Source organism: Marisediminicola sp. LYQ85, assembly GCF_046600695.1.
In the GTDB taxonomy this organism is placed as follows: Bacteria; Actinomycetota; Actinomycetes; order Actinomycetales; family Microbacteriaceae; genus Marisediminicola.
In genome coordinates this window covers 112,766-225,100 of record NZ_JBKIWO010000002.1, presented here as the reverse complement: position 1 = coordinate 225,100, position 112,335 = coordinate 112,766, and the positions used below count along the sequence as shown (strand labels likewise).

At 67.9% G+C, this 112,335-nt stretch carries 109 protein-coding genes and 2 pseudogenes (2 of these 111 only partly in view); 57 read left to right on the top strand and 54 right to left on the bottom strand.

The genetic code is table 11. The features are described 5' to 3' along the window. The 5 genes from epsC to ACLHG5_RS09365 form a co-directional block, all read left to right on the top strand. Positions 1-371: the 3' portion of a serine O-acetyltransferase EpsC gene (gene epsC / locus ACLHG5_RS09385; protein WP_411318575.1), read on the top strand. 202 nt of this gene lie to the left of the window's left edge; 371 of the gene's 573 nt are visible here — the last part of the coding sequence; its start codon lies off the left edge, out of view; its stop codon occupies positions 369-371. Positions 372-478: 107 nt separating this feature from the next. Then, on the top strand, positions 479-1,540 hold the full coding sequence (locus tag ACLHG5_RS09380; protein WP_411318574.1) for a CPBP family intramembrane glutamic endopeptidase: 1,062 nt from the start codon (positions 479-481) through the stop codon (positions 1,538-1,540). Next, entirely contained in the window at positions 1,537-3,372 is a 1,836-nt protein-coding gene (recQ, locus tag ACLHG5_RS09375; RefSeq protein WP_411318573.1) for a DNA helicase RecQ, read from the top strand. The genes ACLHG5_RS09380 and recQ overlap by 4 nt, the downstream gene beginning before the upstream one ends. A gap of 96 nt (positions 3,373-3,468) precedes the next feature. Further along, a complete protein-coding gene (locus ACLHG5_RS09370) occupies positions 3,469-4,482 on the top strand; it encodes a patatin-like phospholipase family protein (protein ID WP_411318572.1) in 1,014 nt (337 codons plus the stop codon). A 174-nt stretch (positions 4,483-4,656) separates the two neighbouring features. After that, complete coding sequence (locus ACLHG5_RS09365; RefSeq protein ID WP_411318571.1) at positions 4,657-5,580, top strand: SDR family NAD(P)-dependent oxidoreductase; 924 nt, start codon at positions 4,657-4,659, stop codon at positions 5,578-5,580. A 73-nt stretch (positions 5,581-5,653) separates the two neighbouring features. Here ACLHG5_RS09365 and ACLHG5_RS09360 read toward each other — a convergent pair whose 3' ends face one another. The 3 genes from ACLHG5_RS09360 to ACLHG5_RS09350 form a co-directional block, all read right to left on the bottom strand. After that, positions 5,654-6,688 carry an alpha/beta fold hydrolase gene (locus ACLHG5_RS09360; RefSeq protein WP_411318570.1) on the bottom strand — a complete coding sequence of 345 codons (1,035 nt, stop codon included), beginning with the start codon at positions 6,686-6,688 and terminating at the stop codon, positions 5,654-5,656. A 100-nt stretch (positions 6,689-6,788) separates the two neighbouring features. Then, positions 6,789-7,328, bottom strand: a complete 540-nt coding sequence (locus ACLHG5_RS09355; protein WP_411318569.1) for a hypothetical protein — start codon at positions 7,326-7,328, stop codon at positions 6,789-6,791. A gap of 22 nt (positions 7,329-7,350) precedes the next feature. Then, positions 7,351-8,319: a sugar-binding transcriptional regulator gene (locus ACLHG5_RS09350; RefSeq protein WP_411318568.1), complete on the bottom strand. Its 969-nt coding sequence runs from the start codon at positions 8,317-8,319 to the stop codon at positions 7,351-7,353. A 171-nt stretch (positions 8,320-8,490) separates the two neighbouring features. Here ACLHG5_RS09350 and ACLHG5_RS09345 point away from each other — a divergent pair, with 171 nt between their 5' ends. Then, positions 8,491-10,251: an FAD-dependent oxidoreductase gene (locus ACLHG5_RS09345; protein ID WP_411318988.1), complete on the top strand. Its 1,761-nt coding sequence runs from the start codon at positions 8,491-8,493 to the stop codon at positions 10,249-10,251. Here ACLHG5_RS09345 and ACLHG5_RS09340 read toward each other — a convergent pair. From ACLHG5_RS09340 to ACLHG5_RS09330, 3 genes are all read right to left on the bottom strand, one after another. Beyond that, positions 10,233-10,691 (bottom strand): hypothetical protein, encoded by a 459-nt coding sequence (locus ACLHG5_RS09340; RefSeq protein WP_411318567.1) that lies wholly within the window; start codon positions 10,689-10,691, stop codon positions 10,233-10,235. The genes ACLHG5_RS09345 and ACLHG5_RS09340 overlap by 19 nt on opposite strands. A gap of 87 nt (positions 10,692-10,778) precedes the next feature. Continuing rightward, positions 10,779-12,107: a GNAT family N-acetyltransferase gene (locus ACLHG5_RS09335; protein WP_411318566.1), complete on the bottom strand. Its 1,329-nt coding sequence runs from the start codon at positions 12,105-12,107 to the stop codon at positions 10,779-10,781. A 61-nt stretch (positions 12,108-12,168) separates the two neighbouring features. After that, the gene (locus tag ACLHG5_RS09330; protein WP_411318565.1) at positions 12,169-13,011 is read right to left on the bottom strand and encodes a siderophore-interacting protein; all 843 of its coding nucleotides are present in this window, start codon (positions 13,009-13,011) and stop codon (positions 12,169-12,171) included. A 122-nt stretch (positions 13,012-13,133) separates the two neighbouring features. Between ACLHG5_RS09330 and ACLHG5_RS09325 the strand changes: the two genes are divergently transcribed. From ACLHG5_RS09325 to ACLHG5_RS09300, 6 genes are all read left to right on the top strand, one after another. Continuing rightward, entirely contained in the window at positions 13,134-14,105 is a 972-nt protein-coding gene (locus ACLHG5_RS09325) for a siderophore ABC transporter substrate-binding protein (RefSeq protein WP_411318564.1), read from the top strand. Positions 14,106-14,254: 149 nt separating this feature from the next. Continuing rightward, a complete protein-coding gene (locus ACLHG5_RS09320; protein ID WP_411318563.1) occupies positions 14,255-15,184 on the top strand; it encodes an ABC transporter permease in 930 nt (309 codons plus the stop codon). Next, complete coding sequence (locus tag ACLHG5_RS09315) at positions 15,174-16,214, top strand: iron chelate uptake ABC transporter family permease subunit (protein WP_411318562.1); 1,041 nt, start codon at positions 15,174-15,176, stop codon at positions 16,212-16,214. Before ACLHG5_RS09320 ends, ACLHG5_RS09315 begins: the two co-directional genes overlap by 11 nt. Beyond that, positions 16,211-16,969 (top strand): ABC transporter ATP-binding protein, encoded by a 759-nt coding sequence (locus ACLHG5_RS09310; RefSeq protein ID WP_411318561.1) that lies wholly within the window; start codon positions 16,211-16,213, stop codon positions 16,967-16,969. The genes ACLHG5_RS09315 and ACLHG5_RS09310 overlap by 4 nt, the downstream gene beginning before the upstream one ends. Before the next feature lie 239 nt (positions 16,970-17,208). After that, positions 17,209-18,543 (top strand): M18 family aminopeptidase, encoded by a 1,335-nt coding sequence (locus ACLHG5_RS09305; protein WP_411318560.1) that lies wholly within the window; start codon positions 17,209-17,211, stop codon positions 18,541-18,543. Next, positions 18,536-19,093 (top strand): MOSC domain-containing protein, encoded by a 558-nt coding sequence (locus tag ACLHG5_RS09300; RefSeq protein WP_411318559.1) that lies wholly within the window; start codon positions 18,536-18,538, stop codon positions 19,091-19,093. Before ACLHG5_RS09305 ends, ACLHG5_RS09300 begins: the two co-directional genes overlap by 8 nt. 67 nt (positions 19,094-19,160) lie before the next feature. Here the strand turns inward: ACLHG5_RS09300 and ACLHG5_RS09295 are convergent, their stop codons facing one another. Then, a complete protein-coding gene (locus tag ACLHG5_RS09295) occupies positions 19,161-20,618 on the bottom strand; it encodes an alpha-amylase family protein (protein ID WP_411318558.1) in 1,458 nt (485 codons plus the stop codon). 166 nt (positions 20,619-20,784) lie between these two features. Here ACLHG5_RS09295 and ACLHG5_RS09290 point away from each other — a divergent pair, with 166 nt between their 5' ends. Beyond that, entirely contained in the window at positions 20,785-21,339 is a 555-nt protein-coding gene (locus ACLHG5_RS09290) for a DUF4287 domain-containing protein (RefSeq protein ID WP_411317072.1), read from the top strand. Continuing rightward, entirely contained in the window at positions 21,336-21,701 is a 366-nt protein-coding gene (locus tag ACLHG5_RS09285; protein WP_411318557.1) for an MmcQ/YjbR family DNA-binding protein, read from the top strand. The genes ACLHG5_RS09290 and ACLHG5_RS09285 overlap by 4 nt, the downstream gene beginning before the upstream one ends. Before the next feature lie 32 nt (positions 21,702-21,733). Here ACLHG5_RS09285 and ACLHG5_RS09280 read toward each other — a convergent pair whose 3' ends face one another. Then, a complete protein-coding gene (locus ACLHG5_RS09280; RefSeq protein ID WP_411317074.1) occupies positions 21,734-22,126 on the bottom strand; it encodes a hypothetical protein in 393 nt (130 codons plus the stop codon). A 165-nt stretch (positions 22,127-22,291) separates the two neighbouring features. Between ACLHG5_RS09280 and ACLHG5_RS09275 the strand changes: the two genes are divergently transcribed. Both ACLHG5_RS09275 and ACLHG5_RS09270 read left to right on the top strand, forming a co-directional pair. Beyond that, the gene (locus tag ACLHG5_RS09275) at positions 22,292-22,645 is read left to right on the top strand and encodes a hypothetical protein (RefSeq protein ID WP_411318556.1); all 354 of its coding nucleotides are present in this window, start codon (positions 22,292-22,294) and stop codon (positions 22,643-22,645) included. After that, positions 22,645-23,451, top strand: a complete 807-nt coding sequence (locus tag ACLHG5_RS09270) for a nitroreductase family protein (RefSeq protein WP_411317076.1) — start codon at positions 22,645-22,647, stop codon at positions 23,449-23,451. The genes ACLHG5_RS09275 and ACLHG5_RS09270 overlap by 1 nt, the downstream gene beginning before the upstream one ends. Here ACLHG5_RS09270 and ACLHG5_RS09265 read toward each other — a convergent pair. Both ACLHG5_RS09265 and ACLHG5_RS09260 read right to left on the bottom strand, forming a co-directional pair. Next, positions 23,435-24,433 carry a L,D-transpeptidase gene (locus ACLHG5_RS09265; protein ID WP_411318555.1) on the bottom strand — a complete coding sequence of 333 codons (999 nt, stop codon included), beginning with the start codon at positions 24,431-24,433 and terminating at the stop codon, positions 23,435-23,437. The genes ACLHG5_RS09270 and ACLHG5_RS09265 overlap by 17 nt on opposite strands. Continuing rightward, entirely contained in the window at positions 24,430-25,944 is a 1,515-nt protein-coding gene (locus ACLHG5_RS09260) for a hypothetical protein (RefSeq protein ID WP_411318554.1), read from the bottom strand. The genes ACLHG5_RS09265 and ACLHG5_RS09260 overlap by 4 nt, the downstream gene beginning before the upstream one ends. Before the next feature lie 268 nt (positions 25,945-26,212). On the opposite strand from ACLHG5_RS09260, the gene ACLHG5_RS09255 reads away from it, so the two are divergent. Beyond that, the gene (locus ACLHG5_RS09255) at positions 26,213-26,377 is read left to right on the top strand and encodes a zinc transporter permease (protein ID WP_411317079.1); all 165 of its coding nucleotides are present in this window, start codon (positions 26,213-26,215) and stop codon (positions 26,375-26,377) included. Between the two features lie 113 nt (positions 26,378-26,490). After that, complete coding sequence (locus tag ACLHG5_RS09250; protein WP_411317080.1) at positions 26,491-26,778, top strand: ArsR/SmtB family transcription factor; 288 nt, start codon at positions 26,491-26,493, stop codon at positions 26,776-26,778. Positions 26,779-27,291: 513 nt separating this feature from the next. Here the strand turns inward: ACLHG5_RS09250 and ACLHG5_RS09245 are convergent. After that, positions 27,292-28,782 (bottom strand): amidohydrolase family protein, encoded by a 1,491-nt coding sequence (locus tag ACLHG5_RS09245; protein WP_411318553.1) that lies wholly within the window; start codon positions 28,780-28,782, stop codon positions 27,292-27,294. 69 nt (positions 28,783-28,851) lie between these two features. Beyond that, positions 28,852-30,156: a cytosine permease gene (codB, locus tag ACLHG5_RS09240; protein WP_411318552.1), complete on the bottom strand. Its 1,305-nt coding sequence runs from the start codon at positions 30,154-30,156 to the stop codon at positions 28,852-28,854. Positions 30,157-30,334: 178 nt separating this feature from the next. Here codB and ACLHG5_RS09235 point away from each other — a divergent pair, with 178 nt between their 5' ends. Beyond that, positions 30,335-31,426: a PucR family transcriptional regulator gene (locus ACLHG5_RS09235; RefSeq protein WP_411317083.1), complete on the top strand. Its 1,092-nt coding sequence runs from the start codon at positions 30,335-30,337 to the stop codon at positions 31,424-31,426. 328 nt (positions 31,427-31,754) lie between these two features. On the opposite strand, the gene ACLHG5_RS09230 is transcribed toward ACLHG5_RS09235, so the two are convergent. Further along, positions 31,755-32,585 (bottom strand): ABC transporter permease, encoded by an 831-nt coding sequence (locus ACLHG5_RS09230; RefSeq protein ID WP_411318551.1) that lies wholly within the window; start codon positions 32,583-32,585, stop codon positions 31,755-31,757. After that, positions 32,582-33,478 carry an ABC transporter ATP-binding protein gene (locus ACLHG5_RS09225; protein ID WP_411317085.1) on the bottom strand — a complete coding sequence of 299 codons (897 nt, stop codon included), beginning with the start codon at positions 33,476-33,478 and terminating at the stop codon, positions 32,582-32,584. The genes ACLHG5_RS09230 and ACLHG5_RS09225 overlap by 4 nt, the downstream gene beginning before the upstream one ends. A 130-nt stretch (positions 33,479-33,608) precedes the next feature. Between ACLHG5_RS09225 and ACLHG5_RS09220 the strand changes: the two genes are divergently transcribed. After that, positions 33,609-35,069: a sensor histidine kinase gene (locus ACLHG5_RS09220; protein WP_411318550.1), complete on the top strand. Its 1,461-nt coding sequence runs from the start codon at positions 33,609-33,611 to the stop codon at positions 35,067-35,069. Next, positions 35,060-35,758, top strand: coding sequence for a response regulator (locus ACLHG5_RS09215; protein WP_411318549.1), 699 nt, complete (start codon positions 35,060-35,062; stop codon positions 35,756-35,758). Before ACLHG5_RS09220 ends, ACLHG5_RS09215 begins: the two co-directional genes overlap by 10 nt. A 232-nt stretch (positions 35,759-35,990) precedes the next feature. On the opposite strand, the gene ACLHG5_RS09210 is transcribed toward ACLHG5_RS09215, so the two are convergent. Then, a complete protein-coding gene (locus tag ACLHG5_RS09210) occupies positions 35,991-36,758 on the bottom strand; it encodes a DUF1345 domain-containing protein (RefSeq protein ID WP_411317088.1) in 768 nt (255 codons plus the stop codon). A gap of 74 nt (positions 36,759-36,832) precedes the next feature. Next, on the bottom strand, positions 36,833-37,225 hold the full coding sequence (locus tag ACLHG5_RS09205; protein WP_411318548.1) for a RidA family protein: 393 nt from the start codon (positions 37,223-37,225) through the stop codon (positions 36,833-36,835). A 206-nt stretch (positions 37,226-37,431) separates the two neighbouring features. On the opposite strand from ACLHG5_RS09205, the gene ACLHG5_RS09200 reads away from it, so the two are divergent. Both ACLHG5_RS09200 and ACLHG5_RS09195 read left to right on the top strand, forming a co-directional pair. Continuing rightward, on the top strand, positions 37,432-38,037 hold the full coding sequence (locus tag ACLHG5_RS09200) for a hypothetical protein (protein ID WP_411318547.1): 606 nt from the start codon (positions 37,432-37,434) through the stop codon (positions 38,035-38,037). Between the two features lie 173 nt (positions 38,038-38,210). After that, the gene (locus tag ACLHG5_RS09195) at positions 38,211-38,558 is read left to right on the top strand and encodes a hypothetical protein (protein ID WP_411318546.1); all 348 of its coding nucleotides are present in this window, start codon (positions 38,211-38,213) and stop codon (positions 38,556-38,558) included. A gap of 153 nt (positions 38,559-38,711) precedes the next feature. On the opposite strand, the gene ACLHG5_RS09190 is transcribed toward ACLHG5_RS09195, so the two are convergent. The 4 genes from ACLHG5_RS09190 to ACLHG5_RS09175 form a co-directional block, all read right to left on the bottom strand. After that, positions 38,712-39,476: an SDR family oxidoreductase gene (locus tag ACLHG5_RS09190; protein ID WP_411318545.1), complete on the bottom strand. Its 765-nt coding sequence runs from the start codon at positions 39,474-39,476 to the stop codon at positions 38,712-38,714. Between the two features lie 50 nt (positions 39,477-39,526). Further along, on the bottom strand, positions 39,527-39,961 hold the full coding sequence (locus tag ACLHG5_RS09185; RefSeq protein ID WP_411318544.1) for a hypothetical protein: 435 nt from the start codon (positions 39,959-39,961) through the stop codon (positions 39,527-39,529). A gap of 253 nt (positions 39,962-40,214) precedes the next feature. After that, positions 40,215-40,934, bottom strand: coding sequence for a GOLPH3/VPS74 family protein (locus tag ACLHG5_RS09180; protein ID WP_411318543.1), 720 nt, complete (start codon positions 40,932-40,934; stop codon positions 40,215-40,217). Continuing rightward, positions 40,924-41,706, bottom strand: a complete 783-nt coding sequence (locus tag ACLHG5_RS09175) for a MerR family transcriptional regulator (protein ID WP_411318542.1) — start codon at positions 41,704-41,706, stop codon at positions 40,924-40,926. The genes ACLHG5_RS09180 and ACLHG5_RS09175 overlap by 11 nt, the downstream gene beginning before the upstream one ends. A gap of 214 nt (positions 41,707-41,920) precedes the next feature. On the opposite strand from ACLHG5_RS09175, the gene ACLHG5_RS09170 reads away from it, so the two are divergent. Then, on the top strand, positions 41,921-42,550 hold the full coding sequence (locus ACLHG5_RS09170; RefSeq protein ID WP_411318541.1) for a small multidrug efflux protein: 630 nt from the start codon (positions 41,921-41,923) through the stop codon (positions 42,548-42,550). Between the two features lie 35 nt (positions 42,551-42,585). Here ACLHG5_RS09170 and ACLHG5_RS09165 read toward each other — a convergent pair whose 3' ends face one another. Then, positions 42,586-42,852, bottom strand: a complete 267-nt coding sequence (locus ACLHG5_RS09165; RefSeq protein ID WP_411318540.1) for a hypothetical protein — start codon at positions 42,850-42,852, stop codon at positions 42,586-42,588. A gap of 81 nt (positions 42,853-42,933) precedes the next feature. After that, complete coding sequence (locus tag ACLHG5_RS09160; protein ID WP_411318539.1) at positions 42,934-43,125, bottom strand: hypothetical protein; 192 nt, start codon at positions 43,123-43,125, stop codon at positions 42,934-42,936. A gap of 128 nt (positions 43,126-43,253) precedes the next feature. Here ACLHG5_RS09160 and ACLHG5_RS09155 point away from each other — a divergent pair, with 128 nt between their 5' ends. Next, positions 43,254-43,868 (top strand): nuclease-related domain-containing protein, encoded by a 615-nt coding sequence (locus ACLHG5_RS09155; RefSeq protein WP_411318538.1) that lies wholly within the window; start codon positions 43,254-43,256, stop codon positions 43,866-43,868. A 123-nt stretch (positions 43,869-43,991) separates the two neighbouring features. Here the strand turns inward: ACLHG5_RS09155 and ACLHG5_RS09150 are convergent, their stop codons facing one another. Then, positions 43,992-44,831 carry a helix-turn-helix domain-containing protein gene (locus tag ACLHG5_RS09150; RefSeq protein ID WP_411318537.1) on the bottom strand — a complete coding sequence of 280 codons (840 nt, stop codon included), beginning with the start codon at positions 44,829-44,831 and terminating at the stop codon, positions 43,992-43,994. A gap of 38 nt (positions 44,832-44,869) precedes the next feature. On the opposite strand from ACLHG5_RS09150, the gene ACLHG5_RS09145 reads away from it, so the two are divergent. After that, positions 44,870-45,130 (top strand): hypothetical protein, encoded by a 261-nt coding sequence (locus ACLHG5_RS09145; protein WP_411318536.1) that lies wholly within the window; start codon positions 44,870-44,872, stop codon positions 45,128-45,130. A 209-nt stretch (positions 45,131-45,339) separates the two neighbouring features. Here ACLHG5_RS09145 and ACLHG5_RS09140 read toward each other — a convergent pair whose 3' ends face one another. The 7 genes from ACLHG5_RS09140 to ACLHG5_RS09110 all read right to left on the bottom strand — a co-directional run bounded on the left by ACLHG5_RS09140 (position 45,340) and on the right by ACLHG5_RS09110 (position 60,525). Further along, positions 45,340-47,091, bottom strand: a complete 1,752-nt coding sequence (locus ACLHG5_RS09140) for a hypothetical protein (protein ID WP_411318535.1) — start codon at positions 47,089-47,091, stop codon at positions 45,340-45,342. A 233-nt stretch (positions 47,092-47,324) separates the two neighbouring features. Continuing rightward, positions 47,325-47,765 carry a hypothetical protein gene (locus ACLHG5_RS09135; RefSeq protein ID WP_411318534.1) on the bottom strand — a complete coding sequence of 147 codons (441 nt, stop codon included), beginning with the start codon at positions 47,763-47,765 and terminating at the stop codon, positions 47,325-47,327. Between the two features lie 351 nt (positions 47,766-48,116). After that, positions 48,117-49,214 (bottom strand): DNA cytosine methyltransferase, encoded by a 1,098-nt coding sequence (locus ACLHG5_RS09130; RefSeq protein ID WP_411318533.1) that lies wholly within the window; start codon positions 49,212-49,214, stop codon positions 48,117-48,119. A gap of 56 nt (positions 49,215-49,270) precedes the next feature. Beyond that, complete coding sequence (gene drmB, locus ACLHG5_RS09125) at positions 49,271-51,085, bottom strand: DrmB family protein (protein WP_411318532.1); 1,815 nt, start codon at positions 51,083-51,085, stop codon at positions 49,271-49,273. Beyond that, complete coding sequence (locus ACLHG5_RS09120) at positions 51,066-54,125, bottom strand: helicase-related protein (protein WP_411318531.1); 3,060 nt, start codon at positions 54,123-54,125, stop codon at positions 51,066-51,068. Before ACLHG5_RS09120 ends, drmB begins: the two co-directional genes overlap by 20 nt. 116 nt (positions 54,126-54,241) lie before the next feature. After that, positions 54,242-55,759, bottom strand: coding sequence for an NERD domain-containing protein (locus tag ACLHG5_RS09115; RefSeq protein WP_411318530.1), 1,518 nt, complete (start codon positions 55,757-55,759; stop codon positions 54,242-54,244). Then, positions 55,756-60,525 carry a sacsin N-terminal ATP-binding-like domain-containing protein gene (locus tag ACLHG5_RS09110; RefSeq protein WP_411318529.1) on the bottom strand — a complete coding sequence of 1,590 codons (4,770 nt, stop codon included), beginning with the start codon at positions 60,523-60,525 and terminating at the stop codon, positions 55,756-55,758. The genes ACLHG5_RS09115 and ACLHG5_RS09110 overlap by 4 nt, the downstream gene beginning before the upstream one ends. Before the next feature lie 254 nt (positions 60,526-60,779). On the opposite strand from ACLHG5_RS09110, the gene ACLHG5_RS09105 reads away from it, so the two are divergent. The 5 genes from ACLHG5_RS09105 to ACLHG5_RS09085 all read left to right on the top strand — a co-directional run bounded on the left by ACLHG5_RS09105 (position 60,780) and on the right by ACLHG5_RS09085 (position 66,186). After that, the gene (locus tag ACLHG5_RS09105; protein WP_411318528.1) at positions 60,780-61,502 is read left to right on the top strand and encodes a GntR family transcriptional regulator; all 723 of its coding nucleotides are present in this window, start codon (positions 60,780-60,782) and stop codon (positions 61,500-61,502) included. Between the two features lie 59 nt (positions 61,503-61,561). After that, positions 61,562-63,265, top strand: coding sequence for an allophanate hydrolase (atzF, locus tag ACLHG5_RS09100; protein ID WP_411318527.1), 1,704 nt, complete (start codon positions 61,562-61,564; stop codon positions 63,263-63,265). An 88-nt stretch (positions 63,266-63,353) separates the two neighbouring features. After that, on the top strand, positions 63,354-64,310 hold the full coding sequence (locus tag ACLHG5_RS09095; protein WP_411318526.1) for an ABC transporter substrate-binding protein: 957 nt from the start codon (positions 63,354-63,356) through the stop codon (positions 64,308-64,310). 133 nt (positions 64,311-64,443) lie between these two features. Next, entirely contained in the window at positions 64,444-65,340 is an 897-nt protein-coding gene (locus tag ACLHG5_RS09090) for an ABC transporter permease (RefSeq protein WP_411318525.1), read from the top strand. Positions 65,341-65,388: 48 nt separating this feature from the next. Further along, positions 65,389-66,186, top strand: coding sequence for an ABC transporter ATP-binding protein (locus ACLHG5_RS09085; RefSeq protein WP_411318524.1), 798 nt, complete (start codon positions 65,389-65,391; stop codon positions 66,184-66,186). A 13-nt stretch (positions 66,187-66,199) separates the two neighbouring features. Here the strand turns inward: ACLHG5_RS09085 and ACLHG5_RS09080 are convergent, their stop codons facing one another. Further along, positions 66,200-66,679 (bottom strand): MarR family winged helix-turn-helix transcriptional regulator, encoded by a 480-nt coding sequence (locus ACLHG5_RS09080; RefSeq protein ID WP_411318523.1) that lies wholly within the window; start codon positions 66,677-66,679, stop codon positions 66,200-66,202. 40 nt (positions 66,680-66,719) lie between these two features. Here ACLHG5_RS09080 and ACLHG5_RS09075 point away from each other — a divergent pair, with 40 nt between their 5' ends. Next, complete coding sequence (locus ACLHG5_RS09075; protein ID WP_411318522.1) at positions 66,720-67,583, top strand: EamA family transporter; 864 nt, start codon at positions 66,720-66,722, stop codon at positions 67,581-67,583. A gap of 15 nt (positions 67,584-67,598) precedes the next feature. On the opposite strand, the gene ACLHG5_RS09070 is transcribed toward ACLHG5_RS09075, so the two are convergent. The 4 genes from ACLHG5_RS09070 to ACLHG5_RS09055 are packed head-to-tail and all read right to left on the bottom strand — an operon-like array spanning position 67,599 to position 70,203. Then, positions 67,599-68,357, bottom strand: a complete 759-nt coding sequence (locus ACLHG5_RS09070; protein ID WP_411318521.1) for a hypothetical protein — start codon at positions 68,355-68,357, stop codon at positions 67,599-67,601. A 49-nt stretch (positions 68,358-68,406) separates the two neighbouring features. Beyond that, on the bottom strand, positions 68,407-69,057 hold the full coding sequence (locus ACLHG5_RS09065; protein ID WP_411318520.1) for a maleylpyruvate isomerase family mycothiol-dependent enzyme: 651 nt from the start codon (positions 69,055-69,057) through the stop codon (positions 68,407-68,409). Positions 69,058-69,061: 4 nt separating this feature from the next. Beyond that, positions 69,062-69,352 (bottom strand): hypothetical protein, encoded by a 291-nt coding sequence (locus ACLHG5_RS09060; RefSeq protein WP_411318519.1) that lies wholly within the window; start codon positions 69,350-69,352, stop codon positions 69,062-69,064. A gap of 59 nt (positions 69,353-69,411) precedes the next feature. Next, positions 69,412-70,203, bottom strand: a complete 792-nt coding sequence (locus ACLHG5_RS09055; RefSeq protein ID WP_411318518.1) for an SDR family NAD(P)-dependent oxidoreductase — start codon at positions 70,201-70,203, stop codon at positions 69,412-69,414. Positions 70,204-70,306: 103 nt separating this feature from the next. On the opposite strand from ACLHG5_RS09055, the gene ACLHG5_RS09050 reads away from it, so the two are divergent. Continuing rightward, the gene (locus ACLHG5_RS09050; RefSeq protein WP_411318517.1) at positions 70,307-70,789 is read left to right on the top strand and encodes a MarR family winged helix-turn-helix transcriptional regulator; all 483 of its coding nucleotides are present in this window, start codon (positions 70,307-70,309) and stop codon (positions 70,787-70,789) included. 44 nt (positions 70,790-70,833) lie between these two features. Here ACLHG5_RS09050 and ACLHG5_RS09045 read toward each other — a convergent pair whose 3' ends face one another. From ACLHG5_RS09045 to ACLHG5_RS09035, 3 genes are all read right to left on the bottom strand, one after another. Next, entirely contained in the window at positions 70,834-71,559 is a 726-nt protein-coding gene (locus tag ACLHG5_RS09045) for a tyrosine-protein phosphatase (RefSeq protein ID WP_411318516.1), read from the bottom strand. Positions 71,560-71,638: 79 nt separating this feature from the next. Beyond that, positions 71,639-71,944, bottom strand: coding sequence for a transcriptional regulator (locus ACLHG5_RS09040; protein WP_411318515.1), 306 nt, complete (start codon positions 71,942-71,944; stop codon positions 71,639-71,641). Continuing rightward, positions 71,937-72,407: a hypothetical protein gene (locus tag ACLHG5_RS09035; RefSeq protein ID WP_411318514.1), complete on the bottom strand. Its 471-nt coding sequence runs from the start codon at positions 72,405-72,407 to the stop codon at positions 71,937-71,939. The genes ACLHG5_RS09040 and ACLHG5_RS09035 overlap by 8 nt, the downstream gene beginning before the upstream one ends. 69 nt (positions 72,408-72,476) lie before the next feature. Here ACLHG5_RS09035 and ACLHG5_RS09030 point away from each other — a divergent pair, with 69 nt between their 5' ends. The 4 genes from ACLHG5_RS09030 to ACLHG5_RS09015 all read left to right on the top strand — a co-directional run bounded on the left by ACLHG5_RS09030 (position 72,477) and on the right by ACLHG5_RS09015 (position 74,288). Beyond that, complete coding sequence (locus ACLHG5_RS09030; protein ID WP_411318513.1) at positions 72,477-72,830, top strand: hypothetical protein; 354 nt, start codon at positions 72,477-72,479, stop codon at positions 72,828-72,830. 102 nt (positions 72,831-72,932) lie between these two features. Further along, positions 72,933-73,460, top strand: a complete 528-nt coding sequence (locus ACLHG5_RS09025) for a hypothetical protein (RefSeq protein ID WP_411318512.1) — start codon at positions 72,933-72,935, stop codon at positions 73,458-73,460. A 58-nt stretch (positions 73,461-73,518) separates the two neighbouring features. Continuing rightward, a complete protein-coding gene (locus tag ACLHG5_RS09020) occupies positions 73,519-73,719 on the top strand; it encodes a hypothetical protein (protein ID WP_411318511.1) in 201 nt (66 codons plus the stop codon). A 23-nt stretch (positions 73,720-73,742) separates the two neighbouring features. After that, positions 73,743-74,288, top strand: coding sequence for a CPBP family intramembrane glutamic endopeptidase (locus tag ACLHG5_RS09015; RefSeq protein WP_411318510.1), 546 nt, complete (start codon positions 73,743-73,745; stop codon positions 74,286-74,288). 69 nt (positions 74,289-74,357) lie between these two features. Here the strand turns inward: ACLHG5_RS09015 and ACLHG5_RS09010 are convergent, their stop codons facing one another. Beyond that, positions 74,358-74,825, bottom strand: a complete 468-nt coding sequence (locus ACLHG5_RS09010) for a VOC family protein (RefSeq protein ID WP_411318509.1) — start codon at positions 74,823-74,825, stop codon at positions 74,358-74,360. A 98-nt stretch (positions 74,826-74,923) separates the two neighbouring features. Here ACLHG5_RS09010 and ACLHG5_RS09005 point away from each other — a divergent pair, with 98 nt between their 5' ends. Next, on the top strand, positions 74,924-75,910 hold the full coding sequence (locus ACLHG5_RS09005; protein ID WP_411318508.1) for a helix-turn-helix transcriptional regulator: 987 nt from the start codon (positions 74,924-74,926) through the stop codon (positions 75,908-75,910). 20 nt (positions 75,911-75,930) lie between these two features. On the opposite strand, the gene ACLHG5_RS09000 is transcribed toward ACLHG5_RS09005, so the two are convergent. Continuing rightward, positions 75,931-76,611, bottom strand: a complete 681-nt coding sequence (locus tag ACLHG5_RS09000) for an HAD family hydrolase (protein WP_411318507.1) — start codon at positions 76,609-76,611, stop codon at positions 75,931-75,933. Between the two features lie 142 nt (positions 76,612-76,753). Here ACLHG5_RS09000 and ACLHG5_RS08995 point away from each other — a divergent pair, with 142 nt between their 5' ends. From ACLHG5_RS08995 to ACLHG5_RS08985, 3 genes are all read left to right on the top strand, one after another. After that, positions 76,754-77,620, top strand: coding sequence for a GyrI-like domain-containing protein (locus ACLHG5_RS08995; RefSeq protein ID WP_411318506.1), 867 nt, complete (start codon positions 76,754-76,756; stop codon positions 77,618-77,620). A gap of 106 nt (positions 77,621-77,726) precedes the next feature. Continuing rightward, the gene (locus ACLHG5_RS08990; protein ID WP_411318505.1) at positions 77,727-81,188 is read left to right on the top strand and encodes a TM0106 family RecB-like putative nuclease; all 3,462 of its coding nucleotides are present in this window, start codon (positions 77,727-77,729) and stop codon (positions 81,186-81,188) included. Next, positions 81,083-81,829, top strand: a complete 747-nt coding sequence (locus tag ACLHG5_RS08985) for a DUF1294 domain-containing protein (protein ID WP_411318504.1) — start codon at positions 81,083-81,085, stop codon at positions 81,827-81,829. The genes ACLHG5_RS08990 and ACLHG5_RS08985 overlap by 106 nt, the downstream gene beginning before the upstream one ends. Here the strand turns inward: ACLHG5_RS08985 and ACLHG5_RS08980 are convergent. Continuing rightward, positions 81,818-82,768: a DUF429 domain-containing protein gene (locus tag ACLHG5_RS08980; RefSeq protein ID WP_411318503.1), complete on the bottom strand. Its 951-nt coding sequence runs from the start codon at positions 82,766-82,768 to the stop codon at positions 81,818-81,820. The two genes, ACLHG5_RS08985 and ACLHG5_RS08980, sit on opposite strands and share 12 nt — an antisense overlap. A 179-nt stretch (positions 82,769-82,947) precedes the next feature. On the opposite strand from ACLHG5_RS08980, the gene ACLHG5_RS08975 reads away from it, so the two are divergent. Continuing rightward, entirely contained in the window at positions 82,948-84,366 is a 1,419-nt protein-coding gene (locus ACLHG5_RS08975; RefSeq protein WP_411318502.1) for a DUF222 domain-containing protein, read from the top strand. A 75-nt stretch (positions 84,367-84,441) separates the two neighbouring features. Here ACLHG5_RS08975 and ACLHG5_RS08970 read toward each other — a convergent pair whose 3' ends face one another. After that, positions 84,442-85,530: a substrate-binding domain-containing protein gene (locus ACLHG5_RS08970; protein ID WP_411318501.1), complete on the bottom strand. Its 1,089-nt coding sequence runs from the start codon at positions 85,528-85,530 to the stop codon at positions 84,442-84,444. Further along, complete coding sequence (locus tag ACLHG5_RS08965; RefSeq protein ID WP_411318500.1) at positions 85,527-87,509, bottom strand: heparinase II/III family protein; 1,983 nt, start codon at positions 87,507-87,509, stop codon at positions 85,527-85,529. The genes ACLHG5_RS08970 and ACLHG5_RS08965 overlap by 4 nt, the downstream gene beginning before the upstream one ends. A gap of 111 nt (positions 87,510-87,620) precedes the next feature. Between ACLHG5_RS08965 and ACLHG5_RS08960 the strand changes: the two genes are divergently transcribed. From ACLHG5_RS08960 to ACLHG5_RS08915, 10 genes are all read left to right on the top strand, one after another. After that, entirely contained in the window at positions 87,621-89,648 is a 2,028-nt protein-coding gene (locus ACLHG5_RS08960; RefSeq protein WP_411318499.1) for a DUF2264 domain-containing protein, read from the top strand. A gap of 58 nt (positions 89,649-89,706) precedes the next feature. Beyond that, positions 89,707-90,984, top strand: coding sequence for an extracellular solute-binding protein (locus tag ACLHG5_RS08955; RefSeq protein WP_411318498.1), 1,278 nt, complete (start codon positions 89,707-89,709; stop codon positions 90,982-90,984). Positions 90,985-91,067: 83 nt separating this feature from the next. Further along, positions 91,068-92,006, top strand: coding sequence for a carbohydrate ABC transporter permease (locus ACLHG5_RS08950; RefSeq protein WP_411317134.1), 939 nt, complete (start codon positions 91,068-91,070; stop codon positions 92,004-92,006). Then, a complete protein-coding gene (locus tag ACLHG5_RS08945) occupies positions 92,006-92,920 on the top strand; it encodes a carbohydrate ABC transporter permease (RefSeq protein WP_411317135.1) in 915 nt (304 codons plus the stop codon). Before ACLHG5_RS08950 ends, ACLHG5_RS08945 begins: the two co-directional genes overlap by 1 nt. A gap of 4 nt (positions 92,921-92,924) precedes the next feature. After that, the gene (locus tag ACLHG5_RS08940; RefSeq protein WP_411317136.1) at positions 92,925-93,593 is read left to right on the top strand and encodes a DUF624 domain-containing protein; all 669 of its coding nucleotides are present in this window, start codon (positions 92,925-92,927) and stop codon (positions 93,591-93,593) included. A gap of 44 nt (positions 93,594-93,637) precedes the next feature. Continuing rightward, complete coding sequence (locus ACLHG5_RS08935) at positions 93,638-94,828, top strand: glycoside hydrolase family 88 protein (protein ID WP_411318497.1); 1,191 nt, start codon at positions 93,638-93,640, stop codon at positions 94,826-94,828. After that, positions 94,825-95,700, top strand: a complete 876-nt coding sequence (locus tag ACLHG5_RS08930; RefSeq protein ID WP_411317138.1) for a fumarylacetoacetate hydrolase family protein — start codon at positions 94,825-94,827, stop codon at positions 95,698-95,700. Before ACLHG5_RS08935 ends, ACLHG5_RS08930 begins: the two co-directional genes overlap by 4 nt. Next, positions 95,697-96,461: a 2-dehydro-3-deoxy-D-gluconate 5-dehydrogenase KduD gene (gene kduD, locus ACLHG5_RS08925; RefSeq protein WP_411317139.1), complete on the top strand. Its 765-nt coding sequence runs from the start codon at positions 95,697-95,699 to the stop codon at positions 96,459-96,461. Before ACLHG5_RS08930 ends, kduD begins: the two co-directional genes overlap by 4 nt. A 32-nt stretch (positions 96,462-96,493) precedes the next feature. After that, complete coding sequence (gene kduI, locus ACLHG5_RS08920; protein WP_411317140.1) at positions 96,494-97,318, top strand: 5-dehydro-4-deoxy-D-glucuronate isomerase; 825 nt, start codon at positions 96,494-96,496, stop codon at positions 97,316-97,318. Next, positions 97,315-98,895, top strand: coding sequence for a PfkB family carbohydrate kinase (locus tag ACLHG5_RS08915; RefSeq protein WP_411317141.1), 1,581 nt, complete (start codon positions 97,315-97,317; stop codon positions 98,893-98,895). Before kduI ends, ACLHG5_RS08915 begins: the two co-directional genes overlap by 4 nt. 1,178 nt (positions 98,896-100,073) lie before the next feature. Here ACLHG5_RS08915 and ACLHG5_RS08910 read toward each other — a convergent pair. Together ACLHG5_RS08910 and ACLHG5_RS08905 are read right to left on the bottom strand one after the other, a co-directional pair. Further along, positions 100,074-100,232, bottom strand: a pseudogene (locus ACLHG5_RS08910) (DapH/DapD/GlmU-related protein); the annotation flags it as partial. Positions 100,233-100,313: 81 nt separating this feature from the next. Next, positions 100,314-100,625 (bottom strand): annotated as a pseudogene (locus ACLHG5_RS08905) (DapH/DapD/GlmU-related protein); the annotation flags it as partial. A gap of 319 nt (positions 100,626-100,944) precedes the next feature. On the opposite strand from ACLHG5_RS08905, the gene ACLHG5_RS08900 reads away from it, so the two are divergent. Continuing rightward, positions 100,945-101,664 (top strand): nuclease-related domain-containing protein, encoded by a 720-nt coding sequence (locus tag ACLHG5_RS08900; RefSeq protein ID WP_411317142.1) that lies wholly within the window; start codon positions 100,945-100,947, stop codon positions 101,662-101,664. Positions 101,665-101,757: 93 nt separating this feature from the next. Beyond that, complete coding sequence (locus ACLHG5_RS08895) at positions 101,758-102,147, top strand: TIGR03618 family F420-dependent PPOX class oxidoreductase (RefSeq protein WP_411317143.1); 390 nt, start codon at positions 101,758-101,760, stop codon at positions 102,145-102,147. Between the two features lie 18 nt (positions 102,148-102,165). Here ACLHG5_RS08895 and ACLHG5_RS08890 read toward each other — a convergent pair whose 3' ends face one another. The 3 genes from ACLHG5_RS08890 to ACLHG5_RS08880 form a co-directional block, all read right to left on the bottom strand. Beyond that, positions 102,166-103,431 (bottom strand): GAF domain-containing protein, encoded by a 1,266-nt coding sequence (locus ACLHG5_RS08890; protein ID WP_411317144.1) that lies wholly within the window; start codon positions 103,429-103,431, stop codon positions 102,166-102,168. Between the two features lie 96 nt (positions 103,432-103,527). Then, entirely contained in the window at positions 103,528-104,700 is a 1,173-nt protein-coding gene (locus tag ACLHG5_RS08885; protein ID WP_411318496.1) for a GAF domain-containing protein, read from the bottom strand. Positions 104,701-104,850: 150 nt separating this feature from the next. Further along, positions 104,851-105,072: a hypothetical protein gene (locus ACLHG5_RS08880; RefSeq protein ID WP_411317146.1), complete on the bottom strand. Its 222-nt coding sequence runs from the start codon at positions 105,070-105,072 to the stop codon at positions 104,851-104,853. A 247-nt stretch (positions 105,073-105,319) separates the two neighbouring features. Between ACLHG5_RS08880 and ACLHG5_RS08875 the strand changes: the two genes are divergently transcribed. The 3 genes from ACLHG5_RS08875 to pdxA are packed head-to-tail and all read left to right on the top strand — an operon-like array spanning position 105,320 to position 109,001. Next, positions 105,320-106,474 (top strand): 2-keto-3-deoxygluconate permease, encoded by a 1,155-nt coding sequence (locus tag ACLHG5_RS08875; protein ID WP_411318495.1) that lies wholly within the window; start codon positions 105,320-105,322, stop codon positions 106,472-106,474. A 38-nt stretch (positions 106,475-106,512) separates the two neighbouring features. Continuing rightward, the gene (locus ACLHG5_RS08870) at positions 106,513-107,940 is read left to right on the top strand and encodes a four-carbon acid sugar kinase family protein (protein ID WP_411318494.1); all 1,428 of its coding nucleotides are present in this window, start codon (positions 106,513-106,515) and stop codon (positions 107,938-107,940) included. Then, positions 107,937-109,001, top strand: a complete 1,065-nt coding sequence (gene pdxA, locus ACLHG5_RS08865) for a 4-hydroxythreonine-4-phosphate dehydrogenase PdxA (protein ID WP_411318493.1) — start codon at positions 107,937-107,939, stop codon at positions 108,999-109,001. The genes ACLHG5_RS08870 and pdxA overlap by 4 nt, the downstream gene beginning before the upstream one ends. A gap of 33 nt (positions 109,002-109,034) precedes the next feature. Here pdxA and ACLHG5_RS08860 read toward each other — a convergent pair whose 3' ends face one another. The 6 genes in view from ACLHG5_RS08860 to ACLHG5_RS08835 are tightly spaced (each overlapping or abutting the next) and all read right to left on the bottom strand, a layout consistent with a single transcriptional unit that may run on beyond the window. Further along, a complete protein-coding gene (locus ACLHG5_RS08860) occupies positions 109,035-109,553 on the bottom strand; it encodes a DUF6611 family protein (RefSeq protein WP_411317150.1) in 519 nt (172 codons plus the stop codon). Continuing rightward, entirely contained in the window at positions 109,550-109,885 is a 336-nt protein-coding gene (gene mnhG, locus ACLHG5_RS08855) for a monovalent cation/H(+) antiporter subunit G (protein WP_411318492.1), read from the bottom strand. Before mnhG ends, ACLHG5_RS08860 begins: the two co-directional genes overlap by 4 nt. Continuing rightward, positions 109,882-110,142 (bottom strand): monovalent cation/H+ antiporter complex subunit F, encoded by a 261-nt coding sequence (locus tag ACLHG5_RS08850; RefSeq protein WP_411317152.1) that lies wholly within the window; start codon positions 110,140-110,142, stop codon positions 109,882-109,884. The genes mnhG and ACLHG5_RS08850 overlap by 4 nt, the downstream gene beginning before the upstream one ends. After that, positions 110,139-110,498 carry a Na+/H+ antiporter subunit E gene (locus ACLHG5_RS08845; protein WP_411317153.1) on the bottom strand — a complete coding sequence of 120 codons (360 nt, stop codon included), beginning with the start codon at positions 110,496-110,498 and terminating at the stop codon, positions 110,139-110,141. The genes ACLHG5_RS08850 and ACLHG5_RS08845 overlap by 4 nt, the downstream gene beginning before the upstream one ends. Beyond that, positions 110,495-112,009 (bottom strand): monovalent cation/H+ antiporter subunit D family protein, encoded by a 1,515-nt coding sequence (locus ACLHG5_RS08840; protein ID WP_411317154.1) that lies wholly within the window; start codon positions 112,007-112,009, stop codon positions 110,495-110,497. Before ACLHG5_RS08840 ends, ACLHG5_RS08845 begins: the two co-directional genes overlap by 4 nt. Next, positions 112,006-112,335 carry the 3' portion of a sodium:proton antiporter gene (locus ACLHG5_RS08835; protein ID WP_411317155.1) on the bottom strand. It continues 96 nt past the right edge of the window, so 330 of the gene's 426 nt are visible here — the last part of the coding sequence; its start codon lies off the right edge, out of view — the gene reads right to left on this strand; its stop codon occupies positions 112,006-112,008. Before ACLHG5_RS08835 ends, ACLHG5_RS08840 begins: the two co-directional genes overlap by 4 nt.

Genomic DNA, 112,335 nt, shown 5'->3' with positions numbered 1-112,335 from the left:
TCGAGATCCACCCGGGTGCCGTCATCGGCCGGAGGTTCTTCATCGACCACGGCATGGGTGTGGTCGTCGGCGCGACCGCGGAGATCGGCGACGACGTGATGTTCTACCACGGGGTCACCCTCGGCGGCCGGAGCATGCGCGACGTCAAACGCCACCCGACCCTCGGCGACGGCGTGGTCGTGGGGGCGGGCGCGACCATCCTCGGTCCGATCACGGTCGGTTCGCGATCGGTCGTCGGCGCCGGCGCCGTCGTCGTGCGGGACGCCCCCGCCGACTCGACGCTCACCGGGGTTCCCGCCCGCGCGGTGCCGCGAGCGGGAGCGGATGCCGCGCCCGACGGTTTCTTCGTCGACCCCGCGATCTACATCTGAGGTTCGGTCGCGAGCCTGACTCGAGCGCGCACCCTGTGCCTCCCCACCACAGCCGCCGCACACATCCGCACCATCACCCGCTCAGCCCGCACCCGTAGGCTCGACGCGTGGATTACGCCTATCACCGTCTCGCTCGCTCCTGGCCGAAGTACCGCTGGTGGAAGTCGCTCGTCACCGGTGTGATCGGGGTCACGTTCTACGTGATCATGACGTTCGCCATCGTCATCGGTTTCGCTGTCGTCGCGTTCGTCAACCCGAGGGCCTTCGACGGGTTCACCTCGTCGATGACGACCCTCGACCTCGACCTGAGCGACCCCGTCACGTTCACGTTCGCGATCGGGTCGATCGCCGTGATGCTCCCGGCCCTCGTCTTCGCGCTGCTCATCATGGGGCCGCGACCGATCGGGCTCGTGTCGTCGGTGGCCGGACGGCTGCGCTGGGGCTGGCTCGCGCGCTGCATCCTCCCCGCGCTCGCGGTCTACGGCGTCGTCTTCGGTGCCTCGTTCGCGATCGACCCGCTGCTCGGGGGTGCTCCCGTCTCGGCGAGCGTCACGTCTGCCGGGCTGCTGCTTCTCGTGCTCGCCCTCGTGCTCGTGCCCCTGCAGGCGACGGCGGAGGAGTACGTGTTTCGCGGATACCTCATGCAGACGATCGGCGGGTGGCTCAAGCATCCGGCCTGGGCCATTCTGCTGCCCGTGCCGCTCTTCGCGATCGGCCACGACTACGACATCTGGGGCCTTCTGGATGTCTCGATCTTCGCCGTCTTCGCCGGCTGGCTCACGTGGCGCACCGGCGGGCTCGAGGCCGCGATCGTGGCGCACGTGGTCAATAACACGGCGCTCTTCGCGCTCGGATCGTTCGACCTCATCGACATCAACGCCGCCGACGGGTCGCCGATCGGGCTCGGGATGACGCTCGTGACGATGGTCGGATACTCCGCGCTCGTGCTGTGGCAGGCCAAGAAGACGGGGCTGCAGACCGTGCGGACTGTCGAGGCGGCGCCGGAGCCCGAGCAGTTCGCGTATGCGGGCGGACCGGGGACGGGCGTCGGTGCCGCGCAGCCCGCCTACGGCCCCACCCCTCCCCAGTCGACGCCCGAGCGAGCGGATGACGCACCCGACGCCTCGCGCCCGCCGACGTCACCGGCCCCACCTACACTCGGCACATGACCGTTCTGCACGACACTCGTCCGGCGCGCCCCGACGCCGCCGAGGTGCTGCATCGGGTCTTCGGTTACGACGAGTTCCGCGGCAACCAGGCCGAGATAATCAGTCACGTGTCATCCGGTGGCGACGCCCTCGTGCTCATGCCCACGGGCGGCGGCAAGTCGCTGTGCTACCAGATTCCCGCGCTCGTGCGGCCGGGCACCGGCGTCGTCATCTCGCCGCTCATCGCGCTCATGCAAGACCAGGTCGACGCGCTCTCGGCCGTGGGGGTGCGCGCCGCGTTTCTCAACTCGACGCAATCGCCCGAGTCGCGCGCGGCCGTGGAGCAGGCGTATGTCGCGGGCGAACTCGACATGCTCTACCTCGCGCCCGAGCGACTTCGAGTGCAGTCGACGGCCGCCCTGCTCGACCGCGGCACCATCGCTCTCTTCGCGATCGACGAAGCGCACTGCGTGTCGCAGTGGGGCCACGACTTCCGCCCCGACTACCTGCAACTGTCGATGCTGCACGAGCGCTGGCCCGAGGTGCCGCGCATCGCGCTCACCGCGACGGCCACCGAGCAGACCCACAAAGAGATCGCGTCGCGACTGCAGCTCGGCGACGCGCAGCACTTCGTGGCGAGCTTCGATCGCCCCAACATCCAGTACCGCATCGCCCCCAAGAACTCGCCCCAGCAGCAGTTGCTGCAGCTCATCCGCAGCGAGCACGACGGCGACGCGGGCATCGTCTACTGCTTGTCGCGCGCCTCCGTCGAGAAGACCGCCGAGTTTCTCGTGGCCAACGGGGTGCCGGCGCTGCCGTACCACGCGGGGTTGCCGGCGCCCGTGCGCGCGATGAACCAGTCGCGCTTCCTGCGCGAAGACGGCGTCGTGATGGTCGCGACGATCGCGTTCGGCATGGGCATCGACAAGCCCGACGTGAGGTTCGTCGCCCACCTCGACCTGCCGAAGAGCGTCGAGGGCTACTACCAGGAGACCGGGCGTGCCGGCCGCGACGGCCTGCCCTCCACAGCGTGGCTCGCCTACGGACTCCAAGATGTCATGCAGCAGCGCCGCATGATCAACGAGTCGGAGGGCGACGACGCCCACCGCCGCAAACTGTCCGCCCACCTCGACGCCATGCTCGCCCTGTGCGAAACCGTCGAGTGCCGACGGATGCAGCTGCTCGCCTACTTCGGCGAGAAGTCGACCCCGTGCGGCAACTGCGACACGTGCCTCTCGCCGCCCGAATCGGTCGACGGCACGGTGCCCGCGCAGAAACTCCTGTCGACGATCGTGCGACTGCAGCGCGAACGCAACCAGAAGTTCGGGGCGGGCCAGCTCATCGACATCCTCCTCGGCAACAGCACCCCCCGCGTCGTGCAGAACAAGCACGACGAACTCAGCACGTTCGGCATCGGCACCGAGCTGAGCGAGCAGGAGTGGCGCGGCGTCGTGCGGCAGTTGCTCGCGCAAGGCTTGCTCGCCGTCAACAGCGACGGCTACGGAACCCTCGTCATCACCGACGACAGCGCCGCCGTGCTCGCCGGCCAGCGCCCGGTGAAGCTGCGGCGCGAGCCCGAGCGGCAGGCGCGGAGGTCGTCGCGAGCGGTCAAAGCGGGGGCCGACCTCGCACCGGCGGCGCTGCCCGTGTTCGACAAGCTGCGCGCGTGGCGGGCGGCGGAAGCCAAAGAGCAGGGCGTTCCGGCCTACGTCATCTTCCACGACGCGACCCTGCGCGAGATCGCGACGGGCCTGCCGACCACGCTCGCGCAACTCGGAACGATGTCGGGAGTCGGAGAGTCCAAGCTCGAGAAGTACGGCGAGGGCATCCTCGAGGTGCTCGCGGCGGACTGAGCCGCCGGTCGGTTGCGCGCCCTGCTCGACGACGAGGCATCGGGTTCAGGCATCGGGTTCAGCAACCGGTTACGGCGCACCTGCGAGACTCGAGCGGTGACCACGAACGACAGCGACCTCGCCGCCACCCTCCTCCGTGCCGACCCCACTGCGGGTCGCCGCGGCATCGTTCTCGGCGGGGGAGGAGTGGCCGGAATCGCGTGGGAGGCCTCGCTCCTCACGACCATGATGGGCAGCGGAGTCGACCTCTCCTCCGCGGATGTCGTGGTCGGCACCTCGGCAGGCTCCGTCGTCGGCGCCGCACTCCGGTCGGGTGACCTCGAGGGGTGGTTGCGTTCGCGCCTCACGCCCGCGCGCGCCGGTTCGCCTGCCGCCGCCGCTGCGCCAGCACCGTCCGCTGCACCGTTTGCTGCGCCGGCGCCCGCTGCCTCCGATTCGCCCGAGTCATCCGCCCCGCGGGCGGCCGCGACCGAACCCACGGTGCCCGACATCGCCCCGTTCGTCGAGGCGATGGCTGCCGCATCCGCGAACCGGGTCGGGGAGCAGGAGTCGCGCGCTCGCCTCGGTGAGCTCGCGCGCACCGTTCCGTCGCGCACGGGCGACGGTGCCAAAGACGCGGCCCTCGAGAGGTTCGCCGCCCTCCTCTCGTCGCCGGACTGGCCCGCGACCGAGCTGAGGATCACGGCCGTCGACGCTCTCGACGGCGCGTTCCGGGTGTTCAACCGTTCGAGCCATGCCGAGCTCGTGCGCGCGGTCGCCGCGAGTTGTGCGGTGCCGGGGGTGTTCCCGACGGTCGATGTGCACGGCAGGCCGCACATGGACGGCGGAGTCCGCTCGTCGACGAACGCCGACGTCGCCTCCGATTGCGAGCGCATCCTCGTGATCTCGTGCGGGCCGGAGTGGGCAGACAGCCCGCTCGGCCCGTCCCTGCCGGTCGTCGCCGAGGCGCTCGGCGCGAGTCGCAACGTGCTCGTGATCGAAGCGGATGCCGACAGCCTGCGCGCCTTCGGACCCAACTCGCTCCTCGCGAGCTCCACCGCACCCTCCGTCGAGGCGGGGATGCGGCAGGGCGCGACGGTCGCGCGGCGCGTGCGGGACTTCTGGGGCTGAGCGCGGGGTTGGCGCGCCGGTTCGCTCGGTTCTGCAGCAGCCGAGCTCGCCGCGGTCACTGAATCGCACGGCCTCGCAGCACCCGCCTACCCACGCGTCGCCCGGAACACAACCCGTCGCCCTCCGTCGCCGCGCGACCTACCGTGGGGGAACATCGACGTCAGGAGCGCGGGCATGAGCACATGGACGATCAAGGGCGCGACCGTCGTCATCACCGGGGCGTCGAGCGGCATCGGCCGCGGCACGGCCCTCGCGCTCGCCGATCGCGGCGCGAACCTCGTGCTCGCCGCGCGCAGCGACGACGTGCTCGCCGAACTCGCGCGGAGCATCCCGAACGCCATCGCGGTGCCGACCGACGTGACCGACCCCGAGGCGGTCGGTCGTCTCGCCGCGGCGGCGCTCAACAGGTTCGGGTCGCTCGACGTGTGGATCAACTGCGCGAGCGTGGGCGCGGCGGGCATCTTCACCGACGTGCCGCTCGACGTCCATCGTCGAGTGATCGAGACGGGGGCGATCGGGGTGCTCAACGGGAGTCACGTCGCCCTGCGCCACTTCGAGAAGGTGGGCGGCGGACGACTGCTCAACGTCGGGTCGGCGGGCGGCAAACTGCCGTTCCCGTTCTTCTCCTCCTACGCCGCATCCAAGTTCGCGGTCGTGGGCCTCGGCCAGGCACTTCTTCAGGAGCTCGAGCAGCGCGGGGTCACGGGCATCGCCGTGTCGACCGTCAACCCGTGGGTCACCGACACCCCGTTCTTCGAGAACGCCGCCAACTACACCGGCAAGACGCTGCGGATGCCGCGACCCGACGACACCGGGCGCGTCGTCGACGCGATCGTGCGCACCCTCCGCAAGCCTGTCCCGTCGGTCGACGTCGGGCCAGCTCGGGGCGCCGCCGTGCTCATGAGGCTGCTGCCCGGAACGGCGAGGCGCTCGACGGCGCTCGTGTCGAAGAGCTACCTCGACTCGTCGCCGGTGCGCGTGCGCCAGACATCCGGCAACGTGCACGAACCGGTCGCGGGGCCGCACGGTGTCGACGGGGTCATGCGTGACCGCGTGAAGAAGGAGAACAGAAACCGCCGCAGGCTGTCGAAGGGGTAGCGGGTCGGGGCGCTCAGAGTTCGTCGCGTCGAATCTGTCGGCGTCTGTCGGCGTCAGTCGGGGTCGGTCGGCGTCAGTCGCCGTCGCTCTTCTGCGCGGCGGCCTCGGCGTCGGCGGCGCTCGCGGCGTCCGCCCGTTTCGCCGCGGCGTCCATCGCGCGGGCGTGACGGGTTTTGCCTTCGGCGATCATCTCGTCGTCGCCTCGGATGGTGCCGATCGTGTCGGTCACCCGGCCCTTGATGCTCTCGACGATGTCGCCGGCGGTCGGCTCGAGATCGTTGTCGAGGAGTTCGTGTTCCGGATACACGTTCACGCCCGGCCGGTCGTGGTTTTTGAGGGTGTCGCGGGCGTGTTCGACGCACAGCACGGCCACCTCTTCGGCGTGGGCATGCATGACGGAGTGGGCGGCATCCGGTATCTCCCACAGGTGCGAGTCGGGCAGCAGGTCGCCGATGCGTTCGACCCAGTCGCGCGGGGAGACGTAGTCGTGTTCGCCGCGGATCACGAGGGTGCGGGCGCGGATGTCGGCGAACCGGTCTTCGATCGGGTAGCGCATCATGCGCGGCAGGATGCGCGAAAACCACTTGAACCCGCACAGCAGGTAGGCGCTCACGGCGAGGAATTTGACCGCGAACGGCTCTTTGAGGGCGCACCGGAGAAAGCGGACGGCCATGCTCGGGATGTGCCGGTGGCCGGGGTCGACGACGGGGCCGATGAGCACGAGCGTGGTGATGTCGTCGCGTCGCGCCACGAGGTCGCTCACCACCTGGGTGCCCATCGAGTGACCGACGATCACGGGGTCGACGAGGCCCAGTTCGTCGATGACCCTGCCGAGGAGGTCGGCGTACTGCCGGATCGACATGGCCTTGCCGGGGTGCGGCACCCCGCCGAAGCCGGGGAGATCGAGGGCGTGCACGGGGCCGAACTCGTTGAGGTTGGGCGCGAGGCGCTCGAAGTAGGTCGACGAGACCCCGATGCCGGGGACGAGCACGAAGGCGCGGTCACCCATGTGACCGACGGTGTTGACCCGGGCGTAGACGTCGCCGGTCTCGCTGTAGACGCGGCGCACCTCGACGGTCGTCGACGAACTCGATTTGCGGGGGCGCACGGGAGTCCTTTCGTCGATGGTGTTCGACCGATTCTGTCGCACCGCGAGCGGCGGGCGGTTTTCGCCGCCCCCGCTTCGTCGCTCATCGTCTGTCGGAAGGCTAGGCGGTCGGCTGTACGGGCGACGGTGCGGTCGGCGGTTCGGCCGCGTCGTCGAGGAACACGCGTTTGTAGCTGCGGCCGTCGTCGAGGGTGATGGTTTCGGCGCGGAGGGTGCCGCGGGTGATGCGCAGGTAGACCGCTTGTGCGGTGACGCCGAGGAGGCGCGCCGCGTCGGCGACCGAGTGGCCGGGCAGGTCGGATGGCTTGCTGCTCGGCCGTGCCGCTCGCTTGCGTCCCGCCGCGTGACGCTCGGCGATGTCGGCGTCGGTGCCCTGCCAGCGCCACTTGGCGGCGGCGACTCGGAGGGTCGCGGCAGCCGCGACGTCGTCCCACGTTGCGCCCTGCTCGAGGGCGTCACGCACGCTCGCGATCACCGCGGGCTCGCTCTCGAGCGCGGCGGCGAGGGTGCGGATGTCGCGGACGCGGGCGAGGGCGGCGTGCGCGCTGGGCGGCTCGGCGGCGTCCGCGGGCGGGGCGTTCTCCGATTCGGCGAGTCGCTGCAGTGCGTCGCGGGTGGCGGGGTCGAGGTACGGCGGCATCGTGAGAAGGCTATCGGGGGCTCTAGTCGAGGAGCGCCCGCGCGGTGCTCTCGTCGATGATGATGTCGGTCATGAGTCCGGCGGCGAGGGCGCCTTTGAGGGCGAGGAGTTTCGACGTGCCGGAGCTCACGCACACGCGGCGCGCGACCTGCCGGAGGGTGTCGAGGTCGGGGCCGGTGGCGCGGGCGTTGAGGGAGATGTCTCGCCACGAGCCGTCTTCGCGCAGAAAGATCGTCGCGACATCCCCGACGACGTTCTCTTCTCGCAGCAGTCGCACGTCGTCGTCGTCGAGGTAGCCGCTCGTGTAGACGTGGCTCGGCACGTCGGCGTCGGGGCTCCCGATTCCGAAGAGCGCGATGTCCATCGTCGCTTGCACGCCGAGCACGTAGCGCGTGCTGCGCTCCTGCCAGAGCGCCCTCTTGGTGGCCGGGTCGTCGAAGAAGGCGGGCACCGGAAAGTATTGGACGTACGCGCTGTAGGCGTCACCGAATCGGCGGAGGATCTCGCTCGCGTACACGATGCCCGTCGTGCGCGTGTTGGCGGCGCCGTTGAGCTGCACGATCTGAGCGTTGTGGATGGGTTTGCTCACGAGGTGGCGGCTCATCGCGGTCATCGTCGACCCCCAGGCGATGCCCATCGTCATGTTCGAGTCGATGAACGACCCGAGAATCCGTGCAGCGGAGAGCGCGACCCGCTCGAGCCTGTCGACTTCGCTCGCGTGGTCGGGCACGGGCACGATGTGCGCGGTCACGGTGTATCGGTTCTGGATCTCGTTCTGCAGGTGGGTTATCCCACTCAGCGGCGACTTGATCTGGATGTCTACGAGCCCCGTGGATCGAGCGAAACTGAGCAGGCGCGATACCGACGACCGCGAGGTGTTCAGTTCGCTCGCGATGGCGTCCATCGTGAGGTCTTGCAGGTAGTAGAGGTGTGCGGCGGCGAGAGCGTCGCGGGTCTTGTCGGCGTGGGGGTCGCGGATCGTGTCGGTCATAGCGGCTTTCCTGCACGTATGTGCAGTGCTGTTGAACATTCGTGTACGGGGGTCGAGACTTATTGAGTCACAGCATTCGTGCCAGCGCAACCCGCGCGCTGGTTCGCACCGAACTACTCGGGGTCGACAGCCCCTCGCATCACGAAGAAGGCACCCATGACCACTCCTCCGATGTCGACGCCGTCCGCGTCGACCGCCCCCGACGGCACCCCGGCCACGCGCACGGATGTCGCCCGCATCGCGTCCAACCCGCGTGCATCCGTCGTCATCATCGGTGGCGGCATCAACGGTCTCGCGACCTTCCGCGACCTCGCGCTGCAGGGGGTCGACGTGGTCCTCGTCGAGCGCGGCGACTACGTCTCCGGCGCGTCGTCGGCGTCGTCGCACATGATCCACGGCGGGGTGCGCTACCTCGAGAACGGCGAGTTCCGTCTCGTGCGCGAGTCGGTGCAAGAACGCAACGGTCTGCTGAAGACCGCCCCCCACTACGTAAAGCCTCTCCGGACCACGATCCCGATCTTCTCTACCGTGTCTGGCGTCGTCGCTGCCCCGCTGCGATTCCTCACGCACAAGGGCGGTTCGACGAAGGAGCGCGGTGCGCTGCTCATCAAGGTCGGCCTCTCGCTCTACGACTCCTTCAGTCGCGACGGCGGCTCGGTTCCCCGCCACCAGTTCCGCGGTCGCAAAGCCTCGCTCGCCGACCTCCCGGCCCTCAACCCGGATGTGAAGTACACGGCCACCTACTTCGACGCGTCGATGCACGACCCCGAGCGCCTCGCGCTCGACGTGCTCCACGACGCTCTCGCCGCGGGCGAGCACGCCCGGAGCGCCAACTACGTCGAGGCTGTCGGTTTCACCCCCGAGGGCGTCGTCGTGCGCGACCGGGTGTCGGGCGCGGAGTTCGCGATCGCCGCCGACGTCGTCGTCAACACGTCCGGGCCGTGGACCGACCTCACCAACGAGGCCCTCGGCATGTCGACGGAGTACATGGGCGGCACCAAGGGGTCGCACATCGTGCTCGACCACCCCGAACTCCTCGCCGAGCTCGACGGGCGCGAACTGTTCTTCGAGAACAACGACGGGCGCATCGTGCTCATCTACCCGCTCAAGGGGCGCGTCATGGTCGGCACGACCGACATCGACGCGGATGTTCGCGAACCGAGCGTGTGCACCGAGGAGGAGGTCGACTACTTCTTCGACCTCGTGAAGCACGTCTTCCCGACCTTCACCCTCGACCGCTCGCAGATCGTCTACCGGTTCGCCGGCATCCGTCCGCTGCCCAAGCACGACGACACCCAGCCGGGCTTCGTCTCGCGGGACTACCGCATCGTGAAGACCCCCATCGAGGAGCGCGCGGGCAGCACCCTCGTGAGTCTCGTCGGCGGCAAGTGGACGACGTTCCGCGCCCTCGCCGAGCACATGACGAACGACGTCCTCGAGCTTCTCGGGCGGTCGCGCACCGTGAGCACCGTCGGTCTCGCGATCGGTGGTGGCAAGGCCTACCCGACGACGGATGCGGCCCGCCGCGTGTGGCTCGCCGACCCGACCGATCGCGTGGGGCGGCTCCGCGCCGAGCAACTGCTCGAGCGCTACGGCACCCGCGCGACCGAGGTCATCGACTACCTCGAGGAGCACGGGGACGTCGCGCTCGCTGCGACGGCGGAGTACTCGCGCACCGAGATCGAGTACCTCGCGACGGCGGAGTCGGTCGTGCACCTCATCGACGTGCTGCTGCGCCGCACGAGCCTCGCGTTCACCGGGAGCGTCACGGCGGAGCTGCTCGACGAGCTCGGCGACGTCGTCGGGTCTGCCCTCGGCTGGGATGCTCAGGCGCGCTCGCGCGAGGTCGCCGACGCGCGCGCCGAACTCGAGGTCGCGCACGGTGTCGTCTTCGGCGCGCAGTCCGCGCAGCATCACACCGCCTCGGCCTGATCGGCTGACGCGCCGTCGCCCTCGAAGAGATAGTCGTCGGGGGCGACCCAGCGCACCCCGCGCGAATGGCTCACGAGGATGCCGCACAGTCCGAACGATGCGAGCCCCGTGGCCGTGTGCAGAGTCTTTGCCCACGCGACATCCGATGCCGTGAGGGTGGCGTCGGCGTAGCGCTCGATCACGATGATCGTGCCGACCGCGTCGGTCGTCTCGCCCATCTCTCGCAAAAGGGCGGCGAACCGTGCAGCGTCGTCGGGGTCGGGTCGTGCGGGGTGGTCGTCGATGGGGAGCAGGATCGGCAGTTGTCGGGCGGCCTCATCGACGAAGAGGAACCACACCTGCCGGCGCGAGGCACGCCCGATGAGAGCGGCGATGCGCGACTCGATGAGGGAGCCCGACGTGAGGGGAGCGAGTTCGTCGTCGTAGCGGGGAGGTTTCATGCCGCCATCGTCGACGCGGTGCGCCGCCCCTTGCCCGCCGCGTGCTGGATCTGCGCACGGAGCGGAAGCGGAGCTGCGTGGGGAGGGTTAGAACCAGACGCTCAAGCGGGGGGCGTCCGACCAGCGGAACATCGCGTCGAGTCGGTCGACCGACCCGGGCCGCAGCTCCTCGATGCGACCGGCGCGCGCGAGCGAGCGAGCGGTGACCCCGCCGAGGTAGATCGAGCCGAGCTCGCCGACGGTGAGCGAGACGGCGGCCGCGTCATCCGGAGCCTCACCGTCGAGCGGGGTGACCGTGGCGGTGCCGTCAGCCGCGACCTCGAGGAGAACGAGGGCGTCGGCGAACCCGAGGGGGTCGGCGATGTCGAGAACGAGTCGACCGGGTGCGCTGTAGCGGCGCGCTTCGAGCGTCGCGACGACATCGAGGATGCGCAGCCACAGAAAGTCGCGCTGATCGGCGAGGCGGGTGGCGCGGAAGTCGGAGAGCAGCCACGCGAGTGGCTCGTCGACGGCGCGGAGATCCGCGGTCACCTCCTGCACAAGGTCCATCTCGAGCAGAAAACGCCACAGACCCGCGTAGGCGTCGTCGGTGACCGTGACGAGGTCGTGCACAGTGACGGTGTGCAAGAAGTTGTTCTCATCGGTCTCGGCGAGACTGAACACCGCGAAGCCCTGGGCGGTGCCCTCGGCGTCGTCGTAGCGCACGATGCGCGCCTTCTTCGCGCGGTCGCCCGAGGGCTCGTCGAAGCCGAGCGTGCGCGTCGTCAGGTACTCCCACCGCTCGATGTCCCCCGGCACGGGGTTCTCCTCGCGCGCTCGCGCGATGATCTCGCCGAGCTGATCGCGTGCCGCCTCGCGCGAGAGGAAGTGGACGCGACCGGTCGGTTCGGGCCCCGTCCACGATCCCCGGCGAGGGTCGACCGACCACTTCGCGCTCATCGCCGCGGGGGCGAAACCGTAGCGACCGTAGATCGTCGCCTCCGAGACGGTGAGCATCGCGAGCGGAATGCCGGCGGCGGAGGCGGTGCGCAGCTCCGACTCGAGCATCGCCCGCGCGATTCCCTTGCGACGGTGGGTGGGTGCGACGGTCACGGCGCTGATGGCCCAGCCGTCCACCGACCCGCCCGGAACCGTGAGGTCGCTCACCCACGAGCTCACGGTCGACACGGGTGCGTGCGATTCGGCTGCGGTCTCGTCCCACACCCCCGTCGTGCGGCGGTAGGCGAGACCGGCGCGCTGGGCGGCAAGGCTCTCCGGCGACGGCACACCACCGTGGAAGCCGCGCGAGTCGCTTTCGAGCCAGGTGTCGAACGCCGAGGCATCCGAAGTGTCGACGAGTCCGAGTCGCAATCCGCGCTCGGCGAGGGTCTCGGCCGAGCGGGTGTCGAGGGGTGCGGATGGCGCGTCGAAAGTCATTGCTCCAGGCTAGCCCGGCGGCTCGGGTGGGTTGAGTGGGGTGCGGGGTGGCTGCCGGTCGTCAGTGCGGCGCGTGGAAGGCGTCGTCGCCGCGCTTCCAGTACCCCTTGATGATGGTGTGGTCAGCCTCGAGACCCCAACGCTCGAGCAACAGAGCGCGCCCGGCACGCACGATCGACTGCTCCGCCGCGACGAAACCGAACACGTCGCCCTCGGGTCGTTCGTGGGCCGCGATTCCGTCGAGCGCGGCAGCCAACGCGGCGGATTCCCGCCCGTGGTTTCCGCGGTGCACCCACCTCACGTCGACGCCCTCCGGTGCGTCGAGGTCGTGCTCGTGGTCGGAGTCGACGACTTCGACGATGACCTGCCCCACAGCATCGGCGGGCATGAGCCCGATGAAGCGACGGATGGCGGGAATCGCCGTCTCGTCGCCGGCGAGCAACCACGCGTCGGGGCGGCCGTCGACCACGAGGCTGCCGCGGGGGCCGCCGACGACCACCGACGCGCCGAGCGGAGCGGTCGAAGCCCAGGTGCTTCCGACGCCGGTGAGCGAGGCCGGGTCGCACTCGGCCGACGGCGCTGAGTGGCTGTGCACGACGAACTCGAGGTCGAGGGCTCCCGGGGTGTCTGTGGTTTCCGGGGTGTCCGTAGCCGTGCCCAGTTCGCGCGATCCGGTTGGCACGGGTATCGGGGTGTACTCCCTGCTCGGCCAACTCGCCGAGTCCGTCGATTCGGTGGGGAAGAACACGCGAACGTGGTCATCCGAGCCGAGTGTCGTTAACTCGCGGAGGTCCTCACCGACGAGCCGAACACGCACGTAATTCGGTGTGACCCAGACCCGTTCCGTGAGCGTCGCCGCGCGTCGGAGGAGATCGAGAGGCGTGCGAACGAGCTCAAAGGGCATGCGATTCCTTGGATTAGACGGAGACGAAACGCTCGCGGCGAGGGCGCAAAGTTAGGCTAGCCTATCCTCAGTAAAACGACCGTGTTCAGCGATCCCGCTGCACCGCCGACAACAGGAGTCCCATGAAAACCCTTACCTCCGCGACCGGCCACCCCCGTGCGGCAGCAGCTCTCATCGCCGTCGCCGCCCTCAGCCTCGCCGGGTGCGCGTCGCCATCCGCTGTCGAATCGTCGACCGACGGCGACTCGAACCCCGCCACCGAGATCGAGGTGACCCACGCTCAGGGCACCACGACCGTGCCGGTCAACCCCGAGACGGTCATCACCTTCGACATGGCGTCCCTCGACACTCTCGATGCGCTCGGAGTCGAGGTCGCCGGGTTCCCCCAGGCCAACGTTCCGTCGTACCTCGAGTCGTACGCGGGCGACGAATACCTCGACGCCGGCACGCTCTTCGAGCCCGACTACGAAGCGGTCAACGCAGCGGAACCCGATCTCATCGTCGTCGCCAACAGGTCGGCTGAAGCGCTCGCCGAACTCAACGAGATCGCACCGACCATCGACCTCACCCTCGACTGGGCGGACTACCGCGGCAGCTTCGAGAACAACGTCACGACCCTCGGCGAGATCTTCGAGAAGCAGACCGAAGCGGAGTCCGCCCTCGCGGAGATCGACGACAAGATCGTCGAGGCGCAAGAGATCACGGCAGACGCAGGCACCGGGCTCGTCGTCATGACGAGCGCGGGGGAGGTGACCGCCTACGGTGACGATTCGCGGTTCGGTTGGCTCTACACCGAGCTCGGGGTCGAGACCGCCGTCGACAACGTCGAAGAGGCCACCCACGGTGACCCTGTGTCCTTCGAATTCCTTCTCGAAAGCGACCCCGACTGGCTCTTCGTAATCGATCGCGACGCCGCAATCGGGGAGTCGGGGTCGTCGGCCGAGCAGGTTCTCGACAACGAGGTCGTCGCGGGCATGACCGCGAGGAGCGAGGATCAGATCGTCTACCTCGACTCCGAGCCGTGGTACATCGTGATGAGCGGCCTCACCGCCGTCAACGACATGGTCGACCAGATCACCGAGAGCCTCGGCTGATCGACGTCCATCCTGCGCGCCGCGCGAGCGGAACGGATGCCGCGGCCACGTCGACACGTGCGCCGCGACATCCGCGACCCCGCCCTCTCACTGGCGAGCGACGTACCCTCACCGGCGGCGCGGGCCTCGCTGCCGTGGTGGGTGTGGTCGTGCTGCTCGGCGTCGTCAGCACCTTCATCGGGGTGAGCGACGTGACGCCCGCGAGTCTCCTCGCCCAGGGAGACGACGGCGTCGCCGCGCGGCTCCTCGCCGTCAGTCGGGTGCCGCGCACCGTCGCGCTCATCCTCACCGGGGTGGCGATGGCGATCGTCGGTCTCATCATGCAGATGCTCGTGCGCAACAAATTCGTCGAACCGAGCACAACCGGAACCGCGGAGTCGGCAGCGCTCGGCCTGCTCGTCGTCACCGTCTTCGCCCCCACCTGGAGTCTGTTCGGCAAGATGGCGGTCGCCGCCGTGTTCTCGCTCGCCGGAACAGCGCTCTTCCTCCTCATCCTGCGGCGCATCCCGGTTCGTTCCATCGTGCTCGTGCCCCTCGTCGGCATCATGCTCGGTGGGGTCATCGGTGCCGTCACGACTTTCTTCGCCTATCGGCTCGACCTGCTGCAGACCCTCGGCACCTGGATGACCGGCGACTTCTCCGGAATCCTCCGAGGCCGATACGAGATGCTCTGGCTCGCCTTCGCGATGACGGTCCTCGCGTGGATCGCCGCCGACCGGTTCAGTGTCGCCGGCCTCGGCCAGGAGTTCTCCACCGGCCTCGGGCTCCGATACGGGCGAGTGCTCGCCCTCGGGCTCCTCATCATCGCGACCGTCACAGCCATCGTCGTCGTGACCGCGGGGGTCATCCCGTTTCTCGGGCTCATCGTGCCCAACGTCGTGAGCATGATGATGGGCGACAACGTGCGGCGCTCCATCCCCTGGGTCGCCGCGCTCGGGGCCGCGTTCCTCCTGGCGTGCGACATCATCGGTCGCGTCATCCGTTTTCCCTACGAGATTCCGCTGGGAGTCGTCGTCGGGGTCGTCGGGGCCGCCCTCTTCCTCTACCTCTTGCTGAGGAGGCCCGCACGTGCGCACTGACGTCCCCGCGAACAGCCGCGCCCAGACGGAGGTCGTCGACTCGCGGATGCCCTCGCCTGTCGCTCGGGCGATGGTGTTCGTCCAGCGCCCGATCGTGCTCCTCACCGTGCTCGCGATCGTCGCGGCCGCCACGATCGTGCTCTTCCTCACCGTCGGCATCGTCGGGAGTCCCTCGTTCGCGATCCCGTTCCGCGCGCGCAAAGTGGTCGCGATGGTCATCGTCGCCTTCGCGATCGGGATCTCCACCGTGCTCTTCCAGACCATCACCGACAATCGCATCCTGACGCCGTCGATCATGGGTTTTGACTCGCTCTACGTGCTCATTCAAACGGTGGTCGTGTTCTTCTTCGGGTCGACCGCGCTCGCCGTTGCCGACCCGCGGGTGTCGTGGGTCGTCGAGGTCGCGCTCATGGTCGCGTTCTCGACGCTGCTGTTCCAGTGGCTGTTCGCGGGCGCTCGCCGCAGCATCCATCTGCTCGTGCTCGTGGGGATCGTGTTCGGGATGCTGTTCCGCAGCGTCTCGAGCCTGTTTCAGCGCATGCTCGACCCCGCCTCGTTCGCCGTGCTCCAAGACTCGTTCTTCGCGAGCTTCAACGCGGTCGACGAAGACCTCGTGCTCATCTCCGGGATCGTGGTGGTCATCGTCTCGACGATCGCGCTGCGGCTCGTGCGCGTGTTCGACGTGATCGGGCTCGGCGAAAGCCACGCGACGGGGCTCGGGGTCGACCACCGACGCGTCGTCACCCTCATGCTCGTTCTCATCGCGGTTCTCGTCGCGGTGTCGACCGCTCTCGTCGGTCCCGTCACGTTCTTCGGGCTCATCGTGTCCAACCTCGCCTACGCGCTCGTGCGCACGCACCGGCACGCGAGCATCCTGCCGGCGACAGTGTTGTTGGGGGTCATCTGCCTCGTCGGTGGGCAACTCGTGCTCGAGCGCGCGTTCGGTCTCGACACCGCGCTGAGCGTGATCGTCGAATTCGTCGGGGGCATCCTGTTCATCGTTCTGCTCGTGAGAAGGGGAGTGCGATGATCACCGTCGCGTCTGTCAGCAAGTCCTACGGCCGGGAGCGCGTCGTCGACGACGTGTCGATCGAGTTCGGAGCGGTTGGAGTCACGTCGATCATCGGGCCCAACGGCGCCGGCAAATCCACCCTGCTGGGCATGATCGCTCGACTGATCCCGACGGATGTCGGAGCCATCACCATCGACGGCCACGACGTGCACACGACCCCGACCGCGACCCTCGCCACGCGGGTCGCGGTGCTCCGACAGGACAACCACCTCACGGCGAGACTGACCGTGCGTGACCTCGTCGGTTTCGGGCGCTACCCCTATTCGAAGGGGCGCCTGACGGTCGAGGATCAGAACATCATCGAACGCTCCCTCGCCTACCTCGACCTCGCGGCACTCGAATCGCGTTTTCTCGACGAGCTGTCGGGTGGCCAACGACAGCGCGCGTTCATCGCGATGGTTCTCGCGCAAGACACCGACTACGTGCTGCTCGACGAGCCCCTCAACAGCCTCGATGTGAAGCACGCCGTCGACATCATGCGGTTGCTGCGCCGCACGGCGATCGAGACCGGCAAGCGTATCGTCATCGTCGTGCACGACATCAACTTCGCGTCGGTTCACTCCGACGAGATCATCGCGATGAAAGACGGTCGAGTCGTCGCACACGGCACACCGCTCGAGGTGATGCAGTCCGACGTGCTCGGGTCGTTGTACGAGGTCGACGTGGATGTTCGCGACATCGACGGTCAGCGCATCGCGCTGTATTACGGGTGACGGGTGCGGTTGCGGGATACCGGTGACGGAGCGGGTGCGGAGGTGGGCGTAAGTGCGGGTGCGGACGTGCGGGGGCGGGCGTGCGGGGCGGCGGATGTGTGCGGCCCGGGGGTGTGCGGATTGCAGGAGTCCGCGGCATCCGAGGGGCAGGTTCTCCTGCGAGGGGTGCGGGTTCGACAGAAACTCCTGCGATTCCGGTGTCGACGGCCCGCCCTCACCCGCGGTGCTTGAATGGCACGATGACCATCACGCCGGCCCGCGCCCACCTCGACGACTTCGCTCGATACATCCAGGCGTCGCCGTCATCGTTCCACGCGGTCGACGAGGCCGCGCGCCGCCTCGTCGAGGCCGGGTTCACGCAGCTCGCCGAGGCCGACGCGTGGCCGGGCGAGGAGGACGAGACATCCGCGCACGGAGCAGCCACGCGGTTCGTGGTGCGCGACGGCGCGATCATCGCGTGGGTCGTGCCGGCCGGGGCGACCGCGACGACGCCGTTCCGCATCGTGGGGGCCCACACCGATTCGCCCGGCTTCAAGCTCAAGCCGAAACCGTCGACGACCGCCCACGGGTGGGTGCAGGCGGGGGTCGAGGTCTACGGCGGCCCGCTCTACAACTCGTGGCTCGATCGCGAGCTCGAGTTCGCCGGGCGACTCGCGTTCACCGACGGAACGACGGCGCTCGTGCGCACGGGGCCCTACCTGCGGTTTCCGCAGCTCGCCGTGCACCTCGACCGCGGTGTCAACAGTGACGGACTGCGGCTCGACCCGCAGAAGCACCTCAACCCGATCATCGGGGTTGCGGGCGCCGACGACGCTCACGGCGGATCCGACATCGTCGGGCACCTCGCCTCGCTCGCGGGCAAAACGGGAGCGGATGTCGCCGGTTACGACATCTCCGTCGCCGACACCGCCGCGCCCGCGGTGTTCGGCGCCGACGAGCGTCTCTTCGCCGCAGGCCGCATGGACAACCTGTCGTCGGTGCACGCCGGACTCGCCGCCATCCTCGACGTCGCGAGCGCCGCATCCGACGCTCCCGTCATCAGTGTCTTCGCCGCCTTCGACCACGAGGAAGTCGGCTCGGCGACGACCTCCGGTGCCGCGGGGCCGTTCCTCGCCGACGTGCTCGCGCGCGTCTCGACAGGCGCCACCGAATCGCAGCGGGCGCGCGCATTCGCGAGCTCGATGCACCTCTCGGCCGATGCCGGCCACGCCGTGCACCCCAACTACCCCGAGCGGCACGACCCGGCCAACCGCCCCATCGTCAACGGCGGGCCGCTCCTCAAGATCAACGCCAACCAGCGCTACGCGACGGATGCCGTCGGCGCCGCCGAGTGGGTGCGCGCGTGTTCCGCGGCGGGGGTGCCGTTTCAGGAGTTCGTGTCGAACAACGCCCTCCCGTGCGGGTCGACGATCGGCCCGATCACGGCGACGCGGCTCGGCATCCGCACCGTCGACGTCGGCATCCCGCTGCTCTCGATGCACTCCGCGCGCGAACTGTGCGGGGCGGATGACCCGGCCGCACTCTCCGCGGCGATGCGCGAGTTCCTCGCCCCGACCGGCGGCCGCGGTGACTGACGCGACCCGTGGCCCGCGGGTGGTGTCGGTGAGCCGCGCCCCCGAACACTATTTCAGCAAAGCCGTGGTGCCGAACATCCGCCTCATCGAGGGCATCGGTGTCGAGGGTGACGCCCACGCGGGCGGGACCACCCAGCACCGCTACCTCCTGCGCAAAGACCCCGGGCGCCCCAACCTCACGCAAGTGCACCTGCTGCACTCCGAACTCTTCGGCGAGCTCGTCGACCGCGGCTTCGACGTCTCGGCAGGGGAGCTCGGAGAGAACGTGACCACGGCGGGCCTCGACATTCTGACGCTCCCGCTCGGCACACGATTGCACCTCGGAGCGGACGCCGTGGTCGAGGTGACCGGGCTGCGCAGCCCGTGCAAACTCATCAACGGTCTGCGGGCCGGGCTCATGAAAGCGCTCGTGTCGAAAGGACCCGACGGCGAGGTGCTGCGCGAGTCGGGCATCATGAGCGTCGTCGTCGCGGGAGGCGAGGTGCGCGCGGGCGACCACATCCGCGTCGAGCTGCCCGCCGAACCGCACGTCGCGCTCGGGGTCGTGTAGCGCAGCATCGCGTCGCGTCGCGTCGCGTCGCATCCCGCCACCCCGCCGAACGACGACTGCCGATCGACTACTGCCCGAGCACCGCCCAGCCGTGCGCGGGGATCGTGAGAATGACGCCGCGCCCGCCCGGGTCGGAGGCGTCGAGGTGGGCGGTCCCCGCGAGGAGCGTCGGGGTTGCGCGCAGAGCCGAGGCCGCGGCATCCGCGTCTGCGGTCACCGTCACCTCGTCGTCGCCGATGTTGAGCGCGACGACGATCGAACGCCCCGCGGCGCCGACGGCTGACGCGGCGCCCGCGCTGCCCGCGTCGTCACCCCGACCCGGGTCGGATGCCGCCGCCCGCGCCTCGTAGACGAACACCGTGTTCGCGGTGTGCAGCGCGGTCGCGCGGGCCGAGTGCAGCCACGGCGCACGTCGCCGCAGCCCGATGAGCTCCTGGTGCACGCGGTAGAGCGGCCATCCCTCATCGGCGAGCTCGGCCGGGCTGTCGGGAAAGGCGGGGCGCACGGCGTCGTCACCGCCTGCGCGATCCTCTTTCTCGCCGACGAACCCCTGCTCGTCGCCGTAGTAGATCGCCGGCGTGCCGCCGATCGTGAAGAGCACGACGAGAGCGTGCGGCAGGTTCGGCTCCTCGGCGACCGCGCTCCCGAGGCGCGTGACGTCGTGATTTCCGACGAAGGTGAACGGCACGAAAGTGTCGAGAAACTCGTTGTGGCGCTCGAGGGTCCAGGCGAGCTCGAAGAAGTTGCGCTCCGCGATCGAGTTGCGCGTGGCCTTCCATGCCTCATACTGCGTCACCGCGTCGAGCGTTCCCTCGACCACGAGCTGCGCGTAGTCGCCGTGGATCACCTCGCCCGCGACGAACACGTCGGGGTGCGCGGCGCGCACGCGCGGCAGCACCTCGGCCCAGAAGTCGCTCGGCACAGCGTAGGCCGCGTCGAGTCTCCAAGCGTCGGCGCCCGCGTCGAGCCAGTGGTTCATCACGTCGACGACGAGATCCCGCACGGCGGGAGCGTTGTGATTGAGGGCGACGAGGGCGTCGTGGCCCTCGAAGTTCTCGAACCGGGGGCTTGCGTCGTCGCCGCCCTCGATCGGACGGAACCACGACAGCTCCTCCCCACCCGCTTGCGCGCGCTCGAACGGGGGAAAACTCCGACCGACGTGATTGAAGACCCCGTCGAGCATGATCCGGATGCCGCGGCCGCGGGCGTCGGCGCAGAACGCGCGGAAGTCGTCCATCGAGCCCAATCGCGGGTCGATCTCGAAGTAGTCGGTCGTGTCGTACCCGTGCGTCTCCGATGTGAAGACGGGACCGAGCAGGATGCCCGAGACACCGAGCTCGAGCGCGTAGTCGAGCCACGCAGACATCCGCTCGAAGGCGTTCGCACGGGCGGCGTCGGCGGGCGGGGTGCGGTCGACACCGGTTGTGTCGGCGCCGGCGAAACCGAGCGGGTAGATGTGCCACCAGATCGAGTGCGCGACCCAGTCGGGGGTGCGGTGGGCGGTGGGTGGGGCGAGGTCGGGCATCCGACCAATCTACGGCGCGCGTCGGGGGCTCAGATGGGTCTGGACGATGTCGTCGGCCCGCACGATACTGGTGCGACGAACCCGCGTGCGACGAACACCGGCGCGACGAACACCGGCGCGACCGGCGTGCCCCGGGCGCACACCGCCGAGAGCGAAGGAGCTGCCGATGACATTCCAGGCCTACCTCGACACCATCAAGTCCAAGACGGGCAAGACTCCCGCCGACTTCCGCGTGCTCGCCGAGAAGCAGGGCCTGCTCGAGCCGGGGGTGAAACCCGCGCAGATCGTCGAGTGGCTCGCGCGCGATTTCGGGCTCGGCAAAGGGCACGCGATGGCGATCGTCGCGACCCTCGGCAAGACCGCGAAGGCCGGGCTGTCGAAAGATGAGAAACTCGAGTCGCTCTTCGCGGGGTCGAAGGCGCAGTGGCGTCCGCTGTTCGACTCTCTCGTCGACACGGCGCGCGGCTTCGGTGAGGTGTCGCTTGCCGCGACGAACACCTACGTGAGTCTCCTCAAGGGCACCGCGAAGTTCGCCATCGTGCAGCCGAGTGCGTCCCGGCTCGACCTCGGAATCAAGCTCCCGGATGCCGCGACCACCGAGAGGTTCGCCGCCGCGGGCTCGTGGAACAGCATGGTCACCCACAGGGTGGGGTTGCGCGCATCCGACGACCTCGACGCCGACGTCGTCGACTGGCTGCGCCGCGCCTACGAGCGCGCATGATCCCCGACGAGTTGCGCGAGTTCTGTCTCGCGCTGCCGCAAGCGACCGAGACCTTTCCGTTCGACGAGTCCACGTCGGTGTTCAAGACGAGCGGCAACGGCAAGATCTTCGCGCTCAGCGACCTCGGAGCGAGCGCTTTCTCGGTGTCGCTCAAGTGCGACCCCGACGAGAGCGTCGCCCTGCGGTCGGCCTACCCGCAGATCACCCCCGGCTACCACCTCAACAAGAAGCACTGGATCACGATCGACCTCGGTGGTGCGGGTGCGGGTGCGGTGCCCGACGATCTCGTGGAGCAGCTGATCACCGACAGCCACCGGCTCGTGCGCCCGAAGGTGCGGAGGCCTGCGCAGTCGTCCGGTTGAGCTGCTGGGCTGCTGGGCACACTCGGCGTTCGCTAGCGGCGCGGCGCGTATTCCTCTTCGAACCGCTCGAGGGATCGCTGGCGCCGCCGGCGCGCACCGAGCACGAGCAGTCGGATGCCGAAGATCACGAGCGCGAGGGGCACCGTGTAGTTGAGGATCGTGCGCACGAGGTCGCGGATGGACTGGATGTAGGCGTCGTCGTCGGCCTCGCCCGCGAGCTCGCCGACGCCGAACGTCCAGAGGAAGTAGCTCGCCGCCGCGACCCCGGCGGTGACGAACACGCCGATGATGAGGGTGCGGATGCCGGCGCGGCGGATCACCGACACGATTCCTTCGAGGATGACGACGGCGACGAGTGGCAGGGCGACAGCCGCGAGGAAGGCGCCGAGAAGCATGGCCAGCACGGCGGTGGTTTGTGTGAGCACTCGTCCCCCAGGATTCGTTTCTCCGACGGTATCCGGTGTGCGGGGCCGTTTGGGTCGGCGCGCGGCAATTGGGGGCCCGGTCGTTATCGGATCGGTGTGCTTGTCAGGTCGCGCCCCCGGCCGCAACCACTTGTCTGGCAGGTGGGGGAGGGGGAGACTCGGGTCATGTCGTCGGCGCCTCTTTTCGTGGCCGCCCTCACCAGTTATGCGGCGAACTGCGCTCTCGGGTCGAGTGTCGCGCTGAAGCTCGTCGACTCGAGCGGGTTCCGCTGGGTGCATCACGCTCTGTATGTGTCGACGTTCGCGCTCGCCGGTGCGGCGATCGTCTCGGGTGCCGTCCGGGGTGGACGCGCGCGCGGGGGTGCGCGCGGGCCTGCTGCCGCTGTCGCCCTCGCGCCCGCTGTCGTTCCCCTCGCGCTCATCCCGTTTCTGGGGTCGCGGTCGCGCAAGCATGTCGCGGTGTCGCTGTCGGCGGCGCCGTTTTTCGTCGCCGGTGTCGTCCGGTCTAGGAGGGTCTGATGGATCTGCTCGACGCGATTCGTCGCCGCAAGACGACGAACGGCGCTTTTCTGCCCGACCCGGTGTCGCTCGAGCATCAGAGGGTGCTCATGGAGGTGGCCGGGCGCGCGCCGTCTCAACTGAATTCGCAACCGTGGCGTTTCGTGATCGTGGAGGAGCGCGACACGATCGAGCGCATCGCGTCGATCAGCGGCGAGAGCATGACGTCGGCGATGTCGAACGGCACATTCTTCGAGCGGTACAAGCCCTATTTTCGTTTCAGTGCCGAGGAGATGGAGCGCCGCCGCGACGGGATGCTCTTCGACAAGCTGCCCGCGCCGCTGCGCCCGTTCACGAGCCAGGTGTTCACGAAGCGCGGCCAGCGGATGCTCAACACCCTCCGGGTTCCGCAGACTCTCGGCGAGGAGAACCGCAAGCTCGTGGCCGGGTCGCCGCTGCTCCTCGGGGTCATGCTCGATCGTTCGGAGTACCGCCCGGGCCAGTTGTCGTCGTTCTATTCGCTCTTCAGCATGGGGGCGGCGATGGAGAACGTGTGGCTCACGACGACCGAGCTCGGCATGGGCATCCAGTTCGTGTCGTTTCCGATGGAGGTCGAGGGCAAGTGGGAGCAGATCGTCGACCTGCTGAGGGTGCCGGACGAGCTCGAACTCATGGCCGTCTACCGCCTCGGCTACCTGCCGCCCGAGCAGCGGCGTCCGGCGATCGACTGGTCGAGCCATCAGCGCAAGCTCCCATCGCAGTACGTCTTCCGGGGAACGTGTGAGACCCCGCAGTCCGGATGGGATGACGTCACTCCTCCATCGTGATGGGGGTGCCGAGGGGGAGAGCCGTGAGAGCGGCGATCGCCTCGGCGCTGAGCCGGATGCATCCGTGGGACACCGCACCCGACGCACTCTCGGCGTAGTGGAGTCCGATGAGGCCGCCGTCGCTGCCGCCGAACGGTTCGTCGTCGTCGGCCGCGTGCAGTGACGTGAGTTGCACGGGGTGCACGCTCTGATTCTGGGCGGGGTCGAGGTAGCGGGCCTGCAGGTAGCCCGTGACGCCGGTGGGTGTCGGTGTCTCGGGTGTTCCGACGCCGACGGTGAAGCTCTCGGTGACGCGGCCCGCGGTGGTGATGGTGAGGGTCTGTTCCGACACCGACACGGTGATGGCGTGCTCGAGGGACTGCGAGGCTGACCCGGTCGCCGGGTCGAGCGTGCTGGAGTCGATCCACGCCGACGTCTGCGCCGGCGCGGTGCCGCCGTTCTCCGAGGGGAGGGCCTGCCGCGCGGGGGTGAGGATGCGGGCCCAGCCGCCCTCGGTCTCGAGTGGCACGACCACCGTCGGTTCGCCGAGGAAGTTCAGCGCGGGGAGGGTCGCGACGGGGGTCGCCCGATCGGTGCCGTAGAGCGCGATCGTGCCGTCGATCGTGTGGCGGCGATCGGGGAGAGGCTCGGCGCCGCTCGTCGCCATGAGCCCCGCGATCACGGCGTCGTAGCGAGCCTCGGGAAGGGCGGCGAGCTCGTGGTCGTCGAGCGGGCCGGGCACCGGGGGCACGTCTCCGGATGCGGTCGGAGTGTCTGTCGCACCCTCCGAGCCCGAGTCGCCGACCTCGCGGATGTCTACGGTGTCGGCGCCCGGGTGGCCGGGTGCGCGGTCGCTGCCCGACCCATTGCCCGACCCGCCCCACCCGCCGGCGCCGAACGCGGCACCGAGGGTGAGTGCGGCCGCGGTTGCGATCGCCGCGAGGGCGAGGGTGACGCTCGCACCCACGACGAGTCGGGGGCGGATGCCGGCGCGCGCGGTCATCCGCTCACCACGGGCAGGCGAGGCGGCGTCGACGGGGTCGGCGGAGTTGCGGTCGGCGGTGTCGGTGTCGGCGGTGTCTGGGTGGGCGGAGTCGGTGGGGTCTCGACCGGGGGTGCGGGTGGGGTCGGTGGCGCGGCGATCGTCGTGATCTCCGCCGGATCGCCACACGCGCCCACCGCGAGGGGGACACCGTCGGCTGTCGACGCGGTGGCGATCCAGAAGATCGTGCCGACGTGGTCGGCAGTCGTCGCGAAGTCCTCGGAGGGGAACTCTCCGTCGCTGTCGACGATCGCCGGTTCCGTCGATCGGTAGACGACGGTCTCGTCGGTGCACACGGGCTCTGTCGCATCGGCGGGCTGCAGGTATCCGGCGAACGTCAGCCGGAGCCCCGCGACGGGCACGCCCGCGAGGGTCGCGACGTCGCGAACAGTGCTGCCCGCGACGGCCGTCGGTTGCGCGAGGGTCGACAGGAGAGGAACGCGGCGGTCGCGCGCATCCGCCGCTGTGGCCGATGCGACGGCTGTGGTCGGCGGCGCTGCCGCCACGAGGGTCTGGGCGCGGGGAGTCGCGAAGACCCGGACAGACGAACTCGGAATCCCGGTAACCGTGATGTCGTCGCTCGAAGCCGAGACGGACCACGACTCGGCGTCGTCTGGCGCGATCGCGGTGATCGGCAGACGGTCGCCGTCGGACACTCGGGCTCGGGGAGACGTGGTCGTGGACGTCGTTGCGGGGTCGGTGCTCGCGGGGTCGGAGGTGTGGTCATCGGCGTTGTCTGCGGTGGCCGACGGGCCCTCGAGGTCGTTTCCGCTCTCTGCCTCGCTCTCGATGTCCATCTCGCCGAACACAGCCCCCTCGAGTTCGACGGTCGCGCTCGCCGAAGCGGGGTCGAGCTCGACCTCGAGAAAGCCGCGGCGCTCGTCGTGCTCGTCGATCGTGAGGCGCAGCTCTGCTCGTGGGGTCACGGGCGTGTAGGCGGCTGCCTCGGCGCGGAACTTCTTCGCGAGCGCCGCGATTCGCGCCCTCTGCGACTCGGGCGCGCGGCGCAGCGCTCGCGAGTCGCCGCCTGCCGCGGCATACCGCTTCGCGTCGGCGATGCTCCAGACCGTCATCGCGACGGCGGCGGCGGTGCGGTTATCCGTTGTGGCCCCGTGGCGCGCGAGCACGACGCCGAGGCGCTGCATCTTGACGGGGCCGAGCCCGTTGATGCGGTCGCGCACCCCGCGGTCGGTCGTCGCTCCGCCGACGGGGCTCGGGAGGCCGGCCTCGATGCAATAGGCGATCGTGCCGTTCGGCGTGCGATAGCCCCCGAGATGGTTGAGCGGTTTTCCCGCTTGCTGGTAGCCGGGCCCGATCTCGGCGGCTGCAGCCGCGTGCGGCACGGCGAGGGCTCCTCCGAGGGCGCACGCGAGCACGACGACGGTCGCGAGGAGGGTGCGGATGGTGCGTCGAGCGCGTGCGGGTGGTTGCGGGTCGGGGCGGGGAGCGATGGGGTCGGGCTGGCGCGGCATGCGAGTCCTCTCGGCGCGGGGGGTGTCGCCGATCGGCGACGTGTCGTCGACGGTACGGAGGCGTGAGGCGGGCCCAGCGGGGTCGAGTGGGATTGGTGCTGCGGCGGCGGTGACTCGCCCTGGGGAGGACGAGTCAGCCGCTCGCTATCGAGCACCGGAGTGATCACCGTTATCAATTAGATAAACACATTGCAAAGTGTTTATGTATTGTGCTCTACTGGAGTCAGCCCGCACCGGGCACCCAGACCACACGAAACAAGGAGCACCCATGGCTGAGACAGAAACCCTCGCGGAGCACACCGTCACCGACCACGCGCACGGCGCCGATTGCGGCCACGAGACCGTGACACACGGCGACCACGTCGACTACGTGCACGACGGACACCGCCACGCGGCACACGACGACCACTACGACGAGCACGGCGAGGCGTAAGCCAGCACCTCGATAGCAATGAAGGGCCCGACCGGATGGTCGGGCCCTTCGTCGTGTGATGCCTCGTGTTCTCACCCTGGGGCACCACGCGACCCATAAAAGTGCGCTTATATATGAGGGTGACCGCCGACCTCGAACCCGCCGCCGAACTCTTCAAGGCGCTGTCGTCGGCATCCCGACTCACCCTCCTCGAGGCGCTCAAGAGCGGGGAGGCCACCGTCGGCGATCTCGCCGACCGCAGCGGGATGTCGCAACCCCTCGTCTCCCAGCACCTCCGCATTCTGCGCACCGCCGGGCTCGTGAGCGTGCAACGGTCGGGCCGCGAAGCCCACTACGCCATCGCCGACGCGCACGTCGTGCACATCGTCGAGGACGCGGTCAAGCACGCGCTCGAGGGCTGAGTCGGTCTGCTGCCGCCGAATTGCGGGAGTTCGCGGGTTCGCGAGCTCGAAACCTCCTGCAAGGGGCGTGAGGTCGACAGAAACTCCTGCAGCGGGGACGGACCCGGGGGCGAGGCCGGTTGGTGCGATGGGGATGGACCCGGGTTCGGAGTGCCGGTGGGCATGGTTGCCGCGCCGAATCACGGGAGTTCGCGGGTTCGCGAGCTCAAAACCTCCTGCAGGGGGCGTGAGGTCAACAGAACCTCCTGCAGCGGGGATGGACCCGGGACGGACCCGGGGGTGAGAACCGGTGCGGGAGGCGACCGGCCGGGCGCGAACATCCGCCCCCGCCGTGCGCGGAGTAGGAGAGCGGATGCGACGCGCCGAGGTCAGCGCCCGCCACGCCGTGTGCCGTGCCCCACGTCCTACTCCGCCCACGTTCGAGGGGTCCGGCGCGACTCGGCGAGCTCAAAGCTGCCCCGCGCCTGCGCTCAGCACCCGCACCCGCACCCGCACCCGCACCCGCACCCGCACTCACACCCCCGCGAGCGACGCCGCCCCCGTGCACCGGTGGTACATCTCGGTGAAGCCGGGCACGAACACGCGGTTGAGTTTCTCGAGGTCGTCCTGCCACGACTGCAGTTCGGTGCGGCGGGACGCGAACTCGGCGATGATCGCGCGCTCGTCGATCGTCGTGAGCTCGCCGTGGTCCACCACGATCTTTCCGTCGACCATGACGTAGTCGATGCTGCTGCCGTTCTCCGAATAGACGAGCTGCAGGTCGAGCTTGTTGCGCGGCGTGAAGGCGAGGGTGTCGAGGTTGTAGACGACGAGGTCGGCGCGTTTGCCCACCTCGAGCGAGCCCGTGGTCTCGTGCAGCACGCCGCTGCGCGCGCCACCGATCGTGCCGGCGCGCAGCACCTCGTCGACGGTCGGCCACAGCTCGAAGTCGCTGTCGCCGACCTTGTGGAGGAGGGCCGCGGCTTTGAGCACCTCGAGCATGCGGGGGGTGTCGCTGCTCGAGGCGCCGTCGCTTCCGAGACCGAGGTTGACCCCGGCATCCTGATATTTGCGCCAGGGTGCGAGCCCCGAGCCGAGCTTCATGTTCGAGATCGGGTTGTGCGACACCGACACTTGCGCGTCGGCCATGAGGGCGATGTCGTCGTCGCTCACCCAGATTCCGTGCGCGAACGTCGTGTTCGGTGAGAGCGCGCCGATCTCGGCGAGGTGCGCGGGGAGGGTCTTGCCGTAGAACTCCTGCCCGGTCACGCGCTGCACCTGGGTTTCGAGCACGTGGATGTGGCATTCCGCGTCGTTTTCGAGGGCGAGCTGCGTGGCGCCGACGAGCAGGTCGTCGGTGCACCGCTGCGGACCCGACGGCGCCACCATGTAGCGCAGCCGCCCGCCGTGGGCCCCGTGGTAGCGCGTGAACGCCTCGCGACTGAACGCGAGGTAGTCGTCGGTGGTCGGGATGTCGGCGCCGCGCACCTCGGCGAGCACCGACTCGTCGAGAAGGTCGGCGACGAACGGCAGGGTGTCGACGAACGGCTTGTTGATGATGTGCCCGGAGATGTTGGCGCGGATGCCGACCTCGCCGTAGACCTCGAACACGGCGTCGAGCTGGTCGAAGTCCTGCGTCGGATTCTCGAGCACATCGTCGATGACCGTCGTCACCCCCGCCTTCAGACTCTCCGCCGCGAAGAGCTGCGTGCGGAGACGAACGAGATCGGGGGAGACGTGGCTGTTGCCGAGGATCGGGTAGGAGAAGAGCATCCACAGTTCGAGCGGCAGGTTGTCGTAGCGGCCCTTGAAGAGGGTCTCCCACGAGTGCGTGTGCGCGTTGACGAGGCCCGGGGCCACGAGCCGGTCGGTGCCGTCGATGACGGTGTCACCCGCGCCGGGCACGAGGTCGGTGCCGATCGCGACGATCACGCCGTCATCGATGCGGATGCTCGCGGTGATCGGTGTGCTGCCGGTGACCGGGTCCATCGTGATGACGGTGGCCGAGGAGATGAACGTGCTCATAGGTGTGCTCGATTCGTGATGGTGCGGGGGTGTGCGGGCGAGACGGAACTCGGGGATGAGGAGGAGGGGTCAGGCGGTGACGCGAGCCCCCGACATCCGCTTCTCGACCATGGCCGCGAGAGGCGCAACGATGATCGCGACGATGATGCCCTGCACCGCGGGGATGCCGAAGTCGAAGGTCGACCCGAGGGCGGCGGCCGCGACGCCGGCGAGGTAGGCGGCGAGTCCGCTCCAGCGCACGAGGGGCTCGGAACCGTAGGCGATGCCGGGGTCTGTGCCCTTCCACACGAGGTAGAAGTAGCCGATGAGCGCGCCCCCGAGCGGCGGGATGAGCACCCCGAGGAGGGAGAGGAACGGGATGAGCACGCTGCCGGCGTTGATGATCGCGATGATGATTCCGAGGATGACGCCCGCGATGATGAACGGTCGCTTGTCGCTCTTGTTGAAGAGTTCTGCGCCGGCGAGACCGAAGGCGTATGCGGTGTTGTCGTTGGTCGTCCACAGGTTGGCGACGAGGAGGAAGAGGCCGGCCACGAGGAGTCCGAGCTGCACGAGCAGTTCGGCGAAGTCGCTCTGGCCGAACGCCGTCGCGCCGACGCCACCGAAGAACAGCATCGCGAACTGCACCACGATCACGGCGACGAAGGTTCCGGCGATCGCGACGCTGCCGTTGCGGGCGAAGCGCGTCCAGTTGCCCATCTGGGTTCCCCCGCTGATGAACGTGCCGATCATGATCGTGAGCGCCGCGCCGACACTCAGGCCGCCGTTGCCCTCGAGGGCGAGCATGCCCGCGGGGCCGCCGACCTCGTCGAGCGAGAGCACGAGCACCCAGACGCACAGCGCGAGCATGAGCGGAACCGACACCCAGCTCAGCACCTCGATGCCCTTGAAGCCCCAGTAGGCCGTCGTCGCCATGGCGATTCCGCCGATGACGGCGAGCGGCCAGGTGTAGTCGAGGCCGAACGCGCGGCCCACGAAGTCGGTGAGGGTGCTGAGCGTGATGCCGTACCACCCGATCTGCGTGCCGCCGAGGAGGATCGACGACCACTTGCCGCCGATCTTGCCGAACACCGCCCGAGCGAGCAGCACCGCGGTGAGACCGGTGCGCGCGCTGATGCCGCCGATGAGCGCGATGTAGGTCGCGAGCACGAGGGTCGCGACCGCCGCGAGGCCGAGGAACTCGCCGAACGCGAACTCCACCGCCACTTGCCCGCCCGCGAACATCGTCGGGGTGAAGAAGAGGAAGCCCGCGATCACGATCACAACCGAGGCGTTGGTCTTGCGGTGCTCTTTCGGAACCCTGGCCAGCGGGTAGTCGGGGTCGATGGGGGCGGATGTCTCGGCTGAGCCGGGCGCGGAGGTCGTCGCGGTCATGGTCGTGGGGTTCCTTCGGCTGGGGCGGGGCTGGGGAGGAGGGTGCGCCCAGAGTAGGAGCGCCGCGGCATCCGCTGATCGAGGTGTGGGGGAGGTCATAGCGCGACCCGGTGCCGCAGTGTGCTCGCGCACAAGGCGGTGACACACGGCTGACACATTGCCGCCCTAGTGTTTCGCCATGGTTTCGCCCGAAACTCCCCCGACCGAGGCGTTCGACGCGGCCATCACCGTCGCCGACGTGCTCGAGTGGCCGGGATTCGACGTGACGCTCGTGGCCGGCGCGACAGGCGTCGACCACCGGGTGCGCTGGGCGCAAGCGACCGAACTCGTCGACCCGTCGCCCTATCTGCGGGGCGACGAGATCATCCTCACCGTGGGGTCGGACCTCGACACGGCCGCGAAGTGCGCCGCGTTCGTCGACGCGCTCATCGCGAGCGACGCCGCCGCCATCGGACTCGCGGTGGACGTCGTCGACCACACCCCTCCCGCGGGGCTCGCCGCGCTCGCCGACGCCCGCGGCCTCGCGCTCTTCACCGTGCCCAACACTCTGCCGTTCGTCGCGTTCACCGAGAAACTCGCGGCGCTGCACGGGGCGGCACGGGAGCGCGTGCAACGGCGACGCGACAACGGTCTCCTGCTCGACTACATCCGCCGCGGTCTCGCGAGCCCGTGGGTGCTGCGCGACCAGCTCGGCGGGGAGTTCGCGGCGGCCTCGACCTTCGGCACCGTGTGTCTCGCGGCGGGAACCGATGTGGCGATCGGTGGGCTCACGGTCGTCGGCGACCTCGACAGCCACACCGTCGTCGTGGCCGAGCACGACTACCTGCAGGCGTTTCTCGATTCGGATGCCGCGGGCGTGGTCGGTGTCGGACGCATGGCGCCGCTCGACCAACTGCACCACTCACTCAAAGAGAGCGTTGCGGCGTTCGCGATCGCGACGTCGCGGCGTCGCTCGGCCGGTCCGCGCGACCTCGCCTCACTCTCGGGCCTGCTCGGGCGCATGTCGTCAGACCAGTTCGCGCCCTTCCGCGACCACGTGCTCGCCCCGCTCGAACAGCACGACGCCCGGCACGGAACCCAGCTCGTGCAGACCCTCGACGCCTTCTTCGCGAGCGGCGGATCCGTCTCGGCGACCGCCACCGAGCTGTTTCTGCACGTCAACTCGGTGCGCAACCGGCTCGCGCGGGTCGAAACCATCACGGGGCTCGACCCGACGGTTTTCGGGGACCGCGTCACGCTGACCCTCGCGCTCGAGAGCCGCGGGCGGTAGGTGGGGTGGGGCGGGGTGGTGCTGGTGCTGCTGTTGGAATTGCAGGAGTTCGCGTCATTCGCGGAGCAAAATCTCCTGCAGAACGCGTGGTATCAACAGAAACTCCTGCACGGGGGATGAACCCGGGGATGAACCCGAGGGCGAGAACCGGTGGCGTGAGCGAACGACCGGCACCCGAACTTCCGGCCCGGGTGAGCGGAGCACGTCGTCGCGTGCGCGGAGTAGGACGGCGGATGCGACGCGCCGGGCTGTGTGCCCGCCGCGCCGCATCGGGTGCCGCAACTCCTACTCCGCGCACGCGCGCGCCCGCGAGCGAGGGCTCCTCCGCCTATGGCTCGCGTCGAGCGGTCCTCCACAGTCCGATGCCGAGGGGGATGCCAACCCACACGAGCAGCGACACGAGCAGCTTCGGCCAGTCTTCAGCGGTCATCTCGCCGCCCATGAGGGTCGCGAGGGTGAGGCTCATGTCGAGCCACTCCGCGGGCTCCGCGAGCGCTTCGATCGTGAAGGTGAGAATCGACCACACCGTCGGCAGCGCGAGGTAGGCGACGATCGCGATGGGGGTGCTCAAGAACGCGAGCCCGAACGCGACGCCCTGCCACACGAGCAGGATGAGTGCGAGCGCGGTTCCGGCCACGATTCCCCAGTCGAGCGCCCACGAGCCGTCGCCGTCGAGCCACACGAGGCCGATGACGTTGGCGATCGCGCTCGCGGCGAGCGTGACGAACATGACAGCGACCCCGAGCGAGCTCGCCGACGCGAGCTTCGCGAGGTTCACGCGCGTGCGCCGCGGTTCGAGGGTGAAGGTCGACAGTGCCGTGCGGGCCGACCACTCGCTCGTCGCCGCCATCACCCCGATGAGCGGCAGCAGCAGCAGTTGCCCGGTCGACGCGGAGGCCGTGAGGTTCGTCCAGGTGTTGAACTCGGCGTCCGCGGTGAACAGGTTGAGGGCGATGAAGCCCGCGCTGATGATCGCGATGGCGACGAGCAGCCACAGCCCGGCGCGGGTGTCGAGCTGTTTGCGCAGCTCCACCGCGCACAGTCTCAGAAACGGGATACCCCCGGTCGGGCGGATGCTCGTGCCCGACGTGCGGGCGGCGAACAGGTCGTCGGGCGGGGCCGACAGGGACGTCGAGGTCGAGGTGCTGGGGGTGGTCATGCGGGCACATCCTCTCGCCCGTGCTGGGCGGTCATAGAGAAAAAGAGGTCTTCGAGCCCGGCGTTCGCTGCCGGGCGCAGGTCGGTAACGACGACGCCCGCGGCGAGCGCGAGGCGCCCCACGTCGTCGACGGTCGCCGAGGTCGAGATGCCGTCGCCGGCGGGGGTGACGTCGAACCCGGCGGCGGTGAGCTCGCGCGTGAGGGCGGCGTCGTCGAGGCTGCGCACCTGGGTGCCTTTCGACGCGAGCAGTTCGTCAGCGCTGCCCTGGGCGAGAATCCGGCCCTGCCCGATGATCACGAGGTCGTCGGCGACGGCCTCGACCTCGAGCAGCAGGTGGGAGGACAGCAGCACCGTGCCACCCGACGCGGCGAACGACGTGAGCACACCGCGCATCCATCGGATTCCTGCCGGGTCGAGCCCGTTGCTGGGTTCGTCGAGGATCAGCACGGCGGGATCGCCGAGCAGCGCGCTCGCGAGACCGAGGCGCTGGCGCATGCCGAGGGAGTAGCCGCGGATGCGCGCGCTCCCCTCCTTGGCGGTGAGGCCGACGACGTCGAGTACCTCGTCGGCACGCCCCGGGGCGAGGCCCATGAGCTGGGCGGAGATCGCGAGCGACTCGCGCCCGGTGCGACCGGGGTGCTGGGCTGCGGCGTCGAGCAGCACGCCGACGTGGCGTCCGGGGTTGTCGAGTTGGCGGAAGGGCACGCCGAGCACCGTGCTCGACCCCGACGTGGGGGAGGAGAGGCCGACGAGCATGCGCATGGTCGTGGACTTTCCGGCACCGTTGGGGCCGAGGAATCCGGTGATCCGCCCGGGCTGGGCGGTGAACGACACGTCGTCGACGGCCGCCCGGGAGCGATAGTGCTTCGTGAGATTGGTTGCGGTGATCATGGTGTTCAGCCTCTCGGCGCCGCGGCCGCCGCGGATCGGAGCCCGGTCTCGACCGTCTCCGACTTTGGGGGGAGCAGGTCGAGCCCCAGAGGGGAGAGGATGCCTGCGGCTGCACCCTAGGCTCGAGATCGTGACCGACAGGCGAAGTTCCGTGCCGCCGCAGCGGTCGACGCGAGCACGGCCAGTCGCGGCATCCGGGGCCGAGGCATTCCGCACCCCGGCGTCCCGAGCCCCGGCATCCCGCGCCCCGCTCCCGGCCGCGCTGCCCGCCCCGCCGCTGCAGGCGTGGTCGCGCATCTGGCGTTACCTGCTCGTGCTCGCCACCGGCGCACTGTTCTGGATCTTCACCCTCGCCGAGTTCGTCGGTTTCGGGCCCGACGAACTGTCGGAGCGCGACAACGCGGTGATCACCGGTTTCATGCTGCTCGACCTCGTGCTCGGCGGCGTCGCTGTGGCGCTGCTCCCGCTTCGCCGCCGCCACCCTGTGACGATCGCCGTGATCACCGCGGGGCTCTCCTCCGTCTCCGTGTTCTCCATCGGCGCGGCGATGCTCGCCATCGTCTCGATGAGCACGCGGCGTCGCTGGAGGCCCGTGGTCGCCGTCGGTGTCGTGTGGATCGCGTGCACCGTGGTCTACGAGTTCGTGGTGCGCCCGAGCGTGGCCGGCGAGCAAACCGAGATGTATTCGAGCTGGGCGTCGGGCGGCATCGCGATCGCCGTCTACGGCATCCTCGTGGCGACGGGGTTCTACGTCGGCGCTCGCCGCGACCTCCTCGCGTCTCTGCGGGAGCGCGCGCTCAACGCCGAACGCGAGCAGGCCCTGCGCGAGGAGTCGGCCCGGGAGGCCGAGCGCACCCGCATCGCCCGCGAGATGCACGACGTGCTCGCCCACCACATCTCACTCGTCTCCCTGCACGCGGGAGCCCTGACCTACCGCACCGACCTCACGCGCGACGAGACCGCGCAGGCGGCGACGGTGATCCAGAACAACGCGCAGCTCGCGCTCACCGAGCTGCGGCAGATTCTCGGGGTGCTGCGGTCGAGCGAGGGGGGTTCGGGAGGAGCGGACCGGGCGGGCGCCGCCGACGGCGCGGATGCTGCGGACGGCGGCCGCGCCGATGCCGCTCGCCTCGACGCCCGAGTCGAACCGCCGCAGCCGACCCTCGCCGACCTGCCCGCGCTGCTCGACGACTCCCGCGAGGCCGGAACGGACGTGACCCTGGATGCTGGCGTGACTCCGGGTGCGGGCGACCTCGACCTCGACCTCGCCGTCGACCTCGAGGGCCTGGGCGAGTCGGTCTCCCGCACCGCATACCGGATCATCCAGGAGGCACTCACGAATGCGCGCAAGCACGCGCCCGGCGCACCCGTGACGGTCGAGCTGGAACGCCGGGACGCCGAACTGCGTGTCACCGTGCGCAACCCGGTGCGGCAGGCATCCGTTGCTGGCGCCAGGGAATCAGGCGGCAGCGGTAGCGGCGTCGGCCTCACCGGGCTGCAAGAGCGCGCGGAGCTCGCGGGCGGGTCGCTCGCGCACGGCGTCGACCGCGGCGACCGCTTCGTGGTGACGGCGAGGTTGCCATGGGAGTGACGGCGGGTGGCGAGGGCGAGCGAGCGACCGCACCCCGCACGCGCCTCGCGATCGTCGACGACGACGCCCTCGTGCGGGCGGGGCTGCGGATGATCCTCGGCGGGGACGCGTCGATCGACATCGTCGGCGAGGCGTCCGACGGTCGCGACGCCCTCGAGGTCATCGCCGCGACGTCACCGCACGTCGTGCTCATGGACATCCGCATGCCCCGCCTCGACGGACTCGAGACCACCAAGGCCCTCACCGCTCGCGGCGACCGCGCGCGGGTGATCGTGCTCACGACGTTCGACACCGACGAGCTCGTGCTCACGGCCCTGCGGCACGGGGCGGTCGGGTTTCTGCTCAAAGACACCCCGCCCGCCGAACTCGTCGACGCCGTGCGCAGGGTCGCGGCGGGCGAGTCGATCCTGTCGCCGAGCGTCACGGCGCAACTCATCGCCGCCGTGACCGGGGGGTCGGATGCGCGGCGCACCCACGCCGTCGCCCTGCTCGAGCGGCTCACCGACCGCGAACGCGACGTCGCGATCGCCGTCGGCCGCGGGCTCTCCAACGCCGAGATCGCCGCCGAGCTCTACATGGGAGTCGCGACCGTCAAAACACATATCGGGCACCTGTTCACCAAGCTCGAGGCAAGCAATCGCGTGCAGATCGCCCGCACCGTGCACGACGCGGGGCTGACGGGGGAGTAGGGCGCGGGCGCGGGTGCGCGCCGCGCGCCGCGCGGCCCCGGTCGCCGACCGAATAGCAGGAGTTGCCCGCGTTCGGGAGGTCAGAACCTCCTGCGACACGTGTGCGGTCAGCAGAAACTCCTGCAGCGCGGTCGATCGGGGGAGCCGCACACGGTGTTCGCCGCGCATCGCCCGCCACGCCGCATCCGCTGCCGCAACTCCTGCCCCCGCGCGCGAACTCTGCGGCGACACCTCAGTTCAGCAGCCCCCCGAAGAGCAGCGACACCATCATGGCGATGACGACCGAGTTGAACACGAAGGCGATGATCACGTTTCCGCGCACGACACCCCACGCTTTGCGCGAGCTGATCTGTGCGGGGGTGGTTGCGGCCATGGCGGACACAAGCGCCGCGAGGGTGAGGTAGTCGCTGAAGCGGGGGCGTTCCGGGAAGTGGAATCGGAGGTGCTCGCCGTCGTCGGCCGCTCCGAGGCGAAGGTAGTTCTGTGCGAACGAGAAGACCATGAGAATCCACGACGTGGCCACGGTGACGAGCGCGGCGATGACGTAGATCGGTTCCCCGCGAAACTCGGGTCGCTGCGCGATCACGATCGTGATGACCACCGCGAGCACTGCGGCGGAGAGGGTCGTGTTGGTCGCCCCGCTCATTCCGAGAACGCGGGCGGGCAGTTTTCGTTCGCCCTCGTCGTCTGCGGCGGTCTGCAACGCGAGCGTGGTCTGGTCGAGTCGCGAGTAGACCCAGGTTCCCCACCCCACGTAGATGCTCGTCTGAACAACCCACAGAATCACGAAGCCTGTGACCTGCACCCGCAATTCGTTGCTGCCGTCGAAGCTCGTGAAGTTAATGAGGCACAGGAGCACGACGACCATGACGAGCACAGCGATGACGCTGCTCACGAACACGCGAACGAGGTCGCTGTTCCAGCGGGAGACTCTCGGCCGGGGGTCGCGGCGCGGTTCGGGCCGCGGGTCGGGTCTTGAGCTCGGTGTGTTCGCGTCCATAGGGCTATCTTTCTGATGCTCGGGGCAGATGGCGGCCCCACTCGGGGGTGTGTTCGGGGGCGGACGGGCAGTCCCTACTCCGGGATGGCGGCGACCGCCTCGATCTCCACGAGCGCACCCGGGAGGGCGAGCGCGTGCACGCTCAGCGCCGTGATCGCGGTGCGGTTGTCGCCCCACACGTCTCGCGACGCGGCGAATCCGGCGCTCGGGTCGACGCCGGGGGCGAGGTAGATCGTCAGTTTGGCGACATGCTCGGGGCCTGTTCCGGCGGCGGCGAGCACGCTCAGCACATTGCGGAGTGCTTGCGCGGTCTGCGCGGCGATGCCATCGACGAGATCGCCCGCGCTGTCGATGCCGTTCTGTCCGCCGACGTAAAGCGTTGCGCCGGCGCGCGTGATCGCCCCCGAACTGAACGCCGGGTTGTGGGGAAGCTCGGGCGGGTCGATGAGGGTGATGAGGTCTGACACGGGGGTCCTCTCGGTTCTGCGGTGCGGGATGCACCCCATAGTCGCGTCAACCGGTGACGTGCACCAGTGACGCCCGTCGAAGGGGTGTCGGAATTGCAGGAGTTGCGCGCTCGAAGACCCCGAAACCTCCTGCAACGAGCGCCTGCTCAGCAGTTCCTCCTGCGCTACCGCGCCGCCCCCGCCCCACCCTGCGCAAGACTGGACCCATGCCCCCCGTCGTCGCGCCAGCCTCACTCGCGCGCCTCCCGCAGCTGGCGTGGCTGATGGCGCACACGTTCAGTCGCAACCGGGCGCTCGCGGTGGCGTCCTGGCCGATGTCGGTCGCGACCCTGCTGCCGTATGCGCTCCGCAGGGTGCTGTTCCTCTCGCCCGACCGCAACGGAATGGTCATCTTCGGCCGCTACCGCCCGGTGTTCGACTTCGTTCTGGCCATCGCGCTCGCGCTGCTCATCTTCGCCGGGATGGTGGCCACCGCAGTCGCGCTGTGGGTGACCGTCGGTCCACTCGGTGTGCTGGCTGCCGCGCTGCTTTTCGTGGTCATCGGAATCGCCCCCCTCGCCATGATGTCGACCGCGGGCTTCACCATGGCGGTGGGCTCCGAGACGCCGCCCGGGCAGCGATGGACCGTCATGGCGTTGACCCAGCGCCGCGGCACGCGGATGTCGGCACTGCTGTTGGCCCGCCGCCTGCTCGAAGCGGTGCCGCCGGGCGCGATCGTCGTCGCGGTCGCCGACTCCCCCGCGCTCGCCGACGGATATGTGCGCCTCGGGTTCGAGCGCGGTGCCGGGCCCCGGGTGTTCCGTCGGTGCTGATGCACCCCTGATCCCGCCGGCGAAAAGACCCGATTACCGCACGCCCGGCCCCACCTGTCAAGCATCCGCCCGCATCTCGTCGACCGGTTGACGGGCCGGATGCCACCGACTTACGTTCTTCTCACTTGCCCCGGTCTTCGGCAAAACTCGTTCATTCGACAGGAGGACCGGAAATGTCCATCAAAGACGTTGCAGTCGACACGCTCGCCCGCACCGATCGGCCCGCCGAGGTCGACCTCACCGAGGCCATCGTGCGGCAGGTGGCTCTCGGAGGCTGGCGGGTCTGTGACTCCCTCCTCCGCGACGACGACCCGCGCCACCTGCTCGGGTACATCGAGATCCGTGACGACCAGTTCGAGGTCATGGTGGTCGGGGCCGACTTCACCTGGGCCCTCTTCCCCACGATGCCGGGCGCGATCGAGCACCTGCTCACGGTCGGTCGGCGGGAGGCGGTCACGCGTGCGGCGAGCGGACTGTCGTCGAACGCGATGCTCCCGCGCACCTCACTCGACGACCTGTAGGCGCGCGCCGCTCGCCTGACACGAGTGGCGTGGGCGCAGGAGTTCTGTGCGTGCGGCGTCCCATTTCTCCTGCGAGAGGTGCGGGTTCAACAGAAACTCCTGCAAGCCCGCGCCGCCGCGCCGCGCCGCGCCGCGCCTCGCCGCGCCACACCCTCAGTACCGCGCCGCGAACCCGCCGTCGGCGTGCAGCAGCTGCCCGGTCACCCACGCGCCGCGAGGGGAGACGAGAAACGACACGAGTTCGGCGACATCCGCCGGTGTTCCGAGGCGCCCGGTCGGTTGCGCGGCGAGAGCAGCAGCCCGCACCTCGTCGGTCATCCACCCGGTGTCGACGGGGCCGGGGTTGAGCGCGTTGGAGCGGATGCCGAGGTGCCCGAGTTCGCGCGCGGCCGCGATCACGATGCGGTCGAGGGCCCCTTTGCTCGCGCCGTATGGCAGGTTGTGCGTCGTGTGGTCGCTCGTGAGGGCGACGATCGCGCCGCCATCCGCCGACTCGTCCGCACCGCGAGCGGCCTCGATTCGCCGAGCGAATTCGGCGATGAGCAGCCAGCTCGCGCGGGTGTTGACCGCGAAGTGGCGGTCGAAGCTCTCGACGGTGGTGTCGAGAATGCTCGAGTCGACGCTCTCCGCATGGCTCAGCACTAGGGCGGAGGCGGTGCCGAGTCGCGCGCTGACTTCGCCGAAGAGAACGGATGCGGCATCCGCTCGTTCAAGGTCCACGGGAACGGCGATGGCGTGGTCGCCGAACTCCGCGAGCAGACCCTCGAGGCCGGTGGCTCCGCCGTTGACGCGGTCGTCGTAGGGGGTGAAGTAGCTGACGGCGACGGACCACCCGTCGGCGATGAGGGTGCGCGCGATGCCCGCGCCGATGCCTTCGGGGCGGCCGACCCCGGTGATCACTGCGACAGGGCGAGACATGTGCGGGAGTCTACGGCGGGGTCGGGGCGGCGTGGGCGGGATGAGCGGGGCTAGTCGCCTCCGCCACCGCCTCCGCCGTCTCCACCGCCGCCATCGTTGCCGTCGCCCGCGTGCCCGGTCGAGTCTTTGGCGTGTGTGCCGCCGTCGATCGCCGGTGCGCCACCCTCGCCCCCGGCCTTGTCGGGGCGTTTCGCCCGTGTGGCCGCGGAGCCCGGGCGTGTGGCCGCGCCACCGGCGGGCGGGCCGTCGGCGTCGGGGTCTGTGCCGAGCGGTCCTTCCGGCGCCTTCGGCTTCTTCATCCTCGCAACTCCCATCGAGAAGAACGCGAGCCCGAGGGCGACGAACGGCAGCCCGATGGCCCAGTTGTCCATGGTGAGGAAGAACACGAAGCCCACCGCGAAGAACACCACCCCGAGTGCCGGATAGGTGCTGTTCGCGTCGGCCTTCTTCTTGGCGACGCTGTCGTCGTTCTGCGATTCGCTCATACCTCCACGGTAGCGAGCGGATGTTCGCGGCGACTCCGTCGCGCGGGGGAAAGCGCGCTCGCGCGCTCGGGTGAGCGTCGCTCGCTCGCGCGCACGAACAGGTGCGCGGAGTAGGACTCCGGATGCGGCGCGCCGCCCCGTGCGCGCGAAGCACGGCGTGTCCGGCCCCGACTCCTACTCCGCGCCCGCCCCGCCGCGCTCGCCAGCCACCTGCGCTCGCCCCGCCGCGCTCACCAGACCCCGCGCCCGCGGCCTACGTGCGCGGCAGAACCGTCGCCGCGACGACCGCGTTGGTGATGACCGCCGCGAGGGTGCGCGTCACGGCGTCGGATGCCGCGGCCGCGCCCCAGTCGCCGCGCTCGAGCTCTTTGCCCCGGGTGTACACGTCGCGGCTCCACGGAATCTCGCTGTGGAACTGCGGCAGGGTGCCGCTCGCCGAGAGCAGCGCGATGCTCGCGCCGGTGCGCGGGCTCGGCGTCTCGCCGTCGACGAGTGCCGCCCGCACGTCGGCCATCAGCTCGGCGCGCCGGTCGCTGCCGAGGGTGAGCTTCGTCGACGGGAAGATGCCGAGCGTCTTGCCCTTCGTGCGGGTGAGGTCGCCCCGATCGACGAGCCGGTCGAGAACGGGCTCGCGCAGCTGAGGGCCGATCGCGGCGAGCACGGTCTGCACGCCGCGGGGCTTCTCGGTGATGTACGACCACGCGGGCGCGAGGAGCTCGTCGCCGGGCGACGCATCGCCGATCGGATGCACCCGCGTGCTCAGTGCGCCGTGCTTGTGCAGCTCGACCCGCTCGGCGAGCGCGAGGTCGCCGAGAACAGCCCCGCCGAGCACGTAGAACAGGATGTTCTCGCCCGCGATGGAGCCCGAGTCGGGCTGGAAGAGCAGCAGGAGAACGTCTTCGACGAGGAGGGGCGCGTCGGCCGGGGGCCGAGACCCGCTGTCTGCTGAGCGTGTGGTGAGGTCATCCGGCATCGTGGTCGTCTCCTTCGGTCGGGGGTGTCGGGTCTGCAGTTGCCGCACCCGCGTCACTCTCGGCCCGCGCGAGGATGCTCGAGCGCGCGAGAACGTCGAGCTGGGCTTCGTTGAAGAGCTCGACCATGGTTTCGGCGAACGTCTCCTGGGTGACGCGGGGGCCGCGCGGGAGGTGTTCGGCCGGGTCGGTCAGCCACGGGTAGTCCCTCAGGTGTTGCGCGATCTGCGGGGCGAAGATCTCGGCGATCCGCTGTCGGGTGGCGTCGTCGGCGTCGGGGGTCAGCGCGGCGAATTCGGCGTCGGTGTCTTCGGGCTCCGACTCGACCATCTTCTTGAGGTCGGTCATCGCCGACTCGTCGTAGAGCTGGGAGTAGACGAGCATGAGGGAGCGCTCCGATGTCGACAGCCGGCCGGCGATGTCTTCGAAACCGGGTGGCACATCCGTGGCGGTCGACCCGGCGAGGATGGCTCGGATCTCGCCGCGGGCGCGCTGCAGTCGCTCGATGGTCGCGGCGAGGTCGGCGTCGATCGACATGAGCGCCGCCGTCGGGGTCTCGCCGCCACCGGCCACCGACTCGATCTGCGCGAGCGGCACACCGAGGTCGCGCAAGCGGCGGATCTGCAGCAACCGCACGAGGTGGCGGGCACCGTATTGCTTGTAGCCGTTGCTCATGCGGTCTGGCTGCTCGAGCAGACCCTCGCGGTGGTAGTGGCGCACCGTGTTCACGGTCGTGCCCGCGAGCTCGGCGATCTCGCTCGTACTCCACGGCATGACGCCTCCTTCTCTCTACTGCACGCGGATGTCTGCGCCGCAGTCGTGAGCCCATTCAAGACCCTGTTCCGACAACCGGGTCAAGAGGTGTCGTCGTTCTCTCATGGAGAACGACGCAGCGCTTGACCCTGTGCCGAGAACACGGTCTTCACTGCAGTCATACCCGCGGATGGCCGCCCGGCCGCCGCGAACCGACTCCGCAGAAAGAATCGACATGGACAATCCCTACGAGTGGCTTCAGAACTTCATCGACCAGGTTCCCGGCATCCTCCAACCCGTGATCGTGGCGCTCGCCGCCGCGATCCCCTACATCGAGGGCGAGGGTGCCGCGGCGTTCGGAATCATCGCTGGCATCAACCCGATCGTCGCCGCGCTCGCCGCCATGGCGGGCAACATCCTGTGCGTCATCGGCGTGGTGCTGCTCGGCTCGCGCATTCGCGAGCGGGTCGTGGCGAAGCGTGCGGCCGCGCAGCGTGCTGAGGCGAAGCGCGCGGCCACAACCTCGGCGACGAGCCTGGTCGGCACCGACGGCAGCGTGATCACGCTCGAGAACCCGAACGACGCGTCGACCGAATCCGACACCGGGCCCGCCGACCCGAACGCGAAGCCGACCCGGCGCGCGAAGGGACGCGCGCGCCTCACGCGCTGGATGGTGCGCTTCGGCGTTCCGGGCGCGAGCATCCTCGCCCCTCTCGCGCTTCCGACCATGCTGACCGCCGCGTTCTTCGTCGGCTCGGGGGTGTCGAAGCAGTGGGTGATCCTGTGGCAGGTCATCGCCATCGTGCTGTGGACGGGCGCGATCTCCCTCGCCGCCACCGGCGTGCTCGCTCTCGTCGGGTGGTGACGGTGAGGTTGGGCATCGTTACCAGCGCCGCGTGACTACCGGCCCGACTTCGCTTTCTCCCTCGCGCTCTGGGCCGTCCACACGAACGAAAGCCCGAGGATCACGAACGGCATGCCGATGACCCAGTTCTCGACCGTCAGAACGACGGCGATCCCGGCAGCCACGAACACGACCCCGACCCACAGGTTGACGGTGACCGCCTTTCGGGCCTGCTCCGCCGCTATCGCGCTCGACTCTGCCCTCGATGTCACCCGCGGGTCGGGTCGCGGCTCTGCGTTCTCGTGGTTCGGCGTCTCGCTCATGCCTCCACGGTAACGAGCGGATGTTCGCGGCGACTCCGTCGCGCGGGGGACTCCCTGGTGCGAACGCACCGCAGCCTGACGCTAAAGGATGAAGGCGTTCGCGAGCGCAATCGTCGTGAGGGAGCCGCCCGCGGCGAACAGAACGATGGTTATCGTCGCCTCGCGATTCGTCAGGGGAGGGCCGACGCGTCGTCGTTGGCGCGCGATCAGAACAGACCCGGCGACCAGAAGCGCGACCCCGATAAGCACGGTGACAATCTCGAACGCGTTCATGCCTCCAGGCTAGAACAGCCCCACCCCACCCCCGCTCGGAGGATCGCGACATCCGAGCCCCGCTCGTATTCTCGAACAGCCGGGGGCGGCGCGAACCAGGGGTGGTCATGTCGGATCTTCGTGCACGGATGCCTGCGCAGGGCCTCATGGCCAAGGCGACCGGGTCGGGCGTGGCCGGCGGCACCTCCGAGGCTCGCTCGTCGTGGTACACCGGCGCGCTCGGGGAGTTCACGGTCGCCGGCGTGCTTGCCGGTCTCGGTGAGGGCTGGACGGTGCTGCACTCCGTGCCCGTCGGTAACGCCGACTGCGACATCGATCACGTGGTGATCGGGCCGCCCGGGGTGTTCGCCATCAACTCGAAGCACCACGCATCCGCCTCGATCTGGACCGGCGGCTGGGGCCTCTTCGTCAACGGCTCGAAGACGGGCTACATCCCGAAGGCGGTGGCCGAGGCCCAGCGCGCCGAGAAGCTGCTGTCTGAGGCGACGGGTCTCACCGTTCCGGTTGTCGCGATCATCGCGGTGGTCGGAGCCGACAAGTTCAGCGGCGAGGCCCCGCCCGCCGAGGGTGTGCTGGTCATGCCGCACACCGACCTGCTCAAGCTGCGCGACCGCCGCCGCGAGTTCAGCGACGAGCAGGTGCAGTGCATCGCCGCGGCCGCGTCGCGCTCGTCGACCTGGCGCGCCACACCTCTCGCCCCCGACGGTGATCGCGACCGCCTCGCCGCTTTCTCGCGAAGCTAACGGCGGACACTTCCGTGCAGCGTTGCCAGATCGAAGTCGCCAGACTGGGGTATCGCAGCTCATTTTCGGCATGGCTAAACGGTCTGTCTCACCCGAGTCATCATGAAGGATGAGCGCGAGTTGCTAGTAGGAAGGCTCCGAGAAGAGGCTTGCGCCCTCTTGCAGCCCACGTATGAATCCAGCGACGGCCGCGCGCTCGCGCGCTGGCATGGCCTCGACAGCCGACAGGATCCAAGCGACATCTGCCGGAACAGTCTCCGATTTGCTCCGTGCGGCTGCGTCAAGCAAAACGGGTCGAGCAACAGGCTCTGGGCAAACTAATTTGACCGTCAGCTCTGAGACTCCGCTCCAGGCGCCCTCCGCTGGTTCTCCGGTACTCAGTTCGATCATGACAACGGCGAGGCGTCCGCCGATTGGGTCGAGTAGGCCCAACTCCGGGTACTGGCGAACGTTCCATGACCCACCAAGTAGTCGTCGGAGGATCACGCAAATGGCATCGGAGAGAGCGAACAAATGCAGCGGAGGTGCATAGACCTCATCGTTGGGAGTCCACGCAACCTTGGCGTTGCCGTCGGCCTGCATATGGTCAAGTTCCACCTGAGGGCTTGCCCACAGCTGCCGCCACCATCGTCTGACCGTCCGCTCGCCATCCAGATCCTCTACTTCAACCATTCCTTGCATTGCCCACCAGAGCTCAACTAAATCGTCCTCGTCAAGATCAAGAGCCCGCGCATAGCCGCGGACTATTACGTCGGTCTTCGGTGGACGATCGCCTTTCTCTGCCATTGAGACCGCGGCCACAGACAGTTTTGGGTCGAAAGATGCGGCGACGTCGGCTTGATTCTCAATTGCGCGCTTTCGGGCTGCATACAAGACGCGGCCAAAGGCGATCGCTGAGCTAGATCCTGATTTCACTTCACTGCTCCCGTGGGCCTTAGGAAAAAACTTCACAACACCAGACATGTGTGAAAGTGTAATTCACCGAGCGTAGATCAGCCGCCATGGCATCTCGCAATCTCACCCCGAATTGGAGCGCAAACGAAATGAACAACGATCAGCCCAGCAGTTCCATCGGGGCTAATCGAGGCGTCGCAGACAACGTAGAACACGTCGCGCACGATGTGAGTCGAGTGGTCGCATCGGCGGTATCAATCGCCGAAGAACTCAAGACGGTGTATGTGATTCTCGTCCGTCCGCTGCTCGCTTGGGCCAAGTCAGGGCTGGCCGAGAACCGCCAGAATGTCACCGAAACGCTGGAATAAGGTAGGGCAGAACGCACAGGAACCGATCCGATCGATGGCGCGAGCGAGAGCGAAGGGCGTTCCTCGAAGCCTTACGGCGCGAGCAAGCCGCCGAACCTATTGCTGCCCCCCAGATGTGCGGAATGCCATTCAATTTGATGCCAAGTTGAACGAAGCGCATCGCTTTCAGCAGTCGCGCGCGCAGAACGCTGGAGCGGTTTCGGCGCCTACTAGATGGTTCGATAGTGCGATTTCATGGGCGCGGTACGGAGTCGAGGTTGGCTCGGGGGGTGAAGCGGTGTGGACGACCTCGGGACCAACGGGTGCCGAGTCACTGGCCCCCATAGATTCCACTGAGAGCGCAGCCTCACGATTGCGGGGTGCGCTTCGGCCGCCGAGGGGTCAGCCGGCCGCTCGCGAATGACCCAGCCGCGGAGAGCCGCTGCCGATTCGTGCACATCATCGAGTCGCGGGTGACGCGAGCTCAGTTCTCCTGTGTGAGCTACGGCTGATTCGACGATCCGCATACGAATCTCAAGGAGGCGCAGATAGTCGTCATCCCACCGCTCGGGGCCCCCATCGAACGCATCGAGGAGATCATCGATGGCGATCCAGGCAGAGGATCGTAACGCCAGCGTCTCTGACTCAAAGCGACGACGTGCATCGAAGTTCGCGGGCAGAAAAGTTGATAAGGGCATCTGATCTAGGTTCGCGACCGCCAGCTCCCACACCGGCATCGTTTCGTCAAGAGCGCGCGAATCGACCACAATCAACGCCCCATCCGAATCGACGGCGCTCACTTCGAAGCTAGTCGCAAGCGGAAGGAGACGCCGTGCCAGCACGAGCGCCTGGAAACATGGGTTGATCGCCGAGTATTCGATCTTCTGCACCCGAAAGTGCGCCCGAGGGGAGTTCAGTCTCGCCTCTAAAAGGATCAGCTGGTTGGTGCCGAAGAAGGCTCGAACTCGATCCCAAGTCGGCATCCTTCCGTCCTCATTGGGGCGTGGCAGTAGGTCAAGCCCGGGCGAGACGTGCGTCGACCGGATGGCGGCGAGCCCCGCTTCCGACCCCTGGACGAAGTCGATTGCTCGCGACAACGATCGCACGACGCGGTTTGCATCGACACGACCGATCTCCGTGACAAACTGCGCCGTGTATCCGTCCCAGGCGAGGGTCTCGTGGGTCTCGCTGTTACGAAGGTCTGGAATGACAACGTCTCGCACGAGGATTGCGCATACGCCTCCGCCGCTGATCAGCCGCTCACGCAGGCTTGTGAGCATCGGCGGTTCGCTCCAGCTGCCCCCTTGTAGGCAGTGCAGCCCCCATATGAATTGACGGAACGGCCCCTCGACGACCCGCTTGTACGCATCAGCCAACGCATGCGCGCTCGCTTCGCCATCATCGACGTTCCCCTGAGCCGCGGCAAGCGCCCGGCGAACGGCCTGTTGCGTCCGTTGAAGCGCGGGTTCGATCTGCCTTAGGTGGTCACGTACGCCCTTGGCCACCGCAGGGTCAGCTGCAATGTAGCGACTCGTCATCTCGCTGAACGCGATGTACGCCCCGACAGGATCGTCACAGTCGAGAACTTGTCCGACGATGTAGACCCCTGCGAGCACATCCGTCACGTAGGGAACGCCGAGGGACACGAGGTGCGGAATCAGCTCGTTCAGCAGCTCACCGCCCCGATAGGCGTACCGCTCCAGAACCAGCTCGGGCCGGAAATGGCCGTCGGGGCCGTAGGGCATCACGGAGAGAGCAAATGCCACTTGCAACGCCCGCCCCTCGCGTTGCTGCGATTCGCGAGTGGCCCACCACGACGAGGCCGCGCCGAGCGCCAAAATCGCTGCGCCATCGACTTCCGAACCCCCTTCGATAGCCTCGCACAGCAACCCGGGGAGTCGATCCAGAAGGTCGAGCAGACCGTCCGCCGCAGACGCGTCGTACGGTGCGAACGGCTCGAGCGCGAAGAGTAAACGGACCACGCGATCTCGCTGCTCGATTACTCCGTCAATCCCTGACCTCAACGGTCCAAAATGATCCCGGGGTAGATGGAGTTGATCCCGAATGGATGCAATCGCAATAGACAACTCGTCCGCGTATCGCCGCCAGGGTTCCCGCTCTATGGGCAATGTATGGCGATCACGCGCCGAACGGTGCACCGGCGCGAGTGTCCGCAATGGTTGAAGGATTCGCTCTATCGCGTCGGCTGGAATGCTCAATCTTCTAGACCTCGTCCACTGACTCTCTCGGCTGACATCGGCATTGCCCGAAAAGTTGCGTCGGCGATCGGGCACCCAATCAGGATGGATTCGGCCGTCACCGAGACACCCACGAAGGGCGGTCGCGGCGCACTGTCATCGAGGCGCCGCGGCAGATGCGCGGGGATCCGTAGAGCATCCAAGCAATCCTGGTGGGCGAAAACACCCTTAGCCTTCAGGGCGGCCAATTCCTTGTGAGCCATCGGGATCCTGAACCCCGCCAGAACTCCCATCGAGAGGTGCTTCCGCCCAGCGCGAAGTTTCCTTCGCGTGGTGTCGGTGAACACTGACGACTGCTTAGGTCGATCCAAAGCCTTCAGTGCGCCAGCGTCCCCGTAGGCGACGGCGACCACCTTCAGCGCTTCATCTGCAGGCGCGCCCGATTTGACGGTAATCATCAACGCAGCGCTCGATCGCCTCCTGCACCGCAGTCCAGCTATCGCCCGCGCCATAGTAAGCGCGCGTCGACTCCTGGACCGCCGAATTGATGTGGTGCCACGCGTAGTCTGCGTCCTCAGCGGCAAAATGACGCACATCTTCCAGAAGCGGAGCCTGTTGCCCTGTGTCGACGTGTGAATCGTCCGAAACGATTGACTCAACCGATGTTCGCAATTGCGCTTGCTCCGGACATTTTATTTACGCAACCCGCGCTGCGGTCGTTGTCCCCAAATCCGTCGCGTCGAGATGTTCGAGGGTCTGCGGGTCAAACTTCAAGACCACTGGAGCTCCGCCGCTTCCCGCGACATCGCTCACAGTGACCCGGCGAGTAACCGACCAATGGCGGCACCCAAGGGGATCGGAACTGCGTTCCCAATCTGGCGTGCGATATCAGTGCGGGAACCAACGAAACGGTGGTTCTTACCGAATCCCTGCAGCAGCGCTGCCTCGTAGTGAGTAATCGCGCGATCCTCCTCCGGGTGGAGATACCTGCCCTTCTCGGGCTTGAAGAACTCAGTCCGGATCGTCACGGACGGACGATCCCAATGGAGTCGACCCATCACATCACCCGAACCAGTCTTGTGCTTTGTCCAGCAGGGCGCCATCAGATCTGGGTATGGCTCGAGGTGTCGGCGATTCCCTCCCGGGGGGATGACGGCGAACCTATCGCTCGAAAGGCGGGTGTAGTTGCGGCTCCAATGGAGATCGCGAACGTGGAAAGCGCCAGCGTATTGTCTGCCCATGAATGGCGTACGCCGTTCGGCGAAGACATGATCACGATCTGGAGTGCGAGGCACTTGACCAAGCACATCCTGCACAGTTGCATGTCTGAGCTGCCCCGTCCCCGACGGTTCAGCCGCATGAGTCGCAACAGGGAGCCCAGGAGATCCGAGGTCACGGCGGAAGCCAATGACAACTGTCCGGCGGCGCGCCTGCGCTGCCCCAAAGTCGGCCGAGTTCAGCACTGCAGACTCGAAGTCGTAGTCCGACAGCGTCCCGCCTCGTGCGGTCTCCGCCTTGAACTGACGATACTGCGGCGACTTTGCGAACTCGCCTACGTTCTCGACGACGAAGTACTTGGGCTGCGCTCGTCGGATGGTGCGCGCGTATTCCTTCCACAGGGAGTTGCGCTCGTCCTCGACGTCCTGCTTTCCCAGGCTGGAGAATCCCTGACAAGGTGGACCCCCAATGATCACGTCTACCGAGGGAACGTCTTCCTCATCGAGCCAGGTCTTGATGTCGCCTGCGTAGACGAGGCCTTTTCCATAAGTCGCCTCGTACGAAGCCGCTGCACTCCGATCCCACTCGACAGCGCCAACAGTCCGGAAGCGCTCGGAACTGGCGTGGAGGCCAGCCGTGAGACCTCCTGCGCCCGCGAAGAGATCGAGGACGGTGATCTCTTGGGACATTTTCCTATCGTACGGAGCTGAATCGTTCGGCTGCCGCTGGCGCGCCGGCTGGTCGATCATTGAACACCGGCCAATTCGCGAACCGCTTTCAAAACGCCTTCTAATAGGCCCGGCACTTCACTGCCTCCGAGCACGAGTTGCCTGTCCAGGAGGCGATTGCCCGTCTCGCAGGAAGTCTCGCTGATCAGCGCGCAGCCGTGGCATGCGGACAAGTTCAGTTGCGAGGATCCTTGCCTGTCGCTCTCTATACACACGGGATCGTTCGAGCAAACATCCGCGTCATCTAGGGCTGCCACAAGAAGCGGCAGCAAGTGCCTCGGATCGCCGAGGCGAACGAGGCCGCCAAGTGTCCCTTGCGCATCACCAGCTGCGGTGTAGATGAGCACGCCCGCCGTCTTGTCCTCTCGATCAGAGTTCGCATAGATCCGTTCCTGCAGCGAGGCAGACGAATATCCACTGGCGAAGGCAAGGCGCCTCACCAGCAGGTGCGCGAGTGTGTGAAGGGCCACGAATCGCGGCTCCGGTACGTCCAAGCGATGAGCCCAATCCGACTGAGCTCGCCGCTCAGTGAGAATGCTTGCTCGGGCACGCACGGCGGGGTGCGACTCCCAGTCAGAGAGTGCTTGCTCGTCGAACTGGAGGAAGATTCCCTCTCCGAAAAGCTCGAGCGACGGGTAAACCGGAGGGTGTTTTGGATCGCGGTCGAGGTCGGCGCGGACAAAGTCCGCCTGCGCGCTGTGGCGTCGAAAACCCTTGAGCGCGCGCACCTCTCGCACGCGTCTTACCTGACCAACCCCAGACAACACCGCACGAAGCTCCTCAGGTCCGAAAGTAAGGTCGCCCCGGGCCCAGCCGTCCACGACGAAGTTGCTCACTGTGCGGTCTCTACGGTTTGCGAGCTTCTTGACGAATGCTGCCCATTCCCCATCTTTGAGGTCGAGCATCGGCAATTGGGAGTCGCCACCTGACGCGAACGCGATCTCGAGAACTGCCTCCGTTCTCGCGTCTAGTTCCTCCGCGATCCATCCCGCGATCTGATCAGATTTCGGCCCGCCGTTGTCATCGACAAGGCGTCTAAAGAGGTCATGGGCACGAACTTTCTCGACGATCTCCTGCGACCGGGACTGCGCCTCGGGAATGTCGAGGGCGGATACTCGCTCGGCAATGTAGTTGCCGGTCGCACCACGCTGGACACCGACGAGATGCGACTCGCATGGCTGAGCCAAGGAGTCCTCAGGCTCCCATGGCTGCCGACCGCTGCAGCGCACCCCGTCCCGAAGAAGTGCATCCCTCGAAACAAGCTCAGAGAGCGGACGAGCCCGCTTGCACTTAGTGCATACGACACGGAGGGACGCGAGCCCCTCGCCAAGTTTGCTGGATCGCTCGAATCGAAGCTCCTTGTACGCGCGGCAGAAGCGAACCTCATCGGTAACTCCCGCGTCGTTGCCGCGGTGCGCCCACATGAACCACGGAATGTCTTGTACGTGGCTCCCTGTCTCGCAAACCGCGACGTACCGCATGGGAACGAGAGCGCCACCGCAGGCACACGCATTCCGGAACTTGCCCTTATCGGTGCCCGTCAGTTGCGAGAGGCTTCCGCACCGCTCGCAAAACCGCCAAGCAGGAAATCGCCAATACAGGAGAGCTGCCGTGTCTTTACCGGCACGCCCCGCGTGAGTGGGTGCCTGCCGGAGGACACCGCCACCAAGCTGAGCCAGAAGCCGATCGCAGATAATCTCCGGCGCCGACTGACGGTCCCACCAGGAGGTGTCCGGCGCAATCAGCGACTCGCCCCGCACATCGATAATGGCTCCCACACCGAACGGCGAGATCGTTTCGGAAAGCCGTAGATCATGCCGGATCCGCTGCACGTCGCGCCTCCCTCAAGGGCTCTTGAACATCGACGGCGACGTTCGGCTCGACCGAACGCATCGAGTCTCCGACTAGCCAGCCTGGTCCCGGTTGCCCGAAACGCTTCAACAGAGCACGTTCATCGCCAGGCCGTCGCTCGTAGCGAAGCGGCGATCCGTCGTCACGCGCTTTCCTCGCTTCATGATCCCACTCTCTGAGCAGTTCCCAGACCTGAACAGTCACATCCGTGTGTTCGGCTCCGTCGGCGCGTGCCACGAGGTCGAGGAATCTCTCAACCAGGACGTTGAGTCCGGGGCGCAGGCTGGCGTCGTCGAGATCAAAGTTCACAGCCGACGAATCTGCCGCGAGAAGTGGGAAGGTCTGTCTAAGGAGCGTGACCAGGGCACCAGCGAGCGAGCGCGCCCTCGATGACAGCGACCAGGGCGTGACGCTCGTCGGTTCGACACCGCGGTACAGTGCGTCGTGATAGCTCCTGAACGTTTCGAAGTGAGAGCGGTCTCGTGCTCGGTTCGACCTAAACAACGTGACTACGATGCCGTTGACCCGACCTCGGCCGACGCGGCTCGTGGCTTGAATGTACTCCGCCGTCGTTTTTGGCTGCCCAACCATGAGCATCAAGGCAAGCCGTTGAACGTCGATACCAACCGACAACATGTTTGACGACAGGACCACGTCGGTTGCCTCCGAAGAGTTGTCGGCGCTCACCCCAAGCTGTCGGAGATCATTCGGCAACTCTTCTGGCCCCCGCCTGCTCGTGAGTTCGAGCACGGACGCCGCGCGCACCTTTCGTAGCTCCTTGCCGAGGCGCTCCGAGCGAGTTTCAAGGCGGCCGTTGATGTCGTCGAGCAGCAGGGCGCCGGTTCGTCCTAGCTCGCGGAGCGAGTTGTGGTACATCACCAACGTCCAATAAGGATCCAGTCGCTCATCGACATCCGCGAGACCGATCAGGTGTCGGGGGATCTCCAAGAGCGGGGCTGACGCTGCGATGAGCGCGGTGGCTTGGGAGACGCTCTGCGGCATGAGACCGATGTAAAGCCTCCCTTCACCACTCCGAACTGGGCGAGCAAAGAAGGTGGTGTCCCCGTCGAGGCCCGCAGGCGGGTAAAGGGCCACTTCTCGCCCGTAGAGACCACGGACCTGATCCGTCGAGGCTCGGATGGTCGCGGTCGAGGCAACAATCTTCGGCGGCGGTCCCGATCGGCTCAAAAGAAGTTGAATCACTGCGTCGAATACAGCGACCGTCGTACCGAGTGGACCTGACAGTAGATGGAGCTCATCCTGGATGACTAGCGAGGGTTGCTTGAACGGCGTGTTGAGTCCGAGGAGCCTGCCCGCGCGTTCGTTGAACTGAAGTCGAGCGAACTTGTCGACGGTGGCAAGGAGGAAGGTAGGCGGTTCGTCGTAGAGCACCTCATCCACCACGGCCATCGGCAGCTCCCGTCGCGAGAACTCGCACTCGGGATTGACACATTGGAAAACGACGTCGTTGCCTACTAGACGCGCGCCATACGCCCGTCTGGTGTCGTCCTTGTCCTCTGGCACGAGATCAGTCGCGCACCAGGGGCACTCCATGATTTGAAACTCGTTGGCTTCGCGTGGATGGCGGGCCTTGTACAAGCGCTCGAGCGAATGCTTTGCGCCCGCGCGATCCCTGGGTGTGGCCTCGTTCCCGACCCACAAACCGATCGAGAATCGCACCATTCCGCGGGCGCGATCGTCAGAGCCGCGGAGAAGTTCCATCGCGCAGATGAGTGAAGCCGCTCGCTGAAATTGTTGCGAAGTCAACAGTCGCAGCGTGTAACGCGTAATGACCGCGGTACCTGCTCCGTGCTGACCGTGGAGCAGACGACGCAGGAAGATGACGATCGCCGCCAGCGCGAGATACGCCTCCGTCTTTCCGCCTCCAGTGGGAAACCAAATGAGGTCGACTATTTCTCTGTCGGGGTGTGCGTCATCAGTAGAGGATGCGAGTCCAACAAGCAGGAAGCCAAGCTGGAACGGCCGCCATGACGGGATCGGATCCACCTCTCCACGCGCGAGCGCTGCTTGACGCATTTGCAGGCGCATCGCGGCCATAGCCAGCGCGAATGCCACTCGGAGCTCCGTGCGCGCAGGATGGCCAAGCAGCTCGACGCCAGCTCGCATCCGGACCGCAGCCGTCTGAGACCGAGCAGCTATTTCGCGTGCTCCGTCCCCGAGCGCCAGCGCTACCTTGCTTTGCTCGTCGGCCCATGTGGCGAATGATTGAACGAACTCGCCTAGTGCGGTGGTCACCGCTAGTGGGTCTCGGTCGATCGATTCGAGGAATGCCAGATCCAGCGACTTCATCGCCGTTCCGGAAAGCTCGAAGTCTTCTTCAAGCGTTTGCTCGACCGCCGGGACCACGAAGTGGGGCACGGCGTCGAGGAACACTCGTGTGCACTCGCCTGACTCGTCCAAGTCCCATCCCGCAGCCATTCCGTGTCCGACGGCATAGACCTTCTGGTTCCGGTACCTAATCCTCAGTTCCCGCGCCTCTGCGTCGACGTCGACCGTTCGACTTACGTCGTACTCAAAGACCCGTCCTCCCCCGGCAGCACGTGCGTCGAGATCCACCTGAAAGAGCATCCGCGAAATGTCTTCTCGATCATCGCCTGTCGACTTCGCCAATAAACGCACATGCACGGTGACAAGCCAGCCACTTCGGTGCCGTCGCCACCGGGAACCGATTTCCACCGGAACACCGTCAGCATCGACCTGGCGATGCGGAGAGCTGCCGCGGACGAGCTCGATTCCGGCGAACCTGTGTCCTTTCCTCTGCCAGCGCAATGGGCCGTCATCAACGATGGGTGAGTAGGTGGCCGCCGCAAAGTCACACATCAAGGATTCACTGTTGGTGACGAGTGACAGGGCTGCTGAAGATGGTCGCCAGTCTTCAGCAAGTGGCGGCGCAGCTCCATTTTCTTCAACGTCCCCTTCCTCGACGTCGGCAAGGATGAACTGCTGAGCGTCTAGCAAACTCGCATTCAGTGAGCCGGAGTCCTCGGCAGGAAACAGCATCCCGACCGTGTACTGCAGAGACGGCCGATTGACGAGGATCTCCGAGTCTCCCTGCTCAGGCCCCAGGTAGGCCCGCCGGAGATGAGAAAGCGCTTCGGCTTGCGGTGAAGTTAGTGTCATGATTCGCGTCCGACGATCCGCTCAAGCGCCTTGAGTCGCTTCTTATCGGCTTCGCTGGCTACGAGATGCAATGTCACGCGAGCCCTGGTCACTGCAACATACAGGGCAGCGAGCGTAGCGTCGTCGTACACAGCAGGAAGGTCGCAAACGACGACGTGTTCAGCCTCGAGGCCTTTTCCCACGCGGGGACTCAAGACACGGAATCCATCCCGAGACTCGTCGCAGTCGCTATCTGCCGAGACAGGGATAATCCAAACGTCGGCTGGGCGTACCCCATCTCGCTTCAACTCTCTCGCAACTTCGAGCGCAGCGCCGAGGGTTGGGCTTTCGGCGGTCCACTCCCAGTGAATACGCTCGCCATTCACGATTCCGGGATCGCCCACGTCGGCTCCCAGATACTCCTGGACCATGTGAACGATCGCTCTCGTATTTCTTACGTTCTTGCTGAGGTCGTACTCCATTGCGTCTGAAGCGACGAGCTCCAAAACGTCAGCATCAAAGCGGCCATGGACTTGAGCCTGATTATTCGGGTCCAGAAACATTCGCCATCGACCGCGCGAGCGGCCACCGACCAACACCCGATCAAGCACATCCATGGCTTCTGCGGACATGAGATCCTGCGCCTCGTCGACAAGAACAACGTCAAATCGTCTGGAAGTTGAAAGCGCGTCAAACTCAACGATCTGGATCTCACGACCGAGCAGTAGTGGTTCGAAGAAGCGCCGAAGCCCCGGTGATCGAAACGTCACGAGAACAGAACGGCCAGCTTCAGCTTCTTGTTTCGCTGCCTCGGCCAGAACAACGGATTTTCCCGTTCCTGCTCCCCCTAGCACGATGATCCGTTGATTTTTAGCTAGCCCAGCGAGCACGCGCGCCTGCTCTTTGGTCGCTGTATTCTGTTCGTCGATTACGGCGCCGCGCTGGGCGTCGATCACCGGCAAGCGTGAGAACTCCCCGAAGAGTCTCGCTCGGAGCTCTTCGGTCCGCGCAAGGCGGACGTTGCGGGGAGACGCCGGAGCAGATTTCGCAATTATGTCGAGCGCGCTGGCAAGCGCAGCTCCTGTCATAGAGTCCTTCGCGAGCCAGTGGGTCGAATTCCACTCGGGAGACGAAGGCGGCGCGTCGATATCCGGCGTAATCACCGCCGCCGCCGCGGGAAACCATCCGAGCCCGTCCTCGCCGAGGATTTTCTTTAGAGCAAACATTGCTGATCGCGCTTGTTCCATCGGCGAGGTCCCTAAGCGATGCGGGTCCCCGTTGCGGTCGACCGAGTACCAGGCTCCATCAAACTTCTTGACACCACCTCCTTTCACTTCGATCACGATCGCGGCGCCCTTCCATAGCACTACGAAGTCTGCCTCCGCCATCTGCTTGTACTCGTGCGAGCGAAGCTTTACCGAATGAAATGCCACAGCCTCAGCACTGGGAATAGCGTGAAGAAGCCGAGCTATGCGTCGCTCGGCTCCGCTCTGAGCGCTGGTCTCTACGTCGTGTAAGTCAGGGCTGAGAATCATGACTTCTGCTCCTGCCAGAGTTCCTCGTACTCGCGGTACCCGAGGAGATTGTTGATGTCCGCACTGCCGAAGTTGTCAGCCATATCGACGATCAAACATTCGTCCTTGCCGCCGTTTTTCGGCCCACGTAGTCCTCGTCCAGCCATCTGGATGTATGCGTTTGGACTGAAGGTCGGTCGCGCGATGTAGAGCGCGGTTACACCCGGCGCGTCGAAGCCCTGGGTGAGCAAATCGCAGTTGGTCAAGACCTGGATGGCCCCGTCCTTGAAGCTCCTGACAACGTCTCGGCGCTCTTGGCGTCCGGTTTGACCGCTCACTGAAGCAGCATCGACGCCCCGGAAGCGGAGCGTTGCGGCGAGCACCTGAGCTGAGAGAACGTTTGGCGTAAAGACGAGTACTGATCGTCCAGCGTCCGGTTCCAGATCGAGGATGTTGTTCACGAGAAGGCCCATTCGGGCGTGGTCGGCAGCAACTCGATCGAGCACCGTGCCGCTAATGCGGTTCGTACGCATGGCTTCTGTCTGCTCTGCGTCGGAGAGGTCGATCTTCGCCCCTTCCAGGACTCGGTGTCTAACCCGCGCCAGGACACCCCGAGAGACGAGCTCCTGATAAGGGTTGGCTTCGAAAGCAACAAGCTTCCGGCGACCGAATCGGGCGGCAAGCTGATCGGTCGCTTGCGCGGACGTTCCCTTGAACGGTGTTGCCGAGAGGCCGACGAGTGGCCGATCCCACCTTCGTCCATCGACACCCAACCAATTGAAGATCCTTGTGTAGCGAGTCGAGGTTCCCGCCACGTGACCCTCGTCGACAACGACCGCACTTGCCTGACTCAACCACTCGTACTCAGCGCCGTCGAGGACGACTTCGAGCTTGGCATCAGTTGCGACCACAATGCTGAGGTCGGTGTCCGGCCGGTGAACGTTGTTGTGCTCCCAAAGTCGACCGATCGTGAGTGGCAAGTCAACTCGTTGCTCGGTGCACAGCCCTCGCCACACCTCGCTGAAAGTCTGAACAGCTTGTTCGCAAAGCTCCTGCGACTGCGCAACCCAAAGTACGGGGCCCTTGAGTTCGCCGTCGATGAATAGCTGGAGAAGGGTCTGAGTAGCGACGCGAGTCTTACCAGCTCCTGTAGGGAGCTCGACCATTGCTTTCGCCCGTCGCCCCGCATCGCCCACCTCGCGCAGCACATCGCGAAGATCGTCGCTGATTTGCCGCTGATAGTCATGAAGCCCCGGGAGTATCGTCGCACCGGGAACCACAAACTCAGCCTCCTGGCGTTGGGTGCGCTGGCCAGCGAACTCCGAGCCAAACCCCATCTTGCGCAGCCAAGAGACTGTCGCGCCGCCGCCCGCCCACTGCGTGGGGACGTCGGGAAATCCCGCGCGTCGGAACAGGTCTGCAAGCTCACTGATCGTGTCTTTCCCGTAGACGGAGAGGCAGAGTCCCGCAACCGACGTGTCCCTCGCGATGAGGCCCTGGGCCTGGAGGCCATTCCATAGACCTTTTGGTAATTTATCCCGCAGATCATCGTCTCCGAAGTAGACCTCGAGCTTGTCAATGTTCGTCGATGCAGACACTGCCGCTTCACGCAGCAGTTCAAGTTGGTGGCTGAGTCCTACCTGGAGGATTTGCTCGATGTCCGCGTTATTGAGGCCGAGGTTGAACGTTTCGCCGACCAGACGCAGGGTGGCGCGCTCGTCTAGAACGGCTTGAATGACGAGAGTCACGCCGTCGCGATAATGATCCATCGATTGAGTTTCGACGCCATCCTCGGTTGTGACCCACTTCGCGATCGTGTGAGCTCGCGCAACGCTGACGCTATTCAGATCCTCACGGAATTGCCAACCGCGTAACCCTGTAAATAGGTCAAGCAAGCGTTCCGAATCTTGCTGCCCCTCGATCCGCGTGGAGAAGGTGAAACTGTCTTCGAATCGGAGACAGCCAACCCGGTCGACGAGGTCATCAGCCTGCGACTCAGTGCTCAGCAGGAACGGGCGCTGGTGCTGCGCAAGATAGTCCCGCTGCTCCTCGTTGACGGCCACGAACACGGAACTGGTTGCGCAGGACTCGATAATCCGCCCAACCCGGGCAGGAATGCGCGCTGGGTGCGTGCCGCGATACGCACGAGCGGTTGCTTGCAGAATGAACTCGGTGAGCAACAGGTCAGGGAACTGGGGCGGAAGAATCTCGACATCGAGCGCAGCCCGCAGCACTAAATCCGGAACCTCAGCAAGCTCGGTAGGAAGTCGAAGCGTGTCGATGACGCCCCGAGGCCCCTCGTAGAGTGGAAGTAGGTCCCTGAACTGAACGAGGGAGGGTGCCACGAGGTCGGCGGGCTCGCGATACCCAAGTGAGCTACTAAGGAGTCCGGCTTGGTCAATTGCCCAGCGAACCGGCGAGGGCACTCGGTACGAGACGCCGCTAGCAGTGTCTTCACAATCCCAGGGCGCATCCCCGAACTCGAGCAACTTCCTCGTCCATGCCTCCCGCAGTTGATCGCTGGCTCCCGATTCCTTCATGAGTGGCAACGCCGAGAATGGACCGGGTGAATGCTCGCGCGTTGGGTAGAGGGCGATTCGGTCTATTGGACGGTCCCCGGGACTCAGCTTGCGGTTCAAGTCGGCCAGCACCCAGTCCTGATACTCAATCGCAGCGAACTCGTCCTCGAAAGAGAAGTTCATCCGAGGGGAATCTGAGACACCGAGGTGATGCGCCAAAGCGGGAAGGCAGCGTGCCCGATCCAGAAGCAGTCCCCCGTCGGCGTCGGGCAGCTCGCCGTCCAGATCGAGTACCTGTTGAGGCAGCCGCCACCCGCCGTCGCGCGTCGGAACGAGCACCTGCGCATTCGGGTTGGCCCGGATAGCATCGAGCGCCTCTCGCAAGTTGACCCCCAGGGCCGCATCCCAGAACCTCATCTGGAGTTCCGTGTCGTTTGAGGAGGTCAGCCGGCTCAGACGAGCGGTGAAGATCGCCAACGGATCGAGGTCGCGAAACCCAGCTCGACGCAAGGTCTTGTCGACTTCCGGGTACTCGAGAAACTCAGGCGACACGAACACGGCACCATCGATCTCGAGATCGTCGGCCTGCGCCAGGAACACGACGCTCCGGTCTCGGAGCGCGCGGAGACCATCATTAGTCGGAACGACGCGGGCGTCCTCCGCACCATCCATGCCTCGATTGGCGATGACCACTTTGAGCGCGTTGGCCGCGGATTCAGGGTCTGCGCCTTCAGCCCATTCACGTAGCCAACTCTGGACACCCCGCTTCGGCGCCAGCTCCAGCGCACGCTTCATGTCCCGCCCATCGTCGTCAAACCGATCGGGATGAACGCTGACCGCGAACAGCTGACGAAGTCTCGCAGCGCGCTGAGTCGAGCTGTAGCACCTCCAATGCGGAACGTCTTTGTCAGTGTTGGGCGATGCGACCCACGCCTCATGAGCGATCTCGGGAATCTTCCAATCGCACGTCAGGTCGAGCGGGCGCAAGCTGGCGGGGTCGCGAAGGACTCCGGTGCCGTCTGGGATGAGTTCCGCGGCTACCGCCAGCGGAGGAACAAGCGCGCACAACACCTCGTCTCCAAAGTAGATCGCTTCGCGTCCACGGGCAGGCAGATAGTCGAGTTGAAGTGCGGGGTCGTCTTCAGTACTAATGCGCGGCAGGAGTTCAACAAACATCGCGGCCAGTGTCGCCAGAATTTCTCGGTTGTAGCCGTTGCGGAGAAGGGTGGTCCGGTCGTCGTTCACACTCCACGGAGCGTTGAAGAAACCCGTCGCTGAAGTCCTGTCTTGAAGCGGAAAGTAGCTCCAAAACTGTCCGGTCTGCGTGCCAAGATCGCCGATCTCGGGGTTCGCCCTCCGTGGTTTGAGCGGCACCGCGACGCTGACCTTAATTTGGTCCCGGGATACGGCCTCTCCAACTTCCCGACGAGCAGCGGAACTCGGCGCGTGCATACGCTCTGCGACCAGCCACTCATCGCCGCCTCCATCTGGCCGCTCAATCTTGAAGCGGCCCGCGCCAAGATCACGGGACGTGTGACTTGTCTCGAAGCCATCTTCACCGAGCACGCTGAGTCGGACTTCACGAACCGCGCCGACAAACAAGAGGAACTCCGATGAAAAGGTCTCCATCTCTCGGCGGAGGCGAACTCCGCCAGCCACATCAGGAAGACGCACGATCGTCGTCGCCCAGGTCGCAAGCTCCCTAACAATTGGGTCCGAGTTGATCACCTCCGCGGCGTCGAGCGGGGTTGCCGTGCGAAGGACTGGCAAGCGACGGCTGGAGGAACCGATCCCGCCGATCGCGGCTTGCGCCGCGGCAGAATTAAACTCGAACGAGACGGACCGGCTGATCACTTGCGGGGAATCGGTCACTGCAAGAACTGACTTGAAGCCAAGTCCGAAACGGCCGATCTCGTCACCGCGCTTTCCGCTCAGGTGCGCATGAGTGATAGCGATGAGGCCGGTCTTTGAAAACGGTCTGCCTGAGTTTGCGCAGTAAAGCGTCTTCGTCGCGGGGTCGAGAACAATCTCCACCCGTCCGATGTCTGCGTCGTCGGGATTCCCTGCCATGGCGTCGGCGGCATTCTGTACAAGCTCAAGCAACGTCCGATTCGCATAGCCACCTGTACGAATTGACTCTTCGTGATTCGCGTGTTCGGTCACCAAGGTCGGTTTGGCCTCATACGCCAAGATGGCACTGGAGAACTGCTCCTCGATCTCGCGCACCAGTGCATGGTCCGGCGCCCACAACTCCGTCGTCTTCGACATCCCTTTTCCCCCGGCTCGTCGTTCTCGACACCACAGTATCCGTGGCGGGCGACAACCGCGTTCTAGGGCGACTACGGCAATCGCATCTGTTAGTCGAGCATCGCGAGACCCAGAGGTTGGTAGCGGCCGCTCCGCTTTTCCCGCCAGGGGCGCCGCAGATTCGCCTCTTCGCGCGACCGGTATGCCGAATACGTAACACAAGCGTCATGCGCTCAAACGATGGCTGAAACATCCGCCGAGCACTGTATACAACTATGGATACAGCGACGGATACCGAGAAGCTGAGCAAGCGCGTTCCGCACAGCGAGCGTGTTTACCTGGCTATGCGCGACGAGCTCATGTCGGGCCGCATCTCTCCGTGGAGCCGCCTCGCCGAAGAGCGACTCTCGGAGAAGTTCTCCGTCTCGCGCACCCCGGTTCGCGAAGCCCTCGCCCGACTCACCGCCGACGGACTCATCGAGAAACGCGACGGCGGCTTCTTCATGTACATGCCGAGCTTCGACGAGATGGTCGACTACTACGAGCTGCGCATCCTCCTCGAACTGCGCGGCTTCGACCGCCTCATCGACAACCCGACCCTCAAACGCGACCACACCGCGCTCGAGATTGAGGTCGACTGGTGGCGTTCGCTGCGATCCAACGTTCCCGCCCCCGAGGCCGGCTTCGTCGCCAACGACGAGCGCTTTCACACCGCCCTCCTCGGATCGGCCGGCAACGCCGCCCTCACCCGCTTTCTGCGCCAGGTCAACCAGCGCATTCGCCCCGTGCGCATGTATGACTACGTCACCGAAGACCGGATGCTCGCCACCATCACCGAACACATCGCCATCGGCGAGTTGGCGCTCAGCGACGACATGCCCGGCGCGAAGGCGGCGCTGCGCGAGCACATCGGCGAGTCGAGAGACGTCGTCATGTCGAGGGTGTCGGCGTCCATGCTCTCGGCCGGCAACGCCGCCCAAGCCTTCCTCGCCCGATGACGCCGCAGCCAATGACAGCGCAGCTCCACACCACCAGCCCCACGAAAGAAGCCGCGCCGATGACCACCGCCGTCACCACATCCGTCGCCCACGACCGGGTGCTCGCCGCGTTCGAGCGACTCGAGGCTGCGGCACAGCCGGAGGTGTGGATCACCGTGCGGTCGCGCGAAGAGGTGCTCGCCGCGGCATCCGACATCGACGCCCGCTTCGCTGCGGGCGAGGCGCTCCCTCTCTATGGGACGGTCTTCGCGGTCAAAGACAACATCGACGTCGCAGGCCTGCCGACGACGGCCGCCCACCCCGACTTCTCGTACGAGCCCGTCGCTGACTCGACCGTCGTCTCCCGTCTCGTCGCAGCCGGCGCGATCGTCATCGGCAAGACCAACATGGACCAGTTCGCCACCGGACTCGTCGGCACCCGCAGCCCCTTCGGCGTCGTGCACAGCGCGATCAAGCCCGAGCGCGTGTCGGGAGGCTCGAGCTCCGGCTCGGCCGTGGCCGTCGCGAGCGGCATCGTCGACTTCTCGCTCGGCACCGACACCGCAGGGTCGGGCCGCGTGCCCGCCGCCTACAACGGGCTCGTCGGGCTCAAGCCGACCCGCGGGGTCATCCCCGTCACCGGAGTCGTGCCGGCCTCGATCAGCTACGACTGCGTGAGCATCTTCGCCCCCACCATGAGCCTCGCCGCCGACGTTCTGCGGGTGGCTGCGGGGGCGGATGCGAGCGACCCCTACTCCCGCGCCTGGCCCGCGTTCACCCCGCTCGCCGCACCGGCGCGGCCTCGCGTCGCGGTGCCCGACGACGCCGAGCTCGCGCGGCTCTCGCCCGAAACGCGTGCCGCATTCGAGGCGGCCGTGCGCGACCTGAACGCGCGGGGCGTTGAGACGGCGCCGATCGACATCACGCCGTTCATGGATGCATCCGGCCTTCTCTACAGCGGAGCCCTCGTCGCCGAACGACACGACGCCTTCGGCGACTTCGTCACCAGCAACACTGAGCACGCCGACCCGTCGGTGCTCACTATCGCGACCAACGCGTGGACGCTCAGGGCAACCGACCTCGCGCGCGACCAGCGTCTCGTGCAGGAGCAACGGCTGCGCGGCATCCAGGCCCTCGACGGGTTCGACGCGCTGTTGCTCCCGACCGCGCCCGAGCACCCGACCATCGCCGACGTGCAGTCCGACCCTCTCGTCGTCAACTCGCGACTCGGCAGGTATACGAACTTCGTCAACCTCTTCGACCTCGCCGCCGTCGCGATCCCGGCGGGCGAAGCCGACGGCGGCATGTTTGGCGTCACCTTCGTCACCCGCGGATTCGCCGACCAGGTCGGCATCGACCTCGCCGCGCTCATGCTCGACGAAGACCCGCCGCTCGTCGTCGACGGCGCCACGTCGCTCGTCGTGTTCGGCGCCCACCTGTCGGGACAACCGCTCAACGCGCAGCTCGAAGCCGCGGGCGGCAGGCTCGTCGGCCTCGTGCAGACGAGCGCCGATTACCGGCTCTACGACGTGCCAGGACCCATCAAACGGCCGGGCCTCGTCTACGAACCGGGCAACGGCGAGTCGATCGTCGGTGAGGAGTGGATGTTCTCACCCGCGGGCCTCGGCGAGGTCGTCGCCCAACTGACGGCCCCGATGTCCATCGGGCCGATCTTTCTCGACGACGGGCGCACCGTGAGCGGCTTCCAAGCCGCCCAGGTCGGCGGACCCGACATCACAGCTTTCGGAGGCTGGCTCGCCTACCTGCAGGAGCAGGCCGTGTAGCCGACCGAAGAGAGTTGCGGCTGAAGTTCAGACCTTCAGCCGCAACGGCAATGAACCACTAGGGAACATCACACACGAGGGAATTTTAGTGAAGCGACAGAGCGTACTCAAGGGAATCGGATTAACCGCCGCCGCCGCCATGGTGGGCATCGGCCTCGCCGGATGTGCCATCGACAGCCAAGGTGGCTCGACCGAAGAGGGAACCGTGACCATCGGCACCCTCCGCGGCCAGCCGCACCTCTACCAGCCCTACTTCTACGACCAGTTCGCCCCCGACGGCACCGAGATCGACATCGTGCTGTTCGACTCGTCGCCCGACATCAAGAACGCGATCGTGAGCGGGTCGATCGACTTCGGCATCGCTGGCATCCCGTCGGCGGTCTCGGGCATCAGCCAGGGCGAAGAGATCAAAGTCGTCGCGAGCGCCGCCGACGGCGGGTCGAACCTCGTCGGAGGCGAAGAGATCGAAACCCTCGACGACCTCGTCGGGGCGAACGTCGGCTACCCGCAGGGTTCGTCGCAAGAAATCCTCCTGCGCCTCACCCTCGCGGAGGCGGGCGTCGACATCGACGAGGTGAACCTCATCAACCTGCCGTTCAGCGACATGGCGACCGCATTCGAGGGCGGATCGATCGACGCGTTCCTGAGTGCCGAGCTCGGCCCCTCGACGGCGCTGCAGAACGGCGCCCACATCATCGCGTCGCCCTACGAAACCGAGGTCGGGCGCGTGAACCTCGGCCTCATCACGACCACCGAGCTCATCGAATCCGACCCCGAACTCGTGCAGAGCGTCGTCGACATGCACACCGAGTCGATCGACTACATGCTCGAGAACACCGAGGAATGGTCTGACGGACTCGTCGAGACCTTCGGCCTCGAGAAAGACATCGTCGACACCGCGATCGAGAACATCTGGCTGCGCTACGACATCAGCGACGAATACCTCACCCAGGTCGACGCCCTCACCGCGCAGATGGAACTGCTCACCACGATCGAAGAAGCGCCGTCAACCGACGACATCTTCGACACCCAGTTTCTTGAGTAGACGGCTCGAATAACAGCTCGCCACGGCGGCCGGGGCTTCACCGCTCCGGCCGCCCGCCACGGTTCTGAACATGGCGCCCCGATCTGCGACCCCCGAACTGCGACCCCCGATTTGTGACCCCGGAGGAACGACCATGACTCAGACCACACTCGACCCGCCCGTGACACCTGCCGCCGTTCCGACCGCCGGCACCGGCGAACTGAAACCTCAGGGCATGGCCGGCCGCACGATGTCGAAAGCGCGCATCGCCGCGATAGGCATCCCGCTGCCCATCGTGCTCGGCTTCCTGTGGCATTTCGGGGTGACGATGCAGTGGGAGCTGCCGTTCGGCATCCGCATGTCCTACCTGCCGACGCCGTTCGAGACCGCGGAACGCCTGTGGGATCTCGCGTTCGGCGGCATCTTCAACGACACCTTCAGTGGCGCGCTTTGGATCCACCTGTGGGCGAGCACGCAGCGGGTGCTCTACGGCTTCTTGCTCGCCGCCGCGTTCGCCATTCCGCTCGGGGTGCTCATGGGGCGCTTCAAACTGATCAACCGCATCGCCGACCCCACGGTCAACCTCATCCGCCCGATTCCGGTCACCGCGTGGGCGCCGCTCAGCCTGCTCATCATCGGGTTCGGCGACCAGGCCACCATCTTCCTGATCTTCTTGGCCGCGTTCTTTCCGATCCTCCTCAACACCATCACGGCCGTGATGCACGTGTCGCCCCGCCTGCTCGAGGCCGCGGCGATGCTCGGCATCAGCCGACTCGGCACGCTGCTCAAGGTTGTGGTGCCGGCATCCGCTCCCGGCATTCTCGGCGGGCTCCGCATCGGACTCGGCCTCTCGTGGGTGATTCTCGTGGTCGGCGAGACCGTGGGCATCAACATCGGGCTCGGGTCGGTCATCTCGCAAGCGCGGGACACGAGCCGCACTGACCTCATCGTCAGCGGAATGATCATCATCGGCCTCGCAGGCTTTCTCAGCGACCGCATCATGGTCGGCCTCATCAAGCTCGGCCTGCGTGGCCGGCCCCTCATCCGCTAAGCGCGTGACCGCCTACTCGACTGATTGCTCGACCAGAAGGAGCACGACATGACAACGACACTTACCCCTCCTGTCGCCACGAAGGCCGGCGGCATCTCTATCAGCAAGCTCAGCAAGCGTTACGGCACCGGCATGACCGCGATGGCCGACGTCGAGCTCGAGGTCGAGAGCGGCGAGTTCATCGCCGTCGTCGGAGCGAGCGGATGCGGCAAAAGCACGCTTCTGCGCATCATCGCGGGTTTCGAAACACCTACCGAGGGTTCGGTCGCGGTCGACGGTGGCGCCGTGACGAAACCCGGTCCGTCGCGGGGCGTCGTGTTTCAGGACTACGGGCTGTTTCCGTGGCTGAGCGTGCGCGAGAACGTGATGTGCGGGCCGAAGCAGCGCAAGTCTGCTCGAGCCAACGCGGGAACGATCGCCGACCGGTTCATCGACGTCGTCGGGCTCGGTCGTGTGGCCGGCAAATACCCGCACGAGCTTTCGGGCGGAATGCAGCAGCGCGTGGCGATCGCCCGCGTTCTCGCGAACGAGCCGTCGGTGCTGCTCATGGACGAACCGTTCGGGGCGCTCGACGCCCTCACCCGGTCGAGCCTCCAGGTGGAGCTGTCACGCATCCACAAGACGACGGGCACCACCGTCATCTTTGTGACCCACAGCATCGAAGAGGCCGTGTTTCTCGCCGACCGTGTGGTCGTCATGACGGGTGGCGCCTCACGCGGCATCCCCGGTCACGTGAAAGAGATCGTGTCGGTGCCTCGGGAGCTCGAGCGCGACGTGAACTCGCCCGCGTTCAACGAGATCAAGAAGCAGATCTCCGACCTCGTGCACGGGGATGACGCGAGCTGAGGGCTGTGGTCATTCAGCTATTCGCTGCGAGGCGCGATAGCAACTGAGCGAGCGTGTTCCGCTCGTCGGGCGAGAGCGCCGAGAGCAGTTCTTCCTCGGTCGCGAGATGGTCGGGCAGTACGGCGTCGACGAGTGTGCGGCCGGCGGCGGTGAGCTGCACGAACTTGCCTCGCCCGTCGTCGGGGTTGGGCTCTCGGGTCACGAGTCCGAGGCCGTCGAGGCGGTTCAGCCGTTGAGCCACGGCGCTCGTGGTGATCATGCTGTTCGCGGCGAGCTCGGCGGGGGTGATCCGGTAGGGCGCGCCCTGGCGCGCCAGGGTCGCCAGCACGTCGAACGTCGCCGCGTCGATGCCGTGGGTCGCGAAGGTGGCGGCCAGTCGCGCATCCACGATCGCGGACGCTCGACTCAGGCGTCCGATCACCACCATGGGGGAGGGGTCCAGGTCGGGTCGCTCTACCCGCCACTGCTCGACTATTCGATCGACTGCATCCATCCCACCATCATATCGCTAAGTACTTAGGTAGTATTGCTAAGTGCTTAGCAAATACTGGTCGGTTCTCATGGTGACGGCGGTCGCGCCCCTGCTGTGGGGAACGACGTACTTCACCTCCACCACTTTTCTCATCAGCGACCACCCGCTCCTCACGGCGACCCTGCGGGCTGTACCCGCGGGGTTGCTGCTGCTGTGCATCGCGCGACGGATGCCGCAGGGTGCCTGGTGGTGGAAGTCGGCGGTGCTCGGGGCGCTCAACATCGGTGCCTTCTTCGCGTTCCTCTTCGTGGCGGCCGACCGTCTGCCCGGCGGTGTGGCCGCAGTGGTGGGTGGCATCCAACCGCTGCTCGTCGCGATTCTCGCGTCGCGAGTGCTCTCCGAGCGCATGAGCGGCACGGTGATCGCGGCGGGAGCCGGGGGATTCGTCGGTGTCGCGCTCATCGTGCTGCGCTCGCAAGCCGGTCTCGATCTCATCGGTGTCGCAGCGGCAGTAGCTGGAGCGATCTCGATGGCGGTTGGAGTGGTGCTCGCGAAGAAGTGGTCAGACAGGCACCCGCCGATCGCCACCACGGCGTGGCAGCTCATCGCCGGTGGAGTCTTGCTCGCCGCGCTCACGGCCGTCTTCGAGCCTCTGCCTACGAGCGCGCCGTCGCCCACGAACATCGCCGGGTACCTCTATCTCACCCTGGTCGGCACCGCCCTCGCCTACCTCCTATGGTTCCGGGGCATCGCAATGCTGCCGACCCGGATGCCCGCATTCCTCGGCCTGCTCAGCCCGATCGTCGCGCTGCTCATCGGCGGGCTCGCCGCAAGGGAGACCCTCACGTGGGTTCAGGGGGTGGGTGTCGCGCTGGTGTTCGCGTCGGTCCTGACGGTCGTCTCGGGTTCCCGAAGAGCGACCTGAATCGATTCTGCCGCGCTACCCCTCGAAGACGACGATCTCGTTGTTGCCCCTGTCGTAGACGAACTGCAGCGGGGTGCCCTCGGGGTAGACCTCGCGCAACTCTTCGGGGAAGTCGCTTGGCACGGGGAGAGCGATAGCGGCGGGAAAGACCCCTGCGGCACATGCGCGGAGCAACACCTGACCCGAGTAGGAGTAACCCGAGTCCGAGACCTCCAGTAGCTCGGGTTGGTAGATGATCATGCACTCGTCATCCGGGCTGGTTCTGCTGCGTTCTTGCACCACGGCGCGGAGCCCATAGAAGTCGTCGTAGGCGACCAAGCCCCTGGCTCGAGCCCCGCTCAGGATGGCGGGTGCGTCGTAGTCGGGATCGACCGACAATCGCGCCACCTGGGTGGCGCCGACCTGGAGTGGGTCGGTCTGCACCCGTTGCACGAGCGTGAGCGACACGATCGCCGCGACCGCTACGAGGGCCACGGCGAGCGCAACCAGAACCGTCGAACGGCGAGGCGCGAAGCGGATTGTGCGCCGCTCCGAGGCTGCTGATTCTGACTGGTGCTCCGCGGGAGGGGCGTGTGCCGTGTCGTCAGGCGACGGCGACTCGATCCGACTCGCCACAGTGTCGGGGGCGACGGCATCCGCAGACTCCGACGTTGCCCCACCGCTTTCGAGTTCACGGAGGCGTCGCGCAGCCGTCGGATCCAGGTGGATGTCTGCGGCTGGCCCATAGGCTCTGCGGCGCAGTGCCCGCAGCTCGTCACCCGCGGGGTCGGTCATGGTCTGATTCAACCACTCGCCGCTCGGATCGGGCTCCTCTGCTACCCCGTCACGACGGCTTCGTGATCGTTGTGGCGAATGCAGGTGCTCCAGGCCCGCCGAGCTCGGCTGCAGACACGGGGCGCCCGGAGATCGCGAGCAACAGCGCAATTGCGGGTGCGCGCACTTCCGGTCCGTCGCCGTGCACCAATTCCGTGTCTGTTGCAACCAGGCGCCAGCCGTGGGCGAGCTCTTTTCCTCCGCCGATCTTCACGCTCGTTGTGACTTGGTACGCCAGCGCGGTCGCGACGTGCTCGGGCGGATAGTCGCTGTCGATGCCGAGCGGGCGACGGATGTCTTCACCGTGAACGTAGGCCTCCACCAGGCGTGTGGCCAGAGCCACCGGTGGGGTGGATGTGCTCGAACTCACCGACCGAAATCTGTCGAGGGTGCGGCCCGGATCCCGCGTCCTCTCGCGGGCGACTCCCGCCGCGTTGTCGCGGTCGAAGTCGAAACGGGCAGCCAGCATCCGCCTGACGAAGCCCAGCCGGGTCGTCTTGGCGGAGTCGACGAGATGGGCGAGAACGTCGTGCACATCCCACCCGGGGCACAGCGACGCGGTGGTCCACCGGCCCGGCTCGAGCGACTCCAGGTCGCGGATCAACGCGCGCCGTTCGGTGTGGACTGCGTTCCAGGTGGCGGAGTCGGATGCCTTCGTCATGCCGCTAGTCAATCGGTGGCCGGGGCCTGGTGGCTACCCGACGGTGACTCCCGACGCGGAACCCCGCCCAGAATGTCAGCACTAGCAGACCGACGATCAGCACGCCCGCACTCATAACCTGCGGGGTGGAATAGACGTTGAGGCCGGGCGCGAACACATTGGGCGAGAGTGGCGCGGAGCCGAACCATCCGAAGATCACTGGCTGCGACAGCGTCACGACGAGGAGCGCGAGGCCAGCCACCGTGAGAATGACTCCGAAGATAAGGATGAGGCGCATCTGCAATCGAGAGGTCATGGCGACACAGTAGACAGTGCAGACGGTCGGCGTGAGAACTGTGGGGCCCGCCCCTGCGTCTAGAGCATCCCGGTGAGTACGCCGCCGTCGGCCCGGACTGCCGCCCCGTTCGTCGCGGACGAGAGGGGACTCGCGAGGTAGACCGCGAGGTTCGCGATCTCGTCGGGCTCGAGAAAGCGCTCGACCAGCGTGGTGCGGTTTTGTCCAATGATGGCCGCTTTGAGTGCATCCGCTGGCATCCCCTGGGTCTCGGCGATGGACTCGACCGTGGCGGCGACCCCGTCGGAGAAGGTGGGTCCGCCGAGGATCGTGTTGACCGTGACGCCGGTGCCGCGGGTGAGCTTGGCGAAGCCGTTGCTCACCGCGAGCGACGCCGCCTTTGTCGCGCCGTAGTGCAGCATGTCGGCGGGGACGTTGACGCCCGACTCGCTTCCGATGAACACGATGCGGCCCCAGCCGGACTCGAGCATCGCGGGCAGCAACTCGCGCGACAGTCGCACGCCGCTCATCACGTTGACCTCGAAGTAGCGCGCCCAATCGTCGTCGGGGATGTCGGCGAAGGGGGTGACGTCGAAGAGTCCGACATTGTTGACGAGGATGTCGACGCTGCCGAGCTCGTCGAGCAGACGGCGCACGTCGCCTGCGTTCGCGAAATCGGCGGCGATGCCCGTCACGGTGCTGCCGGTCACCTCGGCCTGAAGCGTCGCGACCGACTCCTGCACCCGCGTCTCGTCGCGGCCGTTGATGACCACAGCGGCGCCCTCGCGCAGGAGGGCATGGGCGATCGCGTATCCGATGCCCTGGGTCGACCCGCTGATGAAGGCGCGCTTGTCGGTGAGTTGCATGTCCATGGTCGTATCGACCTTTCGTCTTAGCGCCCGAGTTAGTTGCTTGGGCAAGCAACAACGTACGGATGTTTGCTTGCTCAGTCAACTAAGGCCGTAGGCTGGGGGCATGAGCGATCCCGACGGCCTGCAGCGTCTCTCCGGCGATGATCTCGACGCGTGGGCGTCGCTCGCGACCCTGCTCGAGTGGTTGCCGCCCGCACTCGACGCCCCACTGGTTCGCGGCTTCGACCTGACCCACTTCGAGTACGGCATCCTCTTCGCGCTCGCCGATGCGCCCGACCATGCGCTGCGCATGAGCGTCCTCGCGGGCTTCGCCAACAGCTCGCTCTCGCGGCTCTCGCGAGCGGTGTCCCGGCTCGAAGGTCGCGGGTGGGCCGAGCGGAGTCGCGACCCCGCGGACGGGCGGTCCACTCTGGCGACGATCACCGCGGCCGGGCTCGGGGTGCTCGAGGCGGCGACCCCCGCGCACGTTCGGTCAGTTCGGCAGCTTGTGCTCGACCCACTGACGAAGGCGCAGCGCGGGCAGTTGCGCGAGATCAGCGTGCGGATTCAGAAGGCCATTCGCGAGCAGGAGGGGTGGCGGCCGTAAAGCGATCGACCCAGCCGAGCGCTCAGCGTCACGGAATCATGTGGTCATGGTTGCGTGAGGGCGTTCCGAAGTCGGTCGCGGTCATCCTGCGTCAGACCGAGGCTGTCGAAGATGCGGTCCGTGTCTGCGGCAAGATCTTCAACGATCGGCGCTGTCTGGTCGATCCACTCGCTGACTTGCGCAGCATCCCACGACGCCTGGCGATCATGTGTCGGGGTGTTCGAAAGTGCTCCCGCCATAACTTTCACGGACTCTGCGTAATCCTCGGCGACCCGGTCGGGGGCGACTCCCGCGTTTCCCAAGAGCAGAGCCGAGATCATCCCGGTGCGGTCTCGTCCGGCGCTGCAATGCACGAGCACGCCGGCGGGCGCTGACGCAATAGACCGCAACGTGCGTCGGACGAGGTCGGGCAGGATGCGCCAGTTGTGCTGCCAGTATTCGGGTGAGTCGAGAATCGGAAAGCACACCTCGCGAAACTCGGCGTTGTCCTGATCTTCTGTCGGGGTGTTGAGGAGCGTCAGGCCGTCGGCGCCGTCCGCCGCCACGCTCGGGTCTTCTTCGCGACGCCCGATCTCGTGCTCGCATCGGAGGTCAACGACAGTGGTGAGCCCCCATGCTCGCGCGTCGGCCCATCCCATGTCAGTGAGGAGTTCTCGTCGTGGCCCGCGTGCTATCCGCCCGCGAATCGTCGAGCCGGTGGGAGAGAGGGATGTCGGCAGACCGCCCAGATCCCGCACGTTGACGTAGCCATCCCGCTCAAGCTCGCGCATTCGGAAACCCTAATCGAGGGGCGTCGCGGGTTGCCGTTCGTCGCCCAGTCCCGTGCACGTTCCAGTCTCGGGAGCTGCGTCAGTCCGCCGAGCCTGCGATCTCCCGCAGAGCCCGGATGTGCGCATCGAACACGGTGCGCCCGTCACCCGTCAGGCTGACCCACGTCATGCGCCGGGCATCCGTTCTCGCTGTCGACGCGCTCTTCTTCAGAGTGACGTAGCCGGCCTCGGTCAGCGTCTTGAGATGCTTCGAGAGTGTCGCGTCGGAGACCTCGAGGGTGTCGCGCAGCACGGCGAAGTCCATGCCGTCGACGCGGCGGAGGAGTCCGCACACGCGGAGCCGCATGGGTGCGTGGATGACCTCGTCGAAGTGCGCCTCAGCCACGGCGGAGGTTGTCGAGGGCCGACCGGTAGGCGACGCCGGAGAGCCAGGTGACGAGCGCGAACGCCGCGAGGCTCGTGAGGGCGACCGCCCACGTGAGCCCGAACGAGACGAAACCGAGCGACACCGAGTAGAGCGCCAGGCACAGCACGAGGATGGCGACGAGGGCGCCGACCGCTTTCGCGCCGATCGCGCGGAACTTCACGCCGAGCTCGCGACGGATCAGATAGCCGATCACCAGAACGGCGGCCACGGCCAGCCACGCGGTGTTCGGAGGTTCGTAGTCGGCGCCGGGAGTGGTGGATGCCGCCATGCCGACCCACCAGGCGGCGACACCGCCGAGCGCTGCCGTGAGCACTCGCGGCACCCGTGCGCCTTCGGCGAGAGTGTGGCGGTCGAGTTCGAGGTCGTCGAGACTCGCGGCGGCCTCGGCGGCTGACGGTCGGTTCGAGAAGTCGTTTTCCATAGCGGCAAGTCTAAACGGAGAGTTTCCGATATGGCAAGTGTTTTGTGTCGACATCCGTACACTGGCGGCATGAAGACCGACTGGATCGAGCACCGACGCGGCGTCGACGGCGAACTGCTCGGGTGGATGCAGCCGATCGATGACGGATTCGTCGCGATCGACCTTCTCGGGTGGCCGCGCACCGAGGTCGTCGACTGGTTGGTCGGCGAAGAGACTCTCGACGCGCTCGGCATCGGCTACCTCGCCGACGCCTACGAGCTGCGACTGGAGAACGGCGACTGGTTGCGGGTGCGGGTGGCCGAGGTCACGCCCGAGCGCATCCGGGTGAAGAAAGACGACTGGGGTGCGATCGATGCTCCACAGATCTACTACACCGTTCCGTTTCCGGTGCCCGCGGATGCTCTGCGTCCTCTGCCTCAGTGAGGCGGCCGCGCGTCAGAGTCGAATGTGAGTGCTCCTGAGAAGCTGCGTCGAAGCCGCCGACCTCGCTAGGGGGATGACGCGCGAGCGCGGCACAATCAGGGGGTGACCGATGACGCACCTCAGGCGACGCCCACCCGCAGCGGGCGGTCGTTACTGCGGGTGCTCGCCCTGTTCAGCCTCGGCATCGTCGGCGGAGCTGTGCTTGGGATGCTCGCCGGGGTCGCGCTCGCGGTCGTCGCCGGGTCATGGCAAGACGCGCCTCTCTACATCGTCTTCTCCGGGGCCGCAGGTGCTTTTGTCGCCACACTCGCGGCCGTCGGGTCGCTCGCGGCGTTGCTGATTACCGACCGGTGGGATGAGAGGTCTCCGCAGTATCGGATGGTGTCCGCGGGCATCGGGGCTGCGGGGGTGGTTGCCACAGGGTGCCGGATCTTCATCGGGGCCGAAACCTGGTCGGCCGGGCTGTCGACACCGTTGCTCGTCATTTTCGCGTCGCTTGTCGTCGGTCTCATCGCCGGGCTCGGCCTCGGACTGTTCGAGCGGCAGATGCGCCACCGAGACTTCGTGCGTCAGCTGCGAGCGCTGCAGTCCGGCCTTCCCGAGACGCCCGCCCCGCCGACATCCGTGTGACGGCTACCTCAGCAGAGTCGACGTGGTCGAGTTCGTTCTGCTGGGAGAGACTGAGCGGGTGAGCGAACACACGATCGAGGCCGACCCCGGGTGGTCTTTGCTCGTTCTCTCGAGCGACTGGGCCGCGAGCCCCGAATCGCTTCTGCTGATCCCCCTCGTCGCCCTCGTCGGCGGGTTCGCGGCCGCGTTCGGAATCGGGCTGTTCGAGCAGCGCATGCGCGTGCGTGACTCGACACGTCTGCGCCAGCAACCGCGTTAGTGCCCAACCCCTAGGGTGGGCGGGTGCCCGAGCTCATCCTCTATTCGATCCCCGCCGTCATCTACTTTCTCGTTCAGGGCAGCCGCAAGCGCCTCGGGCGGAGGCAAGCCGCAGAGCGACTCGGTGCGACGTGGGGTGGCGGGCGCGACTACCTGTGGGCTGCGGTGCTGCTCATTCCGCTGGGCGTGCTCGGCTACCTCGCGATCATCCTCATCCCCGACTCGGCGCTCGACGCACCCGGCGTGACCATCACCGCCGTGACGTCGGTGGGGGCGGCAGTCGCCGTCATCGCGCGAGCGCTCGGCGAAGAGATACTGTTCCGCGGTCTGATCGGCGGTGTGCTCTTCCGGCGGCTCGGATTCATCCGTGGCAACATCCTGCAGGCCATCATCTTCATGGTTCCGCACCTCCTGCTTCTCGCCGTCGACCCGGCGATGTGGCCGATTCTGCCGGTGCAGTTCGTTGCGGCGCTGCTGCTCGGATGGCTTCGACACCGGTCGGGGAGTGTGCTGCCCGGTGCCCTCGCCCACGCTGTTGCCAACATCGGGGCGGGATTGCTCGCGGGCTGAGCCGCTCGCGCTCGCGGTGTTGGGCCCGAACCGCAGTTGCCAATTCGGGCCCGATCGAGTGCGGGTGGTTCAGTTGGCGTAGGGCGCCTGCACGTCGACGACCCATGTCACGCCGAACCGGTCGGTGAGCATGCCGAAACCGGGGCTCCACGCCGACGCGGCGAGCGGCTCGATGATCTGCGCGCCGGCCGATAGACCGTGCCAGTACGTGGTCACCTCGTCGAGGGTCTGACCCTGGAGGGACTGGAAGAACGTGCGATCGGTGATGGTCGCCCCGTTTTCGCGACGGGTCGTGCCCGCGGTCGCGGCCATGTCTGCGGTGTCGGGACCCGGGATGTCGTAGGCCATCACGCGAAAACCGGTGTCGCTCACGACGCGGCCGAAGACGATCTTGTCGGCGCCCGGGGCCTCCTTCGGCATGCCGAAGTCGCCGTAGGTCGCGGATGTCAGCTGCCCGCCGAACACGGACTGGTAGAACTCGAGCGCCTGGCGTGCCGTGCCGCGAAAGTTGAGGTGGGTGGTGGTCGTGATGGTCATGGGGTGCCCTTCGATTGGTGGGAACGGCGGATGCCGCGAAGAAACCCTCTCGCCTGAAGAGGACAGTTTCGGTCCGCTACATCGGTCACACTGAACTCATGGCCGAAAAGTCGTCGCGGATGCTTTCGCTGCTTTCCCTCCTGCAGACGCAACGGGACTGGCCCGGACCGGTGCTCGCCGAGCGGCTGAAAGTGACGCCGCGCACGGTGCGGCGTGACGTCGAGAGGCTTCGAGAGCTCGGGTATTCGATCGCCGCGATCAAGGGGCCGGACGGCGGATATCGGCTCGCCGCCGGCTCCGAGCTGCCGCCGTTGCTGTTCGACGACGAGCAGGCTGTGGCGATCGCCGTGGCGCTGCAGAGTGTGCGATCGAGCGGCGTCGATATCGACGAGGCGGCGGCGCGGGCACTGTCCACAGTGCGCCAAGTGATGCCGTCGCGATTGCGGCACCGGATCGACGGCATCCGTTTCACAGACTCTGCGGCGACAGCGCGCGTCGACCCGGCGGTGCTCGAAGCGGTGAGCGGGGCGGTGCGGGACCAGCGCACGCTGCGGTTCGACTACCGGGGTGCCGTCGACGACGACGGTGCGGCCCTTGCTGACCTCCCGCCCCGCCGCGTCGAGCCGCACGCTGTCGTCGCTCGGCGAGAGCACTGGTACCTCGTCGCGTGGGATCTCGAACGGGACGATTGGCGCACGTTCCGCCTCGACAGGATGACGCCGCGCATGCCCGGCGGGGCGCCGTTCGCACGTCGCCCGCTGCCGACGGGCGATGTCGCAACGCTTCTGGCCGCCCGGTCGAAGGGGTCCGAGACCGAGGACCGCTGGCCGTGCCGCGGCGAGTTCCGCATCGCGTTGCCCGCGCGGCAGATCGTGCCGTACCTCGACGACGGAGAGCTCGAGGAGTTGCCCGACGGCACGTGCCGTGTGGTCGCCGGCTCATGGTCGTGGACGGGCTTAGTCGCCTGGGTGCTGCGGTTTGATGCGCACTTCGAGATCGTCGGGCCCGCGTCGATAGAAGAGGCAGCGGCGACCTTGTCGAGCCGATTGCTCCGGGCCCGCACGCCTGATGCGGCGCAGCTGTAGAACTTTCTCCGGGGGCCCGCTCACGTCCGAGCGAGCCCGGTGTACACGTCCTTCGTGATGCTGGTTGCGTCACGGGCGTAGCGGTTGACCAGCAGAGCTCCCATGCCTGCGGCGCGGGCACCCTCTACATCGTGTGCGACGCTATCGCCGACGAATAGGCACTCCGGTGGGGTTAGTCCTAGCCCGTCGGCCAGTGCTCGAAACGCCCTCGGATCGGGCTTCTGTGCCCCGATATTCTCCGACACGCAGACGACGTCGAATGCGTCGGCAAGACCGGTGTGACGCAACTTGTCGAGTTGTTGCTCCTCGATCCCATTCGTCAGAAGTCCGACTCGGTAACCTGACGCGTGCAGATCGTTCAGAAGGTCCAGGCTGCCTGGAAAGGCTCGCCATTCGACCCGGTAGGCATCGAGGAATACCTCGAACAGCTCGTCGAGTTGCGACGGGTCATTCGGCGGAGTCAGCCCGAGAAACGCCAACACCGTGCGAAGTCGCTCGCGACGCTGTTCCGCGAAGCTGATCTGCCCGGAGCGCCAGCGCTCAAACTGTTCATCTTCGGCCGCGAACCACGCTCGGTGAGCGGCGGGGGTTGGCTCAACGTTCAGAACTCGAAGAAACGCGCTCAGTCCGGCGGCAGCTGAACCGCGGTGATCGAACAAGGTGCCATCGAGGTCGAAGCCGACTCCCCGAAATGCGCCCACACGTCAGCTTACAAGTCCAGCTGTTGAGTTCCCGCTGGCCCGTGACCGAGTGATCGGATGACGGCGACCGCGATCCGATCGGACCGCGATAGTAGGGTGCCGAGCGACGCCACCCGGCAGTGTGGACGACGAAGGGGGAACCGTGATCGCTGCACTGAACCAGCTCATCGACCAGATCGAGAATCGTCTCGCCGACGACGTCGATGTGGCCGAACTTGTGGCCGGGCTCGGCACGACCGAGTACCACGTGCGCCGGATGTTCTCGTCGCTCGCGGGGATGCCGCTGTCGGAATACATCCGTCGTCGCAGGATGACCGTCGCGTCAGCAGACGTGGTCGCCGGCGACACCCTGCTGAGCGTCGCCGCCCGGTACGGCTACGGCTCGGCCGAAGCGTTCGGTCGGGCCTTCCGCTCGGTGCACGGCGTTGGCCCCGCCGAGGTTCGCAGAGATGGCGGCCCCCTTCACCCGCAATCGCAGCTCAGGTTTCGCCTGACGGTAGAAGGGAACACCAGCATGGACACTCGAATCACCGAACGCCCGGCATTCCGGCTGATCGGACACGCGGCCCGGGTTCCGCTCATCCACGAGGGCATCAACCCGCATATCCAGGCGCACATCACGTCGCTGCCCGCGACGGAGCACGCCAGGCTCAAAGACCTCGGCACCACCGAACCGCCTGGTCTGCTCCAAGTGACAGCCGACGTCGACCCCGACTACACGGAGGGCAGTGAGCTGACCTACCTCCATGGGGTCGCCGTCGACGAGACGACTCCGGTTGCCGACGACCTCGACGCGCTCGAGGTGCCGGCCGGCACGTGGGCGGTGTTCCGCACCGAGGGTGAGCACCCGGGCGCCCTGCAGTCGGCGTGGGCGGCCACGGCGACAGAATGGTTCCCCTCCAACCGCTGGCAGCTCCGCCCGGGCCCGTCGATCGTCGCCGTGCTCGACCGCTCCGACGACTTCAGCACGGCCACGTGCGAACTGTGGTTGCCCGTGCAACGCGCCTGATCGCCCGCGCACGCCGCTGTCGCCCGCACGGGATACGGTGCAGACAACCGGCCCGGCGCTTCAAATGGGCCGACCTCGCCCGAGCCGACCTCACCCGAAAGGCGCCATGTACTTTCTCGACGGCAGCGTGATCACGAGCGCGAGCGACCTCAGCGCCGCCTCGGCGTGCGAATTCGCGTTCGCGCGCGGCATCGACGTGAAACTCGGGCGCATCGACGCCGTCGACACGGCGCCCGACGAAATGCTCGCCCGCACCGGCGCCCTCGGCGACGTGCACGAACAGCGCGTGCTCAATGCGCTTCGGGAGCAATTCGGCGCGGGAGTCGTCGAGATCGAGAGGCCGGATGTGCGCGACCGCGCATCACTCGCCGAGGCGGTGGCCCAGACCACGGCGGCCTTCGCGGGCGGGGCGGACGTCGTGTTCCAGGCCACCTTCTTCGACGGCGGTTTCGTCGGGTTCGCCGACTTCATCGTGCGCACCGCCGACGACAGCTACGAAGTGCAAGACACCAAGCTCGCCCGCTCGGCGAAAGTGACCGCGCTGCTGCAACTCGCCGCCTACTGGGAGCAGCTCGGAGCACTCGGCATCCGACGGTCTGACACGGTGTCGGTGCTGCTCGGAGACGGCTCGACGAGCGCGCACCAGATTCGCGACATCCTTCCCGTGTATCGCCATCGGCGGGAGCGACTGGGGGAGCTCATCGCGTCGCGGATCGGTTCTGGTGCGGATGCCGGTGCGAATGCGGGTGCTGGTGCTGGTGCTGGTGCGGCGGACCTCGAGCCGGTGCAGTGGGGCGACCCGCGCTACACCGCGTGCGGGCACTGCGACACGTGCTCCGCCGAGATCGCCGCCCACCGCGACGTGCTGCTCGTCGCCGGACTCCGCCTGACCCAGCGCGCACGGCTCAACGCTGCGGGGGTGCTCACGATCGAGCAACTCGCGGAACGCACGCATCCGGTCGCCGACATGTCGGCCTCGACCCTCGCCGCGTTGCGCGACCAGGCTGCGGTGCAGCTCGAGTCGACCCCCGACCGCCCCGCCTGGCGCGTGCTCGACCGCAGCAGGCTCGACGGGCTGCCCGAACCCGATGCCGGCGACATCTTCTTCGACTTCGAAGGTGATCCGCTGCACCAGGAGGGCGACAGTGCGCGGCCGGTGTGGGGCCTCGACTACCTGTTCGGCCTCGTCGAATCGGATGAGACGTTCCGCGCGTTCTGGGCCCACGACCTCGCTCAAGAGCGCCGGGCGCTCATCGAGTTTCTCGACTACGTCACCGCCCGCCGCGCCGCCCACCCGGGCATGCACATCTACCACTACGCCGCCTACGAACGCTCGCACCTGTTGAGCCTCGCCGCCCGCCACGGCGTGGGGGAGGAGACGGTCGACGACCTCCTGCGCAACAACGTGCTCATCGACCTCTATCCCGTCGTGCGGCAGGGTCTGCGCATCGGAAGCCCCAGCTACTCGCTCAAGAAACTCGAGCCCCTCTACATGGGGTCGCTCGAGCGCCAGGGCGTCGCGAACGCCGCCGACTCCATCAGTGAATACGTGCGGTATCGCGACCTGCTCGACGCGGGGGAGGCGGATGATGCGGCGACTGTCTTGGCAGACATCGAGCGCTACAACACCTACGACTGCATCTCCACACTGCGGTTGCGCGACTGGCTGCGGGCGGTCGCGCGCGGTCTCGGCTCCGACGCCGCCATCGCCACCACCGCCGCGGCCGAGCTGCCCCTCGAGGTGCCGGTGCGGGAGCCCGACCCCGTCTACCTCGCGCTCGAAGCCCTTCTCGCCGACATCCCCCTCGCCGACCGCACCGCCGACGACACGGCTCTCGCGCTCGCCGCGGCCGCGATCGACTACCACCGCCGCGAGGCGAAGAGTTTCTGGTGGGAGCACTTCACGCGTCTGAGCAGCCCGGTGGACGAGTGGTCGGACACCCGCGGTGTGGTTGTGATCGACCGTATCGACGTCGAGCGCGACTGGTTTCGCGAGGGCAGACAGCGACAGGATCGACGCCACCTGCGGGTGACCGGAACCATCGCGCCCGGCAGCGCACTCCGCGCCGGCGACAGCCAGTTCTTCGTGCTCTACGACGCGCCGCTGCCGCCCATCCGACCCAGCACGACGCCGGGAGCGCGCACCGCACACAACCGCACGGCGATCGTCGAGGTGCTGAGTGCGACGAGCTTCATTCTCGAGGAGAAGCTCGAGCAGGGCGCCCCGCCCTACGCCGAGCTGCCGATGGCGATCACCCCCGCGCCGAGCCCCAACCCCGGAACGCAGGCGTCAGCTATCGCCGAGTGGGGCCACCGCGTGCTGGATGCCGCTCCGGTCATATTGCCCGACCCCGCGATGGACATCCTTCGGCGCACGGCTGGAGCAGCGGATGCGATCATCCGCCGGCCCTCCACCGTCGACGCCATTCGCGACACCCTGCTCGGTCTCGACCGCTCCTACCTCGCGGTGCAGGGCCCGCCCGGAACGGGCAAGACCTACACCGGCTCGCGCGTGATCGCCGACCTCGTCGCGAACCACGGCTGGCGCGTCGGCGTGGTCGCGCAGTCGCACGCGGCCGTCGAGAACATGCTGCGCGGCGTCGTGAAGGCCGGACTCGATCCCGCGCGCGTCGCCAAGAAGCCGAAGAAGGGCGACGAGTCGGTCGAGGTCGAGTGGAGCGGTTCGCCCACCGCGCTGCCCGACGGCGGGTTCGTGCTCGGCGGCACCGCGTGGACCTTCAGCAACGAGAACACGGTGCCTCGGGCATCCCTCGACCTGCTCGTCGTCGACGAGGCCGGGCAGTTCTCGCTCGCGAGCACCATCGCCGCATCGGTCGCGGCGTCGCGGTTGCTGCTCTTGGGCGACCCGCAGCAGTTGCCCCAGGTGAGCCAGGGCACGCACCCCGAGCCTGTGGACGAGTCCGCCCTCGGGTGGCTGTCGGCAGGAGAAGACGTCCTGCCCGCCGAATACGGCTTCTTTCTCGACACGAGCTGGCGGATGCATCCGGCCCTCTGTTCGCGCGTCTCCGACCTGTCGTACCTCGGCCGGCTCACATCACACGCCTCCGATCGGCGCCTGGCCGGCGTCGAACCGGGGCTGCACGCGGTGCCGCTCGAGCACGGCGGCAACTCGACATCCTCACCTGAAGAGGCCGACGCGGTGGTCGCGCGCGTGCAGTCGGTGCTCGGGCTGTCGTGGGAGGGGGGCGGGATGTCGCGCCCGCTCGTCGAGACCGACGTGATCGTCGTGGCGCCGTACAACGCCCACGTCGAACTGGTGAGCGCTCGGCTCGCGGCGGCGGGGCTCGGGGCGGTTCCCGTGGGAACGGTCGACAAGTTCCAGGGTCGGGAGGCGGCGGTCGCGATCGTGTCGCTCGCGGCGTCGTCGGCGCACGACGTGCCGCGCGGGCTCGAGTTTCTGCTGCTCGCCAACCGGCTCAACGTCGCCATCTCGCGGGCGCAGTGGGCGGCCTACCTCATCTACTCGCCCGGGCTGACGGACCATCTGCCGACGAACGTCGCGGGGCTCGCGCAGCTGAGCGCGTTCATCCGGCTGGTGGAGGGGTAGTGGCTGTGGGGGCGACCCGAGTCGAAGGGTCGGTCGTCACGTGGAATGCGCAACGCGGCTTCGGGTTCATCAGCCCGACGGGTGGTGGGCGCGACGTGTTCGTGCACATCACCTCGTTCGCGGCCAGAACGCCCACCCCGCGGGTCGGCGAGGTGGTGAGCTACGAGACGGTGCTGACATCCGACGGAAAGCAGCAGGCCAGGGCGGTTGAGCGGTCGGGGCGGTCAGTCGGGTCGGGGCGTGCGCCCGCTCGCTCGCCGGCGAAGAAGCTCAGCGGCAAACGAAGCGCGCTGCCCTTCGTCGTGGTCGCGGCATTCGGGGTGTTGCTCGGCTTCCTCGCGCTCGAGCGGGCAGCGCCAGTCGGTGTCGCACTCGGCTACCTGGCGCTCAGCCTGCTCGCCGTCATCACCTACGCGGTCGACAAGTCGGCGGCGCAGAATGGCCGGTGGCGCACGCCTGAGACGACCCTGATCGTCATCGGACTGCTGGGCGGGTGGCCCGGCGCGGTGCTGGCGCAGCAGATCCTGCGTCACAAGACGCGCAAAGCCAGCTTTCAGTGGGCCTTCTGGGTGTCGGTCGTCGTGAATGTCGGCGTGCTGCTCGCTGTGTCGGCGGGGTGGTTCGGCGCGTCAGTCCGGTGACGGAGGAGCAGCGGGCGAGCCGGTTGCCGTGGGCGAGCCGGTTGTCGCGGGTCGGGCGGGCCGCGCGGAAACAGGGTGGCGAACGGTCGGGCCGCGGCGGGCCGCCGGTGCCCGCATCGGGCGGCCCGCGACCCTCTGCTCCGGGCGGGCGGGGGCGACGATCGTGGCGCGGCGGCCGCGGGCATCCGGAGTGTCGTCGGCCCCGAGAATCTGCGTGCGCTCGTCGCCGAAGCGGTGCCAGATGGCGGCCGTCCAGGCGCACAGCACCGCGTCGAGAAGGTCTTCGCGGTGTTTGTACGGCACGTCATCGATCGGTGACGGCGTCACGGCCAGCTCGCGAGTGAGCGGGTGCGACGCCAACCGCAGCGGCGGGCGAGCATCGTCGAGCGTCAGCATCCGCCTGATGAGTTCGTCGCACTCCCGCGCTCGACGCTCCCTGCCGAGAGGGGCCGTGAGGGTCTTGTCGAGTCGCTTGTAGCGGGGGCGCTCGACGTCGTAGCCGAGCTCCGCCATCCCGACGAGCGTCGTGTAGGGGTAGCACTCGAAGAACACCGGGGTCTCGTCGGTCGGAGGACGGATGCCGTCGGTGTACGCGAATCCCGCCACCTCGAGTCTCTGCAGCAGCGCGACACCGCCCTGCCAGCCCATCGCCGTGTTGCTCGCATTCGCAGCGACCTTCCTGTTGCCGTAGGCCATGCCCACCTGGCGCTCGGCGAGCCGCATGCCGGACTCGTTGGGGATGACGAGGGGAGCGTCGATGGCGATGACCGTGCCGGGGCCCGCGCGGTCGACGACCCACTCGGTGACGGCGTCGATGCCGCGCGCCCAGCCGGCATCGAGGATGACACCCGACTCGTCGAGGAGGGCGAGGCCGGTCTCGTTCGCGCGCTTGGCCGCGGTGCCCTCACCCCACGCGAGGTCGACGCCGATGTAGGTCATGAGGGGAGGGTAGCGGGTGGGGGTGGGGGCGCGGTTGACGGCGATCGGGGGTCGCGGGCCCGTGCTCGGGTGGCCTCGCTCTTCTCCTCCACAGGTTCGTATTTCTCGTATTGTCCACAGCAAAACAGGCTTCTGACCTGGGATATTCGAATGTCGGTGGCCACTGTCACAGTATGACCATGAACGAAGCGATCGCCCTCCTCGAGCAGGCCGAAGAGCTGCTCGCGCGCGTCGCGCGGGTGAGCTCGGGCGCAGCTCTGCGCGAGCTCAGCGATGAGGATGCGTGCGCCCTCATGACGCGCTCCGAAGCGGTCGGCCGCCTCGTCGACGGTGTCCGCGCGGTCGCGGCGGCGGAGGTCGACGATCGATCGCGATACGGCCTCGGCCAGGACGGCCTCGCGCAGCGCCTCGGGCATGCCAAGGGAGTGCACCTCGTCGAGGCATACACGCGGGTGTCGCAAGCCGAGGCGGCCAGGCGCATCCGGCTTGGTTCCGCCGTATCGCCGAGGTCGACGCTGCAGGGCGAGCAACTGCCGCGCGAATATCCGGCGGTGGCGCACGCGCTGCGGTCGGGGTCGATCGGCGTGGAGGCGGCATCCGTCATCATCCGCAGCCTCACGCAGGCCTCCCGCACGGCCGGCCCCGAGAGCGTCGCCGCAGCCGAGCGCGCCCTCGTGACGAGTGCCCGCACCGAGTCGGCCGATCTCGTCGCGGTGCAGGCGCGAGCCTGGCGCGAGACCCTCGACCCCGACGGCCCCGAGCCCCGCGACGCCGAGATTCGCGAGCGCCGCAGCTTTCACCTCGGGCGCGAGATCAACGGACTTACTCGCTTCAGCGGCACCTGCGACTCGGTCGGCGGCGCGCTCTTGCGCGCCGTCTTCGCCGACGGCTCGGCGCCGGGCGTCACCCCGCGGTTTCTGAGCTCAGAGGACGGGGGCGAAGCGGACGGGGGCACCGGGGCTGACGCCGACGGCGATGGCGATGCCGACGCCGCTATCGTCGAGCGCGTGCGAGACCCTCGGACTCGCGAGCAGCGGCAGTACGACATCGTGATGGGCACACTCACCGCCGGGCTTCGGGCCGCGGAGACCACTCGAGGAGGTCTGCGGCCGACGGTCACGGTCATGGCGGTCACGACCCTCGACGCGCTGCAGACCGGGCGCGGAGTGGGGTGGCTCGACGACGTCGCCGAACCCGTCTCCGCCGTCACGATGCAACAGCTCGCGTGCGACGCCGGGTATCAGCCGATCCTGCTCGGGGAGGCCGGCGAAGTGCTTCATTTAGGCCACAAGCGGGAGTTTTTCAGCACCGCCCAACGTAAAGCGCTCGCGGTTCGCGACGGTGGGTGCGTGTGGCCGCAGTGCCAGGCGCCCCCGTCATGGTGCGAAGCCCACCACGTGATCGAACGGGCCAACGGAGGGCCGACCGACATCGACAACGGTGCGCTGCTGTGTTCGGCGCATCACCACATGCTGCACGCGTCCGAGTTCACCATGGCGATGATCCGGGGCAGACCCCGACTCTTGGCGCCACCCTGGCTCGACCCGGATCAGATCTGGCGGCCACTCGGGCGACAACGGACGAAGCTCGTGGCGTGACGGCGTGACGGCGTGACGGCGTGACGGCGTGACGGCGTGACGGCGTGACGGCGTGACGGCGTGAGGTCAGCCCCGTCAGTCGGCAGGTGGGGGCGCCGTCGAACCGCGCACGTTGAGGCTCGGGTTGAGCACGACGCGGTGCGCCGGCCGGTTCGGGTCGTCGAGACGCTGCGCGAGCAGTTCGACCGCGGCGGCACCGACATCCGACCTCGGCGGGCTCACCGCCGTGAGCGCCGGGGTGAACAGTTCGGCCACCTCGTCGTCGTACGCGATCACCGACAGGTCATCGGGCACACGGATGCCGCGGTCGAGTGCGAGGTCGACGAACGCCATCGCCTCCGGGTCGGAGTGCACGACGAGAGCGCTCACCCGCGCGCCGAGCGCGGTGTCGAGGGTCTGCTCGATGACGGTGGAGAAGTCCTGGCTCGATCGGGGCGGCAGAACCGTCTCGAAGTGATCCGACGGGGTGAGTCCGAGTTCGGCACACGCCGCCTCCCAGCCGGCCCGGATCTTGCGCGAGGTGGGCGAGTCGCGCGAACTGATGAGCCCCACCCGCCGATGCCCGAGGTTCGCCAGGTGCCGAGCCGCGAGCACCGCCCCGAGTGCGTGGTCGGTCGTGACCGACTCGACGGGGGTGCCCTCCGGCAGCAGCACGGCATCCCGCTCCACGAGCACGCTGGGCACGGCGGCGTCGGCGAGCCACCGCACGACGTCGTGAGCGTGAGGGGTGTCGGTGTTCGGCGCCACAATGAGGCCGCGCACCCGCTCGTCGCGCACGAGCCTCTCGAGCACGGGGCGCTCGTCTTGCAAGTCGTATGATGCCCCGCGCAGAACCACATCGAGACCGTGCCGCTTCGCCGCGCGCTCCGCCCCCCGCAGAACGCCCGGCCAGTAATAGTTGAGCGACGGCACGAGCACCGCGATCGCTCCGCCCTGAGCTCGCGCAGCGCGCACACTACCGGCCGTCGCCTCGGTCGCCACGGCGCCCCCGTGCACGCGCTGCAGCAGCCCCTCGCGCTCGAGCTGAGCCAGATCGCGGCGCAGCGTCACCGGCGAACCACCGAGATCGTCGATCAGCTGGGAGAGACGCACGGCACCGTCGCGAGCGAGAGTCGCGAGCACGTGCGACCGGCGTTCGGAGGCGAGCGGAGGCTGATCGGTCATCGAACGACCCCTCTCACGGTGGGGTCCTGCTCGATGACGACCGTGAGCCCGTTCAGGCCGACCACATCCAGATCGAGGCGCCGGAGACGAGAGCCCCAGACATCCGTGAGCAGCGGGTCGTCGAGATCGCGAACCACAACGGTCGCCGGAGCCGCGGGGGCCCAGGTCACCCGGAGCGGGGAGGCGCCGTCGAGGGGGGTGACGAGTGCGGTGCCCTCGCCGAGCTCGACCTCGCCGGCGATCAGCATCCGCACGCTCGTGCCATCTGGAGCACCCGCGTCGTCCCCTGTCGTCCAGTGGTCCTCCACGACAATCGTCGCCGTGGATCGGTCGAGCCCCGCCGTGCGGTGCCACGATGTAAATTCGGTGTCAGGATACGCGGCGAGAACGTCCAGGCTCAACCGGCTTGCGTCAGGCGACGACGTGCGGTCAACATCGCTCGCGGCCGCATCGGAGCCCGCGCGCTGCTCCGACCCGGCGAGCACGGGCGTGTTGTGCCATCCGCTCTGCATCGTCCAGATCGAATACCGCTCCGGCCCGAACGTCTGCAGCGTGTAGGTCGGACGGCCCGCATCGACGATCACCGGAACGCCGTCGGACGCGACGACGAAAGAGCCGACATCGTTGTGGTTGTGGTGTTCGCCGTTGTGCCCGCCCTTCACCGCGAGACACACGCCGCGGGAGTCGCCCGCGGTCTCGCGAGCGACGAGCACCTCGGTCGACGGCAACCACACCTCGGCGGGCAGCGGTGATGCCTGCGGGAGTGCCTCGACCCACGCGCGGTCGGTCATCCCGCGCAGCAATCGCGGCAGACCCTCGTGCTCGGATGCCACCGGACTGTCCGGTGTGCGGTGGGCCGCGGCGTGCGCGAGCGCGTCGGAGTCGCCGACCGCTCGCGCGGCTCGATGGAGGGCGTGCCAGGGCTGGTCGGCCGAGGGGCGGGCTTGGCCGTCGGCGAGGTTGAGATACCACTCGGCACCGAGGTGCATGCGGTGAGGGAACGCCACGGTCTCGCGTAGCGCGGAGATCTGCGCGATGCGGAGGCGACGACCGAGCGCGTGATCGAGGGCGTCGACCGCCTCGATCGCGCGGCACGCGCCGTTCCACCAGTAGGCGTAGCCCTCGTCGATGGCGCCGTCGTCGGGCAGGGAGGCGAGGTAGCGGTCGAGCCCCTCGATCACGAGGTCGACGACGTGCACGCGCAGGGCGGCATCCCGGGGATCATCGAGGAGCCGCAGCGCCGCGAGAAGCACGTTGCCGTGAATCCACGGGTTCCAGTTGTGCACGTCGCCGTTGAGGCCGATCCAGTGCCAATCCCGACGCGAGACGAAGGGGTCGATGATCTTCCGCTTCGCCTCGAGCCGGATCCGCGCCCGCGTGCCGGGATATCGCCTCTCGAGGCGCTGCCCGAGCACGTGATCGAGTGCGGCGAGTTGACCGACCACCTCTCCTGCCCCGAGGTCGAGAAAGGGGCGCTCGATGTCGGCGAGCACGTGACCGGTCTGATCTCGCACGTCGTCGTGGGCCGGCCAGCACCACGAGCTCTGCTCGCACAGCAGCATGACCCCGTCGAGCACGGCCTCGAGGGGGTGGTCGTCGTCTGTGGCGAGAGCCGCGACGACGGCTCGACTCAGCCGTCGCTGCCTTTCGAACGCGCGCTGCTCCCAGCGATCGCGGTCGCCGTCGTCGTGCACGCGCGCGGCGAGAGATGCGAGCGGTTGCGGCCACGGTGTCGCGGCTTCGGCGTTCGCGAGGTCGAGCAGGTGGAGGAGCGTCGCCCTGTCGGCGACCCCGCCCTCACTCCACGCCTCGGCATCGTGCGGGATGTCGAGCGACTCGGCGGGGTCGACGAGATGCACACGCAGGGCATCTGCAAGAGTGTCGGCGTCGGCGAACATCCCGATCTGCGCCGAGAGCGGGCCCGCGAAGCGACCGTCGGCGGATGTCGGCGTCACGGCTTCGTCGCTCGGGATAACCATAAAGCGATCATAAACGATCATAACCAATCGATAAAAGTCTTGAACATGACGAAAGTGATTGTTATCGTCCTTTCTAGTTCCGGTTGACCGGAGCTCGATCAAAGGAGATTCGTGGACGACGTCGTGCACGCAGCAGCCGGACCAGCGACAAGCTGGGCCCGAGCGGACTGGGCTGCGGCAGCCGATCGCCTCCTCGATGCGGCACGGGCGTGGGCGTCGCCGAGTGGCTCACAGATCATCCCTCCCGGCGAGGTCGGCGGCTACGGACGAGACGTCGACGGGCTCGAAGGCTTCGCCCGCACCCTGCTCCTCGCCGGCTTCCGTCTCTCCGCGGAATCGATCGACACCCCCCACGACTCGCGACTCGACGAACTCGCCGACTTCTATCGACGCGGCATCACCGCGGGGGTCGACCCCGAGGCCCCCGACCGCTGGGTGCGCCTCGACGAGCACGCTCAAGCCAAGGTCGAAGCCGCGTCCATCGCCCTCGTGCTCGACATGACCCGGGAGTGGATTTGGGACCGCCTCGACGCCCTCACGCAGCAGCGGGTCATCGACTATCTCGCCCCCGTGGTCGGCGACGACACCTACCCGCGAACGAACTGGCTCTGGTTCCGGATCGTCGTTCAGACCTTCCTGCGCTCGGTCGGCGGCCCGTGGTCGGAAGCGGATGTCGCGGCAGACCTCGCGCTGCACGAGGAGCTCGCGCGAGAAGACGGCTGGATCTCCGACGGCGTCGAGCGCTCCTACGACCACTACGTCGGTTGGGCTCTGCACACGTATCCCGTGCTCTGGTCGCGGATGCGCGGGGCCGCCGACCTCGCCGGCGGGCGGACCGCGAGCGATGTCGCCGCCCTCGACAGGTACCTGCAGGATGCGATCCACCTCGTGGGTGCCGACGGGTCGCCTCTCATTCAGGGGCGGAGCCTCATCTACCGCTTCGCCGCCGCGGCGCCGTTCTGGATCGGCGCCATCGCCGACGTCCCGTCGGTGTCTCCCGGGCGCCTCCGCACGATCGCCGAACGCATCGTCGGGCACTTCGCCGAGCACGGGGCGCCGACCGACGAGGGGCAGCTCACCCTCGGGTGGCACCACGCGTGGCCCGCACTCGCGCAGTCCTACTCGGGCCCGGGCTCGCCCTACTGGGCCGTCAAGGGCTTTCTCGGGCTCATTCTGCCCGCCGAGCATCCGGTCTGGACGGCCGCAGCCGAGCCGCTTCCGGTGAGCGAAGCGGATGCGCTGCGGGCCGTGCGTTCCGCGGGGTGGATCATCGCGACGACCGCCGACGACGGAATCGCGCGCGTCGTCAACCACGGCACCGACCACGCGCTCAAGGGAGCGGTGACGGGCGACTCCCCGCTCTATGCGCGCATCGGCTACGCGACCGCGGCGGCTCCTCTCGCCGATGCTGCGGCCTGGGAGCACCCTCTCGAACAGTCCGTCGCACTCGTCGACGATGCGGGCAGGGCCACCCATCGCGCGGCGATGACGCTCCTCGACGTGCGCATCGAGGGTGAGGATGACGAGCCCGTGGGTGTCGCCGCCTCGACGTGGCCGGCCCACTGGATGTCTGCACGCGTCGCCGCGCACCGCCACGGGTCGGGCATCGAGGGTGACATCGAGATCGCCGGAGACATCACCGTGGTCTCGTTCGTGCGTCGAGCGTGGGAGGTGCGACTCGCTCGCGTCGATGGGCTCCACGGGTTCGACGGGTTCGCCGTCGCACCCGCGGGGGTGCGCCTCCGCATCGGCGGGTGGGCCGTGTCGGGCGACACCGTGGAGGCTTCGGCTGAAAATGCGAGTGCCGAGGCTCGCTGCGGCGCGGTGCGGAGCCGCATCCGCTCGCTGCCCGTCGGCTCGCTGCCCGTCGGCGCGACCGACGATGCCCGTGGAGCGATCATCCGTCGGGCGGATGCGAGCCCGCTCGGGCCCGACTCCGCCGTGCCCGTGCTCGAGCTGCCGGTGACCGTCGGCGCGTGGACCGCGAGCCTCATCGAACTGAGCGGAATCGATCGAGTCGAGGTCACCGACACCGGTGTCGACCTCGTCGACGGCGTCGCCACCATCACCTGGCCGGACGGTGCAGTGACCACCGGCCGCATACCGACCCCCGGACCCGCCGAGGCGGCGGACCGGTAGCACCGAACGTCCGCGCCGCGGGCGATCACATCCATCCATTACGAAGGAGTAATCAACTATGAAGCGTTCATTCGCAGCAGTCGCCGGCGTCGTCGCCACCGCGGCGATCGTTCTCACCGGGTGCAGTTCCGGCTCCGAGGCCAGCGACCCCGACGGTCCCGTCACGCTCACCCTGTCGGGGTGGAGCCTCGACACGACCCCCGAGTTCCAGGCCATCACCGACGCGTTCACCGAGCAGAACCCCGACATCACCTTCGACCTCGTCGGATACGACCCGGTCGAATACAACACCCTGCTCACAGCGGACCTCGCGGCCCGCTCCGGCCCCGACATCATCACCCAGAAGGAGGTCAAGTTCGTCTCGACCTTCCAGGAGGGTGGCCAGCTGCTCGACGTCTCCGACGTCGAACTGCCCGAGGAGGTCGGCGGCACGTCGTCGTACGAGATCGACGGGGCGTCGTACGCCGTGCCGTATCGCCAGGACTCCTGGGTTCTCTTCTACAACAAAGACCTCTTCGACGCCGCGGGCGTGGACCAGCCGGACGGTTCGTGGACGTGGGACGACTACGAGGCTGCAGCAGCCGAGCTGACCACCGCCGACGTCAAGGGTGCCTACCTGCACACGTGGCAGTCGACGGTGCAGGGGTTCGCGAGCGCGCAGAGCGGCGCCGACATCCTCGAGGGTGACTTCGGACACTTCGCGCCGTACTACGAGCGCGTGCAGGCCATGGAGGAGGAGGGCTCCGAGGTCGCCTTCAACACCGCGACCGCGAACCAGCTCACCTACCAGGGCGAGTTCGGCACCCAGAAGGCAGCCATGCTCCCCATGGGCACGTGGTACGTCGCGACTCTCATCGCCCAGCAGGAATCGGGGGAGGCGAACGACTTCGAGTGGGGTATCGCCCCGATTCCTCAGGACGACGCATCGACGACCGGACTCGATGCCGAGCCCGTGACCTTCGGTGACCCGACCGGCTTCGGAATCAACGCGGGCATCGACGAGAACAAGATCGACGCCGCCAAGGCGTTCCTCGAGTTCGCTGCGAGTGAGGATGCCGCTCAGGTGCTCGCGGGCATCGGAATCACCCCGGCGCTTCTCAACGACTCGGTGGTCGAGACCTACTTCTCGATCGACGGCGCCCCGACAGACGAGCTCTCGACGTTCGCCTTCGCCGAGCACGAGACCCTTCCGGAGAACCCGACGTCGAGCCAGACGGCGGCCATCCAGGGAATCCTCGCCGACATGCACAGCGCGATCCTCTCGGGCTCGACCCCGATCGACGCCGCCATCGAGGAGGCGGAGGCGCGAGTCGCAAGCGAGGTCGGAACCGAATAACCCACCCCGCCGGCCCGGGTGATCGCCCGGGCCGGCACCGACCACCGTTTGCACCGACCATCGTCAGATAACCGGAGGACCCCATGGCGACCAGCGCCACAACCGCCGCAGCGCCGGCGTCGCGGAAGGTTCCGCAGCATCGACCGGGCTCGAAGCTCCGCCGACACAACACTATCGTCGGCTGGAGCTTCATCCTGCCCAACTTCATCGGGTTCGGGTTGCTCACGCTCATCCCGATCGTCGTGCTCTTCTACATGTCGTTCACGAACTGGAACGCTTTCGGCACCGCCGACTGGGTCGGGTTCGCCAACTACGAGCGCCTGATGAGCGACGGCAGTTTTCGCATCTCGTTCATCAACACGCTCTACTACACGGTTCTCCACATCCCGCTGACGATCGTCGCGTCGCTCGGGCTCGCGCTGCTGCTCAACAACAAGCTGCGCGGCATCTCGTTCTTCCGCACCGCCGCGTTCTTCCCCTACATCACCTCGATCGTCGCGATCGCCGTGGTCTGGAACCTGCTCTTCAGCCCCGACTCCGGGCCCATCAACGAGGCGCTGCGGTTCATCGGCATCACCGAACCTCCCGGGTGGCTCACATCGCCCGAGTGGGCGATGCCCGCCGTCGTCATCGTCGGCACCTGGCGCGACATGGGCTACTACATGGTGCTGTTCCTCGCCGGGTTGCAGACCGTGCCCCGCGAACTGCACGAGGCCGCTCGCATGGACGGCGCGGGCGTATGGCAGCGCTTCGTCAACGTGACGCTCCCGTGCCTGCGACCGACGATGTTCTTCGTCATGGTGATGCTCACCATCAACTCGCTCAAGATCTTCGACCTCATCCTCGTGATGACCGGTGGCGGCCCCGGGCAGTCCACCCTCGTGATCTCCCAGTTCATCTACCGTCGCGGTTTCGAAGAGAACCAGTTCGGCTTCGCCTCGTCGGCTGCCGTCGCTCTCTTCTTCCTCTGCATCGCCGTCACGGTCGTCCAGTTCCTCTGGAACAAGAAACGGAGCGTCTGATGTCTGAACTCCTCGATCGGAACATCACGCAGCAGACCCTGCGCAAGCTCGACGATCCGCGCCCGATGCGCACCCCGCGGGAGCAGACCGCGCGCTATCGGGTCGGCCGGGCCATCGGCTACATCGCGATGATCATCTTCGCGGCGGCCCTGCTCACCCCGTTCTTCTGGATGCTCATGAGCTCGCTGAAGTCGGCGAACGAGGTCTTCTCGGTGCCCGTGCAGTGGTTTCCGGAGACGTTCATCTGGAGCAACTACATCGAGATCTGGTCGCGCTCCGACATTGTGACGTGGACCCGGAACACTCTCGTGGTATCGACCGTCGTGACGCTGCTGCAAGTGCTGACGGGGTCGTTCGCCGCCTACGGTTTCGCCAAGATGCGCTTTCGCGGTCGCGACGTGCTGTTCCTGCTCTACATCGGAACCATCGCGGTTCCGTGGCAGTCCTACATGATCCCGCAGTTCATCCTGCTCACCGAGGCCGGTCTCACCAACAGCCTCATCTCGATCATGCTGCTGCAGGCCTTCGGTGCCTTCGGGGTGTTCCTGATGAAGCAGTACTACGAGACGATCCCCGAGGAGCTGAGCGAGGCCGCGCGCATCGACGGCATGACCGAGTACGCCATCTGGCGCAAGATCATGCTCCCGCTGTCGGTGCCCGCGCTCGCGAGTCTCGCGCTGCTCACGTTCGTGAACACCTGGAACGACTACCTCGGCCCGCTCATCTACCTGCGCGACCCGGAACTGTGGACGATGCAGCTCGGTCTGCGCAGCTTCGTCAGCAACCTCTACGACACCAACTACGCCCTCCTGTTCGCGGGACTCACGATCTCGATCGTGCCCATCGCGATCATCTTCATGCTGGGCCAGCGGTACTTCGTCGAGGGCATCGCCACCAGCGGATTGAAGGGCTGAGCGCATGCGACGCATCTCGTTCGAGGCTGTCTCCGGCACCATCGGCGTGGTCGCGCTCGGTCTCCTCGTCAACGCGCTCATGCTCGTGACGGCGTTGCCCCTCGTCGTGTTGCTCATCACGACCGACCCGACGCGGTCGTGGCCGGTGCTGGCCGTGGCGGCCGTCTTCGCGGCGCCGGCCGTGACCGCGGCGTTCCGCGCCTTCCGCGAGCACGCTGCCGGAGGGCTCGGACCCGTGCGCGGTTACCTCGCGGGGCTTCGCGACGGCTGGCGTCGATCGCTCGCCATCGGCGCGATGGTCGTCGCGGTCGTCGTCGTGCTCCTGGTCGACCTGAGTCTGCTCGCGGGAACGGATGTCGCGGTCATGACGGTGCCGCTGCTCGGCGTCCTGGCCGTGCTCGCCGTCTCCGTCGGTCTGCTCGCTCTCGTCGCGATCTCGGAGGTGCCCGGCGCCCGACTCGGGGCGGTTCTCGCGGCGAGCGCGGTTCTCGCCCTGCGCCGGTGGTATCTCACCGTCGTCTCCCTGCTCATCATCGCCACGCAAGCCGCTCTCTTCGTCAACCTGCCGGCGATCGGGATCGGCATCACCGCGTCTGCGGCCCTCTATCTCGCATGGGCCAACTCCCGCTTCGCCCTGCAGCCCGTGCTGCACGTGGAGCCGGCGACCGCGTGAGCGGTGCTCGCGCAATCAACGCTCTCGACCAAGGACTGGAAACCATGACATACCTCACGCCTGCAACGGGCACCGCCCTCGATCCGGCGACGCTCGACAGGGCGATCACCGACGCTCTCAGCACGGTGCGCCGCAACATCGCCACCTTCGGAACGCAGTTTCCTGACGACACGACGACGGACGACCGGTATCTCCTCCGGCCGGCGGGCCAGGGGTTCGCGCTCGGAGCCAACCGCGGGTGGACCACGACCTTCTGGACGGGACTGCGGTGGCTCGCGTGGGAGCTCTCCGGCGACGACCGCTTCCGCGAGGCGGCGCGGGTCGACACGGCGGACTTCTCGCGGCGCGTGCGGGCGGGAGAAGACCTCGACACCCACGACCTCGGTTTTCTCTACAGCCTCACCACTGTTGCGGCGTGGCGCCTCGACGGCGACAGCGACGCGCGCGATGCCGGCGTGCTCGCCGCCGACCACCTCATGCGGCGCTTCTTGGAACCGGCCGGCATCATCCAGGCGTGGGGCGACCTGCAGGATCCGAAGCAGCGCGGCCGCACCATCATCGACAGCCTCATGAACATGCCGCTGCTCACGTGGGCGACCGAGCAGACCGGTGACGGCAGGTACGCCGACGCGGTGAGGCGACACACCGTGCAGTTGCACGACCACATCCTCCGCGACGACGACTCGACGTTCCACACGTTCTACTGGAATGCGGAGACGGGGGAGGCGCTCCGGGGAGGCACGGAGCAGGGTGCCGGCGACGAATCGTGCTGGGCCCGCGGACAGGCCTGGGGGTTGTACGGCTTCGCCATGAACTTTCGGGCCACAGGCGACCCGCGGCTGCTCGACGCGGCTCGTCGGTGCGCCGACTATTTCGTCTCCCGCCTGCCCGCCGACCGCGTTCCGTTCTGGGACCTCGTCTTCACGGACGGCGCCGATGCGCCTCGAGACAGCTCGTCGGGCGCGATCGCCGTGTGCGGACTGTTCACCCTCGCGGAGGTGGAGACCGACCCCGAGCGGGCCGCGTGGGCGGTCGACACCGCGCGAGCGATCCTCGGGTCGCTCATCGCCAACTACACCCCCGAGCACCCCGAGGATTCCGACGCGCTGCTGCTCCACGGTGTCTACGACCTGCCCAAGAGCGTCGGTGTCGACGAGGGCAGCCTGTGGGGCGACTACTTCTACCTCGAGGCGCTCACTCGGGCATCCCGACCGAACTGGCGGGGCTACTGGTGAGGCTCGTCACGTATCGCTCCGACGACGGCCCTCGGCCCGGGGCGGTCGTCGACGGCGAGCGGGTCGTCGACCTCAGCGGCATCGCCGAGAGTCTCGAGGCGTTGCTCGCCGACACCGCCGCGCTCGCCGAAGCCCGCGAGCTCGCAACCGCGGGGCAGCAGACGCGATCGCTCGCCGAGGTCGGACTGCTCGCCCCCGTGCAACCGGGCCGCATCCTGTGCCTCGGCTACAACTACCGCGGCCACGTTCGCGCCGGGGCCTCCGAGCGCGACCCCGACCCCGAGTACCCCGACGTCTTCGTCAAGACTCCGAACGTGCTTCGTGGGCCCGCGGATGTCGTCACGCTGCCCCGCGTGAGCGACGATGTCGACTACGAGGGGGAGATCGCCCTCGTCATCGGTCGACGGGCAGACGCGGTGAGCCTCGACGACGCCGCATCGCACATCGCCGGCTACACGCTCTTCAACGACGTGTCGGCGCGAGACTGGCAGGGGCGCTCGAGCCAGTGGGAGCTCGGCAAGTGCTTCGACGGGTTCGGCCCGCTCGGCCCGTGGATCACGACATCCGACGCCGTGGCAGACCCGCACGATCTCACGGTCGAAGTCGTGCGCGACGGGCTCGTCACCGTGTCGCAGAGCACCGCCGACCTCGTGTTCCCAATGGCGTTCATCGTGCATTACCTGAGCCAGGTCATGGTGCTCGAACCGGGCGACGTGATCGCCACGGGCAGCCCGCAGAAACTACCCGACGCCCTCGCGGCCCATCGCCCCCTCGCCGACGGCGACTCGGTCACCATCCGTGTGGCCGGTCTCGGCGAACTCACCACCCGATTCGCGGCCGCTGCGCCCCGCACCGAAGGAGTCCGATCATGATCCTCGACCGCTTTCGACTCGACGGGCGCGTCGCCCTCGTCACAGGATCGACGAAGGGGCTCGGCCAGGCCGCGGCAGTCGGTCTCGCCGAGGCGGGTGCCGACGTCGTGCTCCTCGACCGGGGGGACGCCTCCGAGACGGCGGAGCGCATCCGCTCGCTCGGGCGCCGCGTCCACCTCATCCGCCGCGACTTCGCGTCGGCCGGCGCAACCGAACTCGCGGCCGCCGTCGACGAAGCGATCGCCGAACTCGGGGCCGTCGACATCCTCGTCAACAATGCGGGCACGATCCGCCGGGCGCCGGCCGCCGAGCATCCCGCCGACGCGTGGAGCGAGGTGCTCGCGGTCAACCTCGACGCCGTCTTCCACCTCTCGCAGGCGGCCGGGCGACACATGCTCGCCCGCGGTTCGGGTCGCATCATCAACGTCGCGTCGATGCTGAGCTTTCAGGGCGGAATCCTCGTGCCCGGATACGCGGCATCCAAGCACGCCGTCGCCGGCCTCACCAAGGCGCTCGCCAACGAGTGGGCCGCCTCGGGCGTGACCGTCAACGCGATCGCGCCCGGCTACATGGCGACCGACAACACCGCGGCCATCCGCGCAGATGTCGAACGGGAGCGCACCATCATCGGTCGGATCCCCGCGGGGCGCTGGGGAGAGGCGGAAGACCTGCAGGGCGCTTTCGTCTACCTCGCCTCCGACGCCGCCTCCTATGTGACGGGCGCCATCGTTCCCGTCGACGGCGGTTGGCTCGTCCGGTGACCTCGAACCACAACGCAAGGAGAACCACAGACATGGAACAGCGCTACGCGACCAACCCCGAGCAGATCCCCGGCTGGACCACCGCGCAATTGCGCCAGCAGTACCTGCTGCCCGAGCTCTTCGTCGCGGGGGAGATCCGACTCGCCTACACCCACCACGATCGCATCGTGCTCGGGGGCGCCGTGCCCGCCGGCGGGACTCTCGAGCTCACCGGCTACCCCGAGATCCGCAGCGAGACCTTTCTCGAGCACCGTGAACTCGGCGTCATCAACGTGGGCGGAACCGGCACGGTCACCGCCGACGGCGAGACCCACACGCTCGTGAAGGGCGCGTGCCTCTACCTCGGTCGAGGTGTGCGCGACATCTCGTTCGCCGACGGCGACGGCGAGGCCCAGTTCTACCTCTTCTCTGCGCCCGCGCACACGAGCTACCCGACCACTCTCGTCTCGCCCGGCGAAGGAACGGTGCGCGAGCTCGGCGACCAGAGCACGTCGAACCGGCGCACCCTCAACCAGTACATCCACGAGAACGGCATCCGCTCGTGCCAGATCGTCATGGGCGTCACCCAGTTGCACGACGGGTCGATGTGGAACACCATGCCCGCGCACACCCATGATCGCCGCACCGAGTGCTACCTCTACTTCGACCTGCCGGAGGAGGCGCGCGTCATCCACCTGCTCGGCGAACGACAGGAGACCCGACACCTCGTCGTCGCCGACCGGCAGGCGGTGATCTCGCCGAGCTGGTCGCTGCACTCCGGCGTCGGCACGGCGGCCTACTCGTTCGTGTGGGCGATGGCGGGAGAGAACCAGGCCTTCGACGACATGGATGCCGCGCCCGTCACCGAGCTGAGATGACGGTGGCGCTCACGGGCGCACTGCTCGCCATCGGCGAGACGATGGCGGTCGTCACGCCCGCGGTCGACGGCGGAGTGCGCACGGCCGAGACGTTCCTCGTCGATGCCGGGGGTGCCGAATCGAACGTCGCCGCCCACGTCGCGGCAGCGGGAGGGGAGGCTCGCTGGTTCAGTCGCCTCGGTGACGATGCGCTCGGCGCGCGCATCCTCGACCAGCTGACCCGCCGCGGAGTCGACACGCGCGGCGTCATCATCGATCGCGAGCATCCGACGGGGCTCTACGTCAAAGACCCCGGTGCGCCCGTGCGCTACTACCGCGCGGGGTCGGCGGCGTCGACCCTGTCGGCGGCGGATGCGCGCGGCCTCGACTTCGAGGGGGTCGCGGTGATGCACATCTCCGGCATCACTCTCGCCCTCTCCGCCTCAGCTGCGGAGTTCCTCGACGAGGTCATCGTGCGCGCGCGTGACGCCGGCGTGTTCGTGAGCGTGGACGTCAACCATCGACCGGCGCTGTGGGGTGCACGTGATGCCGCGGGCGCTCTCGAGGCGCTCGCGCGTCGCGCCGACGCTCTGCTCGTGGGGCGCGATGAAGCGGAGTCGCTGTGGGGCGACTCCACGGCATCGGAGATCCGGGCGCGGTTCGCCGAGGTGCCGCAGGTCATCGTCAAAGACGCCCACGTCGGAGCATCCGCGCACATCGGAGACGACGTCTTCTTCGTGCCGAGCGAGCGGGTCGACGTCGTCGACGCCGTCGGCGCGGGCGACGCCTTCGCGGGCGGATACCTCGCCGCGCTCCTCGCCGGCGCACCACCGAGCGACCGGCTGCGAGCCGGTCACGCCCGTGCCGCGACGACCCTGAGAACGCGGGGCGACTCGATCGACGAGCCCCGCACCGACCGAGACAGCACCGACCGAGACAGCAGAGACCGAGACAGCCCGACGAAAGGCACCACGATGAGCACCGAGTTCTTCGACGAGGCGTTCGCCGGCGCCCCGATCATGGCGATCCTCCGGGGGATGGGGCTCGAGCGATCCGTGCGGCTCGCGACCACCGCGTGGGATCTCGGCATCGATGCCGTCGAGGTGCCGCTGCAGACCGACGAAGACGAGCGGGCCCTCCGGGAGGTCGTGCGTCTCGGCGCTTTGCGGGGCAAGCTCGTCGGTGCGGGCACGATTCTGACAACGGATCAGGTCGATCGTGCGGCCGAGTGCGGTGCGGCCTACCTCGTCTCGCCCGGCACCGATCCCGAGATCGTGCGCGCGGCCCAGAAGCGAGGCATCCCGATTCTGCCCGGCGTCGCGACACCGAGCGAAGTGCAGGCCGCGGTCGCGCTCGGCCTCACCTGGATGAAGGCGTTCCCCGCCGAGTGGCTCGGTGCCGGGTGGTTCCGCCACATGCGCGGCCCCTTTCCGCACGTGCGCTTCGTCGCTACGGGCGGTCTCGACGCGCGAAACGTCACCACGTTTCTCGAGGCCGGCGTGCGCGTGGCGGCCGTCGGCTCGGCGCTCGAAGACGCCTCACAACTCGACGCTCTCGCCGCCGTGATCACCGAGAGCCGCGGGATGGCGCAGCGGTAGCCACCCGCTCCTGCCGGGATGCCCGGCAGCGCTCACCCGGTGCGCCGCGCGGGCTCCGGCCGGTGCACCCCGCGCGGGCGGTATCCGAGCGAGCCGGCGAGCCCGAGCAGGTCGGCGAGATACCAGACGATCGCGAGATGCATCTCGGTGCCCTGCAGCCCCGGCTGCGCCTCGGGCAGGCTCGCGGTCTGCGGTGTTCGCGCGCGGAACGACACCCCCGCCCCCTCCACCCAGCCGTCGAGCTCGCGCTCGAGCAGCGCGGTCGCGACGGCGAGCACCTCGGCGCGACGGTGCCCGCTCGCGCGGGTCGACCACAGCGGGTGGGCCACGTCGAGCACGTTGCACGCGTCGAGGCGGTCGGGAGCGAACCAGTGCGGGTCACGAGCGTGCTCGAGCACGGTGTCGACGACCCGCTCGGGATGCGGCACGGCCACGCCCCACTGCGCGAAAGTCCCCCGGGTCGCGCGGTAGTAGCCGTTGACGAGCTGGCGTAGCCCGCCGGGAGCATCCGGTGATCCCCACATGCCCGTGCGCGGGTCGGCGTTGAGCACGAGCCACCCGAGGAGGGCCGACAGTCGCGGGTCGGCCGCATCCGCCCGGCGGAGCGCCGCGGTCCCGTGGGCGTCGACCCAGTGGCCCGCGTTCCACGGGTCGTCGTGCCAAGGCAACGCGGCGATCGACCGCAGCAACACCTCAGCGCTCGGTGCGTCGAGCAGCTCGGGTCGGGGGGCGTCAGCGCCGAGGTCGACGCCGAGGAGGTCGAGCGCGTAGCCCACGCACAGCACGTGGTAGGCCGTGTCGCCGTCGGTCGGGTCGGGAGGCAGCGTCGTGGCGGACTGCTGAACCGTGGCGGACCCCCGCGTCGTGTCGAGCCGCCCGACGAGGCCGCTCGCCGGATCGTGCCAGCCGAGCAGACGGTCGATCTGTTCGGCTCTCGGCAACTGCGGCGGTGCGCTGCCGAGGAGCAGGTCGGCGAGCTCGACCGCGTCGCACTGCGCTCGCACCGTCGGGGCGTCGCCCGGGCGGTCGACGAAGAGGCGCAGGGTCGAGTCCCAACTTCGCTCGAGAACCGATGTCGCCTCGTCGCGAGCGCGCCTGCCGAACCGCGCGAGCCGCTCGGCGAGATCGGCGGGCGCGTGCGACACCCGCTCGCCACCTTCGGGTGTCGCGGGGGCCACGCGCCATCGGATCAGTTTCGCGGGGTTGCCGCCCACGATCGCGCCCGCGGGAACGTCTTTGGTCACGACCGCTCCGGCCGCGAGCACGGCCTTGTCTCCGACGGTCACGCCGTCGAGCACGACCACGTGCGACCCCACCCACACGTCCCTGCCGATCACGATGCCCTTCGACACGAGAGGCTGACGGAAGATCTCGAGGTCGGGGTCGTCCATCCGATGGTTGAAACCGAGGATCGAGGTGTGCGCACCGATGCGCGTGGCGTCACCGATGGTCACTCGGCCGCGCACGACCGTGTAGGGGTTGACGCTCACATCGTCGCCGACGGTCAGGTCGCCGGTCAGGTAGGCGCCGGCCGCGACGTAGGACCGGTCACCCAGCCGCAGCCCGTCGACGTCGACCGCCGCCCCGCGCGCGACGAAGCACCGCTCACCGAGGGAAATCGGTGACGGACCGGAGGTGAGTTCACCCTGTCGCGTCAGCTGTGCGTCGCGAGCGGAGGCGTCGGCACCGCGCCAGAAATCCCACGGCGAGAACTCGAACCGGTCGGTCATGCGGCCTCCACGTCGTCGGGCAGGATGAGCGCAACGGTGCCCCTCTCCATCCTTCCGCACCCGACGCAGTTGTGCTCGCGTCATGTCGCCCGCCCCACCGAGCGTCGACTGTCTACTCGTCACCTGGAACGGCGCGCGGGAGCGTGTGACGCTCCATCACCGACCGCGTCGCTGACCCCCTCACGTGGGTCTATCCGCGCACGCACAGCGTGTGGTGAGCTGACGCACAGCAGGGATCGCCGCGCGTGGGGTGCGGTCACGAAGTCGTTCACCCACAGACGACGGGCGCTGCTCGACATCCGACGAACGGCGGACCCACATGAGACGGCTGCTCGCACGCATCCCCGGCATGCCGCCCCTGAGCGACGAGATGCACCCCTGGTATCAGGGCGCGCTCGGCGAACTCGAGGTCGGACGGATGCTCGCGGCCCTGCCCGACGACTACACCGTGTTCCACTCCGTGCCCGTCGGCACCGGACGCGCCGACATCGACCACCTCGTGGTCGGCCCGGGAGGCGTGTTCACCATCAACACCAAACACCACCGCGGCAGAAACGTGTGGGTCGCCGGAACAACCTTCATGGTGTCGGGTCAGCGGCAGCCGCACATCCGGAGATCCTCGAGAGAAGCCGCGGGCGTGACCGCGACACTGCGCCGGAGACTCCCCGCAGCGCCCGCCGCGCGCGGCGTGATCGCCGTCGTCGGGGCGAAACAACTGCGCATCACAGCCGCTCCCGCCGACGTGACGGTGCTCGACGCGGCACGGTTGCGGCGCTGGATCATGAAACAGAAGCGGATGCTCGCACCCGACGCCCTCGCCGCCACCGTCGCGGCACTCGACAGCCCGGGCAACTGGCGCGACGACGCCCCGGCCGCACCGCACGCCGTCGCGGAGTTCGCCCGACTGCACCGCTCCGTGCGGGCAGCACGCCGGGTGCGCGTGATGTGGGGGCTCGGGGTCGTGGCGGCGTCGCTCATCGCCGTGCCTGCCGTGGGTCCGATGCTGTGGTCGATGGTGGCGGGAGCGCTGCTGCCGTAGCGGGCCGATCGCGAGCGCCCAGGCGCGCACCGCGAGAATGGAACCCCGAGCCGGGGAACCCCGACCCGAGGAACCCCCGACCCCAGGAGCACCGTGACTCTCGAGCTCACCCCCGACGCCGTCGCATTCACGACCGACCGCCACCTCGCGATCCTGTCGACGCACAGCACCGACGGGAGCATCCACTCGGTGCCCGTGGGGTTCACCGTGGAGAACGGTGTCGTGCGCATCATCACGTCTGACGGCACCCAGAAAGTGCTCAACGTCGAACGCGGCGGCCACGCGACCGTCGGCCAGGTCGACGGGGGGCGCTGGATCTCGTTCATCGGAACCGCGACCATCAACCGCGACCCGGATGCCGTCGCCCACGCCGTGGAGCTCTACGCCGGCCGCTACCGGCAACCCCGCATCAACCCTCAGCGCGTCGTCATCGAGATCGCCGTGACGAGCGTGCTCGGATCGTCGGGCATGGTCGAACGCTAGCCGGCGCTCGGTCGCGCGCTAGTCGGCGCTGGGGCGGCGTGACAGCTCCCACAGTCGCCGCTGCGCTTCGAGCGCGAGCGACCGGAGGAGTATCGCGTCGTCGTCGGAGAAGGTGCGCGGTTGCGAGTCGAGCACGCAGAACGCGCCCACGCGATGGCCGTCGGGAGACTCGATGGGGTAGCCGGCATAGAACCTCACCCCGTGCCTGGCCGACTCGGCCCGCAAGTGGGCGGCGCGCTCATCCGACTCGAGGTCTTCGAGCACGAGCAGCTTGGCCTCGCGGATGGTGAGGTCGCAGTAGGTCTCTTCGCGCGGTTCGTCGAGGGCGGGATAGCCGCTCGTCGAGGCGGAGGTGAGTCGGCGCTCACCCACGAGGTTGACGATCGCGATCGACGTGCCGAACAGCTCGCGCGCCCGACGGGTCAGACCGTTGAGCACGGGGTCGTCGATCGACGCCGTCATTCCGAGAGCGCCGAGCGCGATGAGGCGCTGCGACTCGTAGGCGTCGTCAGCGGCGGCCGCGGTGGCGGCATCCACCGGGGCGGCGCCGTCGGCAGCGAGCGTGCGCGCGGCGATCGCCTCCCTCACCTCGTGGGGTGGCAGCGCGGGCACGATGTGCTCGGCGACGATGGTCGCGGGGTCGATGTAGCGCGCCGAATCCGCGGCTTCGAGAGACGCCGTGCGTTCGATCGGCACGAAGACGGTCGAGCGACGCCGGGCGATGATGGCGCGCGCGGCCCGGTTGAGTCTCTCGACACGACGGTCGGCGGCACGCGCGAGCGCTGTCGGAAAGTGGCGGTGCGAGTCGAAGAACGGAACCCCCATGAAGAACGTGATGGCGTTGGGGGCCGCGCGGTCGAGCCTGTCGAGCAGTGCCGTGAGGTCACGCACCCATCGGCCCATGCTCGTGAACCGCAGCGCCTCGACGGGGCCGACCGAGACGACGGTCGCGTCGAACCGCGAGAGGTCGACCCCGTCGAGCGCCGCGAGGCTAGCGGCGGCGGTCATCCGCGCGTCGACCAAAATCTCGATGTCGACACCGCGCCCCGTGAGTGCCGACAGTCGGCGCGCGAGCGCCCCCGGGAGTGCGAGGTCGTAGGTGATGACCCCGCGCCCGGTCGCCGGACCGTCGCCGAGGATCAGGATGCGGTCGGGGTCGCGCCCCGGGGCGAAGACCCGCGGCTCGTCGGTCGGAACGGGCAGACGGTCCCACGAGTGCGGCGAGAACCGCAGCCACAGCGCGATGAGCGGCCTCGCGACGATGCGATCGAACGGGTGGGACATGGGGGCTTTCATGACGCGATATCTGGGCGGGCATGAACCTGACGTCCACGGTACTCTCCCTCGCGCCGCCGGGCGAGCGTCGACCCGACCGCGCGGTCAGGGGTCGAGCGGCTCGCTCAGCTCTTGCACGCGCTCCTGCGCCTGGAGTGCGAGTGACCGCAGGAGCGCGGAGTCGTCGCGCGTGAACTCGCGCGCCGCCGTGTCGATGACGCACAGCGCACCCACGCGTTCGCCGTCGATCGACTCGATCGGGTATCCCGCGTAGAACCTGAAGTGGGGGTCACCCGTCACGGACCGGAAGTCGCGATACCGGGGGTCGAGGGTCGCGTCTTCGACGGCGAAGTGCTCGGCCCGCCTGATCGTCATCTCGCAGAAGGATTCGCTGCGTGGCATCGCGAGGTCTGTGGCTCCGGCGGTGGACGCCGACTTCTGCGTGTCGTCGTCGATGATCGTGACCGCCGCGTATGCGGTGCCGAAGAGTCCGCGCGCCCGCGCGGTGAGCACGTCGAGCACGGGGTCCCCGCGACTCGCGAGCGCGCCCAGGCGATCGACGGCCGCTTGCCTCGCGGCCTCGTTCGTGTGCTCTTCGCGACGCGAGCGCCTCTCCTCGTCGCCGTGCGGGAGCTGAGCGGCGAGGTGGGGGGCGACGCTCGCAGCCCACACGGCGTAGGTGTGGGCTCCCGACGACTCGAGCACTTCTGTGTGCCCGACGGTGATCAGGTGCACGTCTCGACGATCGGCGAGCACGCGCCGCGTGGCGTCGTTGATGAGTCGCACCCGACGGTTGACGGCCCGCGCGAGAAAGCGCGGGAGGAGATGTCGCGGCTCGAAGAGGGGGATCGAGAGAAGAGACGTGCCGGTCGAGGGGGCGGCATCCGCGTCGATGCGGTCGAGGAGGGCACCGAGGTCGCGTTCCCACGCCTCGATCGGCGTGAACGCGAGGGCCTCGACCCCTCCGACGGCGAGCAGCACACAGTCGAAGCGGGAGAGCTCGAGGTTCGCGATCGACTCGAGGCACGCCGCCGCCGTCATGTCTCCCGCGACGACGATGTCGACGTCGGTCGCACGCCGCGTGCGTTCCGACACGGCGCGCGCCAGGTATCCGGGCAGACCGAGGTCGTGGGTGACGACGCCGCGACCGGTCGCCGCGCCGTCTCCCGCGATGAGCACGCGATCGGCATCACTGCCGACGGTGTGCACGTGGGGCGAGTCGTGCGGAACCGGCAGTCGCTGCCACGAGTCGGAGGAGTGCCGGAGCCACAGGCGCACGAGAGGACGCGCGACCAGTCGATCGAATGTCGTGAGAATGGCGAGTCCCCTCCGTTGCGAAACGGCGGGGGCTGGGCCGGATGATCACACTGTAGTGCCCTAGCGGCCCGGCGCGGCGTGGCGGTGCGCTCTGGTGCGCTCCGGTGCGCTCTACTCGCCGTCGTCGAGGTCGATGTCCTCGCCCGCGAGGTCGTTCTCGCCGAGGGTCGGGGTTCCTTCGAGGGGCTCCGAGCCCGTCGGGCCCGCGTAGTGACCGGTGTCGATCACGGTCTCGCCCGCGACGGCGTCGTTCGTCACCGTCTGCTTGTCGATTCCGGGCTGCACGAGCGGGTTGTCGGCGTCGTCGGGGATGTTCACGGTCGTGTCGCTCATGGGTGAGCCTCTCGGAGGTAGGGATCGGTGCTGGTTATGAATCGGTGCTGGTTATGAATCGGCGCTGGTGGTTCGGTGTGATCGCGACCACCCGCGCCCGTGCAAGCCCAGTCCATCGGAGGGGCGACCGCAAGGGGGTGCGGCTGTGCGTTGACAGGATGCCGCACCCCACCTAATGTCAGTACATCGTGTCCGTACAACGACGGCGCGACCGAGGCAGAGACGCCACAACTCGAGGAGATTCGCCATGGCAGCCGGATCGCACGTCACCAGCAAAGTCCCCCTGTTCGACGGGATGAACAAGATCCCGGGCGGGCTCATGCTCATCCCCCTGATCCTCGGATCGATCGTCGGCACGTTCGCACCCGGGTTCCTCGAACTCGGCAACTTCACGACGGCGCTCTTCCGCGACAGCGCTCTCCCGCTCATCGGTGTGCTCATCTTCGCGACCGGGATGCAGATCACCCTCCGCACCTCGGGGCCGGTGCTCGCGACATCCGGTGTGCTCCTGCTCTGCAAGTCGATCATCCCCGCGACGATCGTCGTGCTCCTCGGCCAGATCGTCGGCATCGAGGGCATCCTCGGGGTCTCGATCCTCGCCCTGCTCGTCGCGATGGACAACAGCAACGGCGGCCTCTGGCTCGCCTTCACCGGTCGCTACGGTCGCGAGCGCGACCGCGGTGCCTACATCGCCTCGGCCGTGAACGACGGCCCCTTCTTCTCGCTGCTCTTCCTCGGGGTCGCCGGGCTCGCCGACATCCCCATCACCCTCCTCATCGCGGCAGTGATCCCGCTCATCGCGGGCATCATCGTGGGCAACCTCGACGCCCGCTGGACCGAGGTCATGCGACCCGTGCCCAACATCGTGATCCCGTTCTTCGCCTTCGCGCTCGGCACCGGCATCAACCTCGGCAACGTCGTGACCGGGGGTCTCTCGGGAATCCTCGTCGGCATCGTCGCGACCCTCTTCACCGGAACGATCGCCTACTTCGGCTACCGCTGGCTGCTGCGCCGCGGCAAGGAGTCGGGCATCGGCATCGCTTCGGCCACGACCGCGGGCAACGCCATCGCGACCCCCGCGATCGTCGGAGCGGCCGACCCCACCTTCGCGCCGTTCGTCGAGGTCGCGACCGCTCAGGTCGCCGCGGCCGTGCTCGTGTCGGCGGTGCTCGCCCCGCTGCTCGCCGCGTGGGTGCTCAAGAAGCAGGGAGGACTGCGGGATGCGCCCGTCGCCGGCTCCGACGACGACGTGACCGATCGTGAGGTGGCGGCGGATGCCGCGGCGCTCGGGTCTCGGTCCGACGCGAGCGCGCTCAACACCGACACCACTCCCGCTCCCGAGGCCGACCGCGACCGCGACAGTGACGGCGACCGGCGTGCGCGCGGAGGCGACACCGCGTGACCGGCCGACATCGCGCGGGGCGCCCCGAGGAGAGCGCCGTGGAGAGTGCCGTGGTCGAGCGATCGGAGACCGCTGCGCTCGCCGACACGACCGCGCCCGTTTCGGTGGGCATCGTCGCCGACGACCTCACGGGAGCGAACGACTCCGCGGTGCAGTTCTCTCGCCGAGGGTGGAGCGCGAGGCTCGTGCTCACCGACCCCGCGGGCGTGACGACCGCGGACGGCAGCGTCACGGCCGTGGTGACCGACGCGCGAGCGCACTCCGCTCCCCAGGCCGAGCGCGAGACACGCGACGCCGTCGACGCCCTCGCGGCGTCGGGCATCGACCGGGTCTTCCTCAAAATCGATTCGACGATGCGCGGAACGGTGAGCGCGCAGATCGAGGGCGCTCTCGACGCCTGGACCCTCGTTCACCCGGACGCCATCGCCGTCGTGTGCCCGGCCTATCCGGCCATGGGGCGCACGGTCGATGGCGGGCGACTGCTCGTCGACGGAGCCGGTGTCGAGACGACGTCGGTCGGGCGTGACCCCGTCACCCCCGTGACCACGAGCGTGCTCGCCGACCTCATCCCGTCGAGCACCTCGGTGTCGGCCGCCGGCCGCGGCGCCGCTGAGCTCGCCGATCTCATCGCGGGGGTCGCGGATGACGGCGACCGCGTGATCGTCGTCGACGCGGTCACCGACACCGAAGTGAGCACCATCGGCGACGCGATCCTCGCGCTCGGGGCGCGCGTCGTGCCCGTGGGGTCGGCCGGTCTCGCGGTGGTCATGGCGAGCGTGTGGGGTTCGGGCGCCTCGACGAGCGCGGTGACCCCGCCGCCGCCGTCGACCGGCGCCGGCGGCGTCGTCGTCGTGCAGGTCAGTTCCCTCCACGATGTCTCGCGCGCCCAGCACGCGCACCTCGCCGCGAGCTCGACGGCCGTGCACACGTTCGCCCCGACCCTCGACGACGTGAGCTCGACGGATGCCGCGACCCGGTGGATCCGCGCCGAGCTCGACGCCCTGAATTCAGGCGTGCCCGGCGCAGGCGTGCCCGGCACAGGCGTGCCCGGCACAGCTTCGGGCCTCACCGCCGTCGCCGTTCTCGCCCCCGCCGAGCGGGGAACCGACCCCGACGCGAGCGAACGCGTCGCCGCGGGGCTCGCGACCATCACCGACGCCGTCATCGCGCACACCGCGGCGAACGCCCTCGTGCTCATGGGCGGGGAGGGTGCTCGAGCCGTGCTCGCGCGCCTCGACGCCGACGCCGTGCGCGTGACCGACGCGATCCGCGAGGGGATTCCCATCGGGGTGGTCGAGGGTGGACGCTCCCACGGCCTCACGGTCGTCACGAAGGCTGGAGGGTTCGGCACGGAGACATCCCTCACCGAGATCGTTCCCGAACTCGCCGCCGTGCCGCTCGCCGCCGTGCCTCTCGACACCGCAGACCACACCGCTTCACCGCTCGACGCTAGGAGAACACCTTGACCCCCACGACGTCTCTCACCACCACACCGCTGCCCCGCCTCGCCCTCACCCTCGGTGACGTGGCCGGCATCGGCCCCGAGATCACCGCGAAGTCGCTGCTCGGGCACGACGACGTGCGGGAGAAATGCATTCCCGTCGTCATCGGCGACGAAGCGGCCATGCGCCGTGGCGTCTCGAACGTCGGCGGCGACCCCGACGTCGTGCGCGTGATCGAGCGCGTGTCCGACGCCACCAACACGCCGGGCACGATCGAACTCATTCAGACCGGTCCGTCGCTCGCCGACGTGAAGCTGGGCGAACTGAGCGCCCAGGCCGGCGACGGTTCCTACCGATTCGTCGTCGAAGCGTGCCGCCTCGCTCGCGAGGGCGAGGTCGACGGCATCGTCACCGCGCCCCTCAACAAGGCCGCGATGCACGCGGGCGGGCACAAGTGGCCCGGCCACACCGAGCTGCTCGCCCACGAGTTCGGCGTCGAGAACTTCTCCCTCGTGCTGAGCGCGGGCGAGCTCTACTTCTTCCACCTCACGACCCACGTGTCGATGCGGCAAGCGATCGAGAACATCACATTCGACCGCACCGTCAACGTGCTCGAGCTCGCGGGCGCGTTCGCGAAGTCGATGGGCACCCCCGACGAGCGCATCGGCCTCGCGGGCCTCAACCCCCACGCGGGCGAGAACCGTCTCTTCGGCGACGAAGACGCCGACATCCTCGCCCCCGCCGTCGAGGAGGCGCGCTCGCGCGGTCTCACCGTCGAGGGGCCTCTCCCCGGGGATGCCCTCATTCCGGCGGCGGTGCGCGGCAAGTTCAAGCTCGTGGTGGTCTGCTATCACGACCAGGGTCACGCGCCGTTCAAGGCCGTCTACGGCGACGACGGCGTCAACATCACCGTCGGGCTCCCCGTCGTGCGCGTGTCGGTCGACCACGGAACCGCGTTCGACATCGCGGGCCGGGGCATCGCGCGCGAGGCGAGCCTCGTGCTCTCGCTCGAGCGTGCCGCAGCCCTCGCCCCGGGGTGGGACCACGTGTGGCGCACCGCGCAGAAGATGGACGCCGCCGAGTAGCGCGTCGGGCGGGCGTTGGGCGGGCGGAGCCGACTAGCGGGGTATCCGCGCGGCGACGCCCGCCCACGTCTCGTCGAACTCGGCGCCGGTGATGGCACCGGCGTCGAGTTGGCGTTCGGCGTCGCGCAGCGCGTCGAGGATGTCGTGCACCGCGTGGAACTCGGCGTCGGCCGCGACATCGCCTTGGGCCGCCGCGCGTCTCGCCGATACGGTGATGAGTCGTGCGCGCACGGGAGCCGAGATGCGATTGAGCGACGTGCCCGCGAGGATGAGCAGGGCGAGAGGCCCCGCGCTCGCCGAGAGCATCGAGATCTCGGCGACCACCGCGACCGTCGGGGCCGTCGTGAGGGTGCCGACGGCCGAGATCGGTGTCCACATGCGGCTCAAGTGTGCGCAGCGGCGCAGCACGCGGGGCTCACCGGGCTGGTAGACGTGCACGGCGAGCGATTGTGCTCCGTAGCGTCTCGATCGCAGCCTGCTGTATCCCCAGCGGTGGCGCCCGTCGAGGGCCCAGCGCGGCCAGTGCCGCACCATCGCGACGGAGAGGGTCATTGCTCGAGCTCGTCGGATTCGAGCTCGTTGAACTCGAGTCGTTTCGCCTCGGTGCCCGTGAGGTAGGCCGACCTTGCGATCGCGATGGTGCCGATCGCGGATGTCGCGAGCTGCAGAATCACGATGATCACGACCTTGACCGCATCGGCGACCGTCGGTTGCAGAACGAGGGCGCCGAGAACGACGAGCACGATTCCGAGGCCGCCCGCCGTGCCCACCGCCGAGGCGCGCGTGTAGACGTCGGGGAATCGCAGCACGCCGAGTGCTGCCGTGGCGAAGACGAGGGCGCCGAGAACGACGAGCACGCTGCCGATGATGTCGAAGGCGGTCATCGTCTGCCTCTCGTGAGGATGCGGGCGAGCGAGATCGCGGTGAGAAAGCCGAGGAGAGCGGCGACGAGCACGATGTCGAAGGTCGCGGTGCTGCCGATGCGCACACCCACGAGGGCGACGAGGCCGATGAGGCCGAAGAGCAGGAGGTCCCCACCGACGGCGCGGTCGGCGTCGGTGGGCCCCGCGAGCATCCGATAGGTCGCGGCGATGCCGACGAGCACGATGATGGCGATGGCGATGTCTATCGCGAGAATCATTCGGTGAGCCCCTTCCTTCGCACGGCTCCGAGCATCCGCGATTCCATGTGGTGCAGCGACGAGCGGAGGTCGTCGGCGTCGGCGTTGTACATCCCGTGGACGTAGAGCACCCAGTCGCCCGCATCCGTTCGCGTCGTGCCGAGCGTGAGGGTGCCGGGCGTGAGCGTGATGAGCGAGCCGAGGAGGGTGATCTCGAATTCGGTGCGACACCGCGTGTCGTAGCGCGCGATTCCCGGTGCGGAGTTCTGCCCCGGTGTCAGGTTGTCCGAGAGCACCGCGACGTTGGTGCGCACGATCTCCACGCCGAACCATCCGGCGAAGCCGGCGAGGCGCGGCGCCCAGGTGAGCCAGCTCACGAGCCCATCACCGCCTCGGTGTAGTCGGTCGTGTCGAGCAGCGACTCGGCCGCGATGTCGGCGAGACCGAGTAGCCCCTCGCCCCCGAGTCCGAGCCCGATCGTGATGAGCGCGAGGATCATCGCGGGAGCCGCGAGGGCGACCCCGACCTTCTGAGGCGGCCGAGCCTGCTCGTCGTGGCTGTGCTCGTGGGCGAACTCGTGGTCGTCGGGCAAGCGCCCCCAGAACACCCCCGACCAGATCTTGAGCATCGAGAGGAGCGTGATGAGGCTCACGACGAGCATGATGACGACGACCGCGATCTGACCCGCTTCGAGCGACGCGAGCACGAGGGCGAGTTTCGCGACGAACCCGGAGAACGGGGGGATGCCCGCCATCGACAGCGCGGCGACGAAGAACACCGCCGCGATCACGGGTTCGCGGTGCGCCATGCCGCCGAGTCTCTTGAGAGTGCCGGAGCCGTAACGCACTTCGATCGCGCCCGTCGAGAGGAAGAGTGCCGCCTTCACGACCATGTGGTGGATCTGGTAGAAGATTCCGGCCGCGAGCCCCGCCCCGGTGAAGAGCGCGACACCGATGAGGATGTAGCCGATCTGGCTGACCATGTGGAACGAGAGGATCGACCGTGTCGTCGTCTCGCCGACGGCGGCGAACACCCCCGCGACCATCGTGATGCTGAACACGACGATGCCGATCGTGAGGAAGCGGTCGTCGCCGTCGAACACCTGGGCGTAGATGCGGTAGATCGCGTAGATCGCGACCTTCGTGTGGAGGCCGGAGAACAGCGCCGTGACGGCGGGCGAGGTCGAGGGATACGCGCGGGCGAGCCATCCGTGCACCGGCACGATCGCCGCTTTGATCGCGAGGGCGAAGAGGGCGATGCCCGTCGCCGCGGCGACCGAGTCGGACTCGTGAGCGGCACCCTGCAGCTCGCCGAGGTTCACGGTGCCCGCGGTGCCGTAGATGAACGCCACTCCCGCGAGGAAGATCGTCGACGTGAGCAGGTTCACGGTCACATAGAGCCGCGCGCCGCGCACCTGACGAGCGCGACCCTCGCCCGGCCTCGCGAGCACGAGCAGGGCGTACGACGGCAGGAGCATGACCTCGATGAAGACGAAGAGGTTGAAGAGGTCGGCGGTGAGGAGCGAGCCGTTGACCCCGGCCATGAGCACGAGAACGAGGGGCGTGAAATAGCGCCCGTCGGCGGTGCCCGCGGCGATCGCGAAGAGCGAGCACACGGCCGTGAGCAACCCCGTGGCCGTGATCATGAGCGCCGTGAACATGTCGGCGACGAAGGGGATGGCGATTCCTCCGGGCCACCCGCCCACGCCGTGCCCGACGGCGCCGCCGTCGCTCACGGCGATGATGAGGGCGATGCCTCCCGCCATCGAGGCGAGGGACCCCGCGAGGAGGATGCCCGCTTGCAGTCGCGGGCGGCGCCCGAGGAGCAGCAGCACGACCGCGACGAGCATCGGGGCCGCGACGAAGAGGGGGAGCAGCGCGGTCGTCACGAGGTGCGCTCCCGGGGGTCGGCGGGGCGAGCAGTGTCCGCCCGATCTGCGGCGGCGACATCCGCGTGGGCGGCATCCGCGTCGGCGTCCTCGTCGGCATCGGGGTCGACCGTGTCGTCACCCACCGTGTCGTCGTCCACGCGACCGGTCACCGCGAGGCCGAGCAGGAAGATCGTGATCGAGAACGCGATGACGATCGCCGTGAGCACGAACGCTTGCGGCAGAGGGTCGGCGACCCCGGCGGTGTCGTCGAAGGTGCCGAACGGTGCGTCGCGATTCGCGGTGCCCCCCGCGGCGAAGAGGATGAGGTTGACGGCGTGGGTGAG

Coding starts and splice junctions, on each gene's coding strand:
- recQ (WP_411318573.1), top strand. CDS start 1,537: ATGACCGTTCTGCACGACACTCGTCCGGCGCGCCCCGACGCCGCCGAG.
- ACLHG5_RS09365 (WP_411318571.1), top strand. CDS start 4,657: ATGAGCACATGGACGATCAAGGGCGCGACCGTCGTCATCACCGGGGCG.
- ACLHG5_RS09355 (WP_411318569.1), bottom strand. CDS start 7,328: ATGCCGCCGTACCTCGACCCCGCCACCCGCGACGCACTGCAGCGACTC.
- ACLHG5_RS09350 (WP_411318568.1), bottom strand. CDS start 8,319: ATGACCGACACGATCCGCGACCCCCACGCCGACAAGACCCGCGACGCT.
- ACLHG5_RS09345 (WP_411318988.1), top strand. CDS start 8,491: ATGTCGACGCCGTCCGCGTCGACCGCCCCCGACGGCACCCCGGCCACG.
- ACLHG5_RS09340 (WP_411318567.1), bottom strand. CDS start 10,691: ATGAAACCTCCCCGCTACGACGACGAACTCGCTCCCCTCACGTCGGGC.
- ACLHG5_RS09335 (WP_411318566.1), bottom strand. CDS start 12,107: ATGACTTTCGACGCGCCATCCGCACCCCTCGACACCCGCTCGGCCGAG.
- ACLHG5_RS09330 (WP_411318565.1), bottom strand. CDS start 13,011: ATGCCCTTTGAGCTCGTTCGCACGCCTCTCGATCTCCTCCGACGCGCG.
- ACLHG5_RS09325 (WP_411318564.1), top strand. CDS start 13,134: ATGAAAACCCTTACCTCCGCGACCGGCCACCCCCGTGCGGCAGCAGCT.
- ACLHG5_RS09310 (WP_411318561.1), top strand. CDS start 16,211: ATGATCACCGTCGCGTCTGTCAGCAAGTCCTACGGCCGGGAGCGCGTC.
- ACLHG5_RS09305 (WP_411318560.1), top strand. CDS start 17,209: ATGACCATCACGCCGGCCCGCGCCCACCTCGACGACTTCGCTCGATAC.
- ACLHG5_RS09295 (WP_411318558.1), bottom strand. CDS start 20,618: ATGCCCGACCTCGCCCCACCCACCGCCCACCGCACCCCCGACTGGGTC.
- ACLHG5_RS09290 (WP_411317072.1), top strand. CDS start 20,785: ATGACATTCCAGGCCTACCTCGACACCATCAAGTCCAAGACGGGCAAG.
- ACLHG5_RS09285 (WP_411318557.1), top strand. CDS start 21,336: ATGATCCCCGACGAGTTGCGCGAGTTCTGTCTCGCGCTGCCGCAAGCG.
- ACLHG5_RS09275 (WP_411318556.1), top strand. CDS start 22,292: ATGTCGTCGGCGCCTCTTTTCGTGGCCGCCCTCACCAGTTATGCGGCG.
- ACLHG5_RS09270 (WP_411317076.1), top strand. CDS start 22,645: ATGGATCTGCTCGACGCGATTCGTCGCCGCAAGACGACGAACGGCGCT.
- ACLHG5_RS09265 (WP_411318555.1), bottom strand. CDS start 24,433: ATGACCGCGCGCGCCGGCATCCGCCCCCGACTCGTCGTGGGTGCGAGC.
- ACLHG5_RS09260 (WP_411318554.1), bottom strand. CDS start 25,944: ATGCCGCGCCAGCCCGACCCCATCGCTCCCCGCCCCGACCCGCAACCA.
- ACLHG5_RS09255 (WP_411317079.1), top strand. CDS start 26,213: ATGGCTGAGACAGAAACCCTCGCGGAGCACACCGTCACCGACCACGCG.
- ACLHG5_RS09250 (WP_411317080.1), top strand. CDS start 26,491: ATGAGGGTGACCGCCGACCTCGAACCCGCCGCCGAACTCTTCAAGGCG.
- ACLHG5_RS09245 (WP_411318553.1), bottom strand. CDS start 28,782: ATGAGCACGTTCATCTCCTCGGCCACCGTCATCACGATGGACCCGGTC.
- codB (WP_411318552.1), bottom strand. CDS start 30,156: ATGACCGCGACGACCTCCGCGCCCGGCTCAGCCGAGACATCCGCCCCC.
- ACLHG5_RS09235 (WP_411317083.1), top strand. CDS start 30,335: ATGGTTTCGCCCGAAACTCCCCCGACCGAGGCGTTCGACGCGGCCATC.
- ACLHG5_RS09230 (WP_411318551.1), bottom strand. CDS start 32,585: ATGACCACCCCCAGCACCTCGACCTCGACGTCCCTGTCGGCCCCGCCC.
- ACLHG5_RS09225 (WP_411317085.1), bottom strand. CDS start 33,478: ATGATCACCGCAACCAATCTCACGAAGCACTATCGCTCCCGGGCGGCC.
- ACLHG5_RS09215 (WP_411318549.1), top strand. CDS start 35,060: ATGGGAGTGACGGCGGGTGGCGAGGGCGAGCGAGCGACCGCACCCCGC.
- ACLHG5_RS09210 (WP_411317088.1), bottom strand. CDS start 36,758: ATGGACGCGAACACACCGAGCTCAAGACCCGACCCGCGGCCCGAACCG.
- ACLHG5_RS09200 (WP_411318547.1), top strand. CDS start 37,432: ATGCCCCCCGTCGTCGCGCCAGCCTCACTCGCGCGCCTCCCGCAGCTG.
- ACLHG5_RS09195 (WP_411318546.1), top strand. CDS start 38,211: ATGTCCATCAAAGACGTTGCAGTCGACACGCTCGCCCGCACCGATCGG.
- ACLHG5_RS09190 (WP_411318545.1), bottom strand. CDS start 39,476: ATGTCTCGCCCTGTCGCAGTGATCACCGGGGTCGGCCGCCCCGAAGGC.
- ACLHG5_RS09185 (WP_411318544.1), bottom strand. CDS start 39,961: ATGAGCGAATCGCAGAACGACGACAGCGTCGCCAAGAAGAAGGCCGAC.
- ACLHG5_RS09180 (WP_411318543.1), bottom strand. CDS start 40,934: ATGCCGGATGACCTCACCACACGCTCAGCAGACAGCGGGTCTCGGCCC.
- ACLHG5_RS09175 (WP_411318542.1), bottom strand. CDS start 41,706: ATGCCGTGGAGTACGAGCGAGATCGCCGAGCTCGCGGGCACGACCGTG.
- ACLHG5_RS09170 (WP_411318541.1), top strand. CDS start 41,921: ATGGACAATCCCTACGAGTGGCTTCAGAACTTCATCGACCAGGTTCCC.
- ACLHG5_RS09165 (WP_411318540.1), bottom strand. CDS start 42,852: ATGAGCGAGACGCCGAACCACGAGAACGCAGAGCCGCGACCCGACCCG.
- ACLHG5_RS09160 (WP_411318539.1), bottom strand. CDS start 43,125: ATGAACGCGTTCGAGATTGTCACCGTGCTTATCGGGGTCGCGCTTCTG.
- ACLHG5_RS09155 (WP_411318538.1), top strand. CDS start 43,254: ATGCCTGCGCAGGGCCTCATGGCCAAGGCGACCGGGTCGGGCGTGGCC.
- ACLHG5_RS09150 (WP_411318537.1), bottom strand. CDS start 44,831: ATGTCTGGTGTTGTGAAGTTTTTTCCTAAGGCCCACGGGAGCAGTGAA.
- ACLHG5_RS09145 (WP_411318536.1), top strand. CDS start 44,870: ATGGCATCTCGCAATCTCACCCCGAATTGGAGCGCAAACGAAATGAAC.
- ACLHG5_RS09135 (WP_411318534.1), bottom strand. CDS start 47,765: ATGATTACCGTCAAATCGGGCGCGCCTGCAGATGAAGCGCTGAAGGTG.
- ACLHG5_RS09130 (WP_411318533.1), bottom strand. CDS start 49,214: ATGTCCCAAGAGATCACCGTCCTCGATCTCTTCGCGGGCGCAGGAGGT.
- ACLHG5_RS09120 (WP_411318531.1), bottom strand. CDS start 54,125: ATGCTGTTTCCTGCCGAGGACTCCGGCTCACTGAATGCGAGTTTGCTA.
- ACLHG5_RS09115 (WP_411318530.1), bottom strand. CDS start 55,759: ATGATTCTCAGCCCTGACTTACACGACGTAGAGACCAGCGCTCAGAGC.
- ACLHG5_RS09110 (WP_411318529.1), bottom strand. CDS start 60,525: ATGTCGAAGACGACGGAGTTGTGGGCGCCGGACCATGCACTGGTGCGC.
- ACLHG5_RS09105 (WP_411318528.1), top strand. CDS start 60,780: ATGGATACAGCGACGGATACCGAGAAGCTGAGCAAGCGCGTTCCGCAC.
- atzF (WP_411318527.1), top strand. CDS start 61,562: ATGACCACCGCCGTCACCACATCCGTCGCCCACGACCGGGTGCTCGCC.
- ACLHG5_RS09090 (WP_411318525.1), top strand. CDS start 64,444: ATGACTCAGACCACACTCGACCCGCCCGTGACACCTGCCGCCGTTCCG.
- ACLHG5_RS09085 (WP_411318524.1), top strand. CDS start 65,389: ATGACAACGACACTTACCCCTCCTGTCGCCACGAAGGCCGGCGGCATC.
- ACLHG5_RS09080 (WP_411318523.1), bottom strand. CDS start 66,679: ATGGATGCAGTCGATCGAATAGTCGAGCAGTGGCGGGTAGAGCGACCC.
- ACLHG5_RS09070 (WP_411318521.1), bottom strand. CDS start 68,357: ATGACCGACCCCGCGGGTGACGAGCTGCGGGCACTGCGCCGCAGAGCC.
- ACLHG5_RS09065 (WP_411318520.1), bottom strand. CDS start 69,057: ATGACGAAGGCATCCGACTCCGCCACCTGGAACGCAGTCCACACCGAA.
- ACLHG5_RS09060 (WP_411318519.1), bottom strand. CDS start 69,352: ATGACCTCTCGATTGCAGATGCGCCTCATCCTTATCTTCGGAGTCATT.
- ACLHG5_RS09055 (WP_411318518.1), bottom strand. CDS start 70,203: ATGGACATGCAACTCACCGACAAGCGCGCCTTCATCAGCGGGTCGACC.
- ACLHG5_RS09050 (WP_411318517.1), top strand. CDS start 70,307: ATGAGCGATCCCGACGGCCTGCAGCGTCTCTCCGGCGATGATCTCGAC.
- ACLHG5_RS09045 (WP_411318516.1), bottom strand. CDS start 71,559: ATGCGCGAGCTTGAGCGGGATGGCTACGTCAACGTGCGGGATCTGGGC.
- ACLHG5_RS09035 (WP_411318514.1), bottom strand. CDS start 72,407: ATGGAAAACGACTTCTCGAACCGACCGTCAGCCGCCGAGGCCGCCGCG.
- ACLHG5_RS09030 (WP_411318513.1), top strand. CDS start 72,477: ATGAAGACCGACTGGATCGAGCACCGACGCGGCGTCGACGGCGAACTG.
- ACLHG5_RS09010 (WP_411318509.1), bottom strand. CDS start 74,825: ATGACCATCACGACCACCACCCACCTCAACTTTCGCGGCACGGCACGC.
- ACLHG5_RS09005 (WP_411318508.1), top strand. CDS start 74,924: ATGGCCGAAAAGTCGTCGCGGATGCTTTCGCTGCTTTCCCTCCTGCAG.
- ACLHG5_RS08990 (WP_411318505.1), top strand. CDS start 77,727: ATGTACTTTCTCGACGGCAGCGTGATCACGAGCGCGAGCGACCTCAGC.
- ACLHG5_RS08980 (WP_411318503.1), bottom strand. CDS start 82,768: ATGACCTACATCGGCGTCGACCTCGCGTGGGGTGAGGGCACCGCGGCC.
- ACLHG5_RS08975 (WP_411318502.1), top strand. CDS start 82,948: ATGAACGAAGCGATCGCCCTCCTCGAGCAGGCCGAAGAGCTGCTCGCG.
- ACLHG5_RS08970 (WP_411318501.1), bottom strand. CDS start 85,530: ATGACCGATCAGCCTCCGCTCGCCTCCGAACGCCGGTCGCACGTGCTC.
- ACLHG5_RS08965 (WP_411318500.1), bottom strand. CDS start 87,509: ATGGTTATCCCGAGCGACGAAGCCGTGACGCCGACATCCGCCGACGGT.
- ACLHG5_RS08955 (WP_411318498.1), top strand. CDS start 89,707: ATGAAGCGTTCATTCGCAGCAGTCGCCGGCGTCGTCGCCACCGCGGCG.
- ACLHG5_RS08950 (WP_411317134.1), top strand. CDS start 91,068: ATGGCGACCAGCGCCACAACCGCCGCAGCGCCGGCGTCGCGGAAGGTT.
- ACLHG5_RS08945 (WP_411317135.1), top strand. CDS start 92,006: ATGTCTGAACTCCTCGATCGGAACATCACGCAGCAGACCCTGCGCAAG.
- ACLHG5_RS08940 (WP_411317136.1), top strand. CDS start 92,925: ATGCGACGCATCTCGTTCGAGGCTGTCTCCGGCACCATCGGCGTGGTC.
- ACLHG5_RS08935 (WP_411318497.1), top strand. CDS start 93,638: ATGACATACCTCACGCCTGCAACGGGCACCGCCCTCGATCCGGCGACG.
- kduD (WP_411317139.1), top strand. CDS start 95,697: ATGATCCTCGACCGCTTTCGACTCGACGGGCGCGTCGCCCTCGTCACA.
- kduI (WP_411317140.1), top strand. CDS start 96,494: ATGGAACAGCGCTACGCGACCAACCCCGAGCAGATCCCCGGCTGGACC.
- ACLHG5_RS08915 (WP_411317141.1), top strand. CDS start 97,315: ATGACGGTGGCGCTCACGGGCGCACTGCTCGCCATCGGCGAGACGATG.
- ACLHG5_RS08900 (WP_411317142.1), top strand. CDS start 100,945: ATGAGACGGCTGCTCGCACGCATCCCCGGCATGCCGCCCCTGAGCGAC.
- ACLHG5_RS08890 (WP_411317144.1), bottom strand. CDS start 103,431: ATGTCCCACCCGTTCGATCGCATCGTCGCGAGGCCGCTCATCGCGCTG.
- ACLHG5_RS08880 (WP_411317146.1), bottom strand. CDS start 105,072: ATGAGCGACACGACCGTGAACATCCCCGACGACGCCGACAACCCGCTC.
- ACLHG5_RS08875 (WP_411318495.1), top strand. CDS start 105,320: ATGGCAGCCGGATCGCACGTCACCAGCAAAGTCCCCCTGTTCGACGGG.
- ACLHG5_RS08860 (WP_411317150.1), bottom strand. CDS start 109,553: ATGACCCTCTCCGTCGCGATGGTGCGGCACTGGCCGCGCTGGGCCCTC.
- mnhG (WP_411318492.1), bottom strand. CDS start 109,885: ATGACCGCCTTCGACATCATCGGCAGCGTGCTCGTCGTTCTCGGCGCC.
- ACLHG5_RS08850 (WP_411317152.1), bottom strand. CDS start 110,142: ATGATTCTCGCGATAGACATCGCCATCGCCATCATCGTGCTCGTCGGC.